The sequence below is a fragment of the Pelagibacterium nitratireducens genome (genome assembly GCF_037044555.1).
GTDB lineage: Bacteria > Pseudomonadota > Alphaproteobacteria > Rhizobiales > Devosiaceae > Pelagibacterium > Pelagibacterium nitratireducens.
In genome coordinates, this window is record NZ_CP146275.1 from 337,807 (window position 1) to 449,414 (window position 111,608).

The window sequence follows — 111,608 nt, forward strand, 5'->3', positions numbered from 1 at the left end:
TTACTTACGTTTTCATCAGCCACGATCTCTCTGTTGTCAAACACATCTCCGATCGCGTTGCAGTGATGTATTTGGGACGTGTTGTGGAGGAGGCTGAGGTGGCTGAGCTCTTCGCAAATCCCAAGCATCCCTATACCCAAGCACTGTTGGCCGAAATGCCGACGATCGAGGCAAAGTCGAGAACCTACGCCACCGTTAAGGGTGAAATACCTTCTCCACTCAATCCTCCAAAGGGATGCCACTTCCATCCCCGGTGCCCGATGGCCATTGATCGGTGCCGTATGGAGGCACCCCTGCTCAAGTCATTGGAAAATGGCCACAAGAGCGCCTGTCACCTCAACGATTAACAACTCAACATACCAATTCGCTTGACCCGCTGATTTTTCGGCGCGCCTAGGCTTACTCAATACAGGACGATGCACAAATGCTGGACACCGCTGAACCAATTCCTGGCTCGGAATGGGCAACGATCGACCCCAAAGAGGTAGGAATGACATCTGAAGCTCTCGGTGTCGCATCCCGGACGCTGGAGGGATTGACCACAACCTCATTCATGGCGGTAAAGGGCGGCAAGACGGCATTTAGTTACGGTGACTGTTCCCGATCCAGCTATCTGGCAAGCACGCGCAAAAGCATTCTCTCAATGCTTTACGGAAAACACGTTGAGTCCGGCGCGATTGATCTCAACGCCACGATGGATGATCTGGGGGTTTTCGAAGAGGACGGCCTTTTGCCTATTGAGCGCAGCGCGAAACTGGGCGATCTGTTGAAATCATGCTCTGGCGTCTACTACCCGGCCGGAAGTCCAGGGAGTGATATGAAAAATGTTCCCGAACGGGGGTCCAAGGTCCCCGGGCAATACTTTCACTATAACAACTGGGATTTTAACGTTCTAGGCGCTGTGTTTGAGGAGCTTACCGGGCAGACGGTCTTTGAGGCTTTTGAAAAGGAACTGGCCGCACCGCTCCGGCTTCAGGACTTTGATCCCGGCCGGCAAAGGATGCTCGGTTACGGCAACCGTTCGCGCTATTTGGCCTATCACTTCTTTCTTTCATGTCGAGACATGGCGCGGATCGGTCTGCTCATGGCGAGGCGCGGAAATTGGGGCGGTCAACAGTTGATATCAAAGAGCTGGGTAGCGCAGAGCACAAGCATCATGGTTCCTGTCAAAGAGATGGCCAACCCCAAGCCCCGCGTTGCCGGATACAGCTATCTTTGGTGGATCCCTGAAGTTCCCCAAAATAAGCCATACTGGAAGGATGCATTTGTCGCAGCTGGCCATTTCGGGCAGTTCATATTGTGCATGCCACGCCTGGATGCCGTCTTTGTAAATCGTCGCGCCGTAACCGATGAACAGGCAATCGGCAGAAACCTGGGAACTTTCACTGAAGAGTTGGAGCCAGTAACAATGGCCCAGTTTCTGAACGTTTGCGATATTTTCGCAGATGGCTTCGCCGACGTTAGCGAAACTGTCCAACGTTAGTGTACGTTCCCTTCTGAGGGCCGGGGTCCGCAACTGCCGACGTCCTGCCGTATCATGGGCTACCCATCTGGGACAACGAAGCCAAAGCGTTGCTGATTGACTACCGCTGGGATTTCTTTTGCGAAGGTGTCGAGGCGACGTCGGTCTATTGGGAAAACGATTCTTAGGACAAGCCGTTCTTGTATCACCGCTAGGCGCAGACTGGAGCAAATGGCTCCCATCAATTGCCCCGGAAGCTGCTTCGCACATATCAGCAATTTGGTCGGATCGTGCTGTGTTCTGTGGCGGGACATCGCTTGTCGACAGCGTAACGCCGAGTACTTGGGGCGAGCAAAGAGCGGTCGTTCGGCATGGTGTTGGATGCCAAGTGACGGCTTTTTGCGCCTCCCTGCCAATCCTGCCATTCCGATTCCGTGTAGGGTTTCCGCTGCCGTCAGGCGCCCGAAGAACGAACCCTCGGTCTAAGAGCTGTGTTTATGGAGATTTCGGACTTGGGCTGCCTGCGGCAATGAACAAGCGGTGCTCGGGATAATGCGATGAAGCGCAAGACGGGCTTGTCCCCTTGGGTGAGCGGTGGCGGTGTGCCGCGCGAAGGCGTCGTGGGAGTGTGCCAAGACGGATAGGCCCAAGATCGGTCGTTGGCAGCAACGACAGCGTTGCGGCGTCGGTCAGTATCGAGCCATGCCGGGTCATGATGCGAGATCCCGGATAAGAGGCGCGTTGGCTGGTGGAGCGCGAGGCCACCGCCATCGCGCGACGGTCCCGATGATCACCATGGCACCAGCCACAGCACCGACATGACGGGGCCGGATATGCAGACCCTTCGCCTGCCGGTTCTTCCGATGGTGGCGCGGCCCTGAGCAGTTCTCGTGCGTGTTCCAGACATGCCTGACGCGCCGAACTCGCGAGCAGGCCGCAATGCCGGATGCGGTGAAAGCCCTGGGCAGGACATGGAGCAGGAAGCGGCGGACAATCGGGTTGGACGGAATGGGAGTGGTCATCGTTGGGCTCCTGGGTTGAAGAAGCCCAGATGGTCCGCCTGAACTGCTCGGCGCCTCAATCCAGTGGCGACCTATGCCGGCCTGTCACGACCTCGCCAAGCGCTCCCCTCCCGCGCAGCAGGTTAGTTCATCGGCCCGAAATTGCCGGCAGCGACGCGCCCCAATTCCGGCCATTCAGGCGCCACGCGCGTGTTCACGAAAGCGAACCTAACTGCAGGTTTCGCGCGCCTTGGAAGCGTTCTAAACGGCGGCGATGGGCCTTTAGCCGCTTGGCTGCCAATGCGAAACCGGTCCAGAAACAGGACCTTGCCGGTGACGCGCGTCGGAGGGCGGTCGATCAGTATGACCCGACAAAGGAGGCGTGGAAGGATGGTCTGTTCCGTCCTTCATATCGCGCGAGTGAACCCTTGTGCCCCATAACTTGAGGTTATGAGGCTATGGCAACTGGCAATTTGACAGGGTCACCTCATCCTTGTCTTGTGAAGAAATTGTGAAGCCGGGACACCGAGGAGGAGTGGTGATGAAGGTCTTTGTCTCAGTCGATATGGAAGGTATGGCCGGTGTCACTCACTCCGATCATACCAAGATGCAGGGACCGGAATATGAGATGGCCCGGGTATGGATGACCGAGGAAGCCAACGCGGTCGTGGAAGGTGCGTTGGAGGCCGGTGCGACCGATGTCGTCGTCGCCGATGCACACGGCTTCATGCACAATATCCTACCTCATAAACTTCATAGGGCCGCCCAGCTGGTAAGCGGCATTCCTCGCCCACTTCTGCAGATGGAAGGGATCGATGAATCGTTTGCCGCGGCCATCATGATCGGCTTTCATGCCCGCGCCGGAGATGCCATTGGCGTGCTCTCCCACACCCATGTGGGTAGACTTGCTTACGAAGTTCGCATCAACGGCGAAGCGGTCGATGAAATTACATTCAATACGGCGGTCGCCGGCCATTTCGGCGTGCCGCTCGCGCTCGTGGCGGCGGACGACCGAACCGTCGGCCCCTTGAAGCATACGCATCCCTGGGTGGAATTCGTGACCACCAAATGGGCCATCAGTCGCTTCGCCGCCCGCAGCCTGAGCCCCTTGATGGCACAGGATGCAATCCGCGAAGGCACGATGCGTGCTCTCAGGCGCTTGGACGAGATGAAGGTTGTCCATGTCGCCGATCCGATCGAGTTCGAGATGCATTTCTTTGATCCGATGTCCGCTCAACTCGCGTCCGACATTCCCGGTGCCGAGCGGATCGACGGCAGGGGGATCCGCTATGTCGGCAAGGATATGCTCGAGATCACGCGAATCTGGCGTCTGAGCATCAACGCAGCTCTGAGCTCCTTCCCGCTCTAGTGTAGCTGCTGCCCGCCGCCGCATACCGTTCATTGATCTAGATATAAGAGCAGCCATGTCAGTTTTGGACGTTCGGGACCTTCAAATTCAGTTTGACACCGCAGTCGGTGCGGTGCGTGCCGTGAAGGGGATAAGCTTTTCCGTCGGCAAGGGTCGGACGCTAGCCGTGGTCGGCGAAAGTGGCTGCGGAAAGTCGGTCACCGCGATGGCGCTAATGCGTCTGCTTCGGTCTCCCGGAAAAATTGTCGGCGGGCAGATGCTGCTGGAATTGGGAGGCAAGACAGTCGACCTGGCCGCCTTGGACCCCAAAGGGGCAAAAATCCGTGGCATCCGCGGCAATCAGATGGCTATGATTTTCCAGGAGCCCATGACCTCGCTCAATCCGTTGCACACGATCGGTCGCCAGATCATGGAGCCTATAATGTTGCATCTGGGATTAGCGCGAGCGCAGGCCCGTGCCAAGGCGGTCGAGATGCTGGTGGCGGTGGGCATCCCGGCCGCCGAATCTCGGCTCGACGACTATCCCCATCAGCTTTCGGGCGGCATGCGGCAGCGCGTGATGATCGCCATGGCCCTGTCTTGCAATCCTGCCCTTCTGATCGCCGATGAGCCGACGACGGCGCTGGACGTGACAATCCAGGCGCAGGTTCTCAAGCTGATGAATGACCTGAGGACGCAGCTCGACTCCTCGATCCTATTCATTACTCACGACCTCGGTGTTGTGGCGCAAATGGCCGACGACGTAATCGTCATGTATCTCGGGCAGATCGTGGAGCAGGCGAGTGTCTCCGATCTGTTCCGCAATCCGGTTCATCCCTACACCCAAGGCCTGATGAACTCGGTTCCCACGATGGTGATCGGCAAGACGGATCGACTCATCCCCATCAAGGGGTCGGTTCCAAACCCAATGTCGGTCAAGCAGGGCTGCAGTTTTGCATCCCGGTGCCCCCACGTCATGGAGAAGTGCCGCGTCCATGAGCCTCCACTGGAAAGCGTAGGCTCGGCACACCTCTCCGCATGCTGGTTGAACAAACCGCAAAGAGTGGACCGGGCCCACTGAAGCCCGCTCCTGAAGTCAGTGCCGATGATGGCGAAACACGCGAGGCTATGACCGTGACGACCAAAGAAAACCTGTTGGAAGTGAATAACCTGCAGAAACATTTTCCGGTTCGGCGGGGGCTGCTGCGGCGGGTTTCCGGGCATATCAAGGCCGTAGACGACGTCAACCTTAGCATCGAAAAAGGGGAGACCATAGGACTGGTCGGTGAAAGCGGCTGCGGCAAAACCACCGTGGGTCGTGCTATATTGCGCCTCACGCCCGCAACACGTGGCGATATCATGTTCTCTAGCAGGGCTTTGGCACGCGAGGGAGAGACGACGCGCCGGATCAATGTCGCCGACACGGGGCCAGAAGATCTGCGGAAACTTCGGCGCGATATGCAGATCATCTTCCAGGATCCCTATTCTTCCCTCGACCCACGGATGAACGTTGCCGACCTCATTGGCGAACCATTGTACGTCCATGGCATTGCGCGCGGCCGTGAACTTCTGGACCGCGTGGAGGAGATGATGATCGCCGTGGGGCTCAATGCGGATCACATGAGACGCTTTCCTCACGAATTCTCCGGTGGTCAGCGGCAGCGCATCGGCATCGCCCGTGCCTTGGTTCTGCGCCCGCAGTTCATAGTCGCCGACGAACCTATCTCCGCGCTCGATGTGTCGATCCAGGCGCAGGTGGTGACGCTGCTCCAGGATCTGCAGGAACAGTTTGACCTGACCTATCTGGTGGTCGCCCACGATCTGACGGTTGTTCGCTATCTCAGCAACCGCGTGGCGGTGATGTACCTGGGAAAGATCGTCGAACTCGCGACAGCCGAAGCGCTGTTCGCATCGCCGCTGCATCCCTATACCGAGGCACTTCTTTCGGCCGTCCCGCTCCCGAACCCCGATGTGAAGGTCGACCAGATTATCCTCGAAGGCGATGTCCCCAGCCCACTCAATCCCCCAACCGGGTGCCGATTCCACCCCCGGTGCCGCTATGCACAAGACATCTGTCGCAGGGATATCCCGGAAACCCGAGAGATGGGCGACAATCATCAGGTCGCATGCCATTTCGCGGAAACGCTCAAACTCAGGCCTTTTGCCGCTGCACTTCAGTAAGTCCCTAATCCCTCGATAAAAGGATCAAGCATATGACTCTTCAACGGAAGACTCTTACCGCCGCACTTGCTTCCTGCCTGGCATTTGCCGTCGGCAGCACGCATGCGCAGACCCCGGAGCCTGAGGCTACCCTCGGCGGGGAATTGCGGGTGGGTATCGCCCGCGACGTCGTCAATATGGTGCCGTGGGTCGCGCAAGGGGCCAGCGTCTATATCGTCCAGCAAAACGTCTACGACAATCTGATCACCTACGACGATGAAGGGAACCTGACGGGAGAGCTCGCTGAATCCTGGGAGATTGTCGACCCGACGACATATGTGCTCAAGCTGCGGCAGAACGTCGTCTTCCACGACGGGGATACCTTCGATGCCGAGGATGCGAAAGTGTCGCTGGACCGAATGAGGGATCCCACCGGCACCTCTGCGCTGGCCTCACAACTATCCTCGATCGCAGAGGTCAACGTCATCGATCCCTATACGATCGAACTGAAACTGTCCGAGCCCAATGTCGTCGTACTGTCTATCTTGGCGTCATCGACGGCGCATGTCCTGAGCAAGGAATGGCTCGAAACCGAGCCCGACCTCACGACCGAGATGAACGGGACGGGCCCCTTCATGTTTATCGAATTCGAGCCGGGCGTCCGGACCGTTCTCGAGCGCAATCCCAACTACTGGAAAGAAGGGTTGCCCTATCTCGACCGGCTCGTGGCCATTCCCTACGCGGATGACAGCTCGCGCATAAACGCTCTGCGCTCGGGCGAGGTCAATTTCATCGAGTACGTTCCATACGTGGAGTTCGATTCCCTTCGTCAAGACGATCAGTTTGATCTTCAATCGGGTGTCGGGCCGTACAACATCCTTGTTCTGAACATCAATGAAGAGCCCTTCGACGATATACGGGTTCGTCAGGCCCTGAACTACCTCATCGACCGAGAGCAACTCATCATGCTGGTTTCAGAAGGCGAAGGCACACCGATGCAGGTCGGACTGCTCCAGCCGGACGATCCCTTCTACAGCGCAGACCTCGAGACTTGGACATTCGATCCCGATCGCGCGCTCGAACTCATCCAGGAGGCCGGCTACGACGGGTTCTCCGACATCGGGTTCACCCTTACGTCGTCCACGGTGACGATCCACCAGGACATGGCGACCGTAGTGCAGGCTCTCCTGCAAGGCTTCGGTATGAACGTCTCGATCGAGATCGTCGACGTACCGACTCTTCTTGAGTACCGCGGAAACGGCGCCTATGTCGCCATGATGGACGGCTATTCCAACGCGTACCAAGATCCCGATGCCTACTCCCGGTATTTCGAGACGGGCGGCGCCGGATACGCTAACGCCGTCGGGCTCTCCGACGAGATACTCGATGAGATGATTGACCGGGGTCGTGCCGCAACCGATGTTGCAGAACGCAAAGAGGCCTATCACGAGTTCGAAGAACGACTTATCGAACTCGCCCCCTGGTACTTCGGCTTCTTCCGTCCGCAAGGCGAGGCCATGATCCAGGACGTGAACGGCTACAGGCGTTGGCCCAGCGGGCTCGGTGGTCAGTCCACCAGCCGGATGGAGTACGTCTGGATCCAGCAATAAGGCCCGTGCAGCCGCCGGAAGGAAGCAATCCCTCCGGCGCGCTCGCTTTGCCTAATGTCGCGTCAACCTGAATCGTTGGCGGACGAACCGGCGCTCGTCTCAAGCGCATCAACATCCAAGAAGATCTGCCATGCTCGCTTACATCATTCGACGATTGGGTCAGACCGCCGTTACCACCTTCGTGGTGGTTACGATGATCTTCTTCCTTGTCCACCTGATCCCCGGTGACCCAGCTTTGACAATTCTGGGGGGTATGGCCGCGCAACCCACCGAAGAACAGATCCAGCTGGTTCGAGAGCGTCTCGGGCTCAATCTGCCAATCCAGGTTCAATACTTCGACTACCTGCGTGGCCTGCTGACAGGTGATCTGGGAACGTCACTGGTCAGCAATCGTCCAGTTACTTACGATATACTGCTTCGACTCCCGCGGACGCTGCAGATCGCCGTGCCTGCCCTGATCCTTGCGACCTTGGTCGGAATCCCTCTGGGGATTCTGGCAGCGATCCGCCGGGGCCGGCTCAGTGACCTGCTCGTTTCGACAACCTCGGTTGCTGCCTTTTCACTTCCTTCATTCGTGACCGGACTATTCCTCGTCGTCATTTTCGCAATCCAGCTCAACTGGCTGCCGTCCAGCGGCTGGGTCTCTCCCACCGAGAATTTCCCCGGCTTCCTCTCGCGCATCGTCCTTCCGACGATCGCGCTGGCGGTCGCTCCGGCCGGGCTCATCATGCGCATGATGCGCTCGAGTATGCTCGAGCAGCTGGGGCAGGATTACGTTACGACCGCGCGGGCCAAGGGCCTCATCGAGAACCGCGTGATCTATCGTCATGTCCTGCGCAATTCGATGACGCCGGTGGTCACCTCGCTCGGCCTTCAGGCCGGCTTCCTGTTCACGGGAAGTGTCATCGTCGAGAATGTTTTCAACTGGCCCGGGATCGGAACGATGCTGCTGGATTCGGTGATCAACCGGGACTACCCCGTCATCCAAGGGTTGGTCCTGATCGTGGCGCTTACGTTCGTACTGATCAATCTTCTCACCGACCTGACCTACGGTCTTATCGATCCGAGGATTCGTTATGACTGAACGTTTTCGTGAAACGCTGCGACTGTTGCTGAAATCGCCTCAGTTCGTGATCAGCATCGTCTGCCTTGGGGTGATCGCGGTTCTGACCGTATTTGGTCCATGGATGACGCCGCACGAGCCGTGGCAGGTCAATGTGACCAAGCGGTTTGCCGGGCCATCCGTAGAGAATTGGCTCGGCAACGATGAATTCGGTCGCGACATCTTCTCCAACATCGTTCACGGGGCACGCATCAGCCTTGCTGTCAGCTTCAGCAGCATGGTTTTCGCGGGTGTAGTCGGCGCCATCATAGGAATGATCGCGGGATATTTCCGCGGCGCATGGGAAATGATCGCGATGCGCGGGGCCGACATCATGCTCTGCTTTCCCCCGATGCTAATGGCAATTTTTCTCGTCGCGCTGACCGGGCCGAGCGTTGCCAACCTTGTCTTCGTCATCGGCATATTGTTCATCCCGAGGTTTGCGCGGATTGCCCACAGCAGCACCTTGTCGGTGGCCGAAATTCAATTTGTGGAAGGAGCCCGGGCCATCGGTGCTCGAAGATGGTTCATCCTGCTTCGGCATATCCTCCCCAACATTGTGGCGCCGCTGTTCGTGCAGTTCTCGCTTGGCCTGGGCTCCGCGATCCTAATCGAGTCGGGACTAAGCTTCCTCGGCCTCGGTCCTCCGCCTCCCGAAGCGTCCTGGGGGCGCATGATTTCAACGGCGCAGCGGTTCCTGTCCGCAAATCCCCTCGGCGTTTTCTGGCCGTCCCTTTTCATCTCGGTGACCGTCATCTCGGTCAACCTGCTCGGGGACGCCCTGCGAGACACGCTTGATCCGCGCTTGCGCAGTCAGATGAAGTAACTGCGCAAACCTCAAAGTCAATTATTATTCACTCCAACTGTATAGAGGAAATGATGGATTTTACCTGGAAGGATACCCGTCTCGGATACACTGTCCGGAAAAGGCCAGAGAGCATTGACATCGATCGGGCGAGGTTTGAGGGGCTTTACACGTCCAATGTTTCCGACGTCATGGGCAAGTTGATGACAATGGATCATCAGATAAAGCCCGTCGTTCCCGTTCAGAAGCCCATCATCGGGCACGCCATCACCGTCATGGTGCACCCGGGCGCGAACCTGATGGTGAAGAAGGCCATGGAGATGGCCCAGCCGGGTGACGTGATAGTTGTAAACGACCAGTTCGATCGCAACAACGCGCTGCTGGGCGGCATAATGGCGGAGATGGCGGCGCACAAAGGCATTGCGGCGTTTGTGACCAATGGTCTCGTCCGCGATCAGGAAGAACTAGAAGCAGCCGGTGTTCCGGTATTCTCGATTGGCCTCACCCCAATGGCTCCGGCCAGCTCCCGTCCGATGGGGCAGATCAACACGCCGATCAGCTGCGGCGGCGTCATCGTGCACCCAGGCGACATCATCATTGCCGACAACAGCGGTGTGGTGGCTATTCCGGCCATGGATCTCGAGACCGTGCTTAAGCGGTGCGAAGCACTGCGCAAGAAGGAATGGGACTGGCTGCATCCCGAAGTCCCGGGCGAGTACGCCATCTATGCAAGCACGAATACCGAGCTGACGAACACGGGCTGCGAGATCGAACCGGGCGTCTGACAGCCACGCTAGGCTGCACGGCCGCCGGCGGTGCAGCATCCAGAACAGACATCGACACCTCAGAGGACTACATGACCACTCGCAAGTTCGAACTCGCCCGCATGTCCTACCGCGAAGCTGAGACCGCTTTTAAGGACAACCCGGTTATTCTCATCCCAATGGGATCCACCGAACAGCACGGCCCCCAGACCCCCACCGGCGACTATCGCCTGGCCAACGCTCTGTCTCTGGACTTGGCGCAGCGAACCGGCGCCATTAGCGCTCCCGTCATCCCGTTCTCGGAAGGCGCCGCTGCCCGACATTTTCCCGGTGCAGTCCCCTTGCGCAGGGAAACGCTCTACAACCTAGTGTGGGACGTCTGTCGCAGCTTCACGCGCTTCGGCCTTGATCACATCATGCTGGTTTGTGGGGATCACGGCAACGTTCCGATTATGGAAAATTTGCTCCGCGATTTCAAGGACTCTCAAGGTGTTCGCCTGGCAATGGTGGAGCAGTATCGCTGGTTCACGCCCGAATGGCTGGCCGAGATCTACGCGCAACCGTCTCCGCCGATAGGTCACGGCGCCGACCCGATCATGTCGCTCAATATGCACCTGTTCCCCGACGATGTCCGACACGATCTGGTGGAAACCGAGGTCAAGCAGGACTTCCAGGGGCTTAAACCGCTCGGCTTCACTCAGATGCGGTTCGACAAGAACATGTTCTACCTGCCGGTCGACTACAATGAGCTGTCCCCCAACGGCGTGCGGGGAGATGCCAGCATCGCAAGTAGCGAGGTAGGAGCCCAGATCTGGTCCGGCTTCCTAGACCGTGGTGTCGAGATCATCGAGCGCTTCAAGCAGGTCGATACGCGCTGTGAACCCAGCTCCTGGTAAGATAACCGGGCCAGTTAACGGGGCCGCGATGCACAGTCGCGGCCCTCTCTCATTCGGCGAGCATTTCAAGTACGGTTTGAATAAACTGCTGGGCCAGCCGCGAAGGCGGCTTGTTTCGAGGCGTGATGCAGTCAAGCCGCACCGAGATCGAGGGTTGAAACGGCACGGCCACGATATTGTCGTACAGCTCGTTCAGCCTCGATATATTCTCGACTATGCCGATGCCGGCACCTTGTTGGACGAGCGCCCAAGTGGTGACGATCGAAGTTGCCTGTATGCGGCGGGGTACTTCGGACTTGCTGGAGGTAAAGGCCGTGGAAATCAGCGGCTGGAGCCTGCTGTCCTGCGGATATGAAATAAACTGCTCATGCTCCAGATCCGCCGCAGTCACGCAGGAGCGGTCGGCGAGATAATGGCCGCGCGGGACGATGCAAACCATGTCGCGCTCGCTGAGCGTCGCCGAGTCGACGCTGGAGTGCAAGGGGACCAGAAATGACAGGCCCACATCCGCTCGTTGCGACGCCACATATTGCATCACGACGTTGCCATCTCTTTGGGCGAAGCTGATCTGAACCTCGGGTCTTTCCCGCGCAAATTTGGCGATAGCTTTGGGAATAATGACCTGACACATCGGGGGAACGCCGACGATATTCAGCGCTCCGCTGCGGCCAAGCCGAACGTTGACTATAGTCTGGTTGACCGAGCTCATGTCCTGAAGCAGGCGCTCGACATCGTGTAGGATCACCAGTGCATCATCGGATGGAACCATTCGTCCGCCAACCCGGTGGAATAAAAAAAATCCTAAACGTTCTTCGGTGCTTCGCAGTATCTTTGTTACTGCGGGCTGGCTTAGGTTAAGGGCGCTTGCGGCTGCGGTTACGGACCCAGTGGTCATTACGGCATGGAAGATCTCCAGCTGACGGTAATTGATGGCGTTCACAATGGTATCCTCGGAAGGGGGGGCGCGATCAGCGATCATCTACGCCTTCGGAAGGTCGGATGCTTACCTCAACCCTACACATAGTGGCGATCGATGACCGACCGAAGGATGCACTTGGCGATGCCCGAATGGAAGACCACTAAAGGTCGAACTTGGGCGCAATGAAATGCTAACTTCGGGAGTTCAGCAGTTTCCTATGAACAACAGGAATGGCGTCGAATTCGAACGACCCCTTTCGACGTTTCCTATGGTGGATGGCTCCCGCTCCAGGCATCTGAGTGCCAAAGTGGGTTTGTTATCAGGCGGCATCGGTTGCCGATCCTGGCCAGTTCCGTTCAGGTCGAGAGTTCGCGGTCTGGCTCGGGCTGACCCCTTCGCAAAACTCGAGTGGGGGCAAGGATCGGCTCCGTCGCATCACCAAGATGGGTGATCGGTATTTGAGAAAGCTGCTGGTGGTCGGGGCGACGTCGCTGATCCGCCGGGCAAAGTATAAACCAGAGACAGCGGACCCTCGGCTTGTTGCACTACCCATGCCATGCAGTTGCACCTTGAGGAGATCAGCAGGAGCGTCAGACGAGGGGCTCATGTCGTGCTGCCGGTGGATCGCGCCGGATGGCACACGACCTCAAAGCTAAGCCGCCAAAGAATGTCACGCCGATCTTATTGCCTTCGCAGGCGCCCGAGCTCAATCTGGTCGAGAACATTTGGCAATACCTGCGCCAAAACTGGTGCTCAAACCGCATCCTCGAAGACTACGACGCCATCATCGAAGCCGCCTGCGGGGGCTTGGCAGAACTTGATCGTCCAACCAGCCACCATCACTTCTATCGGATTCCGGAAATGGGCAATGACGGTCAGAAATAAAGGCCGTTGGTATGAGTCCGGGCTTCACGTGGACCAGCGTGTCAGCCAGAATCTCTTGACGTCGCGATTGCGCAGCGAGTCGGGCAGCTTCCCTGATAACAGGGCCGTTACATTGGTTACCGCGACGTCAATCAGGGCGGCCCGGCTCTGTTTGGTCTGGCCGATCATGTGAGGTGTCAGCAGTACGTTGGGCAGGGATCGCAAGGGGCTGTCGAGCGGCAGCGGCTCAGTCTCGAATACGTCGAGTGCCGCACCGCGAAGGTGTCCCGATTCCATGGCATCGAACAGAGCTCCTTCGTCAATCAATCCACCGCGTGCGGTATTGACCAGAATGGCGTCGGATTTCATCAGGCGTAGTCGGGCGGTATCTATGATATGCCGGGTCTCCGCCGTCAAAGTCGTGTGCAGCGTTACCACGTCGCTGATCCTCAACAATTGGTCGAGCGGCAGCAGGTCAACGCCGGTCGGGCGAGTCTTTGAGAACGGGTCGTGCGCCTTGACCGAGATCTGCCAGTTCTCCATCAGCGCGGCCACACGGCGGCCGATCTGACCGTATCCGACGATGCCCAGCGTTTTGCCGGCAAGCAGTTCTGCGACCGGCGTTGCGGGACGCGGAGCGTTGGTGTCAATTGCGCGCAGGGCCTGTGGCAGACCGTAACTTGCGGCAAGGATCATCATGACTGCCGCTTCGGCCATACTTTGGCTGTGCTCTTCGGGTTGCCCGTTGACGACGGCGATGCCCAGCCGTGTGGCTGCCTCAACGTCGAAGCCATCGATGCCTACCCAAGGGGAAACTACAGCCCGGAGATGGGGTGCTGCCAGCATCACAGCTTCGGTGCAGCGAAAGTGACCGTAGGCCAATAGCACGTCGGCATCGTTCAACACCGTGTAGGGAAACTCATCGTCTGATCGATGCCGCACATGGTGTGGATCAATACCCACTTGACGCAGTGCCGCTTTGATACGTTCGAAAAACTCGTCCGTACTGCTCTCGCTTACGATCACTACGCCCACGCGCTTCCTCCTTTAGAACCGGCATCCACATAGCAGCAATCCGTCCGAAGTTCAATATGCTGTGAGACGTTCAGTAGGATGAACGTGCCTATGATTAGCGCAGCTTATCACGTTGTACGAGTTTTGCGGGTTGAGCGCGCCGCTCAATGGCGCAACAACAATCCGAACGCAGCTTTTTGCCGCACTTCATCATCAAGCAAATGGACGGTGCATCAATGACGGAAGTTTTCGTTGCAAAGGAGGGGGAGATGGCCAACGGCGACCGGCGCATCATCTCCCACGAGGGCGTCGAGGTCGGGGTCTTCTTTTGGGAAGAAAAGTACTACGCCTATTCCAATATCTGTCTTCATCAGGGCGGGCCCGCCTGCGAGGGACTACTCATCCATCAGGTCGAGGACGTTTTGCGACCCGACCGCAGCTTTAAACAACAAAAATTTTCTGAGACCGACATCAACTTCGTCTGCCCCTGGCACGGCTACGAATATGATCTCAAGACTGGCTCTGTGGTGGCCGACCCGGCACGGCGCCTGAAGCCTTTCCCGATCCACATTCGCGATGGAAACGTCAATGTCGACATCAAATGAAGATCTCTGCCATTCATCTCCTGTCAGTGCCAACAACAAGCTTGCCGCCGCCATCGACTGCGTAATTGTGGCGCTCGGCGACGAAGATGCCCGAATTTCGGGCGAGAGGTTGGCCGCCCTGATTTCTGGCGCGACCCGCTGCTACGTCCAGCGCCTCCAACGTGGCGACGAGTATTTCAGTCCCTTCCATCCTGACACTGAAATCACCGCTACCGAGGCGATGATCCTCAGCACCGAGGTGCTCAAGAGCGCCGACCTGCAACTGTTCGAACTTGGCATGTGGCAGGCCATGGGCAGCCCAACCTGAATCCTGTTTCGGCAACCCCGATCCCCGCTTCGGCAACATGGATACCCTCACCGATGACCAAGACTTCAGACAGCTTTAACATCCCACTCAGCGGCGGGCGGACCATGCCCATCGAGGGATTCGATACCTCACTTCACCTCCAGCACGCGGCGGATCAGGCAAAAAAGCGTGGTTTCGACCGCTTCCCCATCATCGACGTCGACTCCCATCACTACGAGACCGAGTCGTTCAGCGAGATCATCGAGTTCCTCGATGATCCGGTGCTTCAGCAACTGGCCAAGACCGCCAATGCCAGCCGCCACGGCGCCTTTGGCATGCTGCCGGGCAATATTGGCTATCAGGACATGGGCGGGCGGGTAGCGCGCTACCCGCTGCGCCAGATCGAAAAGACCGGCCCCGAAGCCCATCGAGACATCACGCTGACCAAGCGCTGGATGGATGCGCTTTCGGTCGACATTGCGATTCTGTTCCCCACGCCCATGCTCAATCTGGGTTTGCATCCGCAAATCGAGATCGAGGTGGCGCTATCGCGCGCATACAACCGATGGCTGACTGAGAAAATTCTGCCTGCTGATCCCCGCCTGCGCACCATGCTTTATCTGCCATTCAACGATCCTGAAGCTACTTTCGAGATGGCCAAGGAGTTCGCGGGCAAGCCGGGCGTATTAGGGTTTATGGTGACAGCCACGCGAAATCGCGCGGTCCATAACGATGCCTATATGAAGACGTATGCCTTCCTTGAGGAGGCGGGCCTGCCGCTCGGCTTCCATGCCTCCTACAATTGGAACGACCAAAGCATGGCGATGATGAACAAGTTCATCTCCGTGCACGCCTTGGGCTTTGCCATCTCCAATATGGTCCATCTCACCAACTGGGTGATGAATGCGCTGCCGGTGCGTTTCCCCAAGCTCAAGGTCGTCTGGATCGAGAGCGGACTTGCCTGGGTTCCATTCCTCATGCAGCGGCTCGACCACGAATACTATATGCGTAGGTCGGAGGTACCTTCCCTCTCGCGGCCGCCGAGCGACTACATGCGCGAGATGTTTTACACATCCCAGCCTATGGAGCGGCCGAAGGACATACGCGAGCTCGAACAGACCTTCCGCATGATCAATGCGCCTACGCAGCTTATGTACTCGTCGGATTACCCCCACTGGGACTTCGACGTGCCCAGTGTGATCTATGACCTGCCGTTCCTATCGGAAGAAGACAAGCAGGCCATTTTGGGCGGCAACGCTGCGCGGATCTTTAACATCAATATCAAAGAAAAGTTGGCCAAAGCCATTTAGCGACAGGCTAACTGCGGAGAGACAGATGCAGACCTATGAGATGTATATCGGTGGCCAATGGGTGCCACCGGCTTCGGGCGCCTATCTCGACAGCGTTGACCCCTATACCGGCAAACCATGGGCGCGCATCCCCCACGGCAATGCCAAAGATGCCGATCGTGCCGTCCAGGCGGCGCACGAGGCATTCACCGAAGGGCCATGGTCAAAACTGACGGCCACTCAGCGTGGGGCGCTGCTGCGCAGGCTGGGAGATCTGCTCGTCGCAAATGCCCGCCGTCTCGCCGAAATCGAGGTGCGGGACAACGGCAAGCTTATGGCCGAGATGTTCGCTCAGGCCAGCTACATCCCGCAGTGGTACTATTATTTTGCCGGCCTAGCCGACAAGGTCCAAGGTGCAGTCATCCCGATCGATAAGCCCGGCGTCCTGAACTACACGCGCCGTGAGCCAGTCGGAGTGGTCGTTGGCATCACTCCATGGAACTCGCCGCTACTGCTGGCTACCAATAAGATCGCGCCAGCGCTGGCGGCCGGCTGTACGCTGGTGATGAAGCCCTCCGAATATACTTCCGCGTCTCTTCTCGAGTTCGCCCGACTGGTGGAGGAGGCGGGTTTCCCGCCCGGCGTCTTCAACGTCGTAACCGGCCTTGGCGGGGAGATCGGAGAGGCATTGGTTACCCATCCGCGGGTTGCCAAGGTCGCCTTCACTGGTGGCGAGCTCGGCGGCAAGAGCGTATACCAATCGGCCGCGCGCAACCTCAAGAAGGTTTCTCTCGAACTCGGCGGCAAGTCGCCCAACATCGTCTTCGACGACGCCAATATTGACAACGCGGTCAACGGTGCCGTCTCCGGCATCTTCGCTGCCAGCGGGCAGACCTGCATTGCCGGCTCGCGCCTCCTGGTGCAGGAAACCATCTACGACGCCTTCATGGAAAAGCTCTTGGCCTTGGCCGGGACGGCGCAGATCGGCGATCCGCGTCGCAGCGATACTCAGGTCGGCCCGGTGACGACCAAGGCGCAATACGACAAGATCCTCGAGTACATCGCCATCGCAAAGGCAGAGGGCGCCACTTCCGTGCTCGGCGGCAAGGCAGCCGACCGGGGAGGCTGGTTTGTAGAGCCGACCATATTCACCAATGTCACCAATGACATGCGCATTGCCCAGGAGGAGGTGTTCGGGCCGGTGCTGGCGGTCATCAAGTTCAAGGATGAGGATGAGGCGGTGTCGATCGCTAACGACGTACTATATGGGCTCGCCGCCGGCGTATGGACGCAGAGCATCGCGCGCGCGATCAACGTCTCCGACCGACTGCAGGCCGGCGTTATCTGGGTCAACACCTACCGTTCAGTCAGTTATTCCTCTCCGGTCAATGGTCACAAGATGAGCGGTATCGGTGCCGAAAACGGCATCGAGGCCATAGACGAATATCTGCAGACCAAGAGCATCTGGATTAACACTGCTTCGGAAGTCCCCAATCCCTTCATTATGCGGATTTAATTGGACGGTTGGGAAGGCAGGGTCTTGCGCGACGGCACCATACCTCGAACTAGTCGAGCTCCGGGCAGGCCCTCGTCGCCAAATTTCTGTAGCGTGTGCAGGAGTACCTCACGCAATGCCGACGCCGTCGGCGACATTGGCCGTTCGCGCGGCGTGATAAGTCCGATGGAGCGGTTGATTCTCGGTTCGACCATTGGGCAATGGTGGAACTTACGCTTGATCGATGGCGCGGCCAGCGCCAGCGTCGGCAACACCGATACCAGGCCGCTCTCGGAGATGATGTCGAGCACTGTAGAAATACGCGTCACCGAGTAGGTGGCGCGGCCCCGAATGTCCTCGAGTCCACCGATATCTGCAACGAGATAGGCGATGCCGCTCCATTGCACAGTCTGTTGTATGCCATAACTGGTAAGTTCGCTCCAGCTCATCTGCTCACGCGTCGCAAAGGCATGGTCGGGTCGGCAAACCAAGTGCAGCTCGTCCTCGATCAGGGGGCCGAAATCGAGCGCCAAATCCTGGTTGAACATGACCGAGATTGCGAAATCCGCCTCACCCTGCCTAACGCGGTCACCCATGCCGACCGCATCGACTTCGAGCACGTGAATCTTGAGTCCGGGATGGAGCTTGCGGAAGCTCTCCACCACCGCTGGCATCAACCGCAGAAGCGTCGATGACATGCAGGCTATAGTCACCGAGCCTGTTTCCGGTTCCCCGGCGTTGCGAACGAGATCGACTCCAGTGGCGAGATTGTCGAGCACCCGCACTGCATGGGGCAAGAAAGCTTGGCCGGCGCTGGTTAGGGCGACGTGTCGCTGGTTGCGCTGCAAAAGCGGCACATTAATGAGAAACTCGATTTGCTTAATGGACTGGCTCAACGCTGACTGGGTCACGCCGAGCGCCTGCGCCGCCCGACGGAAATTTTGGAATCGGGCTAGCGCCACAAACATCTGTAACTGCCGTATAGTGGGCAAAGTCAATACGGTCGCACCTGTCATCGGCGACGACCCTCGCGCCGCCATCGAGGCATGGTTAGCATATCCACGCGAGTTAGGCGAAGAACCGTTGAGCGTAGGGCACCGCCTGGATATTGGTGGAGCGATACCATTCAGCCAGCTCGTCGTGCCGCGGGAACCACACAGCCTCATGGCTCTTGAGATAGGTTAAGATCTCGTTGAATACCGACGAGATCAGTGGTCGGCCGCCGAACTGACTATGGAGCGTCAGATTGATGAGCGAGCCCGGCTCGTTTGCATAAAGGTAGTCGAATGTATCCTTGTAGGCGTCGAAATAGGCACGCGGGCTCTGCCGCAACACCCGGTTGTCGGCAAAGTCGGTGTGGGGCAAACCGATTACCGCCCCCTGCGATGTTTTCACCACGCGGGGCAGATCTTCATCGTTATAGTCCCCGTGCCACAGGAACCCCTCGCCCGCCAGTAGTTCCGCGGTGTCATTGCTTGAGGCTAGCACCGGGCTGATCCAGCCTTTGGGCTTTTCGCCCAGATGGGCGACGAACACGTCCGAGCAGCGGCGGATCATTGCTAACTCCTCGTCACGGGTCATGTATGCCATGACCGCGTCCTGAGTATAGGAATGTGCCGCGATCTCATGGCCATCGCTTACCGCGATGCGGACGGCATCGGGTGCCAGTTCGATCGAACGGGCATTGGCACAGATGGTGCCCGTTATAGCGTGCTGCCTGAGGATGCGCATGATGCGCCAGATACCGGCGCGCACGCCGTAGGACGCCCAAGTAACGCCGGCACGGTCATAGGTGCCGGGCTTAAGCGGCGTCGTCATCGGCGAATAAGAGGGGGCCTTGCCATCTGACCAGCTTTCCAGCAGCACGGTCACCATCACGGCGATCTTGTTGCTGCCAGGCCATTGGAAGGAAGTTTGGGTCATAGTCGCCTACCTTACTGATCACCGGTCCGGCGCGGGACTGGTGGAGATTGTCTTAAAGGGTACCTAGAGTCGGCTCTGCATAGTCTCGACGAACCGGTCCAGTACGAATCGTAGCGTCTTTTGCCGGTCAAGCGTGCCATTTACCTTGGGGGCCGTGATGCTGACCGAGAGCAGGCCGTCCTCCCGATGATCGGTGGTCAGCGCTCGCGCTACGCATGCTATCTTCGGTAACACTTCCTCGTCATCGAGAGCATAGCCCTGCTCCCGGATGGTTTTTAGTTCGCGACGCAGCCTTGCAACGGTACCAATGGAATTGGGGGTTAGCACGGTGAGCTTGCGCAGCCCCGCGACGCGGCTCTCGAAATTCTCTTCGGGCAGTGCCGCCAGCAGTGCCTTGCCCGATGCCGTACAGTTGGCTGGCACGTGGCGACCGATTTCCGCCCGGAGCCCCAACTGCAACCGGCTGTTGTGGTCCTGCCGCGCCAAGTAGACGGCATTGAGCTGATCGTCGAGCACCGACAACTGGATGATCGCGCCGAGGTCGGCGTCAATAGCATTACAGACCTCATAGAACTCGCGTATAAGGTCGACGCTGGCGACATAGGCGGAGCCCAGCTGCACAAGCCGACGACCTAGCTGATAGCCCGACTGGCTGCGCCGCACGAACTGGGCGAGCACCAGCTCCGAGCAGATGTTGAGCGCGGTAGACTTGGGTATTTCGAGACGCCTTGCGATCTCGGCCAGCGAGAACGCCTTGTGTGGCGTACCCTCGAGCAGGGCCAGCAGGCGGGCCGCCCGTTCGACTGCCGGAACCACGCCTTTCTGCAGGCCCTCTGGGGCTTTTTTGGGGGGCGGCGTACTAGCGGTGGTCGTCTTGCTTTTCACGGTTTCTCCCGCGTTCGCACGGTTTTCTACAAGCCCATTCGCCAGCGGCGAATGGGACGGTTCGGCTTGAGGCTATTCGTTAAGCAGAGACGGATCGGCCTCAACGATGCCATGATAGAGATCATATGTGGCCTGCGATAACGCTGCGAACTCTTCCGGGGTCGATCCCACCGCGTTCGTGCCGACTTCGAGCAATCGGTCTATCATCTCGGGCTCCTGCATTACTTTTGCGATGGCGGTGGCAAGTGTGTCAACGATCTCCGGCGACGTGCCATCGGGCGCAAACACACCAGTCCAATACACGTCGACCATATTCACGCCTGTTTCCTTTAGGGTGGGCAGGTCAGGCAGCAAAACGGAGCGCTCGGCAGAAGTCACGGCTAGACCTTTCAGCGTGCCAGCCTTGATGTCGTTGGCACGCGCCGGCAGCCCATCGATCACCATGGTGACCCGTCCCGCAATAAGGTCGGCAGTCGCCGCACCCGTGCTTTGATAAGGGATGTGGATAAGATCGATGCCTGCCTGGGTATTGAACAGTTCGCTCAAGAGATGAACGGCCGTTGTGGTGCCCGAAGAGGCGTAGCTGTATTCGCCGGGATGCGCTTTAACCTCGGCAATAAACTCGGCCATCGTGTCAGCGGGAAAAGATGGTCCCACCACCACCGCAGAGGCGAAGGCGGCGACCTGTGAAACCGGTACGAAATCCTCGAACCAGTTGTAGGGAAGGTCGTCCCGTACTGCAGCCTGGGCAGGTCCCGTGGCCGAGTGATAAAGTAGAGTATAACCATCACTAGCGGAGCGGGCGACTTCCGTGGCGCCGAGTGAGCCTCCCCCACCGCCGACATTTTCCACGATTATGTCGGTGCCGAGTTCCGCCCCCAACTCCTCGGCCATGAAGCGCGCGGTTGTGTCAATGCCACCACCTGCGTTGAACGGGACGATGAGGCGGATGGGCTTATCGGGATAGTCCTGCGCCATTGCGCCACCCGCACTCAGCAGCACAAACGCAGTGCCGAGCGCCGCTATTCTGCTGGAGAGCAGCTTGAATCCATTCATGAGTTCCTCCTCCTTGAAATGTAGGCTTGCAATTGTTCGGTGAAGAAAGGCGCCGGCTTGAGAATACTAGTCTGTTGTGTGGTAACACATTCGCGGGCGTGCTCCAGGTATGCCACCCAATCAGGATCGCTTGCCAGTTGCTGTCGTTTATGGGCTCGCTCGTCTAGCGAGGCGTAGTACCAGTTCATCACCATCTGATTTAGTGAGCCCACCTCGGTGAAGTAATATCCGACCGGATTACCGAGGTGGGCGATTTGCACAGCCCGGCCACGCTCTCCGTAATAGTCGATGAAAGCCGAAGTCGTTCCCGGCCTCAGCGTATAGACCCGCTGCTCAACAAACATCGCACCAAGACCTCTCTATATACGTCCGGTCGCCGCTGAAATTGCAGACCGGTGAACGATGGTCAGTGTATTGAACATAATTCAGCTAGGCAAGTGTCAAATCGAGTGCACGCAGTGTATGGTGCTCCATGGGCGATATATTCTGATGCCATGAGAGTGGGTTGGATGCTGTTTTATGGCGTTATATCAATAGATTATTGTCCGATCGGTATCGAAGGTCGGATTAAATGGCGTTCAGTATATAGAACGGAATTCAGTGCTTGACACGGAGTCTCGCGCTACCTTAGCGTAGAAGCAGAGGAAACGAGGAGGGAAAGATGGTTCAAACCGCGTCACAGGATGTCCAGCCAGCGGGTATGTCCGATACTGAATGGTCGGCGCGCATCGAACTGGCTGCGGCCCACCGGCTTGCAGACAGGTTCGGATGGACCAATCTCGTCTACAATCACATTACGCTGCGCGTTCCGGGCGAGGACAACTGTTTTCTGCTCAAGCCGAACGACGAATTGTTCAACGAAGTCACAGCGTCCTCGCTGGTCAAGCTCGACCTCGAGGGCAATGTCCAGGACGGATCGCGGGCTGTAAACGTGGCTGGCTTTAACATCCACACGGCCGTGCTCAAGGCGCGGCCGGAGATCAACTGCTCCATCCACGTTCATACCAAGGCCGGAATGGCCATTTCAGCGCTCGACGTCGATCTCCTGCCCCTAACTCAGGGCTCAATGCGTTTCTACAGGCGTATTGCCTACCACGAGTATTACGGCATTTCCGACAAGGAAGCTGAGCGCGCCCAGATTGCCATGGACATCGGTCAGATGAAGGTGATGATCTTGCGCAATCACGGCCTTCTCACCTGCGCCCCCGGCATCGGGGAGGCGATGATGAGCATGAAATACCTGATCGACAGCTGTGAGGTGCAATTGGCTGCGCAAGCCAGCGGCGCGCCGCTGCGCTTGCCGCCGCCCGAAATGTGCGAAATGGCGGCCGAACAGTGGGATGCACACGATAAGGGCGGAAATGTCGCGGAATGGAACGCGTTGATGCGCATGGCCGAAGCCTTAGACCCCTCATTCAAGCGCTGATAAGTTGACGAGTCCAGGGGAGGGGTTGCACGTGGTTTTTAAACGCGAAGACTTGCTGGCTGGAGGGCTCTGCGTCCTTCTAGGCGCCGGGTTTGCCCTTTATGCCCTATTTACGCTCAACATCGGAACGCCCTCCAGGATGGGTAGCGGCTTCTTTCCGGTGATGCTCGGCGTACTCCTCGCGGTGCTTGGCTTGGCGATTGGCCTCAGATCTTTTGCCAGTCCCCACACCGAGGCGGTAGTCGGTGACGAGGACGCCCCTGGTCCAGTCCCGTGGCGAGCCATTGTTACCATTGCCCTGGCGCCGATCCTATTTGCAGTAACCGTGCGTGAATTGGGCCTGGCTCTGGCAACGGCCATCTGCGTGGGCGTCGTGTGTTTTGCCAGTCCACGCATGACCGTGCGCATGGGCATTGGCGTTACCGTCGGCCTCACCATTCTCTGTGTCGCTGTGTTCAGCTTCGGTCTGCATCTGCCGCTTCCGCTTCTGCCCACTTTCATTACAGGTTAGAACCATGGACTTACTGGCCAATCTGGCTCTCGGTTTCTCAACCGCAACGTCCATCGAACATCTGGTTTATTGCTTCGTCGGTGCACTGCTCGGTACGCTGATCGGCATCCTTCCTGGCGTTGGTCCCACAGCAACCATAGCGATGCTGCTACCCATTACCTTTACGTTGTCTCCCACCGCATCGCTGATCATGCTGGCGGGCATATATTATGGCGCCCAGTATGGCGGTTCGACCACGGCCATTCTTATCAACTTGCCCGGCGAGGCTTCATCGGTCGTCACCGCGATCGATGGTTATCAGATGGCGCGTCGTGGGAGGGCAGGGCCGGCACTGGCCGTTGCCGCAGTCGGGTCCTTCATCGCGGGTACCTTCGCAACACTCCTTATTGCTGCCTTTGCACCCGCGCTGGCCTTGGTCGCCATAGAATTCGGCCCGGCGGAATATTTCTCGCTGATCGTTGTAGGTCTGGTCTGTTCCATTGCGCTGGCGCACGGATCTGTGCTCCGGGCGCTTGCTATGGTGGTGCTCGGCCTACTCCTCAGCGTCATCGGTACAGACGTCTATTCGGGCTTGCCCCGGCTGAACTTCGGTATGATCGAATTGTTCGATGGCATCAATGTCATAGCCGTGGCGGTGGGAATCTTCGGCGTAGCCGAAATTCTGCGCAACCTAGCCGGCAACGTCAAACGTTCAGGTGAGATCAACAAGATAGGCAGGCTGATGCCGACCCGGGACGACATCAAGCGGTCGACCAATCCCGTCCTGCGCGGAACCGCGATCGGTTCTATTCTTGGTATATTGCCCGGAGGCGGGGCGATGTTGTCCTCCTTTACCTCCTATGCCCTTGAAAAGCGCCTGTCCAAGACGCCCGAGCGTTTTGGTCACGGCGCGATCGAAGCGGTCGCCGGACCCGAGTCAGCCAACAATGCCGGCGCGCAGACTTCTTTCATTCCCATGCTTACACTAGGCATTCCAAGCAACCCGGTCATGGCCCTCATGCTCGGAGCCATGCTCATCCAGGGCATTGCCCCTGGACCGTCGGTCATCAACGAGCGTCCAGAGCTGTTCTGGGGGCTTATCGCCTCCATGTGGATTGGCAATCTGATGCTGCTGGTTCTCAACCTGCCGTTGGTCGGCCTGTGGGTCCGTCTGCTCAAGGTGCCCTATGAGGCCCTATTTCCGGCCATCATCATTTTTTCGGCCATTGGCACCTACTCCATCAACGGAAACGCCTTCGATCTCTATCAAATATCCATGTTTGGCATTCTCGGCTACGTGCTCTACCGCCTCAAATGTGAGCCGGCACCGCTCTTGCTTGGCTTCGTGCTCGGGCCCTTGCTCGAGGAAAATTTGCGGCGGGCCATGATGATGTCGCGCGGGAGTCCAGTGACCTTCTTCGACCGCCCAATCAGTCTGGGATTGCTGCTGGCGGCTGTGGCGCTGCTGGCCGTATCGGTGCTGCCGATGATGGTGCGCCGCCGCAAGAAGATTTTCGTTGAGGACGACTGAATCCTTTTTTCTCGAGAAAGCAGGAGACTCCTGATGAGCTTTTATACCGATCCTGACATTGCCCGACGCGCGGAGACCATGGAGCAGACCATCCGCACTTACTTTGATGGCTGCAACGAAGCTGATTCGGGCAAGATCATGTCCTGTCTTACCGTGGAGGCAGTGCATTATTTTCCACCTCGCATGTATCGGGGGCCGTTCCGCGGCGCCCGCACCGTGGCCGATCGCTGGATTGAGGCAGTCAATGAAATGGGCTCCTACTGGAGCATCGACACGCTTCTGATTGAGCCGATCAGCTACCGGGCCGTAATGGAATGGACGCACTTCAAGACCAAGCATAATAAGATGCTGCGCGGCGATGAGTGGTACGAATTCGATCCGGCCAGCGGCCTGATCAAGGAAATCCGCGCCTACTACGCCTCGCCGCAGGCCTCCGACTTGACCGTCTTGGAACTGGGTGACTTCGACTATGCCGGACGCGGCTATCCTGCCGCCCCTCCTCCCGGCGCCCGCTGACCCCGTATCAGGAGTAAGACGAAATGACCGACTTCAGACGCGTGCAGATCGATGGCCTAGTGCGGACCATCACCGTCGAAAACAACGCCTTCACCTGGATCGACGGAAGCCGTCGCGCGGTCGATGATGTTGTTCATTTGCCGCCGGCTGTGCCGACCAAGGTGATTTGCGTACATCTCAACTACCGCAGTCGGCTTGATGAGCTAAGACGCGAGCAGCCTCCAGCCCCTACCTATTTCTGGAAGTCGGTCTCCTGCCTCAACAGCCATCGCGGCACCGTCGTCCGGCCGGCGAATTGCCGTTTCCTTAACTACGAGGGCGAGTTCGCCCTCGTAGTTGGTCGCACTACCCGTAACATCACGCCCGAACAGGCGCCCAACTGTATTGCTGGCTATACCATTGCTAACGATTTCGGCCTGCACGACTTCCGCGACACCGATGAGAACAGCATGGTCCGGGTAAAGGGCAGCGACACGCTGGGGCCGGTCGGCCCGTCCCTGGTCACCGACTGGGACTTCCGTAATAAACGTTTGCGCACGCTCATCGACGGGAAGGTGGTGCAGGACGCCAATACCAACGACCTGCTCTGGGATCCGCACTATCTGCTGGCAGATTTGGCGCGTACCATCACCTTAGAAGCCGGTGACATGATCCTCACCGGCACTCCCGCCAATTCCCGGCCGATCGAACCCGGCTCGACCATCGTGGTCGAGGTGGAAGGGCTGGGCGCACTGGAAAACTATATTGCCTCAGCCGAAATCGCCATTCCTCCCGACTTCGGCGCTCAGCCATCGGCCTCCGATGGCGTACAGTTGATTGCGCTGGGCAGCGATTTCCGCAAGGGGTGAGAGTGTCAAAGGACGGAGCCCTGTAATGATTCTCGAGATTGCCCAGATCGACATCAAGCCTGGCTTTGAACAGGAGTTCGAGGAAGGGGTACGCCGCGCCGCTCCACTGTTTAAGCGGGCCGTCGGCTTCCATTCACTCCAGCTGCGCAAGGTGGTGGAGCTACCTCAGCGCTACCAACTGGTCGTCGGCTGGGGGAGCGTAGAAGACCATGTCATCGGGTTCGCCGGCTCGCGTGATTTTCTAGCTTGGCGGGAATTAGTTGGCCATTGCTTTGAGCGCCTACCCTATGTAGAGCATAGCTCCGACGTCATCTGCTGGTCGATGGAGGACGTAGCTTGACTGGGCTGATCGGGCGCTGTTCGAGTGCAGATTGACGCTGCGAGCTATCAAGTTGTTCGCAATACAGGCTTCTTTCCCGGAAACGACCGTTCCGGCTGCCACCTGACGAGATCGGCGACTGAGCGGCCATTATTTTTCGCTTCATCCCCACCTTTGATGCCGATTGTGAGCTGAGCCGCAAACGTCTCCCCCACCGGCCAGCAGCGAGCAGGTTCGAGTTTTCGATAATTCCGTCCTATGAAGCGGAGGCTAGGGGCGGTCTTGAATATGTATCACGGCAAGATACGCGGCCAAATCGGTCGATCGCGCCGTCGGGACGGCCGGGTAGCGCGGCATTCGGCGCACAAGAACATGCACCCTCACTGGGTGATTGGTGCGACTAAATCAGGGCGGCCCGCCGGGTGCTGGATCACGGCGAGTAGCGGCGTCGCCGTGGGCCTATCGGCTGGCGACTCAGCCGTCGGCTTGCCATAGCATACACGAGGAGCCATACTCGACTGTATGTTGAGGACGAGTGTAATCAATCAGGCTCGATCAGCCCTCTTATTTCTCCTGTTTGCGGGCTCGATTGTACCTGCGTTCGGCCAGCCGTCGATGCAGCTGTGCCGACCATTTGTCGTACCGCCTTCGACCGGATTGCCGACTCCTTATAGACCAGATGCGATTCCCAAGGGGGATGTCGAGGCATTCCTGGCAGTTGAGAGCAGCGATTGTCCGGCGTGTGATCTGCGGAACGCACAATTGCAGTACCGCGACCTCTCAGGAGCTGACCTTCGGGGCGCTAGCCTCGCCGGGGCGTCATTGCACCGGGCCATCCTGGCTGATGCCCGACTGGACGGAGCCTTCCTATCGGGCGCCAATCTCAACTTGGCCGACCTGAAGCGGGCTTCGTTGCTATCCGCCGATTTGCGGGGCGCATTGCTTTATGGGGCGGATTTAAGCTTGGCTCATCTCGGCGACGCCAATCTTAGCGGCGCGCGGCTGCAAAACGCCAAACTGGGAGGAGCCGAGCTCTGGCGTACCAACCTGTCAGGTGTACTGGCGCGGGGCGCGAGTTTCGCCGGCGCCGATTTGCGCGAGGCGGACTTGCAACTGGCCAATTTCCAGGCGGCGAACTTCCAGCGCAGCGATTTGCGCGGTGCGCGTCTGACCAATGGCGGCTTCATGGGGGTGAACTTCGCCTCCGCCAATCTGGCGCAGATCCACGCCTTCAACGCGGACTTCCTGGCCGCCGATTTTACCGATGCCCGTCTGGTGAACGCCGACTTGCGCAATGTCCGGCTCGACGGCGCCGATCTCACCTGCACCCAATTCGATAACGCCGTAATTGGACGTGTCGGTACTTAGCTGTGCAGTTAGGGCGCAGCGGCGTCTTGGATTATCTGAAAATAGGTTTCGCTGACGAAGAGGTTAGGGTGCACGACCCCGAACTCGTCCCGGAATGATTGTCCGGTGCGGTGAAAATACGTCTGGCGCACAAAGAACTCGGTGTTGTCGGTCCCAAGTGTGCACTCTTGGTTCGGCACGAAACTGGCAGCAGGTGTATCGCCCGATCCGAGGGGCAGTGGATGGCAGCGCCAATTGCCGGAAAACTTTTTGCGCAGCATTGAACCGAGCGCCCAGTGATCGTTGCGGTTTGCGGGCAAAGCGCCGCGCGCGTCCGTCACCAATCGCATCCCCCGCAATATGCCGCTGTCGTCGAACAGGCCTGATGCGATCACAGGAATGTCGAAGACGCGGGTGCCTTGACACATTGCGATGCGGCGGTCCTGCTCGAGGGCGCGGGCGACGAACTCCTGCTCGTCGTCATAGCGGAAATAGACCTCGTAAAATCCTTGTTCGTCCGTCTCGCACAGGTGGTAGTCCTCAAAGCCGGACAACGGGCGCGAGGGCGGCCCACCATTTGTGCCGCAGGCATGGTCTTGGAAGGTTCCAAGCAGCTCTGACGCGCTGGTTCCAAGCGGCAGGTCCCAGACCGACAGCCGGTTGTCACACGCAGCAGCCGTTTGCAAGAGGGCCGTGAGAAAGATCCCGAGCGCTATTGAAAGAATGCGGAAAAGCTCACTCATGACGGAAACCCGAGAACCACAACCGCGAAAATCGGTTCGGCATTGCTCATCTCGCGCGGACGGTATGGTAACTCGCCGCTAAATGCGTTGCCGCCTACGACAACAGCGATGTATTGCCGCCCATCGACAGCAAAGGTTGTCGGCAGGACTGAGGTCAGCGAGGAAAACTTGTGGGTCCAGACCGGCTCAAGCGTTTCATCGTCGAGTGCGTGAAGCGTGCCCTCGGCGGTCGTTGTGAACACGAGTCCGCCGGCGGTGGCCAGCACGCCGCTGTGCAGCGGAAAGTCGAAGAGATACTGGGCTTTAAGTGAGCCCGTCGCCGGATCGAGCGCCGAAAGCATCCCCAGATGGGAGGCGGCCCCGGAGTAGTAGGCGCCCATCCAGCCGGGCAGGGAGTAGGTTTTGATGGCGGGAATGGCTTCGGTCAAGCAACCATCGGCGCCGGCGCCGTATGAAAGCCCTGTGCGGGGGCTGTAGGCCGAGGCGAAGGCTTCGACGCTGCGGATGTTTGGGCATCCGGCGCGATCAGCCCAGCCCGTTCCGAACTCTTCCTCACCGAGCGTTCCGGCGACATGCGGTGTCGAACTCTGCAGTGAACCGCTGTCGAGATTGAGTACATGGTACTGCCCGTTGGCGCCGAAGTGGGTGATGTTTTTGCCTTCACCGTCGCCCGGCACGATCTGATGTGAGCCGCCTTCGGAAAATCCGTTCGGATGATCGTCAGCGGCGACATATTGGAAATGCCAGCGCACCTTGCCGGTTTCCACCTCGATGGCGATCGCGCTGTTGGTCATGGATGCCGATGTGGGTTCGAAGCGGGGGACGGGGTGGCCGGTGACCCAGACCGTAAGACCGGCCGCGGCGTCGTAGACGCCTGTCTGGGTGATCGCCCCGCCGCCGACGAGTCCGCTGCCGTCGGAAAGCGTGACGGTGTCGACGCGCCACAGGGGGTCGCCGGTATGGGCGTCGAGCGCGTCGATCCGGCCCAGGGCGCCGCGGCTCGAGCCATTGCCTCCGACTATGATGTGGTCATCGACGACCAGCGGCGATGTAGAAATGGTGTAGCCGTCCAACGGATCGCCGACTTGGACGGAGCGAGCGAGCTCCCCGGTCTGCTTGTCCAGCCAGAGCAGCCGGCCATCGGCGGTGGTTGCAATGACAAAATTTTCGTAGAATGCTAGTCCGCGGCTCGGTTCGAGCCAACTGTTGATATCCTCCTGGTGCCCTTCACTGCGCCAGACGATGCGACCGCGTTCGCGGGCATCAAGCTTGTAGACCCGCCCGGTGCCATCGGTGATGTAGATGTAGGCGTCTTCGATCAGCGGGCTGATGGGCAATGCGTCTGCAAAGTCCCCGCCACCCTGGAGCAGGCCGCCTAGCGGAACGCTGAAGAGTTCGACCAACTGGCCGATATTGTTCCGGTCGATCTGGTCGAGGGCCGAGTAGCGGGTGCCCTCGAGTGAACCAAGGTTCATGGGCCAGTCGGCCGGATCACGCTCCTGCGCAGATGCTGTGGGGACCGTGGCAAGCAGAACGGCGAACCCTAAGGCCTTCAGACAATTCAATAATGCCATGACGATCAGAGCTTTCCGCGCAAAAAGAGAACTTGGGCACCGCACGCCTGGGTTTCCGCCGTGGGATACCTTAGTCATGCGATGCCCAGCGCGTGTGGCCTATCCCTCGGACGCCTCGTCCTCGGGAAGTGCGAACACCCAGATCACGCCACCCGTGGGTACGGTTGATGCCGGGGCGAAGCGATCCGGATACGATGATGCGAGCCTGTTCTGCATGCTCGCCGCGTCAATGCCCCAGCCGGCCTGCACGGCGACATACTGGCGACCCTCGACCTCGAATGTGCTCGGCACGCCTATCACACCGGAATTGACGCGCTGCTCCCAGACGATATCGCCGCTTTCGGCATCGAACGCACGGAACATGCTATCGTTGGTGCCGCCGCCGAACACCAGGCCGCCACCGGTTGCCATGAGCGGCCCCCAGTTCTGGGAATCGGCGAACTCATGGCTCCAAACCATCTCGCCGGTTGAAAGATCCCAAGCCTGGACTTCGCCGATATGGTCAGCACCCTCCACTATATAGAGCTCGGAAAAATCGCCCTGAGTGCCTCGTGTAAAAGACGCGCCGGGACGATAGTCGACAACCGTGCCGCCCTGCATGCGTGTGCACATGTTCTCATTGGCGGGGATATAAACATAATTGGTGTCGGGGCTATAGGCGATCGGGGGCCAGTCTTTGCCGCCCCAGAAGGAGGGACAGAAATCACCGGTGATGCCGGTGCCCGGCTTGGTCCCTTCCGCATATTCTACATATCCAGTTTCTGAATCCATGCTGCCGATCCAGTTCTGATCGACATAGGGCGCGCCGCTGATGAACTCGATGGGACCTTCAGGCGTACGCTCGAGTTGCCACAGCACGCCGCTGCGCGAGGCATGGACGAGGCCGGGAACGGTTTCGCCTTCTCGGTTCGGCAGGTCAACGAGGATGGGGGCTGCCACTTCGTCCCAGTCAAATGAGTCGTTGGGATGATATTGGAAATGCCCCTTGATCTCGCCCGTCTCGGGATCGAGCGCAACGACCGAGGTGACGTAGAGGTTGTCACCGGGCCGCTGGTCGCCCATCCATGGTCCGCCGTTGCCGGTTCCCCAATAAACGAGGTTGGTTTCCGGATCGTATTGACCGGTGATCCAGCTCGATGCACCTCCGGTCATCCAGGCGTCCTCGAATTCATCGCCCGGCTGAGGCCAGGTCTCAGACCCCGGTTCGCCCGGCGCGGGAACCAGGAACGTGCGCCATGCCTCATCGCCGGTTTCCGCGTCATAGGCCGCAATGTAGCCGCGGATACCGCGTTCACCGCCAGAGGTGCCAACGATGACATTGCCGTCAACGACCAGCGGCGCGAGGTTGGAATAGTACCCGTTCCGGTAATCCTCCATGGTCGCAGACCAAACCTCGGCGCCCGTTGCGGCGTCGATGGCGACCAGCACCGAATCGCGTGAAACAAAAAAGACCTTGTCGTCCCAGAACCCCACACCGCGGTTGGTGGGGTGGGAACCGAGCATGTCGGGGGGAAGCTCACGCTGATATCGCCAAAGGATCTCGCCGGTGGCCGCATCAAGGGCGAGCACCTGGTTGCCGGCCGTCGAAACGAACATCTTGCCGTTGATTACCATCGGCGGGGCTTCATGCCCTTCAGAATAGCCGGTCGATACGGTCCAGACCGGCTCCAGATCGTCGACATTGTCAACGCTGATCTGGTCGAGAGGGCTAAAGCCCCAACCATTGTATGCGCGGCGATAGCCGGGCCAGTCCGCGGGATCCGGATCAGTCAAGACGGTGGCGTCGACCGGTTGATAATCGGGGATCATAACCGGGGCGGCCGGCGCTTGGGGAGCATCCCCGGCCGTGGGAGGAGCAGCCGGTCCTGGAGGGGCCGATGGCCCCGGAGGTGCTTCGGGTCCGGCGGGCGCGTCCTGCGCGAGCGCTGATGAGGCGAGCAGAACGGCAATACCGATTCCGAGCAGGCCTTGTGATGTGTACCTCTTGAGCATGGAAACCTCCTCCTTTGAGCTCTTCAGGCGTCTCTAGAAATTCCGCATTTCGGCGTGATGCAAACGCTTGTTCATGGTCTCAAACATCCCCGCCGACACGGCCGTCGAAGGGGGAGTTGACGACGATCCTGTCGTCCTCAAGGACCAATGCGAGCGCGGGAAGGCTGCGGCGGGCCGGCCCCTGGATAACAGCCCCGTTCTGACGGGGATCAAACCGCGACAGGTGGCAGGGACATTCCATATGAAAGGTTTCGGCGATCCAGTCGGTTACTTCGCACGCAGCGTGTGTACAGATCGCCGTTTGAGCAACAACTCCGCCGGCTGCGTAGTCCTGGGCCTCGGGGGCGAGAACCGCAGGGTCCCAACGCGACAACATCAAAAGGTTAAGGGCTGTGCCATTGCGAACCGTCTCAGTCGCTGCGTCGGCCGGCCAAGCCTGAATGGGGGCTGCGTTCTGGACGATCATTTCCGGGGTCAGTGGCGTCGTCTGGTCGTCGCCTGTGGCAAATACGAGGTAGTCGCCAACCGCAGGCGGCTGCCTGGAGATATCGTCCTGACCGAAAGCAGGCAGTGCGGCCAATCCGGCTACGCCTGCAATCCCGCCGACAACGGTACGACGGTTCAGTTTACAACGACACTGTGAGGTCGAAGATTGCTTGTTGTCGAAGTGCTTGTGCAAGTGAATGATCCCTATCTTAAAAAGCAAACAGGGGATCGAGACTTCTAAAATACACCTAGTGCCAAAGTACTATTATGGTGAGGCCTCTTCCCTTCTTTTCCCCCAAGACAAGATGCTACACCCAGTTTCTGCTCGATAGCAAGGGTGGTTGATTTCGAGAGACAAATGACCAAACAGAGCGTACCTCGCCGTCGGCTGCAATCGCCCTGGGTCAGGCTCTGGGGCGACGGCGAATGAGCCCGATCTGCGGGTCATATGCGATGACGGCAAGAAAAAAGCATACGATGGCTGCTCCCGCGACCACCGCCAGAGCAAGGCCATTGAACTTGCCGTAAGCTGCATAGCGCACGAGTTCTACCGCATGGGTGAAGGGGTTCAAGCTCGATGCGATGTAGAGATACTGGGCCCCGCTTTCCCGAAGCCGCCAGAGCGGATAGAGCGCCGATGAGAGAAAGAACATCGGAAAGATCACGAAATTCATCGTTCCGGCAAAGTTCTCCAGCTGCCGCACGGCGATCGAGAGCAGCAACCCGATCGCGCCGAGCATGAAGCCGCAAACCACGAGCGCCGGAAGAACATACGCCCAGCCGCTCCAAGGCACACGCACCCCGATGAGGTGCGCGACGACCAGGAATGCGTAGCACTGTACAACCGATAGCAGGGTCCCGGCGATCAGCTTGCACAGCAGCAGATACCAGCGAGGCAGGGGCGCAGTGAGCAGCAGCCGCATGGTTCCGATCTCACGGTCATAAACGAGCGAGAGGGACGACTGCATTCCGTTGAACAGCAAAACGATACCGAGCAGGCCCGGAACTATATATTCCTGATAGGGAATGTAGGTTTCATAGGGCTCGATCGGCGAAACGCCAAACAGGTTCTGCATGCCCGCGGCAAAAACCACCAGCCAGAGGGCTGGGCGCACCAAGGCCGATGCCAGCCGACCGTATTGGCGCATGAACTTTACGAGCTCTCGTGCCACGATGCCGCGCAAGGCCCGAGCTGCGTGGATCATCCGTTTCGCGCCGTCTCGCGGTCTGTTCGCCATTGTTCAGAATTGGCATGCCGTGCGCGGCGCGTCGACCCCCAAAGTGTCGAGATCATTGGTCTGATGGAGGAAGCCTTCAATCGGTGCCAGGCCGACCACCACATTGCCTGCCGCCAGCAGCATGCCTTGGCGCATCTGGTGGTCCCAAGCGCGTACGCTCATGGGATTACCCTTGGACCCATCGAGATTCATGCGCTCACCGAGCAGGTAATCGCGCACCGGCTCGAACTCAGTAGATTGCGAACGCAACACAGACTGCGTCACGGCCCGGACCGCAGCCCAGGCGGCCCAGTCAAACCGGTGCATGCGCCGGTTGTTGGCGGCCTCGAACCGTGCATTGACCTGCGGCGCGCCTTGTCGTTCCCACGCCCAGTGCCAGGCTTCGGCGACAAGGCCGGCCGAACCGACCACCGGACGTGGCGGATTGGTCTGGTAGGGCACGCTGCGCGCGAATTCGCCGTCGCTGTCGGCAACAAAGACAACGTCGTAATTGGTACCTTCGGTCACCAGCGCGACGTTGTTTTGATCGCGTCGGCGCGGATCGGCGGAAAGCACGAACGGTCGCACTTCAACAATATCGGCGCCGAAGAAACCAACAGATTCCCGAAGCGCTTGGATGATCGCCGCATCCTGCGCCAGCGGACCCTGCAGGGCAAGGATGTTGGTCCAGCGCTTGGACACCAGATACTGCACGATCGCGTCTGTCTGCATGCGGTAACTCGGGATCACGTGCACGATGTTGACCCGGCAATTGGCGCCGCGCAACTCGTCTTGCTGCGCCGAAACGTTGAGCAGTATCACAGGCTGGTCCCGCAGAGCCTCCGAAAGGGCCAGCAATTGTTCTGAAGGCAGATCGGCGATGATGAAATGAACGCCGTCTTGGGCCCATTCGCCAACCGTTGCGGCAAGCTCGTCGACCGTGCTCCCGTGCGCCTCGCGCAACCCGAACTCGACCCCGATGACCTGGCCGATCTGCTGGCCATCGGCAATTCCGAGCAGGGCACCGGCCATGCTGCGTCCCCATGGGCGCTGGGGCACGAGGAAGTTGGCAAGAAAGGGATCGTACCGCGGACTGTCTTCGAGATCGACATAACCGATCCGAACCTGCTCAGCAGACGCCGCCTCCTGGGCCGTGGCCGGCGCCGATGTCAGACATGCCGCCAGCACCCATGCCAGCGCCGCGAGAGAGATCTTATGCGGGCTCATCATCGACCACGATCGAATGGGGCACGCGCCCGGTCGGAATCGATCTGACGTTGGAGCGCGTTTCGAGATCAATGACAGACATGTCGTCACTGAGCCCATTGGTGACATAGAGTTGAGTTCCCTCGGCGCTCAGAGCCAGACTCCAGGCGCGACTGCCCACGAGCGTATAGTCTTCGATCTCACGGGTCTCGACATCGACATAGGCTATGTGGTTGGCGCGCCCGAGCGTTACATACATTGTCTGACCATCCTCGGAAAGCAGGATCCCCACTGGGGTAACATCAACCTCACGAAAGCCGGGCGGCAGGAACTGGAGTTGATCAATAACTTCGTTGGTGGCTGCATCTATGATCGTGACAGACCCCGATAGCTCATCACTCACCCAAAGCTCGGTATCGTCCTTGACCAGTTCGAACCGGCGCGGCCGGGTGCCGACAATGACATTGTCAACCACCGTGCCGCTTGCCGTGTCGATGACATGGACCATGTCGGCGATTTCGGAGGTGACGTAAAGCGTGGTTTCGTCCTCGGTCAGAAGCACGCCCTCGGGCTCGGCGCCCGTAGGAATTTCGTGGATGATGACCTTGCTGGCCACATCTATGACCTGGGCTGTCGAGTTCTCCTCGTTGGAGACAAAGATCTGGGTTTCGTTTTCATTGAGGACAAACATTTCGGGGCTGCGCCCGGTTGGCACGTAGTCGACGACACTGAGCGAGGCAACGTCGATGACATCGATGACGTCGTCATCCCCACAAGCGACGTAGAGGCGCGTCCGGTCAATGTTGAACTGCATATCGCGCGGTCGCGAAGAGGTCGGTATCTCCGCAACCAGCTCAAAATCATTGGCCGGATCGAACACCCAGACACTGTCGCTTCGCTCATTGCTGACAAACACATACCCCGTGCCGGCCGCGCTGGCGGGAAGGCCAAGGCAAAGCCCGAGCACCAAAGCGCCGGCCAGATGCAATGCGCCGGTTCTCAGGATCGGAAGAACGGACATGATAGCCTCCCCAGCTTAAAAATCTTCAGCGCACAACGAAGGTGCCCGACAGGCCGCGATCTTGAAAGCCCTCTGCAAAGAATTCATAGTTTCCCGGGCGGATGGGCACAAAGGAAATCGTCAGCGTGCCCTCGTCGTCGAATTCGAGCCCGTAAACCGCGCCGGAGGTGTGGACCTCGAGGTCATTGATGATGACCTGGTTGATCCAGGCATTACGAAAGAGCTCGGGGGAGCGGATCATCAACTCCTCGAACCCGTCATGAGTGATTTCCCAAATGTAGTATTTGCCCGTTTCCAACTCGTATTCTGTATCGGAAAAGGCCAGCGTGCGGGTGTCGATAGAGAGCTCGAGTGTCTCGGGCCGACTGGCCAGATTGCCCTCCGCCTGTGCGGCAAGAGGGCTCAAGATCATCAAGGGTGCCGCGATAACGGCGGCGAACCAGACTTGCATGGCGGTCTCCTCCCTGCCTAAATTGCCGTCCAGAAATACAAAAGTTTTACCATGATGGGTTCAACCCAACAACCCGAGGTTGCGATGACACAGGAACGTTTCGACGCGGCAGACGGCCATGGCCCGGCGCTCAGCGTCGAAAACGTCTCCAAATCCTACGGTGAGGTGCGCGCGCTTGGGGGCGTGAGCCTTACGATCGGGCGCGGCGAATTTGTCGCCATCCTCGGCCGCAACGGGGCGGGAAAATCAACGCTTTTACAACTGCTGACGGGCATTTTTTCGCCCGACGCAGGGCGGATCACCGTGCTGGGTCACGATATGAGCCGGAATGCGATCGCCGCGCTGGCCGATATAGGCGTTGTCTTCCAGCAACAAACGCTCGATCTGGAACTGAGCGTGAAGGCAAACCTGCTTTTTCATGCCGATTTGCATGGTCTTTCCCGCAGGGAAGCCAGGCGGCGAATATCGGGTTTGCTCGAGGAATACCAGCTTGACGGGGTGGCCACGGCGCGGGCCCGGACCTTGAGCGGTGGCAACCGGCGGCGGCTCGAATTGGCGCGGGCCCGGCTTCATCGCCCGCGGCTGCTGATGATGGACGAAGCGAGCGCGGGGCTCGATCCGAACAGCCGGCGCGCGTTGCTTAGGGAAATGAGGCGCCTCGTCAGGGTCGAGGGCATGAGCATCCTGTGGGCGACCCATCTGGTCGATGAAATACAGCATGCCGATCGCATCATTGTGCTCGACAAGGGTTATGTACTCTATAGCGGCACCACCGCCGAGCTGACACGTCGCGAGCAATCCGATGATCTCGAGCGTACCATTATCACCCTCATGGGAGGCGATGAGGGAGCCGGTCCGCTCAACACACCCAATAGCAACCCATAGATCATTTTCGTTCAGCCCCAGCCAGAAGGACCACCATTGATACTGGCGCTTCCAGGCGAACTGAGTTGGCAGCTGTGCTAACAAGTCGAGCGTCGGGCGGCACGTTCGCCAATCTTTGTTTCCGCACGTTCCCCGGCAAAGAGGCCGTCGTGCGGGAAACTGTGTTTGCGCACATTCCCCGGCGACGTGGCCGTTGTGCGCGATTGTGTGTTTGCGCGCGCTCCCCGGCAAAAGGCGCCTTTTGCCAAACCCTGACACAAGCGATCAATCGCCAAGGAAAAACCGTTTTGGCCCGGAAGGTGGATCGATCGCCATCGGCTGGCCGGTTTTCAAGAACTCCCGCCCAAGGGCGCCAAGTTCGTTGATCGAAAGACCGGATCGTTCAAAGAGGGTGTCGAGAAGCCCCTGGTGTGCCCCGATCTCGTCGTTTGACCCGTCCTGGTCGCCATCATTGTCACCTGCCGCGCGCCTTTCGGCCAATGCCACCAATCCTCCCGCAAGGATCGGGCTTGCGATCATCCCCGGCTGGCGGCGCAGCCCGACCCGGCCGGCCAGACCGGCAGCGGCGAGAATGGGCAGCAGATAGAGCCGGGTCAAAAAAACCCAATATGCCGGCTCAAGATCAAAAAGAACCGCAGCCTTGACCATGGCAGAGGGATCAAGATTTGCCATGGCCGTTTCGGCGACAAGGTTGCGGCGCACCGACCCATGCATGCGCGGCGGATCGATCGCTCCAGGAGCAGTTTGCCAATCGAGCCCTTCCTTTTTGATGATGCGGCGGGTGCTGTCACGCCGGCTAGCCTCGCCCCGCTTGCGCTCAGAGTGGGCGTCCGACCACCCAAGAAGTGTCTCGACCCGGCCCAGTTCATCGGCAAGCACGGTCTTAAACGGGTTGGTCTTGAGACGAGCGATAAAGGCGGTATCGAGGGCGGTGTCGAGCGCTTTTTCTTCAAGGCCATACGCGGCAGCCAGCATCGCCGGGCCGCGGGTTTCGCACCAGTTGAGTACAGGGAATTCGTTGTGGTTCTTGTGCGCGGCGTTGAGATTGAACAGCGCAGCCTGGGCCTCGAGACGCTGGCCGAGCGCTCGATATTGACGCTCAAAACGTTCATATTGGTCATTGTCGGCCACAGCCGCAAGACGCGAGATGCGCGACACTGCCTGCGCGAAAGCCTGCTTGAAGGCATCATCGATAGGGGTGGCATCGGGCCGTCCGACCGACCCCTGGCCTTCAAAGTCGATAACGCTGGGTAGCGAAACCAGGACGCCTCCATTCTCGAGCCGTGTCTTGGCCTCATCGCTTGCTACATGGTCACGTGCCAGGGAGGTTGCATTGACCTGTCGCACGATGAGGTGGGTGAGCAATCGGGAGGAAAACGCGCGCCTGAGGTCTAAAACCCCGGTGTGGATCTGGGCCATCTGGAACGGGGTGACCCGATCGCCCAGCGGTGTGAAAGCCTCAAGCGTCAGGGGCCCTTCGGGCAGTCGGGCATGGAGGTCCAAATGGGTCATGCGTTTGTCGATGGCGTTTGCAAGCACTGTGACGACCGCAGTCAGATGCGTCATTTGTGTTCGCCTCCTTGCGCCCCATGGCGACGCGCAAGGTGGTCGCATACCGAGATTACGAAAACCCTTCCCACCTCAAAAATCGACAAATCCGGTATTGGCCGCTTTGCCATCGAGCCCAGGGGCAGGCGAAACTGGTGCCATTGCAATCGGGAACGGAGCTTTGAGGCGCGGTGACACACGAGGAGTTTGTCGGATTGGCCTGTCAGACGGCGCGCAATGCGCAAGGGCTGCGCCCATTGGCGGGACATGTGCGTCAGCTCTACGGCGTCATTCGCGCGCTTCAGAAAGACGACAACGCGTTCCTCTATATTGCCGAAATCATTCAAAAGGCGCGCAACGACAAGAGCGATGCATTCGACTTCATGAACCGCGTTAAAACTTACCACCATCGGGACCGAAAAGCTGCCGGCGATCCCTGTGTGGTTCGCGGCATAAGGCGGCACGGACCAGCGCCGACCACCAGTCCCGTGACCGAAGGAACGGTAAGATCACCGATTACCACGCCAAGCCGCGCTGAAGGTGACGCAAAAGCCGAAATCGTTGGGGAGAGGGCGGAATTGGGACCACCGCTGTCCGAACCATCAGTCATCCCTCCAGCAGCAGGTGGCCCCGCACCTTCCGCAGGACCACACCATAGGGATGATCTGGGTGCGCTGACAGCCGCATTGCACAGCCGGCCGGGACGCCGTCGCATCGTCTCGGGCGGGTGAGCAGCAGGCCCTTTGCGATACCCAGAGCGGAAAAAGACGCAGATTTTTTCAAATCCGCAATTGGCCATTCGATTGTCCTCGAAATCCCGCGCAGGCTTTGTTCATGACCGGTGACATCGTGTCATCGGCTTGGCCTGAAAGGACATTTTAATGCTCGAAATTCCCGACCTGGTTGCCGCCGAGCAGCCGCCTCTGCTTACCCTTACCTCCCACCGCCTGGGTGGAACCGGCAAGTCTTTGGCCGGACAGATCGTCGCTGACGCCGCCTATCGCTCCGGGCTGAACATGAAGATTTTCGAGAACGATGATCAGACCTTTTACGATCCATATGGCAATGTGCACCACGTCGTGTTGCCGGCAACCGATGAGGTCGTCCATGATCCTATCGCCGATGTGCGCGTGCATGGCGCCTTCGACCGAGCACTGCTTGAGGCGGGCCCCGATGACTGCCTGATCTACGACTGCGCCGCCGCATCGATCAACAGACATACCTATGTCATCGACCAGCTCGATGTGGGCCCGCGCCTTGAGGCGATGGGGCGCCATGCCTTGGTTTTAGTGCCCACATCCGCGCGTGAAGACATCGCGCGCGAGGCATTGGAAACCTATGAGGTCTGGCGCGACCTTTTGCCCACTCCGCATCGCATTGTTCCCATGATCAGCCAGCGCGATGGCGATGTCCGGCACCTGCCGGCCGGGCATGATCTGCGCAAGCTCGCCAAACTCGCGGGCGATGGAGCGTTTCTTGTTCCGCGCATCCCCACGGCCATCATCAATGATGTGCGCCGCTCGGGGATGAAGTTGTGCGAACTCGCCGATACGCGCAACCTGCTTGCGACCGCGGAGATGGCGCGCAAAATTGCGATGGATCCCACAATTGTCCAGATGATGCGCCGCTCGGCCGGGACAGTGCTGAGCGAGACCGACGCCCAGATGAGGTCGCTGGGTTTTACCCTCGGCCTCTAGACACGGGGCCCAGTCACAGTCAGGCAAGCGCTGCGATACTCATGCGTATCGCAGCGCTTGGGAGCCAGAAGGATCGAGAGCGCCAGTTGCTCAAAATCGTGCGCTACCTGGCCCCGGACGCGATAAGCGAGCTGCTTTTGGGTCGGGGACCCGTCGGTGCGAAAAATTGTGCCCGGATCCTGACCGAAGGTATTGCGACCCGGCGCCATGACGCAACACTGGCGCCGATTATCGCTCAGATCGAAAAAAGGGCGGTTCGGACGGCTGGGTTGAACGTCATCGATCGGTATGGGCGCATCGATCATGCCAACCGCTTCGCCGACGATTTGCTTGCGGGGCTCTCCCGTCTGGCGATCTGGGAACTGGTCAGGCTCAAGGTCATCCGAGCTTTTGAAGATTTTCGATCCCGACTGTCTCGATAAATCTGCGATCCGACTTGCCCTCGCACCTTCGGGTGCGGGGGTTTTTGTGCGGCGCTCGGACCAAAGCGCCACGGGCGGTGACCAGGGGCGACATTTTGTTTCCAGCAAGTGACCACGCGTAACCAAAAGTGACTCGGGGTGACTCAAAGCGACCACAAGAGACATTTTGAGACCGGACTTCTAGTCGGTCCTGACTAGAATACGGTGAGATCAATGGACGCGGCGATTGGGAAAGGTACACCACGATGACCAGCCAATTTGTTCGATTGAACTGTTATGGCCGGCAAGCGGGTGCGCGGCGCAAATCCCATGAGAATGCCTACGATATCCTCAAGGAAGCAGAACGTGCCCCGGGCTCGGCACCTCACGTGCGAAACCCGAAACCGCCAGTCCAACTCCATGGTATCCCGATCGGATCGGTGCGGGACCAGCTCGCCGCGTTCATCAGGACTGCGCGGGACCGGCGTGGCGCTCCGGTTCGTCGCGACGGCACTGTGCTTTATGCGATCGTTGCATCATACCCGCGTGCCTGGCGCGAGCTTGACCACCAAAGCGAACTTGAACTCCATCAACAATGGCGCGACGCTGTCGTTGACTGGCTGGGTGCAATTTTTGGCGATAGTCTGCAATCTGTTGTCGAGCACATCGATGAGACCCGGCCGCATGTTCACGGATTTGTCATTCCGCCGCTGTGCCCGCGCAATCGTATCGACCACCGTCTCCATCCCGGGCATGCCGCCAGGAACGCTGTTCTTGAAAGCGGCGGAGATCGGCTGGCAGGCGAACGGGCCTATCGCCAAGGGATGCGCGCCTGGCAAGACAGATTTCATGAGGCGGTTTCTTTCCGATTTGGGCATGGGCGAACCGGGCCGCGCCGCAAGCGGTTCCGGCGCGATGTCGCGCTTATGCGTCAGGCGAGCGATCGTTTTCTTGAGCGCGCTCAAACGATCACCGAGCGCATGGTGCTCCGGCTCGAGGCGTTGCCCTCGGTCGTAACGCCTGAAGAGAAAGCCGAAATAAAGACATTGGCAATGCTCTGCCGCAACGCCCGTGGCCGCCTTCTGGGCGGGCATGCCGACGCGCTCGAAACGCTGGATTCCGCGCTTTCCGATCTCGTTGACGCCGGTCGGGCAAGCAAAGGCCTGGGAGATCAAAGCCGGTCTTTTGATGATGGGCTCGTATCTGTAAATCCGGGCTGGGATGGTGATGAGGACCTTGGGCCCGACCAGATAAACGAAGTCGAGATTGACTGCGATGACGACCGCGATCCTGAAGCGCTCGATCGCGATGGTCCTGAAGACGATTGGGACGCCGAGCCCGACGATGGGGATTTGGTCGAGCCCTTTGATTATTCCGATGAGGTGGACCCGCGTGGTTGAAATCAAATCGTGATGCAGCGCGTTCTCGTCAGCGGCAGCGTTGACAGGCAGATGGCCCCAAGCTTGAATCGTGGACATAAATAAACTAAGTTTACTGAACTAGATTAAGGTGCAGGTGATGAAAACGATCAACATTCATGAGGCCAAGACCCATCTGTCGCGTCTGGTCGATCTGGCCGCGGCCGGAGAGCCGTTCATTATCGCAAAGTCAGGCAAGCCGGTCGCCAAGGTCGTTCCCCTGTCAGCCAAAGATAGCGAAACGGTTGAGCGGGTCGGGTTCCTCGCGGGAAAATTGTTGATCCCCGACGATTTCGACCGCATGGGCGAAGCTGAAATCGAAACCATGTTTTCCGGCAAGCCATGAAGCTCTTGCTCGATACCCATATCTTGTTGTGGGCGGCAGCCATGCCCGAAAAACTTTCGGCCGATGCCATCGCCCTGATCACCAACATGTCGAGCGAGTTGATCTTTTCTGCGGCCAGTCTTTGGGAGATCGCGATCAAGTCGGGGTTGGGACGATCCGATTTCAAGGTCGACGCATCCCTTTTACGCAAGGGACTTATCGACAACGGTTATAATGAGCTAGCTGTGACCGCCACCCATGCCATCGCGACGTCAGGTTTGGCGCCGATCCACAAGGATCCATTCGATCGCATTCTGATCGCCCAAGCCATCACTGAAGGCATTGAATTTTTGACCGCCGACCCCATTGTCGCGCGCTATGAAGGACCGATCCGGGCTGTGTGAACCGCCGTCGATTGAGGGGAGGAGATATTAAAGGATGTATCGCAGTATGATACATTGTCGGGCGTGATCCAGGGCACAAAGGGCAAGCTTGCCGCAAATGCCGTTGACGACATTTTTTGGCAAAGGCTTTCCCGCCGATCTGGTGAAGCGAACACGCGCAATGCTGTCCGCGCTGATGCTGCCTCTGCGCTGCAGGATATGTGTTTTCCACCCGGCAACGGTCTTGAGGCGATGTCTGGTGACCGTGAGGGCGAGCATTTGGTGCGCATCACCTTTGTTAGGACCGGTCAGGGCCCGGCGAACGTTGAAATTGTGGATTATCACTGAGGTATGACCATGAGCATGATCAAGAACCCGGCGCACCCCGGCGAGGTGCTCAACGAGCTGTTTCTTGTCCCGCTTGAAATGAGCGCGGGCGCTCTTGCCCGGCGCCTTGGGGTGCCGCGTACCCGTATCGAGCGTCTTGTGAAGAAAGAGACAGCCCTTACCGCCGATACTGCCTTGCGCCTATCGGCCTTCTTTGGCAACACGGCTGAGTTCTGGTTGAACCTTCAGCGCGCCTACGATCTGGCCGCGGCCCGAGAAACTGTGGACCTGACCCACATTGAGCCAATGGCCGCGGCTTGAGCGTTTTAATGCGCGCCTGAACGGGCGCAAAGATTTTCGAAAGCCACCTGGCCAGGGCACTTTGGGGAGGGGAGAGCGGCCACACCGACCGTTTGCGCATTCGGGCACGGGCTGTGCGAAGCCGATTGTCGAAAACTGAAGAGAATTGCGATCCGATGAAAAGCGCCCAAGCGCCGCGGCCGAACACAGATGCCGTGCTAACCGGCCTCAATGAGCTTATGGAAATCGTAAGGGTTGCCATGCCCGCCTACCTTCGGGCTCAGGACCGCCGCGTTATTCGTGCTGAAGCGCTGATTGCGATACTCAAGGGCGAAATCAATTGAGAAAGGCCCAGGTTCTGGCGGTAATCGGTTCGATATGCCTGGTCCTGGCACTGGTTCCCGCGTTGGCGCAACTATTGGGTTTCTTCTAGCGCCAACTTATCCACGCCCGTCCGCGCAAGTTTATGCTGGTCCCCGAACTGGAACTGGGAGACACCATATGGACCCGCGTGATTGGAAACTGATATTGCGAGTTGTTGTGGCAATGATCGAATATGTATTGGATGGCAGGTGACAACGAGAGCAAAAAGGGCGGCAGTGTGGGGGCTGGTTCTGGCAACGCTAACGGTGTCTTCTTTGGCATGGGCGCAACCGGTCATGGAAATGTGTGCCCCCTATCAGCCCAACACGGCTGAAAAGACCTGCGTGGTTGATGGCGACACGATCTGGCTTGCAGGCGAAAACATCAGACTTGAGGGGTTCGACACCCCTGAGCCTCAGACCGACATCTGTGGTGGCGAACGCGAAAAGGCACTGGCGGCACAGGCCAGCGCAAGGCTCATTGAATTGCTCAACACCAATGTCTGGACGGTCCGGCGCAGCGGAACCGATCGCTATGGCCGCACACTGGCAACGGTTGCGATTGGCGGCCGCGATATTGGAGAATGGCTCGTCTCAGAGCGGCTGGCCCGCTGGTGGCCGGATGGCGAGGAATGGTGGTGCGATTAGAGCGCAATCGCCTGGCCCAAAGGATGGCTTGGTTGCCAAGCTCACGATCATGGAAGGGAGCCTCGTGGCTGAGATCGTTGTGGTTTTGCATCCTCTGGGCTTTTGGGCGCAGGCTTTGATTTAATTGCGGTCACCGCCATGTCATGACGAGGCTGCTGTTGTGCGATCGACAACGCGGTTTTCCGCACGTTCGTTTGCGTGTCGAAAAGACTTAATCTGAGCGTGAGGGCGGCCATTGGCTCCATACACTGCTCGTCAATGGCCAGTTCAAGTATCGGTATGTCGATAAGGATATGATCCATGGCGCTCAATATTGAAGACCCCGAGGTCGACAAACTGGTCGCCGAGCTGATCGCTTTGAAGCGAACATCCAAGCTCGAGGCTGTTAAAGCTGCCCTCAAGCACGAGATAGCCAGCCATCGGCGCGATCTTCCCATTCGCGAAAGACTGGCCAAATCCCTTGCCATGGCCAAGGAGGCCGGACCTTTTTCACCGGGCGACCATAAAGCTGAAACCGATGAAATATGGGACGCAGATTGATGCAGCCAAGCGAGTGTGGAGACGATTTCTATAACCCGGCAGGCACCGTGTGTGGTGTCTTGTATGATCTCGCTGGCCGGGTCCGAAGGCATTTAACGAACCGGGTGGCGATCGGAGATTGGATTGGGCCCAACCCGGTCTACCCATCTTGCTTTTCACAGGTTGGTTGACGCCGGATTTGGTGGGGTTCTCGACCCATCCTTGATGTGTCCAGACAGATTGTGCATTGCCCTTTGGGACTGGAAAAACAGGCCGCATGAGGCCACAAATCAGCCCTAGGACTGTCCAATAGGCCGGAGGAAACACGGGGCTAAGGTCATATGACGTAAGGTTGAATCGCTTTCAATCGGTCGGTTTCCAGCTTCCAATAGACCATCCATGCGATTTCAATCTGGCGGGCGCTGACTTTCAAACAGTCGGGGCCTTACTTTCAACTGGTCGAAGGAGGTGGGCTTTAGAATGTATCCCTGGTTCGCAAAGGCCAGAATAGAAGGCGCCATGTCCGACACCCGTGTCGTCCTTGTCTGCGGACCTCGGCAAGCTCGATCATGAATGTGGCAACCCGGAAAGCTGGTTCGCACGTCCCCTAGGATAGGTCTCGAGCTAGTGCCGACCGGGACCTGAGCCCGAGATTGCCCGTTTATCCGGGCGGGGCCTGTCGCGAACTGGGTGCCGCCGCACCCTTGCGTTAGGGGTTGAAGCCGAATGGCGGAAACGCGCCACCGGCGTGGTTCCGGCGCAGCGCAATGCCAGACTTGAAAGGTATGTCCTTGTTCAGTGCCGCGCTTTCCAAGGATCAATGACCGGAACGCCTGCCGCATTGAAGGCGCTGGCATCGCCTGTCGCAGCGGTGAAACCATGGGCGGTTGCGATGGCGGCAATATAGCCGTCCGGTGTGGGAAAGCCTTTGCCTACCTTTCGGGCAGCAACGGCATCGAAGGCGAGGATTTTGCCCTCGAACAGCGGAAGCATCCCCTTTAGCGTGGTGGCGAGCTGCCAAGTGATCGCGTCAAGCTGCGCGTCTGGTATGGTCGCGGGACAGCGCAAGGCTGGGAGCCGTGCCCGAGTGGGATGGCTTACGCAATAAAACCGGGCGCGATCAGCTTTCAAACCCGCGCACCTTGCAGCTTTTCAAAGAGCCGTCTTAGGCCATAGGCTGGGGCCATCCGTTTGGGTGGCCCCAGCCGCTATGGGCTCTGCGCCGCCCCAGCCGCATCGAGCGGCTGCAACGACGACGAGGAAAGCCCGAACCCCTTCCCGTTACTTTCAGTTTGCAGAATAAATGTAAATTCTGTATATTCTGAATAACTATGAAAGAGGTCCGGACCATGAAAGAATTTGCCGCTGCCGATCTGACCCGGAAGACCGGTGACCTGTTCGAAGCCGCGACCATATCGCCGGTCGCAATCACCAAGCACCGCAAGCGGCGCTACGTCATCATGTCGATGGAGCGCTACGAGAGCCTCACCCACGGCCAGGACACACGGCGCGCATTCCGCCTCGACGACCTTGACGACCGCGAGGCTGACAAGATGATCGCAGACCTGCAAAACAGCATCGACAATGACTGATTCAGCGCCGCGCCTTGGCGACGTTTGGCGCTATCCGTTCCTATGGAGCCGGGAAGCGGCCAGCGGGGAGACCGAGGGCCGAAAAGTGCGGCCCGTCGTCCTGGCGCTGCTCGTGCGCAACCGTGCCGAAGAGCTGATCGTGCTCATGGTGCCGATCACCAGCGTTCCGCAATCCGACCGCTACGCGGTCGAGGTGCCCGAGATCGAGAAACGCCGCGTCGGCCTTGATGCTCATATGCGGCTCTGGATCGTCGCCGGCGAGGTGAACGAGGATATCCCGGCGCGCAGCTTCTATTTCGAATCCGGCAACCGCATTGGGCAATTTAGCGCCCAATTCACCAAGCAGGTGCAGGCCATCATGATTGAAGCCCTGAAAGCCCGCCGCCTTAGCCGAAACGGCCGAGGCTGACCCATGCAGGACCGTATTGCGCCGACGCCGCCCCTCATCAACAATTTTGGGCGGCTTTTGAAGATCGCCAAGGATGATGCCGGCCAGAGCCGGATCGTGGCGAGCTTCAGCTAGCGCGGATTGCGAGTGATCACCAAAGTGCGCGGCAGATCTCGCCGGTTCTGCGTCACCGTGAACAGAAAGAGCAGCGCCGAAACCGTGCTGTTGATCGTCGCCGGACCCACGCCAGTCTCATGCTGACGCGGTTGGTAATGCCGGATGTCTTCGGCAGTTGCGGTGTCGGGAGATCGCCTCAGGAAAGCGGCGAAGTTTCGAACATGCCGAACATAATCCTGCTGTGTATGGGCGCCCAGACCTCGCATCACCATGTCTTGCTGCATGCGTTGGCGCAGCGGTGTGGTCGGGGCATTGGTCTGAAAGGTCTTCATAACGAGTTTCTCCTGTTGAAAGGAACTCCATGTTCGGACCCCAGCCTCTAGCTGCCCAGAGCCTAAGACAATTCTATCAAGTCTCACCACGCGCGTCGCTCCCGCGAAGCTGGTTCGTGCAAGGGGGGCGGATGCCGAATGGCAGTAATGCGCCCCCATTTCGGCCATTTAGTCAGCCACGGCCGGTTCCCAAAAGCTGGCCTTTCCGCAAGAGCCAACCCCGTCCATTTCGGGGGCCAAACACTAAATTCACATCTTGTGTGACGGCTTCTCGACGGGTCGTTCTTCCAACGCGGCATTGACACGCTTTTGCATCAGTTCAACGAATGGCTTCACGTTGCCGCTGATGCTGGCAGCGTTCAGGCCGGCCAGATACTCGTTGCGATCTTCGACGCGAATGATGGTCCAGGGATATCCTCCCGAAGCGAGTAAGCTATTGAGGAGGAAGCGCGCGGTGCGTCCGTTTCCGTCGGGATACGGATGCACATAACCGAAAAGCCAGTGACCCAGTACCGCACGCACGCCGGGCTCGCTCTCCTCCCGAATTTGTTCGAAGAGAGCCGTCATCCCGTCCATCACCGCTTCGTGGCGGGGAGGCACGTAATCGGAGGTCATGAGGTAGACCGGGTGGTTGCGGTATCCCGCAAGGTCTCGTGGCTTCAGCAGGCCGGCATTCACGCTGGGTGCGAAGAGCGCTCGAAACCATGCGTTGTGCTGCTGCTCGACGATTTCAGCCGCGTCGTCGCCATCGAGAATGCGCGATACTGACTCCTTGACCAACTGAAATGCCTCCCAATAGCCGCGGGCGGCGAGAGCATTCCTGTTCTTCTTGTCGTCTTCGTTTTCTTCCGGGTCCCAGTTGCCGCTCTTCACCCTCTCGATGAGTTCGAGCGTGACAGAATAGCCCTCGATCGACAGGGAGTGGTACGCATCGCTCTTGTAGACTTCGTCTACCTGCTCCAGGTATGTCGCCGAGTTGTCAGGCAACCCCGGGGGTGCGGGGAAAAAATTGAGCACCACTTGGCGGCTTTTCTGCCACAACGCCGCAATGCGGCCGGCCACCGGGTTCTTGGTGCGAAGAATCACCGGCCGGTCGTCGATCTCAAACGGGTTATGCTCCCGTACCTGATATTGGGCACTGCTCATTGTCCCGACGACTTCGTCAGCGAAGCGATCGTTCCCCACGTGCCTGAATGCGCCCGCCAGGCGGCCGGCCACGACAGAGGCACCTCGCTCGAGCAATGGGCCGAGTAGCTGGGACGGCGACTGAAGCTGGCGGAGGGCAATCTGAGCACTTAACGAATGCGCTTTGAAGAAATTTTCCGGTACCAAGGTGAGCGCAACCGGCAGGGTCAGGCGGCGGATGCCGTCAACTACTTCGACGTCATCGGCATCCTTCGGCTGCGACTTCAGGTTGTAAATGGAGTTGCCGAAGGGGAGATGAATGGGCGTATCGGATGCGGCCTGGCTGTGGAGGATGAGCTGGTTGGGGATACTGGTATGCTCGACCGCAAGCAGGAGCGACTGCTCTGGTGACACGTTCCAGTCAGCACCGTAGCGGTCGTTTGCGTAGGCTGAACAGAATTCCCAGAACGATGCGATCCAGGGTGTGGTGTCTCCAGGCTTTGCCTGGGGATTCGTGAGATATACCCAGCCCTTCGCCGCCCCGGCCAAAAAACCGGCGTCGATGAGGCGCTCGCGCAAGGTTCTTGTCAGCTCTGCGCTCTTGAAGACTTTCCTTTTGGCGGGTCCCTGAAGACGATGGAGGGCTTTGAGAGCCTCAGCCAATTTTTCATTCGGTGTAGCCATGATCGCCTTGGATGTAGGAATTCCCGTGGCTGCCGTCGCATGCAATCACGTGTTTTATGTTGCGCTATAACCCGTATATCATGCTGTATCATTTCCCGCAAATGACGCCGTATGAACTCCCGTATATCATGCTGTATCATTTCCCGTAAAAGATGCTGGTGCCCATCAGGGCAAGAGGAAAGTCAATGGCGAGTCGATGTGCTAAAGCCTTCCAAGCTTGTAGACCGGAGCTAGGTTCTGAACTCATAAACAGGATTCCCGATTGAGCGCAGTCGTGATTCACTTCGCAGAAATTGCGGAGTGGAAACGATGGCACGATTTGATCTGAGCGATTTCGAATGGGAGTTGATCCAGCCCTGTTGCCGAACAAGTCACGGGGGGTGGGTGGATGACCGGCGGGTTCTGAATGGCATTTTCTGGGTGTTGCGGACCGGCTCACCCTGGCGCGACCTGCCCGAGCGCTACGGCCCCTCAACCACGGTCTACAACCGCTTCAATCGCTGGGCCAAGGCGGGTGTCTGGGTGCGGGTGTTCGAGGAATTGGCGGAAAAATCGCCGGACTCCATGCAATTCATCGATTCCTCAATCATCCGAGCCCACCAGCATGCGGCCTCGGGTAAAAAGGGGGCGCGGATCACGCCATCGGCCGTTCTCGTGGAGGACTGAGCACCAAAATCAATGCCATGGTCGATGCCAACGGGCTGCCGGTCGCGATCACTCTGGCGCCAGGGCAGGCCTCAGACAAGGCAGCGGTTCCGGCGCTTCTTGCGACGCAGAAGGTCATTGGCGACGTGGTCGCGGATCGCGGCTACGATGCCCGCGCCATCCTCGAACTGATCGCCCAAAGAGGCGGACGAGGCCATATCCCGACCCAAAAGGATCGCAAGGCACAACGCAGCATCGATCCGGCCATCTACCGCCAACGCAACCTCGTCGAGCGATTCTTCAACAAACTCAAACACTTCCGAAAGATCGCAACCCGATATGAGAAGACAGAACACAACTACCTCGCAGCCGTCCTCATCGCATGCTCACGCCTATGGATGCGGTTTCATGAGTCCGCTACCTAGTGCCTCAATGGCCTATGGCAGGGTGCAATCGCCGTTCAACGCCGTCTGGCCCGTGACCCGTACTCCCGAGAGTGCGCATAGTTGTCGACGAACTCGTTCGACGGGCCGAAGCGGGGGAATTGTAGGGCCGGCGTTGCCCTCCCGTGCCCAAGCTGGTTTCGGGCAACATTGCGAAAGTAGGGAATGTCCTCAATGAAGTCGGTCGTCGCGGGTCGGCAAGGCGCCCTCATTTCGTCCGTTGAAGCCCCTCTTTGATTTCCCAGAAGCGGTCGTTGGCGAATTGACTCGTCTGATTCACGAGCAAGGGTGATTGAACGGAGTGTCACCTTTTGCCGTTGGTGGGTAGAACCCACACTAAACAAACCTTTCACATTCATTCGGGGCGCCGCGCGGCATATCTCTCTCGCGCCGTGCGGCGTGCGGGCTGCAGGGACGTCACAGCGCACATGCTAGCGACAGGTGAGCCGACCCCTTTTAGCAGGACGCGATGCCAATATTTCTCTCGCTCGTAGAGCTTGCTCGTGCGAAATTTGCTCCGCTCGGACAGGGATAGCGGGGAACATGCCCGGACCTCGCGAGTTAAATGCTCCAGAGATTTGGCGTTGCAGCAGGGGCTGGCTAGAAACCATGTCCACCGAAAACCTGGTCGTTCATGACAAAAGCCCCAGCGATGAAGGCGGTAGGTTCTTCGTTGGAATTGGCCGAGCTTTCGGCGGTGCGCTGATTTTTTCGCTGCCCATGCTGATGACCATGGAGATGTGGTGGCTGGGTGTTTACCTCGAGCCTTGGCGAATTATCGCGATGCTGGTGCTGGGCTTTCCAGTGCTACTCGGTCTTTCCCATTTTGGCGGCTTTCGTAAAACGGCTAGCCTCGCCAATGATGTCGCTGATGTGCTTGTCGCAATCGTGGTGGCGGCAGTAGCGGCCGGCATTATCCTGTTTTTGTTTGGGTTACTCGATTTCAGTATGCCTCCGAGGGAAATCACTGGAAAGATTGCAATTCAGCTGGTCCCCGCTAGCATTGGAGCCATGTTGGCGCGGAGCCAATTGGGCGAACAGTCGGAATCCCAAGAAGAGGAGCGCGAGGGGCCAAATTATTGGGGCGATCTGTTTCTCATGGGCGTTGGGGCGCTATTCCTGTCTCTCAACATTGCCCCCACCGAAGAGATGATCCTGATCGCATACAAAATGGAAATATGGCAGGAGATTGCTCTAGTGGCGCTTTCCCTGACGTTGCTTCACGCTTTCATTTATACCCTTGGTTTCCGGGGTGGGGCACGAGCTGACTCACAATCCTTCCTCAGTGCCTTTGCCCGGTTCACCTTTGGCGGATATGCGGTAGTCTTTCTCGTCAGTCTCGGCGTTCTCTGGCTGTTTGGTCGGACGCAGGGCACTTCAGCGCACGATATCCTAAGTTCGACGATCGTCCTGTCGTTTCCCGGTTCGATAGGGGCGGCCGCAGCGCGGCTCATCCTGTGATGGAAGATGTGCGGCGCCAGCACAATCAAGCTCCTGAGAGGACCTCTCCTCTGGAGTGGGCGGTCGCATTTTTCGGTGCTGTCCTGGTCTTCGGGACCGTTGGATATTTAGCATACTATGGGATTTCGCATCCGGAAACGCCGCCAAACGTGACGGTTGAATATAGTTCATCCAGTGTCCTGGCCAGCGGTCATCTCATCGAATTCACGGCCAAAAATAACGGCAATACCACCGCAGCAGATCTCTTGATTACGGGGACATTGTTCGACGGCGACCGCACAGTCGAGGAAAGCGAGGCCACGCTTGATTATCTGCCTCAGCAGGCAGAAAGGAAGGGCGGACTGATTTTCCGTGAAAACCCGGCCGAGTTTGATCTTCGGCTCGAAGCAAGCGGCTATGCAAAGCCGTGATGTCTGCAGTTGTCAAAAGCAAATGGTCATGAGCGCTATCGGCCGCAACCATTATCCAAGCCTTAGGGCTCGTATCTCTTAAAGCCGTCCTGGTTCCTTACTGTCCGCAGCTTGTCTTGCATCAAGCCCTAACCCCCGCTCTCGGCCAATTCGGGCCTAGGCAGGTCGATTCCGGAACCGCTGGAAGCGGACTCCGTTAGACCGGCATACTCCCAGCGAGGAAGCCATGTCCCGATATCCCAACAAAGGCCGCACGGTCGTCCTAACCATGCTTGTTGCGGCACTTGCTGCCAATCTGGCTCTTGAGGGGATCGCAACGCGTCAGCGCCGCGGTGCTTCGGATGCGGCCCCCGGCCGAACGGCTCGGCGGCGCAGGTTTGGGAATTATGCCGTCACCGGCAAGACAGTCACTATCAACCGCCCCCGCGCCGATCTCTACGCTTTCTGGAGAGACTTTTCCAATCTTGCCCTGTTTATGGAAAACGTCGAGACAGTCGAATCCTTGGGCGATGGCACGTTTCGCTGGTTCATACGCGCCCCTCTCGGCCAGACGATTGAGCTTGATACCCAGATTATCGAGGAACGCGAGAACGCTCTGATCGCGTGGCGTTCGGTCGATACCGCAGCGATAAGAGCGGAAGGCAAGGTCGAGTTTCGCGAGGCTTCGGACGGTCGGGGAACGGAAATTGAGGCCATCATTGCCTATGAACCGCCTGCCGGAGAACTCGGACGCCTGATCGGCATGCTCTTTGGACGGGAGCCGGCCGTACAGGGCCGCCGAGAGTTGAAGCGATTTAAGATGCTGATGGAAACTGGCGAAGTTGCCGACGCGCGTTATTTCGCGTCCCAGAACTAAGGAGGAACGGATGCGCGCCCTGACATTGCACGGCAAACACGACGTCCGCGTCGAAACTGTTCCCGATCCCGAGATTCTGAACCCTCGCGACGCCATCATCAAAGTGACCGCCACGGCAATTTGTGGTTCGGATCTCCATCTTTACGATGGCGTCATCCCAGGGATGAAGCCGGGTGACATTATCGGTCATGAATTTATGGGCGAAGTCGTCGAAGCCGGCCCGAAAAGTACCTTGCGGAACGGACAAAAGGTCGTCGTTCCGTTCACGATCTCATGCGGTTCGTGCTATTTCTGCTCCAAGCAACAATATTCCGCCTGCGACAACTCCAATCCGGTCGAGACACAGGACTTGACAGAGCCGCTCTATGGCCATGCCATGGGCGGGCTATTCGGATACTCTCATTTGACCGGCGGCTATGCCGGCGGCCAAGCTGAATATGTCCGCGTGCCGTTTTCCGACGTCGGCCCCATCGTCGTCCCTGACGGCGTAGATGACGAGAAAGTCCTCTTTCTTTCCGATAATCTGCCCACGGGATGGATGGCGGCAGAAAACTGCGACATCGAGGAAGGCGATACAATCGCTGTCTGGGGGTGCGGGCCGGTAGGGCTTTTTGCCATTCAGAGCGCACTTGCCATGGGAGCTCATCGGGTCATCGCCATTGATCATTATCCTCGGCGGCTCGAACTTGCGGGTTCATTGGGCGCTGAAGCCATCAACTTTACCCAGACTAGGGTGGGCGAAGCGCTCATGGAAATGACCGGTGGCATTGGACCGGATGCGGTAATCGATGCGGTGGGCATGGAAGCTCATGGCTTCGCACCCGACAACATTGCCGACGTGATCAAGCAAAAGATCGGCGTGGCCGCTGACCGCGGTCACGCGTTGCGTGAAGCGCTGGTGTCGTGCCGCAAAGGGGGGCGAGTTTCCGTGCCCGGTGTTTATGGCGGTTTTCTCGACAAGTTCCCGCTGGGGGCACTGATGCAAAAGGGCCTTCAGCTGCGGACCGGGCAAACCCATGTTCAGCGCTATACTGCTCCATTGCTCGAAAAAATCATGAGCGGAGAGCTCGACACGACATTCCTCGTCAGTCACCGCATCTCGCTTGAAGACGCACCAGGAGGCTATCGCAACTTCCACGGCAATCAAAACGAATGGACCAAGGTCGTCATGCGCCCGGAGTAGAACTATGCCCATTTACAGACTTTTTCCGTTAGCCGACCCGCAAAGCAGCAATTGGGATATTGCGGCCAATCGCGGTGAGGTCCTCGTGCGGGCCTCCAATAGCGGTGGCGCCAGAGTAATTGCTGCCAGTACCGAGGCGGCCATGGCGCAACGCCGCGATGAGAACGACGACGTCTTCTCGATCCGCGCAAGTGCCTTTGCTGACGATAAGCTCTACGGAGTTCAGATGGCGGACGACAGCCCGTTCGATCGCGAAGGTCCAGACGCGGTGCTGGAAGGCCTTGTAGACGAGCGCACGGCGGGAGAATGATCGCCGGCCCATGCAGTGGGATTGACAATTGATGTCGCGTTCGTCGCGGACGACGCCACCAGGAACGCTTGGCTCGCCGACTGGTATCCTGCGGGCTTGAACCCATGCGCAAATGCAGATTGTTCAAGCTCTCTTGAACTTCGATGTGTCGTTTTCGAACTTGCTTTCATGGGCTGCGTGGGCATTTGGGCGGAACACTATGACGATACCGTCGCAGCTAACGCCCGTGACAATCGCCCAGAATGCCCACGAACCGTCTAGAGCTACTCTTTGCTCTTTTTGTGCCGTTCGCTTTTTTCAAAGCTCTCAATAACATCTTCGGTCTGGCCCTTGGCCCCAGCCTGCGCCTGACGCTGATTGCGTACATTGCGCTGGTCGTTGCCCTGCAAGCTGTTTCGTCCATGGATTTCGTCAGCATAGGTAAATTCGTCCGGAAGTTCGCCGGGCTCTGTTTTTCCAGCCGGCTTTGCGCCATGTTGTCCGGTGGCACCGGCGCCCATTTTCTTGCCTGCATTCGCCATAATTTCTCTCCTTGTTTTATAGGATTTATGGGTGACGCCAGCGTCCATGAAGGAAGCTGGAACTGCCCCCTATACTCATGGCCGGGTGGGCTAGGAGCTTGGCCATTGCCCTTCGCGCACGTCAGGCCCGGGCTGAGCGATGTTGGAAGCATCGGGCCTGTCTTGATCGCGGGGGCGTTTGCGTGCTTCGAAGGTGCCGCTGAACAAGATGAGCCCGATCATCAAAACAAAGATGAAAACGGCGAACATGAGAATGGCGATGAGGACGGCCACGCAATTTTTCCTTCATCTGTGTGCGAACAAGCCGATGGCCGGACCTTCGTTACCCGGCCATCGCATTTCAAATGGGGGCTACATCTGCTCGTTCTGAGCAGCGGAGTCGGGACGCGCCTTGCCCAGGCTCGGCTTCTGGCCCAACGGCTCAATCTTTTCGACCACACTAAATTCCGAACGCCCGTCCAGAGACGGCCCGGACGTCCAGCGCCCTTCGGGCGTGGCTTCGTCGAGGGAGGTGTTGAGGAAATAGTATGAGTGAGCGGTCGCCTCATGTTCCTGAGGCGTCGAATTGGGGATTGGCAACTGGCCTTCCATGCCGCCCAGTTCCTCGATCACCGCCAGCCATTGCTGCTGGTGCATCGTATCGCGGGCAATGAGAAACGACAGCATGTCCTTCATGCCCTGATCGTCGGTCATGTTATAGAGCCGAGACGCCAGAACCCGTCCACCTGCTTCTGCTGTGGCGTTGGCCAGCATATCGGCCCCGAGATTGCCAGTCGCATAGACGTGGCTCATGTCGAAAGGGACACCGTTGGAATTGACCGGCATGGCCGATAGCCCCGAGGACAGGATGTGTCTCGGGTTCATTCCACCTAGAATAGCATTGACGACGGGGTCCTTGGCGGCCTGTTCCTGCATGGAGGTGGGTGCGCCTTCGAGATTGAGCGCGACCGCGTGACCCAGAAACTCAATATGAGAGAGCTCCTCGGTGGCGGTCATCATGAGCATGTCGCGATATTTTGCATCACCGCGCGCGCCCATGGCCTGGAAGAAATACTGCATCGCAACACGTATTTCGCCCTCGATGCCGCCGATGGCCTGCTGAAGATGCTTGGCAAACACAGGATTGGGCCTGTCGACTTTGACCTCGAACTGCAACTTGGAGGAATGGTGAAACATGATGACTCCTTGGCGGGTTTGACTGACCGAACCAACGGAGAAGGCCTCTAGGAGTTGCCCGATATCCGGGTTCCTAACCTGAGATAGAGAACGACCCGTCGCATCCTGGCCCTAACGGTCAGCCTTGGGGCCAAAACCTGGGTGTGGCCTCTTGTCAGCATCTTTGTTGTTGTCTCGCGGAGGAGCTTGGGGACTGGTGGGTGCATCGGTTTCCTCACGAGAATTGTGAGGATCGTTCTCAGGCGGGCTCGGCCGAATGCCCCGATTTCCGGGTCCCACCCGGGGTGCTTCAGGCTTCATGGCGTATCTCGACTGGCAAGGGATTGGAGGCCGGACGGCCGGCGGCATCTCGCTCGTATCGGTCGGCCAACTCGCGTATGGCTTCCAATGCCGTCTTCACGTCCCATCCCGCCGATCGAACGTTGCCCATGAGCATTTCGAATTCCGCTTCCACCACTTTGCGGCATTCGCTGGCATAGTCGGGAAAACCCGGCTCAAGACTTGGGCGCTGCATTGCCATTCCTCCTGATCGCTATCGTTTTGCCTGTTGATCGGCCTCGCGCAGAGCCAGATACTGATCTGAGACCAAGCCAACGTGTTCGTCTATCCATTGCGCCATCATCTCCTCCTCTTCGAGATTTTGCCGCAACAGGTCTGAAGTGTCGGCAATCGAAAGATGATCTCCGATGCGAATGAGCGACTTGTATGCCGCTATCTCGTAGTGCTCGAAGGCATAGTTGGCGAAGGTGTCCTTGAGCACCTCATCGCCGGCTGCGGCGTGACTGAGCGCCGCCATTGAGCCGCCCACTGAGAGCACCATGTCCTTGAAACCCGAATGCTTTTCATCGATTCTATCAAAAAGTGTTTCCAGGCGCTGGATCTGCTGCTCGGTCTCGGAGATATGCTGCTCGATGCGATTGCGCATATCGGGATAGTTTTCGATCCGGGAGACCTGTGGCTTGAGGATCGAGAGGGCCTGCTTTTCCATGGCGTGGGCATTTTTCAACCCTGTGGCAAAAACGGCAAGAGCTTCATTGTGGTCGTTCATTATTGTCTCCATTTGGCTGACAACCGTCATCGGGACAACAGCTGCGTGAAGAGCCGCGCCGCCCGCTACATCTGAGTCATTAACTTTTTGAGCTTGCCGGCGTTCCGTTTCATCTGCATGAAATGCGGGACCCGCGCTCCAGACGCGCGCCGCTCACCTGGGCCCTCGAGACTTACACTACAGATGCAAGCGGTGGGCCGTCATTCACCATTCACCTGATGATCTACCGATCACCTGACACGTCGTCATCAGGTCGCTCCTCAAGATGAGCTTTGCTTGACGCCAATTAGGGCTCGCCGGTTTATTTGCGACATTGGCCAACGGGCTCATGTGCATCGGCCACAAACTTGAGCGCGCGCAACTTCAGATCGCTCATGGCCACTTCCTGATTGACGAACGCCATTCGTGCCGTTTGGTGCCAAGGTTGTCCCGCGCATTTTTAGCCTGGGGCGTGAAGCGGGCGTAGTTCCCCGCACCTCTTGGCCTGTAGCCCTGGCGCCGGAGCCTTTCCATAAAGTGCCCTACCATCGGCCCCGCAAATCGATGACAATCGCATCTTCCCGGCAGGAGTCGATTTGCCCAGCCGAATCCTGTCCTGCTTTTACGGAAGAAGACACGATGAGGGATACAGGTGACAATGTGGCTGACCGGAAGGAAATGGCAGCCGAAAGAACCGAATGGTCCGAAGATCGCACAATACTTGCGAACGAACGAACCTTCGGTAGCTGGTCTAGAACAGGCATGGCCTCGCTCGCGGTCGCGCTTGGATTTCAAGCGCTGTTTCGCGCAACCGAGCCGACATGGCTCGCAAAAGTTGGCGCCAGCGTCTTTGTGGGCGTTGGCATCGTGATCTTTTGGGCCGCGTATGCTTCCGCCAAAAAGGTTCTCGGCCGACTCGACTCACATGATGGTTCACCGTCGAGCCGCCGCCGGCTGGCGTTTGTGACGGTGGCGTCTACTATCGGCTCGTTCACATTGCTTGCAGCGCTCTGGCTCTTGTAATTCGGTTTCCTCACCGCGGGATCGATCCGAAGAGGTAAATCGCCCGGGAGCATGGCCAGTGCCGACTTGACCGGGATAGGTCGTGCCGTGGCCCGCCCCGACGATCACTTCGCGAAGTGTGCCGCCTTAGGGAGGTTGGTTGGCGGCCAGGTAGCCCGCAAGCAAATCAAGAGCCTGGTCAGTGGCTTTGGCGCAGATCGGATCCTCGCTGAGCGGCCTCGGGATCATCGGCTCGCAATACTCGCTCACCGTGACGGATGCCGGGCACTTCGCGAGATGCGTGGGCAACTCTTGTGTCTGCCCAGGTGCCGGTAAGGGCGCCACAGTGTGAGCAATAAATCAGCATACCCGGCGACTGGTAGCTTGCGACAAAGGTATTGTCGGACAGACATTCCGGACAGGTGATGACGCGTTCCTGCAGATCGTGCATGATCGGGTTCTCCCGATAGTTTCCAGCGGCCATCGCTAAATCCTAGCAAGCCTATCAGACCATAGTGTTGAGAACATGTCGGGCCCCATTTCGCGTGCGGCGGTATTGGGGCGCACCGCAATTCTATACGTTTGACCGAGGGATAGGAGACGATGAAGGGGACGGCGGTACTGGCTCTCCGACCGGGAACTCCAAACATATGCCACCGTTATCTTGACTCTGAGAGGTGACGGCAGTGCTTCAATGGTTTGTCGAATACAGTGACGCCATCAACGCGGCATCGGGCGTTGCCATGCTGTTTGTATGGATGGCTTATCTTCAGGTCTTTCTTCGCAGTTACAGCCGTCAGGTTCGCCCCAAAATCGTTATCAATCGCGCCGGTGGGTCTGCGTTGGACGCGCACTGCTTTGTGAGCAACATGAGTTCGGAAGCGATGTATCTGGAAAGTGTGATTGTGACTGTAAGGAGCGGAGAGCAGGTTGCGACCCATACTGTAACTGACATTGTTCCTCTTGACGGGGACAAATCACCGGTCGATCCCCGAGAACGCACGCACCAGGGACCCTTGCGCCCTGGAGAATATACGTCAGTCGGGACATTTGATGAAATCCTCGACAAGGTCATCCGACAGAGCGAAGACCCCCAAATTTTCAGCGAGTCTCGCGATCCCGTCGTCCTCGAAGTGATGATCATTGCCGACTATTCCTCAGAGGATCTCCTGGTTGGCGCCAAACGTCGTTTCAAGGCGGAATGGAGGGGTGAGACGTGGTACCTGGGAGCTGAATCCGCTGAGACACGGCAGATACGGTCGCGGCGGGAACGTCGCAAAATCCGGGACATCGTCGCGAACCAGGGTTAAGGCGGTTGGCTCAGCTTAGACTCTGCTTGAGAGAAACCACCCGAAACCATAGGCGGGTAAGTCAATTTCGTGGGAGTCTGGGTCAGCAAGACACGGCGTCCCGGCCACTTGAGTAAGCCGACTCACACCGGTGCCGATCGGGCCGAGTTCAACCATTTTGGGGTCGGCAGACAGATTGTGCAAAATTGCCAGATGCCTTTCGCCAAGATTGTAAGCGATCCCCAGAACGCTGCCATCGCCAGTCTCGATGAGCCTGGGGCCGCTTTCGGTCAAGGCCGAATGCTCTCGACGTAAATGGCACAGCTTGCGGATTTGAGACCTAAGGCTGTCGGCGTTTTCAATTTGGGACTCGACATTGATGTCGGCGATACCAAAGAAACCTTCTTCGATTACGGGCGCGGCCAGCCGATCTTTCCGGGCGTTTGAAAAGCCTCCATTGCGTCCGGAAGTCCACTGCATGGGCGTCCGTACCGATTGCCGTTCTGGAAGCGAAAGATCCTCGCCCATGCCGATCTCGTCGCCGTAAACGATCATCGGCGCACCGGGCAGCGAAAACAGCAGGCTGAACGCCATGATAATCCGACCTTGGTCGCCCTTCATCATCGGCGCCAGTCGTCGCCTGATGCCCCTGTTATAAATCCGCATATTCTGCTTTGGCGCAAAGCTTGCGAAGGTCTGTTCCCTCTCGTCGGGATCGAGCCGCTCGAGATCGAGTTCGTCGAGATTGCGCAGGAAATTGGCCCAGCCGCATTGAGGTGGCAGAGGCGGGAGCATATCGAGCGCCCTGGCTATCACTTCGGCCTTCTCGGTGGCCAACCCGAGAAACAGGTAGTTCGACATGTAAAAATTGAAGAACAAGTTCATCTGCACGTCGTGCTTAAAGAAGGATGGGACATCTTCGGGTTCGACGTCCACCTCTCCGAGCAACACCGCACCCGGCTTGCGCTTCTGCATGAAGCCATAGATCTCGCGCAGCGTTTCGTGGGGATCTGCGGGAATAGCGCCCTTCTGCCCCTTTTCGCGGATCATCGGAACGGCGGCGTCCAGCCTCAGGCCGGCAATGCCGAACGAGAGCCAGTAGTCGGCGATGTCGCATATCGCTTGTCGGACCCGCTCGTTGCGAAGGTTCAGTTCGGGCTCGAAATGATAGAAGCGATGGAAATAATAGCTCTGGGCCACGTCATCGAAGGTCCAGACGCTGTCCTCGCTGCCGGGAAACATTGTTGCGTGCCCGGGCGGTGGCGGTGGCGGTGCCGAGGACCATACATAGAAATCGCGATAGCCGGATTCGCTGTCCAACCGCGACGCCTTGAACCAGGGATGCTGGTCGGAGGTATGGTTGACGACGAGATCCATGATGACCTGCAATCCCAATTCCCCGGCGCGCCGAACCAGCGCTATGAGATCCTCGGTCGTTCCAAAGCGCGGATCTATGTCGTAGTAATTGCTGATGTCATAACCATTGTCCCGCCGGGGACTGGGATAGATTGGCAGGAGCCACACGACCGTTATCCCCAGATCGGCCAGATAGGGCAGTTTCTCGGTCGCCCCCGGAAGATCACCGATCCCATCGTCGTTGGAGTCGTAGAACTTTTCGACGTCCAGCGCGTAAACGATCGCATTCTTGTACCAATGTGGATCGTCCATTATTCGATCTTTCGACGTAGGGGAGGAAGAACGTTGCGAGCAAAGGCTTCGATACAAGCCTGCTGATTGGGTCCCACGAAATGCAGGTAGAGCCGGCTGAAACCCAATGCTGCAAATTGCGATAGCCATTCGACGTGGCGGTTGAGATCGGCCGAGCAAAAGACGCGTCCATCGAGGTCCGCTACGCCGACTGTGCGTGTCGCGGCCTCGAAATCTTCCGGCATGGGCAGTTGCGAGGCCAGCGCCGGCGAGACAAGGTTGTAGCGCCAACAATCCAGAGCTTGTTCAGACGCCTGCGCATCGGTTTCGGCCCAACTCAAATGCACTTGAAGGTACAGCTTTCCCTCGCCGCCGCCCTCTCTATAGGCTTGGACTATTTCTTCCAGTCGGTCAGGAGGCTGGTTGACCGTCAGCAAGCCGTCCGACCATGACGCATGCTCCCTGGCCGTCGCCGGGGTCAATGCGGCACAGAACAGATCGGGGGCAACAGGGGGGCGGCAGTAGAGTCTTGCCCTATCCACTGCGATTGGGCCGATTCGGGAAACCGTCTTGCCTGCCCATAGCGCGCGGATGATCTCTGCAGCCGCCTGCAACATCGTATCGCGGCCGGACTTGGACGGCCACGACCGCCCCACAATATGTTCATTGAGAGCTTCGCCTGTACCAATCGCCAGCCATGCAAATCGCTCCGGATACATTTGCGACAGCGTTCCTGCCGCCTGAGCGATCAAAGCCGGATGATACCGGAACCCCATTGGAGGCGTGACCGTGCCCAAGCTCAGCGTTGTCGCTTCCAGCACGGCACCGAGCCACGCCCATGTAAAGGCAGAGTTGCCCTGCTGGTGGCCCCAGGGATGGAAGTGATCAGAGCACATTGCATGCGCAAATCCCGCGCCTTCCGCCAGGGACGTCAGGCGCTTCAATTGCTTTGGCGCAAACTGTTCATGAGAGGCGTGATAACCGACTTCCATCATTGTCTCGACTCATCATCCGGAAATGCTCGGGCCTACAGCATCAGCCTGCCCCCGGTGACGGGTAACACCGCGCCGGTGACGTAACTGGCATCCTCGGCAGCAAGATAGACATATGCAGCGGCAAGCTCAGCGGGCTGGCCCGCACGTCCAAGAGGCGTGCTCTTGCCGAACGATTCAATCTTCTCTTCAGGCAGGGTCGAAGGAATAAGCGGCGTCCAGATCGGTCCGGGAGCAACCGCGTTGACGCGAATCCCCTTATCCGCAACCAGCCCCGCGAGCCCGCCGGTGAAATTGGCAATTGCCCCCTTGGTCATGGCATAGGCAAGCAGGCCGGACGAGGGCTGCTTGAAGTTTATCGATGAGGTGTTGATGATGCTGCTGCCGGGTTTCATTACAGGAACGGCGGCGCGGCACAGATAGAACATGGCGGAAAGATTGGTGTCGAGGGTCGTGTGCCATTCTTCGGTGCTGATGTCTTCGATGCTCTCGAAACTCGCCTGATGGGCCGCATTGTTGATAAGAACATCGAGCCGCCCGAATTTCTCGAGGGCCGTTTCGATCAGCGATCGGCAATAGGTTTCGTCCTTTACGTCTCCGCGCGCCAGAAGCGCCCGGCGTCCTGCTTTTTCGACCCATCGCGCGGTCTCTTTGGCGTCTTCGTCCTCGCTGAAATACGAGATGATCACATCGGCACCCTCGCGGGCAAAGGCAATTGCGACCGCACGTCCGATTCCAGAATCCGCGCCGGTAATAATGGCGGCGCAGTTTTCGAACTTGCCGCTGCCCTTATAGGTCTCTTCCCCGTGGTCGGGATCTGGTGTCATCGGTTCACTGTAGCCGGGCATGTCCTGACGCTGCTTGGGCTGCGGCGGCTGTGGGTATTTGTTTCTTGGGTCTTGGGGCACGAGCAGTTCCTTTTGGTGTCTTCTCGGTGTCTGCGATCCACCAATCGGACTTGATGGCGCAACGGCCGGGACGGATCGCTCATATCGACAAGTCGTTCTTGAGGTCAGGGTTCCAATTGAGCGTTCGGCCTTTTGCATCCACAGCGCCGCTCGCTCCTTGACTGGCGTCGCATCAGGGTGTGCCCTGGAGTGACGTAACAACCTCTGCCAGTATCGCGTAACTTCTGGGTTGAAGGCGACCATTTGTGACACGGTAGCCTCGGGTCAAAAGCCTGAGGTTACACATGGCCCGCATTGGTTACGCCCGCGAGCTTCTGAGCGCAGTCTTAGCCCAATCACGCCATAGCCGAAAAACCGTAAGACGTTGGCCCGCCATGCCCGTGCTGCGGCGGACGCATGATTGTCATCGAGATATTCAAACGCTGGAGGCAGCCGAGCGGACCGCCAAATACGGTGGCAACGAACCGGGAGAATGCGCCATGACTCGGCATGGCTCGCTCACTCCCCGCATGGGGGCTTTCGTACGTCTGACGCAAGCGAAATCCTTCGCTGTTCCGGTCGTTCAGGCAGGCTGCTCAATTTCCTGAAAGCCGCCAGTCCTCTCGGGTCGCTTCAATGTCCAAAGTGAGGTGAAACGGAGAAGGTCGGCTTTTGGTCTGAAATTGCGATAAGCTGCCACTGCTCCTGGAGTATGTCCGTAATGAAGCACGGAAGCATGATGACTTCTCCGATCACGTTCCTAAATTTGCCCGACCGCCTTCCAGACGGCCATGTTCTACGAGCGGTGATCTTCGGCGCCGGCCACGGCACGGCCTATCACGGCCAGGACAGCCGCCGCCATGCACTCGCTCCCGATGCCATTCGAGCCGCTAGTCAAGCGGATGCGGAATTGATCGAAAACTGGGACTTCGATCTTGCCGGACCTTTGTTTGGCAATGGTCCTGTTTCGTGCATAGACGTGGGAAACATTGAGACCTCTCCGCACGATGCCATGGCCAACCGTACTCGGATCGAGGCGAAAACTCGCGAGATCTTGGGGCAAACGGCGGTGCCGATCCTGATTGGGGGTGACGATTCCGTGCTCATACCTTTCCTGGCCGCTTTTGCCGAGCGGGGACCGGTTTGGGTTCTGCAGATCGACGCCCATATTGATTGGCGGGATGAGGTTGGTGGCGAGGGTTACGGCTTTTCCAGCCCGATGCGCCGGGCAAGCGAGATGGCGCATGTTGCGGGCATTGTGCAAGTCGGCATCCGTAGCGTGGGAAGTGCGCGACAATCAGAAGTCAAAGCTGCACAGGCTTACGGTAGCCACATCGCAACGGCACGTGAGGTTCACGCACACGGCGTTGAAGCCGCCCTTAGCCATATCCCAGAGGGCGCTCAAGTCGTCGTCACGCTAGACTGCGACGGCCTCGATCCTGCTGTCATGCCGGGGGTAGCGGCACCCACGCCAGGCGGACTTTCCTACACCCAGACAATCGACCTGGTTGCCGGTGCCAGTCGACGTGGAAAGATCGTAGGCTTTGATCTTGTGGAACTGACGCCCACGATAGATCCCAGCGGCCTATCAGCCCTAACAGCCTCGCGCATCTTGGTGAACGCCATCGGACGGGTTGTCCGTCAAACGTAGGGGCAATAGCACTTGCTTGATTGAGGAGCGTCCTTTCATTTAGAAGCTCGCTCTCTAGCGTCACACTACCGTTTTCTCCCAATCGCGGGCGAAAAGTCCCTGTCCCACAACGTCGTGGTTTCGGTGCATTTTTGGGTAGCTGCGATCTGAAGCCATACGCAACCTCTCCTCTGCGAGTCCGTTGTATAACGCGCTGACACCGCTCTTTTCGCCTGCTGAGTAAGGAATAGTTGGGATAAGGAGCCTCCACAGCCGTTGTCCCGCAAGCGTCGAGGGATCGGTGCTGGCCTAAGAAGAACCGAGACATGGTGGGCGAAGAGGCCAAGAGAAATCGAAAGGATGCCGAAGCAGATATAAACGCAGGAGTCGATACGGGAGGCCCTTTCGTCATAGCCGTTCAAGGCACGCGAATGCCAACGGTGATTTCCGATCCGAATCTCCCCGGCAATCCAATCATTCGCAAATGCCAATTTTCTAGAGCTTACCGGACACCAGCGGGAGGAGGTGCTTGGACGATCCTATCACTCTATGATGGGCCGGAAACTGATCCGGAGGCGCAGGCGAAAATCGAACATGCATTCGAGCATGGCTTCGATGCCGCCTATCCGGAAACACTATATAAGCGCAAGAATGGCGAGACATTCTGGGCCATTATTTTTGTAGGCCCGGTGGTGGATGGAAACTGCACCATCGTGCAACATTGCGCCTCGTTTCTCTATGTTATCCGGCGAAGGCAGGATGAGGAGCGCATGCGGGCAATGCTGGACAAACTGGATCACCGCCTAAAAGTGGATCGCGGACCGGCCGCTTATGTCCCAGCGGCTTTGATAAGCTGATTTTCAGACTGTCTGCCTCCAGTAAGGATTGAAGGCACGGCGAAGTTACTGGCGGCTGAGTGCAACATTAATCCCCAGGGCCATCAGCATGCCGCCGCCAATGCGCTGGGCAAGTCGATTGGCCGACCGAGAGGCGCGAAGGAAATTTGTGACCCTGTCGGCCAGTAATACGCAGAGAGCGTCTGCACTCGAAAATAGCACGTTGACGATTGTGCCAAGGATGAGCAGTTGGAGCCAGACCGCGAAACCTGCGCCAGCGTCGGTGAACTGGGGCAGAAACGCGACATAGAAAATGGCGGTCTTGGGGTTAAGGACTTCAACAGTGATGCTTTCCCAAAAGGCCCGACGCGGGGACTTTGACTCGACTTGGAGGCTGGACGTGGCACTGGATTCCTTTGCCAGAAAAAGCTTCAGACCCAGCCAAACCAGATAGGCGGCACCTATCAGCTTCAAGGCAATGTAGAGCGGTGGAACAATCTCGAATAACAATGCCAACCCAGCCGCTGCGGCAACGACATGTGCGTAGCCGCCAATGTGGATACCCAATGCCGCCATCCACCCAGCCCTGCGTCCACGTGCAATGGTCTGCGCAACAGCGTAGAGCATTGCGGGCCCGGGCATATAGGCAAAGACAAATGTTGCGACAAAGAAGGCAATGAGAATTTCGATCGACGGCATCGTCAGCGGTCCAGTCGCTGGAAGAGATCGTCGATCATAGATAGCAAGTGAGCGACCGTCCAGCGAGTGTAGCAGCGTGGCTCGAACCGAACGAAATCTAGTTGATGTGGACTATGTCAGTTTACCGTCAATGGCAGGACACAGTGTCCCGTATACTTTTGGGCCGATCATGTCCACTGAGCGGATCGGCCGGTCGAAAGTTGAATTTGGGGCGGAATGCGGACTGGCAACTTTTTGGCAAGCAGCAAGTTCAACCGGACCTTGCCGCACCGGTTCGCTTCCCGTTTATGCACCACACAGCAGCTGAGTTTGCAGCACCGTCGGGGTAGGGACCGTCAGGCCTCCTTTCGTCAGTGACGCTCGGTGAGGAGACGACAATCCCGGCGGCCTACGACTGACCTCCAGGCGTGCAGTAAACCGGCTATGGCAGTCGGCTTCGTTCATCAAGGCTGGCACCGTCAGCCTCTCAATTCAGTAGACATCGAGTTGATCTGGGCTGGCCGGGTCGGACGTGTCCACCGCAACGTCGTGTTCGCCTCTTGTTCGCCACAAACCTCTGTCATAAGCGGTTTACGTTTTCAGCCTCCGTTGGCTGCCTGTTTCACCGGTTCGCCGGCCTGGCCACCTTCCCTATTTTGCGAACGTTTAGACATCCATTGGCGTTTTGCCTCTGGATCATCGCCCGCTCGCTCCGGCCTGGGCTACACAAGAAGAACCACACAAATGATCAACGGCACCGTTAAATTTTTCAACATGACCAAGGGCTTCGGCTTCATCGCACCAGAGGGTGGCGACAAAGACGCTTTCGTCCATATCTCCGCCGTGGAACACTCTGGCCTCAACGGCCTTCATGAAGGCGACAAGCTCTCCTACGAACTTGAAACCGGGCGAGACGGCAAGATCGCCGCGACCAACCTTACGCTCCTCTAAGATCTCGCGCCCGGGCCACTTGCTGGCACGGCACTCGCCTCCCGGACTGGTCGAGGCGAAGATTACAAGATCCGCGACATATATGTCGGATTCCCAGAACTTTATGAATTGTCCAGACTTCCAGGTGCGCCGAGCTCTACCTCGACAGCCACTGGCCGACTGCATTCGCGTAAGGTTCCAGAACCTTTCGCACCCCGCCACGGCGATCCGCATCGCTATTGAAGAAGTGGAGCCCGTGAGCCATCGATGCCGGCAACTCCCTACTTTCAAGCGAAGCAATGGGTGGCTCTATCGAAGTTTGGACTATCGCTACCGGTAAACACCAACGCATCGAATGCCACACCGTCGATACCACCACACGAACCCAGAGAAATTCTTCCATGGATGAGTTCAATTACAAGGCCAGTGCAGAGCTGTTTCCAAGCCGGCGCTACGCCAAGACCCAGCAGACCCGTTACCGTCGTTTCGCGACGGCGGCGGAGGCCATTCGCTACGTTGTCGAGGACTTGCCCAGCATTGGCCGGGCCGGTTCATTTCTCGAAGTCAATGAAGTGCGCTTCGAATGGGAGGCCATCCGCGCACTCTATGATGCCGCTGCATACCCTCTTAGAGGTCAGACGATCGCGGCCTGATGAGGAACTTCAGCACAAGGGGCAACCGGCCTGATCAACCACCCGTTGACCGCAATGCCGCCAAGGCTCAAAGGCAGCACTACTTGAAGCTGGCCGATGCCCAATCCGCCGCTGGCGACCAAGTCGCCGCGGAAAACTATTACCAGCACGCGGAGCACTTCCTTCGTTGCACAACTGAAGGAACGCGATGATGAGCGACCTTGCACCAGACGTGGCGTCAACCGAAAGGCCATGGCCGCAGATCATGTCCCGCTATCGCCAGCCCAACCGTTGGCGCAGCGCGATTGAGTTGGCAATCTCACTTGCACCGTTCCTCCTCTGCTGGGGACTGGCCTGGGCGTCGGTTGCTTATGGTTTCTGGTGGGGCCTAATGTTCACCATTCCGGCCGCCGGCTTTCTCGTCCGCCTGTTCATGATCCAGCATGACTGCGGCCATGGCGCCTTTTTCGCGCACCGGCAGGCGGACGATTGGGCGGGGCGCATCATCGGCGTCTTGACCATGACTCCCTACGACTACTGGCGAAGAACGCATGCCCAGCATCATGCCACTACGGGCAATCTCGATAGGCGCGGCATCGGTGATGTCGAAACACTGACCGTCAGTGAATACCGGGCACTGTCGATGAGGGGGCGACTGCGCTACCGCCTTTATCGCCATCCGATCGTGCTGTTCGGGGTCGGCCCGCTGTGGCTGTTCCTCCTACAGCACCGTTGGCCGGTGGGCATGATGCGCTCCGGCGTGGAACCTTGGCTTTCCACCATGGCGACGAACGTCGGCATCGCAGTGCTCGCCGTCGGCATGGTGTGGGTATTCGGCTGGCAGGCCCTCGTCTTGGTCCACTTGCCTATTGTGATTATGGCAGCGGCTGTCGGCGTGTGGCTCTTCTATGTCCAGCACCAGTTCGAGGAAACACACTGGGCTCCCGCGTCCGACTGGAAGTTCAAGGAGGCGGCCCTGCACGGCTCGTCCTACTACGACTTGCCCGGCATTCTCGGATGGCTGACAGCCAATATCGGCATACATCACGTGCATCACCTCGCCAGCAGGATCCCGTACTATCGCCTGCCCGAAGTTCTGCGCGACTACCCCGAGCTCAAGGCCATCGGCAGGATATCGATTGCCGACAGCCTCGCTGGTGTGAAGTTGGTGCTGTGGGATGAGCGTCGTCGTAAGCTGGTCTCATTCCGAGAGGCTCTTGCCTAGCGCTGTGCGATGCCCCGCCCAATTTCCCGCGTGGCGGTCGGTAGTGAGCGGAACCGCTACCTCGATTCCGACATTAGCGGCCAATTCGCAGCGCGGCAGCGTTCGGGACGTCGATCAGGGTGGGCGAACGCAAGAATGGGATTGTTTGCCGGACGGCGGCTCACCCAGATCTGCGGCCAAAACCGGACCGGCCGGAAACGGCCCCGAACCCGCCAGGCAGCAACGCGCCCCAATTCCAGCCGTTCGTCCAGCCTTGGGCGTATCCTGAAAGCTGCCCTTCCGCATAGGTCGTCTCGATCCCTGCTAGGATTTCTGTGGCAAGCGCCGGAAGGCCGAGACCAAGCTCGCCGCACGGTCAGTTTGGGGCACGCAGCCAGCTCTTCGCACGGTTTTTCATTGCCAGGGCGTCCAAGGTTGCAGCCATTGACGGCTCGGAAGCAACGCGGATCTTTCTCCAGCCATCTTGATGCAATTGATCGGCAATTGGCAGGCTCATGGCTACCGCCGGGACCGATTGAAGGATTTGCATCTGTTGATGTTTTCGCAATAGGACTGTGAGTTGCGCGGCAATGCGCTTTGACATGCAAATGACGCCTCCAATTTGATTGGTCCGACAGAGTACCTGGCCGGTTTCGGTCAGAGTTTGTCGCAGATTGGCGCGATACACGACAACGCGGATGGAACGGTATCCGCGCGCAGAGAGCTCGGCGGCGATGTCGCAGGCTATATGCTCGCCGCTTACGTGCGCGATGACACCAGTATGGCGCGGCATTCTTTTTGTAAGTCGTTGGATAAGAGTTTGTGCTGTTCCATCGCTGACGTCGATGTTGGAAAAGCCGCGCAACCGAAGTTCGTCAGCTGTCGCCGAGCCCACAGCAAAGACTGGTATGGTTCTGGCAAGACCGGCGACGCTCTCCAAACATCTTGCCCCGTTTGGCGATGTAACCGCTATCGCTGCAATATTGGATGACCACCCCACTGGTCCGGAAATTGGCTCAATTTCCACAATCGGTTCGTTATAGGCTGGCCATCCAAGCTTACGAACCAACTCGATCATGCCATATGCCTGACCGTACGGTCTTGTCAGCATGATGATCTTTTTGCTGCACAAGTCATTGGACATTTTGGGCTCCGACGTTGCGAAAGAACCATAGCCCGCAGCCACCCAAGATGCTGAGCACGCCAAGAAACACAAAAATCCCTGCCAGACCGAATGATGCGTTCACGGGAGCTGACACCGCCTGAATAGCTGCCGCTCCGACAAAAAATGACAAATTGACCGCCGAAAGCGCCTTGCCGGCGTGCCGGGGTTCGACGGAGGCGCGTCCGAGCGCGAACAGGAGTGGCTGGACCGAGATCACGACACCGAACGCGACGATCAAGGTGATATCAAAACGTGCCGATAGAACATCAATGCCCATCACGCGCGCGAGAAATCCGTTTTCTGCCCCGGTCGGGATGAGAACAAGGGCCACTCCTGCAAGCACATGGCCAATCGCGAGCAACATGTAAGGTCGGCCAAAACGCTTTTCGATGAGCCCAATAGCCATCGGCATGACAATCAGCATGAGCGTTAAAACGAGCAACACATTGCCTGCTGAGACCCTCGCCATACCCTTGGCCTCCATCAACCATGGGCCGCCCCACATGCCGCGCACGCCGATCATCACCGCAAAAGACACAAAGGCGAGAACGATGACACCGCGAAGCACTGGCGAGATGCCAATCTTCAGCACTTCCCTGATTTCCGAACCCACGCTGGCAGGCACTTCGTGGGAAGGCCGCACCGGCCGAATAGTCAGTTGCACAGTGACGAGCACGATCAGCGCAAACAGTGCGGGCAAACCATAGGCCAGGCGCCAGCCGTAGTGCTCGATGAGCCATGCCATCGGGCTTGCCGAGATCACCATGCCGGTGTTGCCTATCGCCAAAATCACGGCTGACCAGAGGGCAAACCGGCTCGGGTCGGTCGTTCGTGCGGCGTAAGTGAGGGGACACAGGAGCATGCCGCAACACCCGATGCCCAGAATGATCTGCGTTATGACAAAGCCCGCCGGGCCTTGAATGAGCGCAGCAAAAACCGACCCTACGACAATGATGCCCAGGAGGGTGCTGATGACGGCCTTGACGCTGTAGCGGTCAAGAGCGACCCCTACCGGAATCTGTCCGGCAGCGAACGCCAGATGATAAAATCCGGTCATTGCTGCGATATCGCCCGCGGATACCATCAGGTCCTGAGCGACCAGATCAGCAGAGACCGCCGGAAGCGTTCGCACAAGGTTGGAAATTGTGTGGCCCAGCGCCAAGACCATCAAAGGTAGGGCAGCCTGCCAGACCGAGCCATATAAAGCGTGGGTGTTTGCCGAAGTAGGCAACGGGCGGCGAGACAGCATATTGGTACTCATCATCACAAAGAATGGGGGCAGCGTTTTTCTGCCCCAATGCTTACTTGCCTTTTCGCTTACCAGCTTCAGGAGCGAACGATCCAGAGGGCAGACCACTGATCGAGTCGGGAGCGAGGGATTGTTTCTGCTTTTTCTTTCTGGGCTGTAGGCGCTGCTGATCGCCCTTGCGTTTTGCCATCTTGATAGCCTTCAATGGGTTCGCAATTGCTAGCGAACTTTTAGGGAAGAGATCCCAAAATTGGGACCCGCGAGAATGTCACCCCTGGTTGCAGCAATGTGCCGGCCAGGGCCAGCTCTCCGGTTTGAGATCGTCTCCAAAATGTGGGAATGATCATGGTGCTATGCTGCCTTGTTGGGCAGCGTTCGTTCCGAATAGATGCCCACACTTGCCAGTATATCTTCGACTGCGGAAGCAGACTTGGCTGCGCGCAACCGGGCGGCCAATTCGGGCGCCTCGGCCAGTTTGGCAAAGCGGGGGAGAGCCAGGTGCAGCCAGCGCAAATCGTGGCGATTGCCCACAACAGACAACAACACGTCCACGGGGGTGGCATCACTTGCGTCGAAGTCGATAGCGTATTTGAGTTGGGTGACCTGGACCAGGGGCGGGCAGCTCTGTTTGAAGATTGTATGGGGCGCTGCAACGCCCGAGCCGATGGCTGTAGATCCCAGCTTCTCACGCGCCAGAAGGCAGTTGCTGATATCATGTAGAGAGATGTCGGGTCTGCACGACCCAATGCGTTGAGCCAGAGAGCTCAAGGCTGCCTTGCGCGATCTGGATGTCCTATCGATTGTGAAATCTATTTCGAACGAAACACTTGCGAGTGCCATCACGAACCTCCGTCAGGCAGCGTTGCTGCCGACCAAAGAATTAAAGTTGTCGTGAGTATTGTCCCGGAAGCGCGAAGTGTTTCGCAGCTTCCGGGTCAGGCATCCCGGTCGCTGGGCACAAACCGACAAATGGGTGGGAAATGACAAGTGTTCATGGCCCAGCAAGCTAGCGTTGATTTTAATTAAGTCAACTGGGCATTTTTGTCGCGCTGCATCGAAGGCACCACGACTTGTAAAAAGAACTTCCGATGCTAAGTGAATAGCCATGCTTCGCACATCGATCCAAACCGCCTGCACCAGGACGCCAATTGGCGCACTCTCTGCCCCCCGGGGCGGGGAATGTGCAAGGCGTTAGCGCCAACACACCGCCTCGGGCCTCATAGTCCTTATCCATTTTGCTTTCTCGCAAGCGCGAGCGGAGGCCGGTGTGCGCAATTCTCTCAGCCCTTTCACATGTCGTCATTGTACCGAAACCATTCCACGGGCTGCCGTGCGGTGCCCATGGTGCTTCAAGCCACTTCCAGATCACTGGCCTGTTCGGTTTCCGCGTCCCGGTGCCAATTACGGGTTGGATATGCCCGAGCGCATCTGAGGCGACCCTCGGTCGCATGCACAGCGGCTCGCTTGACTTCCCCGCCCAAAGCGCTAGCTATGGTCTCATGATGATCCGAGCGCGTTTGACACTTCTGAAAATGCTCAAGGGACAGCCCGTAATAGGACTGTAGCCCGAAGCTCGGCCATTCGCGCCTTCCGAGCTTCGGGAGGTGCGCTCATCGTTTGCACGATCAGCGCCTTTGGCGCCTTCACAATCCACTAGAATTTTGGACCGCCGGCACAGTGACTGGCGGAGATCGTGTGCAATCATGTCTCAAGCTGCAATAAAATCGGCGGCCTTGCCGCGTTTGATCCTTGGTGTCGAGGATCATGGAAAACTGATGACCATGGCGAACGGTATAACCGGCCCCATGGCCAATGTTGCCGACCAGCTCATGAACGAACTGGATCGCGCCCGTGTCGTGGCTCAGTCCAAGCTGCCCGAAGATGCCGTGCGGCTGGGATCCGTTGTTTCCTTTACCACGACCGATGGTTTTGACCGCACCTATCAGTTGGTGTTCCCCGGCGAAGCGGACATCTCGTCGGGAAAAGTATCCGTGCTCACCCCGATTGGTGCTGCACTCATCGGATTGCGCGAAGGACAAAGTATTCCCTGGACCGCTCGCGACGGCCGTCGGCTGTCCTTGACCGTCGTCCGGGTCGAGCAGAGCCAGTAATATGGACGCCCATAACGCAGTGAAAGCAGTGCTCAAGTTCGGAGCATAGGGCCAGGCCGTCATGAGGTCGGTCTGGTCTCGTGTGCTGCCCCGTTTTCAACAGAGGTCCATATCATGAGCCCTGCCATGCTGCCGAAACTCACACCGCGCGATTTTGCAATCCTGGAAACCATGCTCGCCGACCATTTAGGCGACGACGAGCTGCTGATCGATGCCATCCGCAAGAAAATGCAATTCGCAAAAATTGTATTTGCCGACGATCTTCCAGCCGAGATTGTTACGATCGGGTCTCGCGTCGCCTTCACGGTGGATGACGGGTGGCCGCAAGAGCGCCGACTGGTAACCCTTGAGCACTACGTCCCGGGCCAGGACCATCAGTCAGTGGCCAGCCTACGGGGGATAGGGCTCTTGGGTCAGGCCGCAGGAGACAAGATCGCGATTGATTTTAGCGGGCGCGTCGTCGCGCTCGAAATCCACGCTGTGCTCTACCAGCCGGAGGCCGAAAGCAGGGCCCGGAGAAAACCAGCCGATCTGCATCTGGTCGAAAGCCGTGGCGATAGCCAGCAGCCCGTGTCTCGCCACTCAGGCCTGCAGCCGGGAGATGATCCCGGCCCCTCTGCCGCATGATTTCCATTGCTGTCGTGCAGTCGGCCCCATGACCCGCGCGATGGCGATTGAGCGCAAGGGCGATCCTCTCGCCCTTGCGCCGCATCGCCCAACAAAAGGTATTTCAACAATGAGCGCTACCGACGACATCCTCGGTCCTGTCTATTCGCAAGTCCTTCGACGTAACCCTGGCGAAGACGAGTTTCATCAAGCTGTTCGCGAAGTGCTCGACAGCCTGGGACGGGTTGTTGCCAAACACCCCCACTATGGCAGTGCAGGGTTGATCGAACGGTTGTGCGAGCCCGAACGACAGATCATCTTCCGCGTGTCATGGACCGATGATCAGGGATATGTGCAGATCAACCGGGGTTTCCGCGTGCAATTTAACTCTGCATTGGGACCCTACAAGGGTGGGCTAAGGTTCCATCCAAGCGTCAATCTGGGCATCGTGAAGTTTCTCGGCTTTGAGCAGGTCTTCAAAAATGCCCTGACCGGTATGCCGATTGGCGGCGGCAAGGGAGGGTCCGATTTCGACCCCAAGGGCAAGTCCGACGCAGAAATCATGCGGTTTTGCCAGGCGTTCATGACCGAACTTTCTCGCCACGTGGGAGAATATACCGACGTTCCGGCGGGCGACATCGGAGTGGGACTGCGTGAGATCGGCTATATGTTCGGTCAATACAAGCGCATGACCAACCGCTATGAATCGGGTGTTCTGACCGGCAAGGGGCTGAGCTGGGGCGGCTCGCGGGTCCGCAAGGAAGCCACCGGTTACGGCGCCGTCTATTTTCTGGCCGAAATGCTGCGCATGCGCAAAACCGATCTTTCCGGGAAAAGGGCCGTTGTTTCGGGTTCGGGCAATGTTGCCATTTATACGATGGAAAAGCTCATCGAACTGGGCGCCACGGTAGTGGCGTGTTCGGACTCCAGCGGGTACGTCGTCGATGAGAGCGGCATCGATATCGCGCTCTTAAAAGAGATAAAGGAAAAGCGGCGTGGGCGTATCGAGAAATACGCCGAGCTCAACGGCAATGGGGCTCATTACAACGCCTCGGGATCGATATGGACCGTACCGTGCGACCTCGCCATTCCTGCCGCAACCCAGAACGAGCTGACGGGTAAGGACGCCCGTTCGCTTGTTGAAAACGGTGTTGTCGCCGTTGTTGAAGGTGCCAACATGCCCTGCACACCTGAGGCCGTGCGCATGTTTGAAGAGGCGGGAATCCTGTTTGGTCCGGGCAAGGCGTCCAATGCTGGCGGGGTTGCCACCAGTGCGCTCGAAATGCAGCAAAACGCTTCGCGCGATTCCTGGACGTTTGAACAGACCGAAGAACGCCTTGCCGAAATCATGAAGGATATCCACGATCACTGCGCACAAACCGCCGATGAGTATGGTCTGCCAGGCAATTATGTGGCGGGCGCCAATATCGGGGGATTTGTCCGCGTTGCCGATGCCATGTCTGCGCTCGGCATAATTTAAGCGCCAACTGATGGTGTCCTAGATTGGCTCAGCCTATCATGGCAGTGTCTTATACGGAGGAAATTTAATGAAACTCGAAACTCTTGCGCTTCACCACGGCTATACGCCCGAGCCTACGACCAAAGCGGCGACTGTCCCGATCTATCAGACGACCTCCTATACATTTGACGATACCCAGCATGGGGCCGATCTCTTCGACCTCAAGGTTGAGGGCAACATCTATACGCGCATCATGAATCCTACCTCTGCGGTGCTCGAGCAGCGCATGGCGGCCCTCGAAGGGGGTGTAGGAGCCCTTGCGGTGGCCTCGGGCATGGCTGCGATCACTTATGCCATCCAGACAATTGCCGGGGCAGGCGATAACATCGTCTCGGTGAGTCAGCTTTATGGCGGCACCTATAATTTGTTCATGCACGCTTTGCCGCGCCAAGGTATCGAAGTGCGTATGGCTCCAGGTGATGATCTTGATGCATTCGATGCGTTGATCGATGAAAACACCAAGGCGGTCTTTTGCGAATCGATTGGCAACCCTGCTGGCAATGTCGTGGACATCGAAAAGCTCTCTGAGATCGCTCATCGCCACGGCGTGCCACTGATTGTCGACAACACGGTCGCAACGCCGTTTCTGTGCCGTCCGTTCGAATTTGGTGCCGATATCGTTGTCCATTCGCTTACGAAATATATCGGCGGGCATGGCAATGCCATTGGCGGCGTGATCGTGGATTCGGGGAAGTTCGATTGGGCGGCGCACAAGGAGCGCTTCAAAATCCTCAACGAACCCGATCCGTCATACCATGGCGTTGTCTATACTGAGGCGCTTGGTGCAGCTGCCTATATCGGTCGCTGCCGGGTCGCGCCGCTGCGCAACACCGGCGCCGCGCTGTCCCCGCACAATGCATTTCTCATTATGATGGGACTTGAAACTTTGGGCCTGCGTATGGAGCGCCACTGCGAAAACGCGCTCAAGCTCGCGCAATATTTGCAGTCCCACCCAAAGGTAAATTGGGTGAACTACGCAGCGCTCGACACCAGTCGATATAAACCTATCTGTGACAAGATCGCTGGCGGCAAGGCGTCGGGGATCGTCAGCTTCGGAGTCGTTGGCGGACGTGACGCCGGTGGGAAATTCATCGATGCGCTGAAAATGATCTACCGGCTGGTCAATATTGGGGATGCCAAATCCTTGGCGTGCCATCCGGCCACAACCACTCATCGGCAACTCGATGCCGATGAACTGAGATTGGCAGGTGTTTCGGAAGACCTTGTTCGCATTTCGGTGGGCATTGAAAATATCGATGACATCATCGCGGACGTCGATCAGGCGCTGGCGGGTCTATAGGAGGGTGCCTTGAGCGTGTAGGCCGCGATTTATCGGTCGGCGAAAACGAGCGTGGCATGGGGCAACGGGCTGCGGCCCGCTCTGGCGTGCCACGGTCGCTTTTTTGATCGCCTTGGACCGATGTACGTTGGGCTAGGGGGGGAGTGCAAACGACCGGATTGTTGTCCACACTGTCGGCCCAGCATACGCAAACTCTCCAGCAAAATTGACTTGAAATTGAATGGCTGATGGCGTCGGCGCCTTCTCTCCACAAAGGCAATCGAACGATTGGCTGACCAGGCATACCTGAGATGACGACATGTTCCGGGGTTGTACTGCCCTACGTGTTTGTAGGAATTTGTCCTCGATCGTAGGTAGCTGCGATGGGTCGCCAACATGTTCCCGATCTCGGGCCGGAGGTAATCGATAATGGGCCGATTTAACTCGTCAATTGTCTGACCTCCGGTTTCCAAAAGCAGAGAAGCCGAGGTATCGCCCAGACCGTCGGTTTCCGAAATATGCGTACCTGCCAGGTAGCGGACTTCCGCATCCGGTCCGGCACCCGGATGGCCACAGCTTCAGCGCTACCGACGAGCCGCTTGCGTGGTGCATGACGAGCCTGCCAGAGCAGTTTCTGTGGGGTGTGGATCTTTTCAACAATTGCTACTATTGGGAGGCGCATGAGGCTTGGGAGCCATTCTGGCAACACGTTAGCCGCACTTCTGAAGAGTGGGCTTTCTTGAAGGCCATCATCTTGCTGGCAGCGGCTGGCGTGAAAGTGCGGGAGGGCAAACATGGGCCTATGCGGCGCCATCTTGATCGCGCAGCATCGCTCCTGGACGGGCTGAACGCAGACATATTCACGCCTGCTATCGGCATGTCTCCCCAGGTGCTGGCGAGCTTGGCGCGAGCCGAATGCAGCCTTGTTTGGCCCTTCCGCAACCGAATTGGTCTCGACATTTTTCTCCAGCCGACACTTCCAACTTGAGCTCTCTGGCGCAATGGTCACTCATCGACAGAATACCACCTATTCCTGAAGACCCAGAACGAGCAGCGTTGTCGCATTTTTGGTTTCCCTGCAATGCTAAACGGCAGGCAGTTGATTGTAGAACTCAACCAGCATGCGCATTCGTCCGATAGGCTCTACACGATGAGGCTGCTCAGGCAGGATCAGCCCAATGATGCCGGGTTCAAGCACGGTATCTGAAGCAGGTGCGAGGACCTGATAGCGCAACTGACCCTCTAGCACCCTGATCACGCCCCAGACGCCGGCTTTCGTCTTGTGCTCCTTGCGAAAACCCGCCGGAAGCGTGTTCTCATCGAAGACTATTGTGGTTTTGTAAGGAACGGGAGATGGGGTCATCGACTTGAAACGCTCTGCCGATCCATAAGGTCGGACATATGCTCTGCGGCTTTGATGGCAAGCAAATGTCTCGTTCCGGTATTGTCTTCGCCCATACGTTCTCTCCTAAGCATGCTTGGTGGTCGAGTCAGCGATATCCGACGCCCCGATGCCTGCTATCTCTCTGTTGCGGCCTCCGTGTTCTGATCGTGTTGACCAGGAAACATGAAGTCGAACAAGCCCGAGCCATGATCCAGATCGGCAAGTGAGCAGCTATCGAGGACGGCCAAAAACGCGCCTGTCGCTTTACCCAAAAGTCCCCGGAGACCGCAGCCGCGTGCCACTACGCAGACGCTGCAGTCGACCAAATCGAAGCCATCTTCCATTTGACGAACGACGACACCCACAGAGATGTCCTGGGCTGGACGCGCAAGACGCAGTCCGCCGTTTCGGCCCCGCACGCTTGCAACGAACTCAGCCTTGACCAAGGCATGGGCCACTTTCATGAGGTGGTTTTGCGAAATACCATAGGCTCGCGCCATTTCCGATATTGAACAGAGCCGATCGGGGTGCTGGGTCAGAAAGATCATAACCCTGAGGGCATAGTCGGTGTGCAGGGTCAGGCGCATAACGCTCTCCAAAATGTCGCAGGCTTATACATGCATTTTTGTTGCATGTTTTGCAATCCTGATACATGTATCAATTCAACATGTTTAAGTCTGGAGTGTGTCCGATGCCGCTGAGTGAACTGACATTGCGCAGGCAAGTGGAGCAGTTCTACGACCGCATACGGGCTGACGAGCTTCTGGCACCGATTTTCGCTGAGCATGTCAAGGATTGGGATACACATGTGGATCGGCTGGGCGATTTCTGGTCCTCGATCGTTTTGACCTCTGGCCGATACAAGGGGAATCCCTATCGCGCGCATTTGCCGTTCGCTCATCAGCTTACGCCCGATCTCTTTGCGCGCTGGTTGGACCTTTGGAGCCAGACGGCCAGAGATAATTTTTCCGAGGACATTGCCGCTCAACTGGAATTCAAGGCTCAACGGATTGCCCGGAGCCTGATGGCGGGACTGCTATCTCAGCCCGACCCTGGCGCGCCGCTCGGCGCGTCTTTGCCTGTTCACCCTGGACAACACTAGAGGCGATTATGACTGCCCAATCTGGCCACGCCGATCAAAACTTCCGTCACCGTCATGATACCTACTGGCGTTTGCCTATGGCTGTGGGCGGCGCACTTACCCTGGGAGCGTGGTCCACGACTGCCCAGGCGCATGTAAAATGGTTCGCGCCCTATATCGTCGAAGCATCTCCGGCGCCTCTGATGGACACCATCACCAATGGATGGTTTTGGCTCGCGATTGGACTGGTGCTTGTATTTTTTGTCGCTACCAGAGTGTTTGAAACCCGCCCGGCCGGCGAAGCGACGCTTTCGGCGATGGACCGCGTCTCTGATCCGCTATGGTTTCGACTTGATGACTTTATTCGCGTCGTCATCGGGGCTTTTTTTGTCGCGACCTTTGCCGTTGGCGGCGTCTATCTGACGCCCGATCTTCAAACCCCAGCGGAATGGGTGTCCTGGCTGCAATTGCTGATTGCTTTTGGGGTCTTTTCGAAGCGTACTATGCCGTTCTCGGCAGCGGGCATCATTATTCTCTGGGTGTTGGCGCTGCGCGATTACGATCTGTTCCATTTGCTGGACTATCTTGCGCTTGGCGTTGCGGTCGCGGCGTATCTTGTCCTGGCAGCATCGAGAAATGAAGAGTGGCGCAAGCACCGCTTCGAGGTCTTGCGTTGGGGTGTAGCCATCGCATTGATGTGGTCGAGCCTTGAAAAGTTCGCCTATCCTGAATGGTTCTATCCGCTTGTGGCCGAAAAACCGTTCCTCACGTTCGGCATGCCGCGAGACGTGTTTATCCCGATGGCGGGCGTGGCCGAGTTTACCATGGGCTTTGGCCTGCTGTGGACGCCTCTGGTGCGGCGTCTCTCAGCGGTTGCGCTGTTCATCATCTTCAATGCTGCGGTGTATCCCTTCGGGCGGATCGATCTTGTGGGGCATGCCCTGATCATGGCGATCATCGTGGCAATTGCAGCCGATCACACACGCGAGCTTCATTTCCTGCCTGCCATACGACGCGCCGTCGCCGGTGTTCCTGTCGCTCTCGGTGCCGTCATCGTCATTTTCGTTACGGGCTACTGGGGTTTGCACCTGACACTTTACGGCGCGGACAGCGGGCCGAGGAGTCAAATTACAGACATGACCACGCACACCCCAAATGCAGAAAATCCCCATGGGCAGACGGGAGAGCCGTTCGTGAACAGCCCCGAGGCTATGGCAGCATTCATGGCGACGATGGACATCATGCATGGGCCAATGATGGAGGGAATGCAGCATCCCGATCCCGATATCGCGTTTATGCAGGGCATGATCCCACACCATCAGGGTGCCATCGACATGGCCGAGGTGGTGCTTGAATACGGCAGTGATCGCGAGGTGCGCGCTCTGGCCCAGCATGTCATTGATGAACAGCAGATCGAAATCGAGCAGATGCGCCGATGGTTGGCGATCCGCGCGGGCGGGCAATTGTGAGGGGGACAACTCCCGATCATGTGAAAGAACCGCCCTCACGCAAGCCGCTGGGTGACTAGCAAGATCGTTATCGGGCCGACCGCCTCGGTCGGCTCAAGCGAGAACAGCATAGAGAAGTGAACGCTATGAACAATGACATGCCTATCTGGAAAACTGGCCTGTTGGGGAAGTGTCCCCATTGTGGAGAGGGGCATCTCTTTTACGGCTTTCTCACACTGCGCAAACAATGCGAGGTCTGTGGGTTGGACTATGGTTTTGCTGATCCCGCTGACGGACCTGCGTTTTTTGTCATGATGATCGGATGTGTCCCAGTCGTCGTTTTTGGTCTCTGGCTTGAGGTGGCGTTCCGAGCGCCCATCTGGGTGCATCTGGTGACGACACTGCCTCTGTTGTTGCTGACATGTATTCCCCCGCTCCGTCCCATCAAAGGCTGGCTCGTCGCGCTGCAGTATCGCAGCAAAGCCGAAGAAAGCCGGGCGGACCAGCGGATCGGCTAATTCGTCTTGCAGGGCGTTTCGATAAAATCGCCCCAATCTCGCGGCATCACTTCCGGGTTGACCGCCATACTGTGACGGGCTTTTTGAGCATTCTATCCTGGCTTATTTCATGCATTTGATGAGCGAAATACGCGCCTGCCAACTATGCGCGAAGGAGCTGCCGCTTGGGCCGCGTCCGGTGGTCCAGGCGGATCGCACGGCCAGACTGCTGATCATCGGGCAGGCGCCGGGCCGAAAGGTGCATGAGAGCGGCATACCCTGGAATGACGCGAGTGGCGATCGCTTGCGTTCATGGCTCGATATCAGTCCCGCGGTGTTTTACGATCCGTCCCGGATCGCCATCGTGCCGATGGGGTTCTGCTATCCCGGCGTGAGCAAAAGCGGCAGTGGTGATGCCCGGCCAATGAAGCGATGTGCCCCGACGTGGCACCACCGTCTGCTTGCCAGCTTGCCTGAAATACGTCTGACACTGCTGGTGGGTAGCCATGCGCAAAGGGGCTATCTGCACGGAGGCAAACGATCCATGACCGAAACTGTGAAAGCGTTCGACCGGGCAAGCGCCGTTTGGGCGCTCCCGCATCCGAGCTGGCGGGTTGTGGCATGGATGCGCAAAAACCCCTGGTTTGTATCCGATGTGCTGCCAACCCTGCGTAGGGCTGTGGCCAGCACGCTCGACGACTAGGATTTTGTTTGAGGATAAGTGACGCAGTTATCGTCGCCCAAATTGGCGCCCGGCGTCAATTTCGCTTCCGAGATCTTGCCCTCGCCCATGATGTGGAGCACCTCGATATCTCGCGCGATGAGGTAGTCAGCAATGATGCGGCGATGGCAGCGCCACCACACAGCTTCCGAGCACATGAGAGCGGGACGCTGGTGGGATGCGAACGCGATCAGACGGTGAAGATCGGTCTGGAACTGAGGTGTGAGCGCGTAGTCGGCGTAGTTGTGAAAGCTGCGATTGTTCCAAAGGGCATTGGTGTCGGTGGGTACGTTGTTTTGCTTGTTGCGCCGGCCGCCGAGATCGGGCCAATGGCTGTAGCCGATCTGGTATTGGGAAAGATCGTGCGGCAGCGTGTCGATATTGAACTGGGGATTGGTTCGCGACCGAGGAAACGTGCGAACGTCCACGATGGCATCAACCCTTGCGGCACCGAGCATGGCGATGAATGTCTCAAGACTGTGGTTGGAATGGCCGACAGTGAAGATAGCGGGACGCGATTTGCTCATGCCTTTATGAGCGCATCTTCCTTGTGCGCAGCCACGTGATCGGTCCGGTCGCTGTCGATCTCATATGGAGGCTCGTCTGGTGAGGCGCGCCGCGTGTGGCCCTTGTAACTGAAATCTTTCACACGAACCTTTGTGATGGTGCCACTGACCCATCCCGCTTCCGAATTCCATTTCACATGATCGCCAACTTTGAATTTGCTCATGGCACACCTCCGTGTCGAACGAACTTTTGAGCGTGCGAGCCGTTCCAAGAAACGGCGCGGCAAAGGCGCAATTTTTCAATTTCCGGAAAGAGTTTGGGTTTCGCTTCGTTGTGGAGGATGGCGCTGGCGTTTAGGTTTGCCCCCTATTCGTCAGGACCCTATCTACCAGTGTCACTTTCCCTTGTTGCAGCACTCCGCCCGCGCCTTGTGCGGGTCAGCCTTGTTGAAGCCTCACGCGCCACTTTGGGTGCGCTCGTTGGGATTCTGATTACGGGGTTGATCACCCGAGCAGCCATGGGCGAAGCAAGTGTTGCGCCCATGCTGATCGCCCCCATGGGCGCCTCGGCAGTGCTCTTGTTTGCTGCGCCCTCGAGCCCCTTGGCTCAGCCCTGGTCGATATTGGCAGGAAATTGCATTGCAGCAGCGATCGGTGTGACCATTGCCGGACTTGTCGGCGATCCAATTCTTGCCGCGGCATTGGCGCTCAGCCTTGCAATCAGTGCGATGCTGGCCACCCACAGCCTCCATCCTCCGAGTGGGGCGGTGGCCCTGACGGCCGTTCTGGGTGGGCCCGCGGTGCTCGAACTCGGTTACGGCTTCGTGTTCTGGCCCGTCGCGATCAATTCACTCGTGCTGGTGATCGCAGCCATGGCTTTCAACCGCCTGACCGGACGGATCTATACGGCCGTACCTGTGAAAGGCGCCGACGACAGCGCTCGCGCTGGTTTGCTCGATGTACAGCCGACTGATGTTGAAGCCGTGCTCCGGCAATATGACGAGATCGTCAACGTCGCCCCCGAGGTGCTCGAGCATCTTCTCGAACAAGCGCAGATCCGCGTGTTTCAGCGGAGCGGGGGACAACTGGCATGCCGCGCGATCATGTCGCCGGTCGCCGCGACGGTCTTGCCGACAACCCCCGTCCGCACGATATGGAGCTTGATGCAGCGGTCCGAGCTGCGGGCCATACCGGTTGTGGATACGCACGGCAAACTTGTCGGCATCATTTCCAGAACCGACTTTTTTGCTGCCCACCTGGTCGATCAACGCGGCCAGGTCAAAAAATGGCCGGTCAGGTTTCAAACATTGCGCGCACATGACCTCATGACCCGCAACGTGCAATCTGCTTTGCCCGAAACATTGGTGTCGAAGCTGGTTTCACCAATGGTGGATCAGGGTCTGCACCAGATTCCGATCGTCGATACCGGCAACCGTGTGGTGGGGATAGTTTCGCAGGCCAATCTTTTAGCCGGTTTGTTCAGGTCCGGTTTCGAACGAGCGGTGGAATTTGCTGAGCAGCCACAACCAACACGGGATGCCAGCTTATCCTCGGTCCAAGCCTGAAGAACCGGCCTTTACCACCTGACGTCATGTTCGTCCACTATGAAGAAGGGTCGCGGTGGATATGGATCGCAGGTGGGGACTAAGGAACCTCATTCATTCTGCAGCGCGGGCAGGGCGGTGTTGGCGATGGAACCATCAAGCACCAGCATCAACTACGCCGTGACGCCGGCCAGGGCGGATGGACCGAAGGGGCGCGTCTCGGCCCGTTCGTTGGTGGTCGTCATTGCCAAATCTTCTTACACCGCGTGCGATGCAACGGTAGGAATGACGCCAATCGAGGAAAGGCCCATCCATACCGCCATGGCGATCATCATCAGATTCTCGGTCAACGAGATGAAGCCCAGCGGGACATTGCTAGACCCGCCCACGCAGGCGCATTTGAGTTCACGCTTATCGATGTAAACCGCCTTGAAAACTGACACAGCTCCCACCGTACCTATGAACAGGGCGACGGGCACCGAAAGCCAAGTCAAGGCACCCGCGACCATCAGAACGCCTGCGAGCCCTTCAGCGTAAGGGTAGATGTAGCTGTAGGGTACCCAGCGCTTGGCAAGCAGGTCGTAGTTCAAGAACATGGTCGCAAAGCTCTCCACGTTCTGGAGCTTGAGAAGCGCCAGAACGACCATCGAGAAGGCGATGAACCATTCAGCCGAGAGCAGCGTCACCGCATTACCGCCCACAGCATAGCTGGCCGCCATGGCCATCATCGCCGTCAGAATAAACAGCGCGATGACGGGGCGATAGGTGGTTGCCTTGGGGTCGGCAACCTGCTTGCCCAGGAACCTTCGAGTATCGTCATGGCCGCCGATCCGCTTGCCATCGACGAAGACCTGCGGCGTGGTGTTGGCCCCGTGCTGCTCCTTGAAAGCGTCGTTTCTTCGCGCGTCCTAAGGTGGTGATCCTCGATCTCGTAGCCTGAGCGCTTGAGAAGGTCTTTGACCTTGATGCCATAGGGGCACGTATGGCCCGGCATGACCATGCGGTAGATAACCGCCTTTTTGCCGCCGATGAAGGGTTGGGTCGATCCAGCATTTCGTGTGCCTCAACCACTGACAATCGGCAAACTCGCTGCAGCCGGTGAAGCGGGCGCGGAAACCATCCGTTTTTACCAGCGTAAGGGCCTGCTTCAGCAGCCAGCGCGCGAGGGCTGCTTTCGTCACTATGGCACAGAAGACGTCCGCAGCCTTCGGTTCATTCGTCAGGCACAATCGGCCGGATTTACGCTGGAGGAGATCAAAGAGCGGCTCGAACTCGACGCCGAGCAAGACCATGCCCATGCCCATGCCCGTGCCCGTGAGCTTGCCATAGGCCGCATTCGGTCGCCCAACGACAAGATTGCCGACCTTCAACGCGCACGGGATGCACTTAGAAATCTGGCGCATGACTGCGGCGAGGGCAGCAGCGGGCCTTGTCCCATACTCGCCTCGCTGGTGCCGGGTCGACCACCCAGCGCCAAACCGAGATGATGAACAATATGGTCGAGCCGCTCAGTTCGGCGCGCTCGCGGTGCCAGAACGCCATCCGCAAAGCGTTCCGCGAAGATCCGTCGACCGCATAGGACGGCATCGCACCAGAAGCGCCTTACCAAGATCTGCAAAACTGCACGACGCCCACCGAGCGGCAAATCAGCTATCCGTCGAAAATATCGGCTTTGCACCCGTCGAGACACCGCGCCACACGTCGGACACGCACAACGGGATGCTCCAAATCGAGCGCGGACGCTGATGCGTTCGCCAGACACTGTGGTGTCCTCTACAACAAAACCACTCAGCACAAGGCTGGATGGCCGAAATCTCTGATCCCTCGTTGGTTCCCTCCGAAAAGAACCGAAGCACCAGATGTCTGCAGCAGAAGTGAGTCAGACCCAGTATTGGAAGCGAAAAAACCCCCTGAGGGGGCCAGTATTGCAAGCGATTTTACATCACTGATTATCAAAGGTCTTCATCTCATATGGTCAGGTATTCTGCACTCCAGCCATATGGCCTCTTCAAACCAGCTGCGGCCAACGGGAGGGCGTGCGCCGTGTCCAATGGCGATCGCCTCCAGTCGGACAAGCGTATCCCTGTAGTTTGTCGGCAGTGGATATCGAGCGTGCGGGCGGCGAGGCCGTCGCACGAAGCGGAGACGGCGCACCATCTGACACGGATGGGTTGCGGCCTGATCCAGGCGCCGCGATACCAATTAAGAGACGATCTGGTGCGCGGTGTCCTGGTCGAGGTTCTGCCCGATCAGCCGCCACCACTTCTGCCATTGGGAGCCTATTATCCGCAGATCCGCCAGTTGTCGCCGCGCGTCCGGGCTGTCCTGGGTCACCACAGTCTTTGACGCGGTAGAACTGTGATTTGATGTCCATGCCTGCGTGGCTGTCGTTCTCAAATTTCCACGGACTGAGACGGCCCGAGCTGGCGAAGCGATAGAAGACGCAGCTTAGATGGCCCAGATCACAGGGCACCAGAGGAGATGCCATCAGGCTGCCGAGATAGTCATGTGCCCTACTGCTCCGACGCTGCACTCCGCTCCTGGGTAAGTGGGCCGGTCGCTCTGTGAGAACCAACAGGGCGGATGTGTCGTCCTGATTACCGCCAAATAGTCGATCATGTGCCGGCTCGGGCATAACCTGCACGAATTGAAGGGCGAGAATTATGTATTGGACGAAATAGCTAAGTCCTCATAGCGTTGGTTTTGCCGAACCGTTCAATGGCGCGGCTCCATCCAACAACTACCGATGCGTTCATCGCATTGATGAGGGGAAACTGCGAATGACCAACCCATATCCACCCAGTTCGACACCTGCTGCCTTGTTCCTAGCCACAGCGATCTTCACGGCGGGCCCAGTATTTGCCCAAACCTACGATTTATCGGGTGTTGACGTCGTCCCTGAGCTTGCAGAACGTGTTCCGCAGGAGATACGTGACCGCGGTGTACTGATCATCGGCTCCGACAACGCCTATGCACCGTGGGAATATCTCGCCGGACCTGACGGCCAAACTCCTGAGGGCATTGACGTCGATCTCGGCAAGGCAATCGCCTATACGCTGGATCTGGAGTATGAATCGCGTACTGCGCCCTTCGCCTCGATCTTGCCTGCTCTCGGCACGAATTTTGATATTGGTATTTCGGCATTCTCCATCACCAGGGAGCGCATGGGCGCTGTCAATTTCGTCAGCTATGCCGATACCCAAAGCCTTTGGGTGGTCCGCGCGGGTAATCCCACCGGTTTTGATCCGGCCGATTACTGCGGGACCACTGTAGCTATCCAGTCTGGAAGCTACCACGAACAATATGTGGACGAGGACAGCGCGGCCTGTGAGGCTGCCGGCAATGAGCCAGTCGAGAAACTTCCCTTCTCTGTCCAGACCGAGGCGATCACTAGAGTCGCCGTCGGTGGAGCCGATGCGACCGCGACCGGCGGCGGCACGGCGGCCTATGCAGTGGTGCAGTCGGGGGATGCGCTCGAGACGCTTTCGCCTGTTGGCACAATGGGGATAAGGGGTCTCAATGGCATCGCGGTGCCGAAAGACAATATGGAACTGACTCACCTGATCGCCGACACGCTCAATCACCTGATAGAAAACGGCATCTATGGAGAGATCTACGCTACGTGGGGCGTCGATCAGTTCGCTGTTTCCGAAGCGCTCGTCAATCCGGATCCAGGCAAGTAGTCCAGCATGTCAGTCAACTCATCAAAAATGATGTCGGGAAATGTGATTGTTTCCCGGCATGACAGCAAGGACGTGGCGCTCAATGAGGTGGTGCCACGAAAGCATCCCGGGCGTTGGATCGGCGTTGTCCTGCTATCGATATTCGTTCTTCAGTTTGCTCACAGTGCTGTGGTTAACCCAAACTTTCACTGGGACGTCTTTGCAGAATATTTATTTGCGCCGCAGGTGATCAGCGGGGTCGGCTGGACGCTGTTTCTGACTGTCGCCGCGATGGCCCTGGCAATCGCCTGTGCGATCTCGCTGGTTCTTATGCGCGAGAGCGATAACCCGATCTTCCGCGGGCTGGCCTGGCTGTGGATATGGTTTTTCCGCGGCACCCCACTTTACACACAACTGCTGTTCTGGGGTCTTGTCGCCGTTCTTTTCCCGCGCATTTCGCTATCGGTTCCTTTCGGTCCGGAAATCATCGGTGTGCCGACACAATGGGTGATCACCGCTGGGGTTGCTGCGCTCCTCGGGCTAGGTCTGAACGAGAGCGCCTACCTGGCAGAGATTTTCCGCGCTGGATTCAAGGCAATCGACCGTGGCCAGACCGAGGCGGCTCAGGCAATAGGCATGTCACGCGCACGAATCTGGTGGCGCATCCTGATGCCGCAGGCGATGCGAACGATCATTCCACCGACGGGCAATGAAACCATCGGGATGCTTAAGGGCACCTCCTTGGTCCTCGCCGTGCCGTTCACTCTCGACTTGATGTTTGCCACCAACGCCATCGCCAACCGGCTTTATCTGCCAGTGCCGATGTTGATGGTCGCGGCCTTTTGGTACTTGGTCGTCACGTCAGTTCTGATGGTCGGCCAATTCTACCTCGAGCGTCATTTCGGAAAGGGACAGGATTATGTTGAGACACGCCATGTCTGATGCCCCGACCGTCTCACTTGAGGGCATTCACAAGTTCTTCGGCACAGTCCATGCCCTACGTGGAGTGGATCTCACTATCGCCAAGGGGGAGGTTTGCGTTGCCATCGGTCCGTCGGGTTCCGGCAAGTCTACACTGCTGCGCTGTATTAACCAGATTGAGGAGATATCGGCAGGCCGGGTGAGGATAAACGGCGAGCTTCAAGGCTATGCGGAGCGCAACGGGCGTTTGCACGAACTCGCTCCCGGTCGCATCGACAAGCAGCGACGATTAACGGGGATGGTATTTCAGCGGTTCAATTTATTTCCACACAAGACTGCCCTGCAGAATGTGACAGAGGGGCCGACGCAGGTGAGGCGCATACCGCGAGCGAAGGCTATCGAGCGCGGTCGGGAACTCCTTGATCGTGTGGGACTGGCGGGTTTGGCCGATCGCTACCCAAATCAGCTTTCGGGAGGCCAGCAGCAGCGCGTAGCCATCGCCCGCGCATTGGCCATGGACCCGGAGGTGATGCTTTTCGACGAACCCACCTCCGCTTTGGATCCCGAACTCGTCGGTGAGGTCCTTGACGTCATCAAGGACCTTGCTCGCAGCGGCATGACAATGATGCTCGTCACTCACGAGATCGGTTTTGCCCGCGAGGTCGGCGATCATTTGGTTTTCATGGATCATGGGGTGATCGTCGAAGAAGGTGTGCCAAAAGATATGCTGGAGAGCCCCAAAAATCCGCGCACCAAAGCATTTCTCTCCAAGGTTCTTTGAAAATGAGCTGTGTGAAATCAGTAGTCACGAACGTTTCCGCTTCATCCGAGCACCTTTTTCAGTTCAGCAATGAAATCGGTGAGAATACGCGACGGAGGGCGATGGGGTGGCAATATCAGCAGGGTACGAAAGTGCAACTCGGGCTCGAAGGGGCGCAATACCAGTCCGTGGCCCAGATACGGTTCGGCCGTCAGCGGATTGACCAGTCCAACACCCAGGCCTTCTGCCACCATAGCGCATATCGTCGTCGAAAACGGAGTTTCGAGTATGATGTGTGGTGTGACGTTGGCGCGCTCAAAGGCGGCTTCCGCTTCCTGACGAGTGGTATCCTCGGGAGACAGAGCGATAAATCTGCGGCCCGCAAGGTCCGCCGGGCGAACAATGTCGCATCCCGTCAGTTCGTGGTCCTCAGGCATTGCGACAGCAACCCGGAAACTCGCGAACGGGCGAACATCTATACCTGTGGTATCGATCTCATCGGCGACAATTCCCAGGTCGAATTGCCCCGAAGCGACCAGATCTCGCGCAACCGACGAGGTTCGTGTCTGGAGCGTAATCGCTATGTTGGGGTGGTGCTTTGTAAAACCATGGAGGGCCCGCGGCGCCAGATTGGTGGAGAGGGCAGAAAGGCAGGCAATACGCAGCTTGCCAGAGCCAAAATCACGGATGCGGGCGGCTGCACTACGGAGTTCTGTCAGTCCGGTGAACGCCTGCTCTATCTCCCGAAAGAAAAGCTGGCCTTCGGCTGTTGGCCGCAGACGTCCCTTTATACGATCAAAGACCGGGAAACCGATCGCTCTTTCCAACTCCTGGATCATCTTGCTCACCGCAGGCTGCGATATGCGCAGGACCTCCGCCGCGCGTGCGGTGGTGCCGTTGGTGACCACAGCGCGAAACACCTCGATCTGACGCAGGTTCATCAGTAGATCCCTCCCAAACGAGATCTATCAATAAGAATGCAGAATTCAAAACACAACATCAATAACTATAGCGAATTGAATCTCGCCTTTTCGGCGCGGGAAGGAAACAATGCGAATGAGTGATTTGACTGAATGTGTCGTCACGCCGCGTGTCGCTACCGACGGTTTCGATCCAGTTGGCGTGGGGGTACATCGCGCTTCCACGATCGTGTTCGCCGACGCGGCAGCATATGCCAGCAGGGGAGACCGCGGCGACAAGGGATATTCTTATGGACTATACGGCACGCCTACGACCCGAACATTGGAAGAGAAGCTGTCGCGGCTGGAGCAGGCTTCACGAACGTTCCTTGTGCCGTCGGGACAAGCCGCGAACGCCTTGGCTGTGATGGCCTTGGTCGGGGCAGGGCAACACATTGTGCTGGCGGACACAGTCTATCCACCCATGCGCGAATTCGCGCTCAGTGATCTGGCGCGCATGGGCGTATCGGTTGACTTCTTCAATCCCACGGACCTCGATGATCTGCGACAGAAGATGCGGTCAGAAACGCGCATCGTTTGGTGCGAGAGCCCGGGTTCAACGACGATGGAAGTGATGGATATTCCCGCCGCCGCTGAAATCGCGCACCAGGTCGGTGCCCTTCTCGGGGTCGACAATACCTGGGCGACACCGCTGAATCTGAAACCCTTGGCGTTGGGTGCAGATCTCGTCACCGAGGCGCTGACGAAGTACATTGCTGGTCATTCCGATGTTCTGCTGGGGTCGATTTCAGTCAGGGATCCCGAACTGGCGGGCCCGATCAAAGGCGCGATCGGCCGTATGGGTATTGGTGCATCGCCCGATGATGCCTCACTTGTGCTCCGAGGGCTCGAGACGCTGGGCGTGCGGCTGCGCCATAGTGAGGCGGTGGCCCGCCGCTTCTGCGAACGGCTGGTCGGCCATCCCATGATCGACCAAGTGCTTTTTCCCGCGCTTCCGGGCGCTCCTGGATACGCGCTTTTTCAACGGGACTTTTTAGGCGCAAGCGGCGTATTCACGCTGACATTTTCCGAAGAAGTTGCCCCTCACGTCTGGCCCGCTCTCGACTCCCTGGGCCTTTTCGCAATCGGCGCCTCTTGGGGAGGAACGCGCAGCCTCGTAGCTCCGATGCCGGTGCGTGGCAGTCGCAGCGTCACGCAATGGACGAGCCCGGACATCACGTTGCGCGTCTCCATAGGTCTGGAGGAGGAAACCGAGCTGTGGGAAGATCTGCGGCGTTTCCTTGCTGCGCTCGAGCAATACAGCAGCGCCTCAAGTGCCGCCCAGTGATTATTTAATCATCATTGCGGTCCATCGAGACGACCTTTGCATGCCAGGACCTCTCTGGATTCGCATCAATCAGAAGCGCCCAATTCAATTCTGGTCCCACACCAATCATTCCCACTAAAAGGAGTCGCGCCGTGTCAAAAATTGACCTCGTGCTCACGGAAGTTGACGAAAATCTTGATGACTCCACGAGCAAATTGCTTGACCTTGTCGCGATACCCTCGATCTCGAGCGAAGCATCCGGCAGGGCAGGTATTGCGGAGGCAGCCGACTGGTTGCGCCGTGAATTGCTGGAGATCGGCTTCACTACGACTGTTGCAGAAACTAAAGGTCATCCGGTCGTCTTGGCGCGTTCCACCGAACGACCGAGGATTGATGATTTGCGCCTGCTGTTCTACGGCCACTATGACGTTCAGCCGGTAACTCCTCTTGACGATTGGGCGCACGATCCATTCGCGCCCGAGATAATAGAGGAGGATGGCGTTCATAGGTTCTACGGCCGTGGCGCATCCGACAGCAAAAGCCAACTCTGGTCGTTCATTGAGGCCCTGCGGGCTTGGAAATCGGTATATGGCACCTTTCCCGCGGAGATCGTGATCATGCTCGAGGGCGAGGAGGAGACGGGTTCTCCAAGCCTTGCTGAGTTCATCGAGCAATATCGAGACGACCTGCAATGCGACGTCGCCTTTATATGTGACAGCGATATGTGGTCGCCCACACAGCCGGCGATCACAACTCAGCTCAAGGGCCTAATTCATGAGAAGGTCACCATTTCCGCCCCAAACCCTGACCTGCATTCAGGCCACTATGGAGCGGTTGCCGCCAATCCGATCCGTATTTTGAGCACCATCCTTTCGGCGCTCCACGATGACCAGGGACGTGTGAGTTTGGACGGATTCTACGATGCGGTGATAGAGATTTCAGAGCATCAGCGCGAGCAGTGGCGTTCGATCGCCGAGAGCGCGGATGTGGGCGAGGGGGTGAGCTTTGCTGGGGGTGGCATCGAAGACGGCTATACGCCGATCGAAGCAATGTGGGGGCGGCCCACCGTCGACATCAATGGCATTAGCGGTGGAAATCAGGGGCCGGGAGAACGCTCGGTGTTGCCGGGGGCCGCGTCCGCTCGCCTTTCTTTCCGGCTGGTAGCCGACCAGGATCCACAGATGGTCCGAGACAGCTTCAGAAAGTTCGTTACTTCGCGTGTTCCCTCTGGGTGTGAGGTCGCATTTGAAGGCTCCGGCGGCAGCGCCGCGGTTCGCCTTTCCGAGACCAATCCGTTTCTGAGGGCGGCCGCCCGTGGCCTTGAGGCTGAATGGCAGTCACCTCCTGTGCTGAAAGGCACGGGTGGGGCCATTCCACTCGTTGGACAGCTTAGCCAAGTTCTTGGACTAGACTGTGTTGTTATAGGGTTCATTCTCTCGAGTGACGCCATTCACGCGCCGGACGAGCATTATGACGTGGAGCGATTCCAGAGGGGGACGCGAAGCTGGGTGCGCATTTTCGAGGAAGTTGTCAAGGAGCGGACCACGGCTGACTGAGTGTTTGGCCGCGTCCACTGACACTGCCAGCACCTTCCGGTTGCAGCCGGCGCGTACATGCCTGCTCGCTATCATTCTGGTCCTTGCCCGAGCTCCGTTACAATGACATCAAGTGTTCGTTCAGTTCCGTTCCTGCGACTGTGGTGCGGCAATACCGCTTCCGCCGTCGCCACCTGGGCGTTGCCCTTCATCCTGGGTTTTGCTGTATCGACCGGGGCTGTAGATGCCATCCAGCTTGGGATTTTGCTGGCTCTGCGCGCGACTGGCTTTCTCATCGGTGTACCGATCGGCGGCGTGTTGGCAGACCGGGGAGGACGCAGGCGTATCCTGCTGGTGGCCGGCTTGATTGCCGCCGCGGGGACTCTGCTTACCTCGCTTCTCGTTGTCGGAGAGAACACGACAGAGGGATTCATGCTGGTCATCGCTGGTGTGATTTTATCAGGAATTGGCCAGGGCGCCAGCCGGCCAGCCTACCAAGCCATCGTACCCGCGATCATTTCCAGAGGTAGTTTTCAGGCGGCCAATGCCGCGCTAAGCCTGTCAGCGAGAACAACCGGTTTAATAGGTCCCGCTTTGGCGGTCCTCATCGCGACGACCTTGGGTATAGGTGCCGCGTTTGTTGCAATTTTCGTCCTTTGGATCGTGAGCGGATTGCTTCCCCCATGGCCAGAAAATGACAAGGGGATTGATCCCGGGGGCCTTTCCAGTAGCTCACGGATTTACCGCTTCGCCGGCGACCTCGTTGAAGGCTACAAGGAGGCAAGGCGCCATCCGTGGTTTTTCTCCGGGCTCACCGCCCTCTCAGCGGTGATAGCGGCCGGCTGGTCGGTCACCAACGTGCTGACGCCGCAGCTAAGCCAGGCCGTTTTTGGTGACGCTTCCCTGCTCGCCGGAACCGCGACCGCCTATGCCTGCGGGGCAATCGGTGGAGCCGTGATCCTATCGAATTGGAAGCCGACCAAGCGCGGCTGGTGGGCTCTCGCCGGCCTCGGCATCTACGCAGTGGTACCGTTTAGCCTCCTGTTCTCCGAGACGTACTGGATACCAGTGGTTGCGTACTTCATAGCGGGGATCGGTGCCGAACTTTTTAATATAGTCTGGTTCACAGCAATCCAGCAGGAGATGGAGGAGAGCAAGTTGGCGCGGGTTTCGTCGCTGGATTTTATCGTCTCCTATGGTCTCGCTCCACTCGGGCTATCTGTCATCGCTCCGCTGGCCGTATGGGTCGGTACTTCTACCGTCCTGGTCGCGGCCTCGATAATCTGCCTTTTGGCGGCATTATTGGCCAGCGCGGCTCAAACGAGCGGGAGTTTCAGCGTTGAGCGCGCGAACTTCCTTGGGAGCACGCGGCCATCAGCACGGAACGACTGAACACCATGACTGCGTTCAAAGGGGTGTGGCATGATCGGAGGCAGCAACAACCTATGCAATTTCATCGCTGAAACTGGTGCTGGCACGTGCAAGTTCGATAATGTCCTCGCGCGTTAGAAGGCCGCGCTTCAACGCCAGTTCAGTGAAGGGGCGCCCCTCGGCGACAGAGGCGCGAACGAGTTTTGAAACCGCGGCGTATCCTAGCTTTGGCACAAAGACTGTCGCTAGAGCGGGGGACTGTATCAGGTTCTCCAACGAGCGGTCGATGTCTGCCTCGAGAGTCGCAATGCAGCGCTCGGCCAAAATCGGGACTGATTTCGAGAGAAGATCGATTGAGTCCAACAGCCTGAAGGCGATGACGGGTTCAAAGTGATTGATCTCTAGCTGTCCATGCAGGCACGCGAGTGAAACCGTCGTGTCGTTGCCGATGACGGCGAAAGCGACTTGCTGCATCATCATCGGTAGAACGGGATTGATCTTGCCAGGCATGATGGACGAACCGGGCTGCACCGCGGGAAGCCGCAGTTCACCCAGGCCGCTGTTCGCATCTGACGAGAGGACAATGAGATCGGAAGCAATTTTCCCGATAACCTCGGCGCAGATTCGAATTTCCGACGATATTCGCGCAAACCCGTCAGCGTTCTGCATTGCGTCGAACATGTTTTCGCCGGGCCGCACGTCGTCTCCGATGATGTCGCGAAGATGCCTATACACGGCGTCGCGATAGCCGGGGGCGGCTCCGAGACCTGTACCGATGGCGGTTCCGCCAAGAGGTAGGAAAAGCATGTCGTCGCGTAGCGCGGCCAATTTTTCCACCAGCCGCCTGATCGCCGCCGCGTATCCGCCAAAGGCCTGCCCAAGCCTCATCGGCTGCGCCGCTTGCAGGCAGGTCCGACCAACCCGTAGAACATCATCAAAATGCTGGGCGCGGCTCTCCAGCGCTGCAGCGAGCCGCGACAGGACGGTGATCAATGTCTGGGATTTCTCGTAAATCGCCAGCTTGATCGCAGCCGGCACGACATCATTTGTGGATTGCCCCATATTGACGTGATCGTTGGGGTGGATTCGCTCCCATTGGCCAGGCTCGTCGCCCAGAAGCTGCAGAGCGCGGTTGGCGATCACCTCGTTCATATTCATGTTGGTGGAGGTGCCGCCCGAGCCTTCCAGCATGTCGATGACGAACTGATCGGCATGGAGGCCACTTTCGATTTCCACAGCCGCGTCCTCGATCGCCCCTGCTATATCAGCGGGCAACACACCAATATCGCGATTAGCCGCCGCAGCTGCACGTTTGATGCGCGCAAGCGCCCTGAGCAGTTCGGGCGCATCGCCGAGTTTTCGAAACGAAATGTTGAAGTTTTCTTGGCCCCGCAACGTTGCCACCCCATAAAGCGCTCCGGATGGCAATCGCCGGGAACCCAGGCTGTCGGTTTCGGTACGTGTGTTCGGCATGCTTATTCCTGCGGACGGTGTGATGTCTCGAGAATGGCAAATTGGACATCCTTTTTGAACGCAAGAACTCAGGTATCAGCGAGATCACTCATCAGCATTATATGTATTCATACTTGTCATTGATCATTGCTGGGCTTCAGCTAACGGGATAGGCGGATCCCGCATGGGAGGACTAATCTGATGCCGAAGATCGCTTTTATTGGAACTGGTGGAACCATTGCGTCGATCGGAAGCGGCCCGTTTGACCTGCTTGATTACAATGCTTCAAACGCGCGCGTGAACGCGCGGGCGATACTTGACCGGACCGGGCTGGCGGAGACGATTGGCGATATTGTACCGATTGATTTCAGGACCTTCGATAGCTCGGCCGTCTCCCATACTGACTGGTCAGAGCTGGCGGACCTTTGTTGGGAACTGGCGCAGGACACGAGCCTTACCGGAATTGTTATCGGCCACGGAACAGCCACCCTTGAGGAGACTGCCTGGCTGCTTTCCCTCGTTCTCGATCTAAACGTCCCTGTCATTCTAACGGGAGCGATGCGCCCGCTGTCGGGTTTGTCCTCGGATGCCGGGGCGAACCTGGCAGCAGCCATTCACGTCGCAGACGCCGCGTATCGAGGCCGAAATTGTGGCGTCTTTGTCGTTCTCAATAACGAGATACATGCGCCGCGCACTGTCACAAAGGCACATACCCTGCGGCTCAACGCGTTCAAGTCGCCCTGGGAAGGACCTATAGGCACCGTCGATGGGCTTGCTGTTAGGTTTACACGGCAAGAACTGCACAGAAGACCGCTGTCGTTTGGGCGTGGTCTCCTGCGCAAGCTGCCGCGCGTGGATATCGCCTACAGCTATGTCGGGGCTGATGGGTGCGCGATCAAAGCCTTCGTGAACGCCGGGGCGAGAGGCGTGGTTTCGGCCGGGTTCGGTCCCGGTATGGGAACGCCTGCGGAAACAAAAGCGCTGGCGGAAGCGATAGAAGCGGGGGTGATCGTCGTCCAGTCTTCCCGTACAGGAGCGGGGAAGGTGGTCGACAGCGCCGGCCATAGAGACCTCGGCATCATAGCCGGCAATGATCTCAGCCCTCAAAAGGCACGCATAGTGCTCGCGCTCTGTCTGGCGCGGGGCGACACTCGCGACGAAATTGGACGCGCCTTTCAGTCTATCTGAACGTCGCCGAGCAACTCAGGCGTCCAGACCATGTCGTCAGCTAGGTCCTTAAGCCACGGTATCTGCGTCACGGTCCGGTCCTTTGTGTGGCGTCTCAGTAAATTACGTGCCGTCTCTGCTATGCGCGAACCGAGCGGTTCGAGTTCGCCGCACCGGGTTATGAGCATCAGTTCCCTTGAAAAGCCGGGGCTGGGCAATGGCAGCACGGTCAGCGATGAAAGATGGCTTGCGCCTTGAGCGAGGCAGAGTGGCGTCGTGATTGAGATGCCAACGCCACCCGCCACCATCGCGAGCAGCGAATCCGAGGTATCAAATGACAGCACACGCGGATGCTCAATACGTAGCCGTCTTAGATGCCGCTCCACCTGCATACCCATGTGCGAGCGCGCACTGTAACGGATGAGACGGCGCTCGGACAAAACATCGCGCAGGGGCCTGTCGCGCAGCGTTTCGGCCCAGGCTCGTGGACAAACCAGTACGAAAGGTTCGCGAAAAAGCGGGAATCGCATCAGCCCGTCAAGCTCGTCCATCAAATCGGAACTGACAGCAGCATCGATTTCGTGGCGCGTGAGCGCTTCGGCGTGTTCACGCGCCAGACCCGAAAATGCTGTGATACGCAAAGCAATGGCGCCTTCCATCAGTTCGCGGATCAGGAGCGGGCCGACCGTCGATGCGAATGTATCGACCAGACCGAGACGAAGATCCTGGCGTTCGGGTTGAGATGCGGTCGTTCGCACCTCCTCGATCGCGTGCCCGGCATGCAACGCGATTTCTCGAATATGGCCAACGAGTACCTTCCCCGCGTCGGTTGGTACGAGTGGTCTGCGGTCCCGGTGAACTAGCTTTACGCCAATCTGGGCCTCCGCGCGCTTGGTCGCCTGGGATACCGCAGACTGAGTCATGCCAAGTTGGGCGGCCGCGGCGCTCATGCTACCCGTCTCGATGACGGTTACGGCGATTTCTAGCGAATGCAGGTCCGGTAGTGCCATTTTCAGATCAGACGGATGTATTGAGGAGGCGTTACCGCGGCGATGGTCATTAGGGATGCCAAATTCACATCAACAATGATAGTGCGTGTCTGATCATGTTCGATGCTTGCCCCCGCTTTCGTAGCGGTGTTCGATCCTCGAGATGCATTGTCAGATCCTGGTGTTCATACGATATCCATGCGCATAAGACAGACGCACGGCTGTTACTGGCACGGATTTGTCCCAAGTGATACGGTCTATCACAAATAGGGCCGCCCCTTCGACAGTTTCGAGCAGGCCGGCCAACTTCTGATCGGCGTTGATGGCCGAAAATGCTATATCACCGGCCGTGTACGGTGCGTTTTGGATCAGCCATTCATTGGCGCTGACATTGGTGAAGTCAGCGAGTTCCATCCCCGGAAGAGCGGCCGGGTTGATCCAGCGGTCCTCGTGCGAAAATGGATGATTGTCGGCATAGTGCACGCTTTCAACGTGCAGCAGTGATGTGCCGCGATCAAGGCCGAGCTTGCTCGAGATCTGAGGCGGAGCCTCCTCCATGGCCTGAGTGAGAAGTCCATAGCTCCACTGCGCGTTGCGCTGCTCCACTTCGAGCCGGATGATGGGAATGTCGAGCACGATGCGGCTTGCCGGGTGCAATGCCACCCTGGAGCCCGCCTTGCGGCGGCGATCGATCAGGCCGGCATCGGCGAGTTCGCGCATGGCGCGGTTGACTGTCGTGCGGGCGCAGCCGAACTCACTGGCCAGGTCGGCTTCATTGGGCACGGCGCTGCCCGGACGCCATTCCCTTTCGTTGATACGTCGAAGGAGTTCGCTGTGAACACCGCGCCAGGATCTGGTTTCGATTTGTGTCATAGACGGTCCTTAAGGGAACTCATCGTTTTCCTGTATCGGCCAACAATGCGGTCGCGATCGATATGATGCCCTTTATGCACGAGGTGGCGCCCGGCCGACCATACGTCGGCGACCATCCTGTCGTCACCTGCGAAGACGAAACTGTCGAGAAGCGCATCGCCCCTGTGGTTCGCGAGATCTGTGGCAGTGGTATCAAGCGCCAGTAGATCAGCCCAATTGCCGCTGGCGATGGCGCCCGACTGTCGTTGTACCGCTTGCGCGCCTCCTCTGACGGTACCTGCAAAAAGGACTCGGCCGGTGGATTCCCGTTCCGTAGCCAGGACGGCTCGGAGCCCGTCGCGTAGGCGCTGGGAATATTCGAGAGTGCGCAACTCCTCCGAGAGCGCGATGCGTATATTAGAATCCGAGCCGACCCCGAACCGCCCGCCAGCGCCAAGATAATCGGTGCCGTTGAAAATGCCGTCGCCGAGGCTGGACTCGGTGATGGGGCACAGCCCTGCCACCGCGCCAGTCTGCGCGAGGCGCAGCGTTTCGTCCTGTGTCATTTGCGTGCAGTGGATGAGGCACCAGCTCTCGTCAACGCCATGGTTGTCGAGCAACCATTCGACAGGTCTGCGCCCATAGACCGCCCTAACCTCGTCGACCTCACCGACCTGCTCGGCCAGATGCATGTGGTGCGGCCGTCCGGCGGCCATCGCGATGGTCGCGTCGAGACCCTCCGGGCCGACCGCGCGCAGGGAATGTGGAGCAACCCCGAGGCTGGCGTCCGAGGGCAGGGCTGACATGATTGTCCCGGCGCGCTCATGAAGTTTTGCGAACCGTTCTGGCGTGTTGCCGAACCGGACCTGGCCCCGGGCCAGTGGTGCGCGGTTACACCCTGCGTACTGATAAAGCACCGGCAGCAGAGTGAGTCCGATGCCGGTCGCTTGCGCGGCAGCGGCAATGCGGCCCGAGAGTTCGCCGATGTCAGCGTACGGCGTGCCATCGGGCTGGTGGTGGACATAATGAAATTCGGCCACCGACGCGTAGCCGGATTCGAGCATTTCCATTTGTACAAAGGCAGCGATTGCTTCGACATCTTCTGGCGTCAGCGCCTCAAGGAAGCGGAACATAAGGTGCCGCCATGTCCAGAAGGTATCGCGCGCCGCGGGCCCCCTCCGCTCCGTCATACCAGCCATGGCGCGCTGAAAGGCATGAGAGTGCAGATTTACCGGCGCCGGCAGCAAGGCACCGAGCCTGCGATCCGTCGGAGCAGGAGGCACACCTGCTTCGACTGACGCGATAAGACCCGTGTCGCTGATCCCGACGCGAACGCTGTCGGTCCAGCCGTCACTCAGCAAGGCTTGCTCGGTCCACAATGACTTCATGACGAAACCCCATTGACAATCCAATATGTGCATACATAATAACTATAAACACGATATAAACAAGGCGCAGGTTGATGCCCTATCTGCTCACAAACGCCACACTGGCCACAATGGAACCCGCGTCAACGCCCTTTGGTCTCGTTGAAGACGGAGCAGTGGCCGTCGCTGATGGCCGTATAGCCTGGTGCGGGCCGCGAACTGGGCTGCCGCCGCAGTTTTCCGGTTTAGGCGCGGTTGATCTCGGCGGGCGCCTTGTCACGCCCGGCCTCATCGATTGTCACACCCATGTGGTGTTCGGAGGCGACAGGGCTCGCGAGTTTGAACTGCGGCTTGAAGGCGCCAGTTATGAACAGATCGCGAGGGAGGGCGGGGGCATTGTCTCAACCGTCCTCGCCACCCGCGCGGCCGGCGAAACAAATCTGTTGTCCGAAGCTCTCACGCGGGTCGATCCCATGATCGCTGAAGGCGTGACAACGCTGGAAATCAAATCCGGATACGGATTGAGCATAGCTGACGAGATTAAAATGCTGCGCGTGGCGCGTCAGATTGGCCGCGCGCGGTCAATCAGGGTGATCACCAGCTATCTGGCCGCCCACGCGGTACCGCCCGAGTACGAGGGCAGGGCGGACGACTATCTCGATGAAGTCGTCCTGCCCGGCCTCGACGCGGCTTTCGCTGAAGGCCTCGTCGACGCCGTTGATGGGTTCTGCGAGGGCATTGCTTTCTCTCCTGAACAGATCGAACGCGTTTTCAGTCGGGCCGAGACGCTGGGCCTGCCGATAAAGCTCCACGCCGAGCAATTGTCCAACCTTGGCGGTGCGGCTCTGGCTGCCCGCTATAAAGGTTTATCAGCCGATCATCTGGAATATCTTGATGTCGAGGGCGTCGAGGCCATGGCCAAAACCGGAACCGTTGCGGTGTTGCTGCCCGGGGCCTTTTATACCTTGCGTGAAACGCAAGTGCCTCCCGTGCAGGCGTTGCGCGATGCCGGTGTTCCTATCGTGGTCGCCACTGATTGTAATCCGGGCTCGTCACCTCTGAATTCCCTCCTTCTGGCGCTTAACATGGCCTGCACGCTGTTCCAGCTCACGCCCGAAGAGGCTTTGGCCGGTGTCACCCGTAACGCTGCCCGGGCTCTTGGTCTTGCCGATGCCGGTATCATCCGATCGGGATGCCGCGCCGATCTTGCGGTCTGGGCGGTCTCCCGTCCTGCTGAACTTGCCTATCGCATCGGGGCCAACCCGCTCTATCGCCGCATCCACGCTGGAGTTCTCTTGTCATGATACTTACCCCGGGCGCCGCAACTCTGGCGCAGCTCGAAGAAATCTATCGCACCGATTGCACGGTCATGCTCGATCGCGATTTCCAGCCAGCGGTGCAAGAGGCCGCGCGGCAAGTTGCCGCTGCAGCTGCGGGAGACGTCGCCGTCTATGGTGTGAACACCGGCTTTGGAAAGCTCGCAAGCGTACGCATCGAGCCTGGAGATGCCGCTCGGCTTCAACGCAACCTCATCCTTTCCCACTGCTGCGGTGTCGGTGATCGCACACCGGCATCGATGGTCCGGTTAATGATGGCGCTCAAGCTCTTGTCGCTGGGGCGCGGGGCGTCCGGCGTACGCTGGGACGTCATCGAGCAGATAGAGTTTTTTTTGGCCAAAGGCATTGTACCGGTTGTACCCACACAGGGATCGGTAGGCGCATCGGGCGATCTCGCCCCGCTCGCCCACATGTCCGCCGCCATGATCGGTGAGGGCCAAGCCGATTTCAGTGGCCGCACCATGCAGGCCGAGGCGGCGCTCAGGGCCGCCGGACTTGAACCCTTGACGCTCGGGCCAAAGGAAGGGCTGGCGCTGATCAACGGCACACAATTTTCCACCGCCTTCGCCTTGGCCGGTCTTTTCGACGCCTGGCGCAACGCCCGCACAGCGGTGGTGACCGGAGCCCTTTCGACTGACGCAATCATGGGCTCGACCGCTCCATTCGAGGAGGAAATCCACGCCCTGCGCGGCCATCGCGGCCAGATCGAAGTGGCGGCAGCGCTGCGGTTCCTCATGGCGGGTTCGGCAATCCGTGAAAGCCATATTGAGGGCGACAAGCGGGTTCAGGATCCCTACTGCATTCGCTGCCATCCCCAGGTGACCGGTGCGAGCATGGATCTGCTGCGTCAGGCGGCGGCGACCCTGGAGATCGAAGCCAACGCCGTCACCGACAATCCGCTGGTTTTGTCGTCGAGGGGCACAATCGTGTCCGGCGGCAATTTTCACGCTGAACCTGTAGCCTTTGCGGCCGATCAGATCGCGCTTGCTGTGGCTGAAATCGGCGCGATCGCCCAGCGCCGTGTCGCCCTCATGGTCGACCCCGCACTCTCGTTCGATTTGCCACCCTTTCTATCTCCCGATCCGGGGCTTAACTCGGGTTATATGATCGCAGAGGTCACCACGGCGGCCCTGATGAGCGAAAACAAGCATCTCGCCAATCCATGCTCGACCGACTCCACGCCGACCAGCGCCAATCAGGAGGATCACGTCTCCATGGCGGCCCATGGGGCGCGGCGGCTCGTGCAGATGAACGTCAATCTCAGCCAGATTCTGGGCATCGAGCTGCTTTGCGGCGCGCAGGGCGTCGAGTTCCGCTCGGGTTTCAGGTCCAGCCAGCCTCTCGAGGCCGTCATTGCCCGCTTGAGAACTGACTGCGCGGCGGTCGATGAGGATCGCTACCTTGCCGATGATCTCTCCCAAGCGGCCGATCTAGTGAGGACAGGTGCCATCACCGATGCTGCCAGCCTTGACGATCATCTGGCCCTCAGAGTCCTCTGATGGAGCCGCTCACCGTAACAAGGGGCAAGGGACCCATTGTTCTCGCCATGCCGCACTCGGGCATGTGGGTGCCGCCGGTGATCTGGGCCAGGCTCAACGAGCGCGGCCGGCGGCTTGCCGATACTGACTGGCATCTCGACCGGCTCTACGAGGGGCTTGTTCCCGACGCCACCATAATACGCGCCAATTTTCACCGCTACGTGATTGACACCAATCGAGACCCCAGCGGCAAAAGTCTTTACCCAGGACAAAATACCACCGGCCTTTGCCCCATCACTGATTTCGACGGTCGCGCAATCTATCAGGAGGGTATGGAGCCGGACGCCTCCGAAATCGAAGGTCGGCGCCGAGCCTATCATGGCAGTTACCACGCAGCTGTCGCCGATGAACTCGAGCGAGTACGGAAAGAGCATAGCATTGCGGTTCTTTACGACTGCCATTCCATTCGTTCGCACATACCGTTCCTCTTTGATGGAACGCTGCCTGACTTCAACGTCGGCACGAATGGCGGTGTGACATGTGATGTGCTGTTTGAGCGGGCGGTGACCTCCGTCTGCGCGGCCGCCGATGGATACACCAGCGTGCTGAACGGCCGGTTCAAGGGAGGATGGACGACCCGGCACTATGGTCGTCCGGAGCAGGGAATCCATGCTGTCCAGATGGAGTTGGCTCAGTCCACCCATCTGGAGGCCGAATCTCCGCCTTTCGCTTATAGCCGGACCAAGGCCGACAGGCTTCGCCCCTATCTCGCATCCGTACTCGAAACGCTTGCCGCTCAGGCGCGCACGCTTGCCAAGGAGGCATGATCAATGTCCCAGACCCGTCGCAATGCCCGTGACATCTTTCCAGCCACCGGCACTGACATCACCGCCAAGTCCTGGCTGACCGAGGCGCCAATGCGGATGCTGATGAACAACCTGCATCCCGATGTGGCCGAAAATCCGCATGAGTTGGTCGTTTATGGCGGCATTGGACGGGCGGCCCGCAGTTGGGAGGACTTCGACCGAATCGTCGCGAGCCTCAAAAGGCTCGAGGATGACGAGACATTGCTTGTCCAGTCTGGCAAACCGGTCGGCGTTTTCCGCACCCATAAGGATGCTCCGCGCGTTCTGATCGCCAACTCCAATATCGTTCCCCACTGGGCCAACTGGGATCATTTTCACGAGCTCGATCGCAAGGGTCTGATGATGTACGGCCAGATGACCGCGGGCTCCTGGATCTATATCGGCACCCAGGGCATCGTTCAGGGCACCTACGAGACTTTCGCCGAGGCAGGACGCCAGCACTATAACGGTGATCTCAAAGGCAGGTGGATACTGACCGGCGGGCTCGGGGGCATGGGCGGTGCCCAGCCGCTTGCCGCCGTCATGGCAGGGGCATGCTGTCTCGCCGTGGAATGTGATTCTACGCGGATCGACTTCCGTCTGCGAACCCGCTATCTCGATGAACGTGCCGAAACTCTTGACGAGGCGCTCGAAAAGATCAGAAGCTGGGCACAGGCCGGCGAGGCGAAGTCGGTCGGCCTCTTGGGCAATGCCGCCGAAATTTTTCCAGAACTCGTCAGAAGGGGCATTCATCCTGACATCGTGACCGATCAGACCTCGGCTCACGACCCCGTCAACGGCTATCTTCCCAAGGGCTGGACCATGGACGAATGGCGCGACGGTCGCGAGCGCGATCCCAAGGCCGTGGAAAAAGCGGCGCGTGCCTCGATGAAGGAACACGTCGAGGCGATGGTTGATTTTTGGAACGCAGGGGTCCCCACGCTCGACTATGGCAACAACATCCGCCAGGTAGCCAAGGATGAGGGGCTGGAGAACGCGTTTGACTTCCCCGGCTTCGTTCCGGCCTATATCCGTCCGCTGTTTTGCAAGGGCGTCGGGCCCTTCCGTTGGTGCGCGCTCTCCGGCGATCCTGATGACATCTACAAGACCGATGCCAAGATGAAGGAATTGTTTCCGGAGAACGAGCATCTTCACAATTGGCTGGACATGGCGCGGGAGCGTATCCCGTTTCAGGGCCTGCCGGCACGAATCTGCTGGATCGGCCTCGGTGACCGGCATCGCGCCGGCCTTGCTTTTAACGAGATGGTCCGTAGCGGCGAATTGAAGGCACCCATTGTTATCGGACGCGACCATCTCGATTCCGGCTCTGTGGCCTCGCCCAACCGGGAAACTGAAGCCATGCTGGACGGGTCTGACGCGGTCTCGGACTGGCCACTGCTCAATGCGCTGCTCAATACCGCGTCGGGCGCCACCTGGGTCTCTCTGCATCACGGAGGTGGCGTTGGCATGGGCTTTTCCCAGCATGCGGGCATGGTCGTTGTGGCCGATGGAACCGATGACGCGGCACGCAGGCTAGAACGGGTACTATGGAATGACCCGGCAACCGGCGTGATGCGCCACGCCGATGCGGGGTATGACATTGCCCGGGATTGGGCCCGCGAAAAAAACCTCGATCTACCCGGAATCTTTCAGGATTAAATACACAGAACACTGGAGCGGCGGGCGTGTACGGTGCTGGGCTGTTGTCGCATGACCATGCGGTATCAGGGCAGCCGTGTGGATGATGTCGATCTCCGGGATCGAATGAAGGCAATTGCCCATGAACGCCGGCGCTTTGGATATCGGCGCCTGCATGTGCTATCGCGCCGGGAAGGCTATGTGGTCAACCACAAGCGCCTGTTCCGGATGTATCGGGAAGAGAAGCTCTCGGTGCGGCGCAGGGGCTGCCGGAAACGTGCCCTGGCAACGCGGGCCCTGATGGTCATCCCCATAGCACCCAACGAGCGCTGGTCGTAGGACTTTGTCTCCGACCAACTGACCGACGGACGCCGCTTCAGGGTTCTGGCCATCGTGGATGACTGCACGCGCGAGTGCCTGGCGCTCGTCGCTGATACATCCCTCTCAGGTCTGCGAGTTGCCCGAGAGCTCGAGACGATCATGGCGGCACGTTGCAAACTGAAGATGGATTGTCGGCGACAACGTCCTATGTCGGGAATTTTTGCTGCGTAGGTCCGCAGGTCATGGGGCACCCGGCGCTCCGGGTGCCCTTATAAAGTTGCCCAGACGGGCTCTGCCGTCAAGAAATGATCTCTTCCATAGCAAACAGGGTACGCGCTGTGGCGGCCCTCACCGTCCTTGATACGAGATCCCAAATCCCAAGCAGAAGGCCCGAACATTATCTACGAGGTCAGTGAACTGCCTCCACGGCTCCGACAGATGGAGGTCCTTCCGCCTGGGCTCGCCCCCTCAAAAAAGGGGCGATAGGGTTCGCCATGCTTAAGCACGGCGTGAACGGTGCGCGCCATCTTGGCTGCAATGGCAGTATAGGCCTTGCGGCGCAGATGGGCGTTGTGCCGATCCTTCGAGATGTATCGCTCGAATTTATCCCTGAAGCTATTGGTCCGTTTGAGAACTGCGGTTTGGCCACCTCCGTATGATTTGCTCGTTGATGCCGAACTGGGTGTTAGGCTTTTCGTCGGGCTCTGGGTCTACCGCCCTGAATGTCAGCAGTGTCACATTCGTGGACAAAACCGGACATTCCGGAATCGGCCATAATTTTGCAGTCGGCAACGCGCCCCCATTCTGGCCGTTCATTTGGCTGTATCCGCCTCCCGAAAGCCGTCCGTACCCATAGGCCGCCTTCTCGGCAAAGGCGGTGGACCAAACTGACCATCTATTGACAAACCGCGCGCTCTGTTTATTTATTTATCGATGCGTAAGATCGATCCTGAAGTGCATGCGGAAAAACGGCGACAGATTCTCGATGCCGCTTCGATCTGCTTTGCCGAAAAAGGCTTCGAGGCCACCCGTACTGCCGATATCTGTCAAAAGGCTGGGATCAGCTCGGGCAAGCTTTTCCACTATTTCAAGAGCAAGCGCGATGTGTTCGCCGCCATCTTCGCGCAAGGAAAATCCGAAGACACAGCTCGGCTCAATGAAGCGTCGCGTGCCCCGACCACGGTCGCGGCACTCGTCGGATTCTTCGAAGAAGCGCTTTCGCATCAGGGCAATCCTGTGTTGGCGGGGTTGCTGTTCGAGGCAATTGCCTTTGCCCGCCGCGATGCCGAATTCGCCCAGGCCCTCGAGCGGGACGAGTTGCATACGCGCGACCAGCTTGTTGCGCTCGTGGAAACGGCCATTGCCAAGGGCGAGGTCGCACCGGGGACGGATCCGCTTCAGGCCGCTGACTGGCTCATGGGGCTGCACGACCTCACCATTCTGCGCGCCGTCTGGGATCGCAAGCAAGCACCGGGGACCGATCGCAGCATGATCGAGACCCTGGTGCGCTCCATTTTGAGCGCCTCTCAACGTCAACCGGGAACATCTGGAGAAAACTCATGATACGCTGCCCCATCCGGCAAGCTCCCATAAGCGCTCTCGCTGGCCTAACCTTGGCGTTTGCGGTCGGGATCGCGCCTGTCGCCTTGGCCGATGATGCCTGCACGAACACGTGCATGGCGATCACCGATGTGACCGTGCTGAGCATGGTCCCTGGCGCGGCCCCGCTCGAAAGCGCCACCGTGTTGATTGCCCATGGCCGCATAGCCTCAATCATGTCACCGGACGAGGCCGCAGTTCCGTCCGGCTACACCGTCATCGACGGTTCGGGCCGCTACCTGCTTCCAGGGTTCACCGACATGCACATGCATTTTCTCTCCGAGGACATCCCGGAACTCGAAGTCACCGCCGAGGATATTCTTGCCCCTTATATCGCCCATGGAGTGCTGCAGGTCGCCGATCTGGCTGCGACAGACGCAAGCAATGCCATCCGCGACCGCGTAGAAAGCGGTGAGGCGATTGCACCATTCCTTGCGACCGCCGCTATGGTCGATGGCGTACCTGCTATGCGCGACGGCGCGCGCGAAATCGCTTCCCCCGAAGGGGCCGAAGCGGTCGTTGCACAGATTGCTGCGCAAGGCTTCGATTTCGTCAAGATTTACAGCCAACTCGATATGGATACGTTCCGCGCCGTGCTCGATGCTGCCCAGAAACACGGAATGCGTGTTATCGGCCATATTCCTGGCGGCCGCGCCACCCAGCCTGTAGACGTGCTCGTGCCCGGCTTTGCCATGGTCGCCCACGCAGAGGAATTCTCCTGGCGGGCAAGGGAAATGAGCGACTCAGAAATCGCCGATATCGTTGCCCGCCTTCTGGAAAATGATACAGCGCTGACAGCAACCCTGTTTCTCAATGAACAGATATTGGCCCAGTCCCGCGACCCAGACATCCTGGCCAGCGTTCCGGGTCTTGAGACGGTGCACCCGATCGAACTGATGCTGTGGTTCGAGATGAACCACTACATCGAGAACACGTCACCCGAGCGGATCGCTCAACTCGAAGCAGTCGTCGATTTCAACGCTCGCCTGATCTCCGCGGCATCCCAAGCAGGTGTCACCGTTCTCGCGGGTACCGATGCCGCCTTTGTCCCGGGCCTGGCACCGGGACTGTCGCTGCATCGGGAACTTGCGGCAATGGTGGAAGCGGGCATGAGCGAGATGGACACGCTGCAATCCGCGACTTCAGTACCAGCCCAATGGCTTGGCGTGGCCAACGACCGGGGGACAGTCGAAACTGGCAAGCGCGCTAATCTGGTCCTGCTTTCAGCTGACCCTCTTGAAGATATCGCCAACACCACCAAAATCGAGGCGGTCATTTTCGACGGCCAAATATTGGATCGGGTCGCGCTCGACGCGATATTAGCCGATCTCGACGCACTTTATGCGCCTTACCGTCCTTGGTTTTCTCCCCATGCCACCGAGTTGCTCAGCGATTGAGGCACGGCAATGTGAGATGGTATCAGTGACCGCTTGCCGGTGCGCGCAACACATGCGCGAACGACCGCAATGGGTCGGCAGCTAAACGGCTGCTTCCTTCGGTTCTCCGCCACAACCGAACCGTCCGGTTTCGGCCCCGCGGCAGCCGGTCTCAGCGTTTCTCTTTTGGCCAATCACGGCCATAGGAGACCTGAAATGGGATACTCACGATATGATGCTGCAGCCCGAGGACGGGCTGCATGGAATGCAGGCAAGACCGTAGGGACCAAGCGTCCCCTGACGCAGAAGCAGATCTGGGCAATCCGTTTCTTCCTGGATCGGGAAGGACGAGTTCGAGACCGTGCGCTGTTCGATCTCGCGATCGACAGCAAGCTCCGCGGATGCGATCTGGTCAAGATCAAGACCGGTGACTTGGTCACGGGGCCGGAAATTCGAACCCGGGCAATGGTGGTTCAACAGAAAACTGGACGTCCCGTGCAGTTCGAACTCACCGGCGATGTAAGAGCCAGCCTTCTCACCTGGCTCGAGAGGCGAGCGGGCACTGTCGGTGATTATGCGTTTCCAAGCCGCGTCGACCACGACCACCATATGAGCACGCGACAGTATGCCCGTTTGGTCGATGAGTGGGTCACAGCCATCGGCCTTCGATCATCAGACTACGGAACGCATTCACTCCGAAGAACGAAGGCGGCCATGATCTACAAGGCCACCGGTAACCTCCGCGCCATCCAGATCCTGCTCGGACACACCAAAATCGAGAACACTGTTCGGTATCTCGGTATAGATATCGAGGATGCTCTGCTTTTGGCTGAACGGACTGAAATATGAGCTAGGAGCGGTCATCCGCTCAGAATGGATGACCGCTTCGCAATGCAGGCCATTCGCTCACAGATGCCGACACGGGGGTGGGAAGGGGACTGACTGCTTTTCGTCAATTCAGCGGGAAAAGCAGTCGTTGGCGGTGGGTGATTTCGGACCGTGACCAAGTGTCATGAAGTAGGTCGTGACGAGCTCCGCCTAATTGTGGCACAATCTCGGCAAAGACTTGGGCCATTGGGGGATTCGACTTGGCCGACTGGTATTTCGCCGCGGAGGGGGCGCCCGATGGTCCGCACAATGAAGAAGCCATTCGCGGCCTTTTTCTATCGGGCCGGTTGAATGGCGACACTCTCGTCTGGAGCGAGGGCATGCAACAATGGGCATTGCTCCGGCTGCAGAAGCCGTTTCAGAACCTTCGCGTCCCACCGCCACCGTTGCCGCCTCAAGAGCCAATGGTGAAGGACATTCCAGCGCCCTCGGCTGCGGCTCCCGTGGTTGAGAAGGTGGAGCCGAAGCCTTTGCCTATTTCCCGCAATTCTTGGGCACCCGTGAGGGACGAGCCTGTCGCGTCCGAAGACGAGAAACCCGATGGTTGGGGCGAGCCGATTTTCGTTCCGGCCGCCGAGCGGCACGAGCTGAGCCAGAACAGCCCTTGGTCTCGCTATTTCGCTCGGGCACTGGATCTGACTATCACCAGCTATCTTGCAGGCTTGGGCGTCGGCTATGCCTTGGCTTACCTGCAACCGAGCCTCTACTTGCAGCTTGTGAGTCAACAGGCTCAGGTCCAAAACCTGCTCCTGTTGCCGGTCGCATTGATCCTCAACGGAATCGTGACCGGCATCTTCGGCACAACGATCGGCAAGTCGGTAATGGCGCTGCGGTTCACCTACCTCGCCGGCCACCTCGGTCTGGTGGGTCAGATCGTCCGCGAACTCAAGGTATGGATTCAAGGCCTCGCCTTCGGCATTCCGATCGTGTCGATCTTCTCCGGCGTCTTCCAATACCGCCGTGTAACTAGGGGTCTGCCGGCGAGCTACGACGAAGGAATCGTGCTGGTGAAGCAGGACGATATGCCTGGATGGCGTCGCGCCATCGGGATGCTCTTTTGCGCCTTGGTCTTCGTTGGTGGGATCGCGTACAGCGTCTGGCCCGAGCCCGTTAACTATAGCCCACCCAGTCCGGCTTCGGTCATCACGATGGAGTGGACCAACCCAAACACCGATAAGCGCGTGATGTTGCCGGCAGGTTGGACCGCTTCGGCTGAGGACAATGGCCAAGGTGCAACGGTCTACGTCTTCAAC

The 111,608-nt window shown here is 58.4% G+C and carries 117 protein-coding genes and 9 pseudogenes (2 of these 126 only partly in view); 81 read left to right on the plus strand and 45 right to left on the minus strand.

The window, feature by feature from the left end; translation table 11 throughout:
- From V6617_RS01725 to V6617_RS01775, 10 genes are all read left to right on the plus strand, one after another.
- Positions 1–347, plus strand: partial view of an ABC transporter ATP-binding protein gene (locus tag V6617_RS01725; RefSeq protein ID WP_338608660.1) — the end only. It extends 646 nt beyond the left edge of the window; 347 of the gene's 993 nt are visible here — the last part of the coding sequence; the start codon falls outside the window, past its left edge; its stop codon occupies positions 345–347.
- Positions 348–424: 77 nt separating this feature from the next.
- On the plus strand, positions 425–1,483 hold the full coding sequence (locus V6617_RS01730; RefSeq protein WP_338608662.1) for a serine hydrolase: 1,059 nt from the start codon (positions 425–427) through the stop codon (positions 1,481–1,483).
- A 1,521-nt stretch (positions 1,484–3,004) separates the two neighbouring features.
- On the plus strand, positions 3,005–3,832 hold the full coding sequence (locus tag V6617_RS01740) for a M55 family metallopeptidase (RefSeq protein WP_338608664.1): 828 nt from the start codon (positions 3,005–3,007) through the stop codon (positions 3,830–3,832).
- Between the two features lie 55 nt (positions 3,833–3,887).
- Positions 3,888–4,892 carry an ABC transporter ATP-binding protein gene (locus V6617_RS01745; RefSeq protein WP_338608665.1) on the plus strand — a complete coding sequence of 335 codons (1,005 nt, stop codon included), beginning with the start codon at positions 3,888–3,890 and terminating at the stop codon, positions 4,890–4,892.
- Between the two features lie 47 nt (positions 4,893–4,939).
- Positions 4,940–5,992 carry an ABC transporter ATP-binding protein gene (locus V6617_RS01750; protein ID WP_338610794.1) on the plus strand — a complete coding sequence of 351 codons (1,053 nt, stop codon included), beginning with the start codon at positions 4,940–4,942 and terminating at the stop codon, positions 5,990–5,992.
- 32 nt (positions 5,993–6,024) lie between these two features.
- Positions 6,025–7,581: an ABC transporter substrate-binding protein gene (locus tag V6617_RS01755; protein ID WP_338608666.1), complete on the plus strand. Its 1,557-nt coding sequence runs from the start codon at positions 6,025–6,027 to the stop codon at positions 7,579–7,581.
- Positions 7,582–7,711: 130 nt separating this feature from the next.
- On the plus strand, positions 7,712–8,665 hold the full coding sequence (locus tag V6617_RS01760) for an ABC transporter permease (RefSeq protein WP_338608667.1): 954 nt from the start codon (positions 7,712–7,714) through the stop codon (positions 8,663–8,665).
- A gap of 46 nt (positions 8,666–8,711) precedes the next feature.
- On the plus strand, positions 8,712–9,509 hold the full coding sequence (locus tag V6617_RS01765; RefSeq protein WP_338608668.1) for an ABC transporter permease: 798 nt from the start codon (positions 8,712–8,714) through the stop codon (positions 9,507–9,509).
- Positions 9,510–9,559: 50 nt separating this feature from the next.
- The gene (locus tag V6617_RS01770; RefSeq protein ID WP_338608670.1) at positions 9,560–10,273 is read left to right on the plus strand and encodes an RraA family protein; all 714 of its coding nucleotides are present in this window, start codon (positions 9,560–9,562) and stop codon (positions 10,271–10,273) included.
- A gap of 71 nt (positions 10,274–10,344) precedes the next feature.
- Positions 10,345–11,148, plus strand: coding sequence for a creatininase family protein (locus V6617_RS01775; protein ID WP_338608671.1), 804 nt, complete (start codon positions 10,345–10,347; stop codon positions 11,146–11,148).
- A 49-nt stretch (positions 11,149–11,197) separates the two neighbouring features.
- Here V6617_RS01775 and V6617_RS01780 read toward each other — a convergent pair whose 3' ends face one another.
- Positions 11,198–12,127 carry a LysR substrate-binding domain-containing protein gene (locus V6617_RS01780; protein WP_338608672.1) on the minus strand — a complete coding sequence of 310 codons (930 nt, stop codon included), beginning with the start codon at positions 12,125–12,127 and terminating at the stop codon, positions 11,198–11,200.
- Positions 12,128–12,390: 263 nt separating this feature from the next.
- On the opposite strand from V6617_RS01780, the pseudogene V6617_RS01785 reads away from it, so the two are divergent.
- Together V6617_RS01785 and V6617_RS01790 are read left to right on the plus strand one after the other, a co-directional pair.
- Positions 12,391–12,576, plus strand: a pseudogene (locus V6617_RS01785) (transposase); the annotation flags it as partial.
- Between the two features lie 38 nt (positions 12,577–12,614).
- Positions 12,615–12,941 (plus strand): annotated as a pseudogene (locus V6617_RS01790) (transposase); the annotation flags it as partial.
- Between the two features lie 35 nt (positions 12,942–12,976).
- On the opposite strand, the gene V6617_RS01795 reads toward V6617_RS01790, so the two are convergent.
- On the minus strand, positions 12,977–13,966 hold the full coding sequence (locus tag V6617_RS01795) for a 2-hydroxyacid dehydrogenase (RefSeq protein WP_338608673.1): 990 nt from the start codon (positions 13,964–13,966) through the stop codon (positions 12,977–12,979).
- A gap of 146 nt (positions 13,967–14,112) precedes the next feature.
- Between V6617_RS01795 and V6617_RS01800 the strand changes: the two genes are divergently transcribed.
- Genes V6617_RS01800 through V6617_RS01815 form a run of 4 tightly spaced genes read left to right on the plus strand, consistent with a single transcriptional unit; the run spans position 14,113 to position 17,641 of the window.
- Positions 14,113–14,550 carry a Rieske (2Fe-2S) protein gene (locus V6617_RS01800; RefSeq protein ID WP_338608674.1) on the plus strand — a complete coding sequence of 146 codons (438 nt, stop codon included), beginning with the start codon at positions 14,113–14,115 and terminating at the stop codon, positions 14,548–14,550.
- Positions 14,534–14,857, plus strand: a complete 324-nt coding sequence (locus tag V6617_RS01805) for a hypothetical protein (protein WP_338608675.1) — start codon at positions 14,534–14,536, stop codon at positions 14,855–14,857. Before V6617_RS01800 ends, V6617_RS01805 begins: the two co-directional genes overlap by 17 nt.
- A complete protein-coding gene (locus V6617_RS01810; RefSeq protein ID WP_338608677.1) occupies positions 14,830–16,146 on the plus strand; it encodes an amidohydrolase family protein in 1,317 nt (438 codons plus the stop codon). The genes V6617_RS01805 and V6617_RS01810 overlap by 28 nt, the downstream gene beginning before the upstream one ends.
- A 25-nt stretch (positions 16,147–16,171) precedes the next feature.
- Positions 16,172–17,641 (plus strand): aldehyde dehydrogenase, encoded by a 1,470-nt coding sequence (locus V6617_RS01815; RefSeq protein WP_338608678.1) that lies wholly within the window; start codon positions 16,172–16,174, stop codon positions 17,639–17,641.
- Here the strand turns inward: V6617_RS01815 and V6617_RS01820 are convergent.
- The 5 genes from V6617_RS01820 to V6617_RS01840 form a co-directional block, all read right to left on the minus strand.
- Positions 17,638–18,636 (minus strand): LysR family transcriptional regulator, encoded by a 999-nt coding sequence (locus tag V6617_RS01820; RefSeq protein WP_338608679.1) that lies wholly within the window; start codon positions 18,634–18,636, stop codon positions 17,638–17,640. The two genes, V6617_RS01815 and V6617_RS01820, sit on opposite strands and share 4 nt — an antisense overlap.
- Before the next feature lie 52 nt (positions 18,637–18,688).
- The gene (locus tag V6617_RS01825) at positions 18,689–19,543 is read right to left on the minus strand and encodes a polysaccharide deacetylase family protein (RefSeq protein ID WP_338608680.1); all 855 of its coding nucleotides are present in this window, start codon (positions 19,541–19,543) and stop codon (positions 18,689–18,691) included.
- Positions 19,544–19,606: 63 nt separating this feature from the next.
- Positions 19,607–20,428, minus strand: coding sequence for an IclR family transcriptional regulator (locus V6617_RS01830; RefSeq protein ID WP_338608681.1), 822 nt, complete (start codon positions 20,426–20,428; stop codon positions 19,607–19,609).
- A gap of 72 nt (positions 20,429–20,500) precedes the next feature.
- Positions 20,501–21,484 (minus strand): Bug family tripartite tricarboxylate transporter substrate binding protein, encoded by a 984-nt coding sequence (locus V6617_RS01835; protein WP_338608682.1) that lies wholly within the window; start codon positions 21,482–21,484, stop codon positions 20,501–20,503.
- A complete protein-coding gene (locus V6617_RS01840) occupies positions 21,481–21,828 on the minus strand; it encodes an NIPSNAP family protein (protein ID WP_338608683.1) in 348 nt (115 codons plus the stop codon). The genes V6617_RS01835 and V6617_RS01840 overlap by 4 nt, the downstream gene beginning before the upstream one ends.
- Before the next feature lie 317 nt (positions 21,829–22,145).
- Here V6617_RS01840 and V6617_RS01845 point away from each other — a divergent pair, with 317 nt between their 5' ends.
- From V6617_RS01845 to V6617_RS01875, 8 genes and pseudogenes are all read left to right on the plus strand, one after another.
- Complete coding sequence (locus V6617_RS01845; RefSeq protein ID WP_338608684.1) at positions 22,146–22,910, plus strand: class II aldolase/adducin family protein; 765 nt, start codon at positions 22,146–22,148, stop codon at positions 22,908–22,910.
- A gap of 31 nt (positions 22,911–22,941) precedes the next feature.
- Positions 22,942–23,421 (plus strand): tripartite tricarboxylate transporter TctB family protein, encoded by a 480-nt coding sequence (locus V6617_RS01850; RefSeq protein WP_338608686.1) that lies wholly within the window; start codon positions 22,942–22,944, stop codon positions 23,419–23,421.
- 4 nt (positions 23,422–23,425) lie between these two features.
- Complete coding sequence (locus V6617_RS01855) at positions 23,426–24,931, plus strand: tripartite tricarboxylate transporter permease (RefSeq protein WP_338608687.1); 1,506 nt, start codon at positions 23,426–23,428, stop codon at positions 24,929–24,931.
- A gap of 33 nt (positions 24,932–24,964) precedes the next feature.
- Positions 24,965–25,447, plus strand: coding sequence for a nuclear transport factor 2 family protein (locus V6617_RS01860; RefSeq protein WP_338608688.1), 483 nt, complete (start codon positions 24,965–24,967; stop codon positions 25,445–25,447).
- A gap of 23 nt (positions 25,448–25,470) precedes the next feature.
- Positions 25,471–26,295: a fumarylacetoacetate hydrolase family protein gene (locus V6617_RS01865; protein WP_338608689.1), complete on the plus strand. Its 825-nt coding sequence runs from the start codon at positions 25,471–25,473 to the stop codon at positions 26,293–26,295.
- A gap of 25 nt (positions 26,296–26,320) precedes the next feature.
- Positions 26,321–26,635 (plus strand): antibiotic biosynthesis monooxygenase family protein, encoded by a 315-nt coding sequence (locus tag V6617_RS01870; protein ID WP_338608691.1) that lies wholly within the window; start codon positions 26,321–26,323, stop codon positions 26,633–26,635.
- A 594-nt stretch (positions 26,636–27,229) separates the two neighbouring features.
- Positions 27,230–27,415 (plus strand): annotated as a pseudogene (locus V6617_RS18985) (hypothetical protein); the annotation flags it as partial.
- 21 nt (positions 27,416–27,436) lie between these two features.
- Entirely contained in the window at positions 27,437–27,982 is a 546-nt protein-coding gene (locus V6617_RS01875) for a pentapeptide repeat-containing protein (protein WP_338608693.1), read from the plus strand.
- An 8-nt stretch (positions 27,983–27,990) separates the two neighbouring features.
- Here V6617_RS01875 and V6617_RS01880 read toward each other — a convergent pair whose 3' ends face one another.
- The 8 genes from V6617_RS01880 to V6617_RS01915 all read right to left on the minus strand — a co-directional run bounded on the left by V6617_RS01880 (position 27,991) and on the right by V6617_RS01915 (position 36,651).
- Positions 27,991–28,704: a hypothetical protein gene (locus V6617_RS01880; RefSeq protein ID WP_338608695.1), complete on the minus strand. Its 714-nt coding sequence runs from the start codon at positions 28,702–28,704 to the stop codon at positions 27,991–27,993.
- On the minus strand, positions 28,701–30,278 hold the full coding sequence (locus V6617_RS01885) for a PQQ-binding-like beta-propeller repeat protein (RefSeq protein WP_338608697.1): 1,578 nt from the start codon (positions 30,276–30,278) through the stop codon (positions 28,701–28,703). The genes V6617_RS01880 and V6617_RS01885 overlap by 4 nt, the downstream gene beginning before the upstream one ends.
- 99 nt (positions 30,279–30,377) lie before the next feature.
- The gene (locus tag V6617_RS01890; protein ID WP_338608699.1) at positions 30,378–32,270 is read right to left on the minus strand and encodes a PQQ-dependent dehydrogenase, methanol/ethanol family; all 1,893 of its coding nucleotides are present in this window, start codon (positions 32,268–32,270) and stop codon (positions 30,378–30,380) included.
- Between the two features lie 79 nt (positions 32,271–32,349).
- Positions 32,350–32,850, minus strand: a complete 501-nt coding sequence (locus tag V6617_RS01895; protein WP_338608701.1) for a Rieske (2Fe-2S) protein — start codon at positions 32,848–32,850, stop codon at positions 32,350–32,352.
- Between the two features lie 310 nt (positions 32,851–33,160).
- Positions 33,161–33,961: an ABC transporter permease gene (locus V6617_RS01900; RefSeq protein WP_338608702.1), complete on the minus strand. Its 801-nt coding sequence runs from the start codon at positions 33,959–33,961 to the stop codon at positions 33,161–33,163.
- A 36-nt stretch (positions 33,962–33,997) separates the two neighbouring features.
- On the minus strand, positions 33,998–35,203 hold the full coding sequence (locus tag V6617_RS01905; protein WP_338608704.1) for an ABC transporter substrate-binding protein: 1,206 nt from the start codon (positions 35,201–35,203) through the stop codon (positions 33,998–34,000).
- A complete protein-coding gene (locus V6617_RS01910; RefSeq protein ID WP_338608706.1) occupies positions 35,187–36,200 on the minus strand; it encodes a PQQ-dependent catabolism-associated beta-propeller protein in 1,014 nt (337 codons plus the stop codon). Before V6617_RS01910 ends, V6617_RS01905 begins: the two co-directional genes overlap by 17 nt.
- A gap of 25 nt (positions 36,201–36,225) precedes the next feature.
- Positions 36,226–36,651 carry a hypothetical protein gene (locus tag V6617_RS01915; protein WP_338608708.1) on the minus strand — a complete coding sequence of 142 codons (426 nt, stop codon included), beginning with the start codon at positions 36,649–36,651 and terminating at the stop codon, positions 36,226–36,228.
- 84 nt (positions 36,652–36,735) lie between these two features.
- Between V6617_RS01915 and V6617_RS01920 the strand changes: the two genes are divergently transcribed.
- The gene (locus V6617_RS01920) at positions 36,736–37,536 is read left to right on the plus strand and encodes an ATP-binding cassette domain-containing protein (protein ID WP_338608710.1); all 801 of its coding nucleotides are present in this window, start codon (positions 36,736–36,738) and stop codon (positions 37,534–37,536) included.
- A gap of 264 nt (positions 37,537–37,800) precedes the next feature.
- Here the strand turns inward: V6617_RS01920 and V6617_RS01925 are convergent, their stop codons facing one another.
- A complete protein-coding gene (locus V6617_RS01925; RefSeq protein ID WP_338608711.1) occupies positions 37,801–39,102 on the minus strand; it encodes a hypothetical protein in 1,302 nt (433 codons plus the stop codon).
- 251 nt (positions 39,103–39,353) lie between these two features.
- Here V6617_RS01925 and V6617_RS01930 point away from each other — a divergent pair, with 251 nt between their 5' ends.
- From V6617_RS01930 to V6617_RS01940, 3 genes are all read left to right on the plus strand, one after another.
- Positions 39,354–39,815 carry a hypothetical protein gene (locus tag V6617_RS01930; protein ID WP_338608712.1) on the plus strand — a complete coding sequence of 154 codons (462 nt, stop codon included), beginning with the start codon at positions 39,354–39,356 and terminating at the stop codon, positions 39,813–39,815.
- Positions 39,816–39,965: 150 nt separating this feature from the next.
- Positions 39,966–40,781 (plus strand): hypothetical protein, encoded by an 816-nt coding sequence (locus V6617_RS01935; protein WP_338608714.1) that lies wholly within the window; start codon positions 39,966–39,968, stop codon positions 40,779–40,781.
- Positions 40,782–40,822: 41 nt separating this feature from the next.
- Entirely contained in the window at positions 40,823–41,203 is a 381-nt protein-coding gene (locus V6617_RS01940; RefSeq protein WP_338608716.1) for a hypothetical protein, read from the plus strand.
- Positions 41,204–41,718: 515 nt separating this feature from the next.
- Here the strand turns inward: V6617_RS01940 and V6617_RS01945 are convergent.
- Entirely contained in the window at positions 41,719–42,147 is a 429-nt protein-coding gene (locus tag V6617_RS01945; protein ID WP_338608718.1) for a hypothetical protein, read from the minus strand.
- A 15-nt stretch (positions 42,148–42,162) separates the two neighbouring features.
- On the opposite strand from V6617_RS01945, the gene V6617_RS01950 reads away from it, so the two are divergent.
- The 8 genes from V6617_RS01950 (at position 42,163) to V6617_RS01985 (ending at position 45,485) form a co-directional block, all read left to right on the plus strand.
- Positions 42,163–42,582, plus strand: a complete 420-nt coding sequence (locus V6617_RS01950) for a hypothetical protein (RefSeq protein WP_338608720.1) — start codon at positions 42,163–42,165, stop codon at positions 42,580–42,582.
- A gap of 118 nt (positions 42,583–42,700) precedes the next feature.
- Complete coding sequence (locus V6617_RS01955) at positions 42,701–42,946, plus strand: type II toxin-antitoxin system prevent-host-death family antitoxin (protein ID WP_338608722.1); 246 nt, start codon at positions 42,701–42,703, stop codon at positions 42,944–42,946.
- Positions 42,943–43,329 carry a type II toxin-antitoxin system VapC family toxin gene (locus tag V6617_RS01960; RefSeq protein WP_338608724.1) on the plus strand — a complete coding sequence of 129 codons (387 nt, stop codon included), beginning with the start codon at positions 42,943–42,945 and terminating at the stop codon, positions 43,327–43,329. Before V6617_RS01955 ends, V6617_RS01960 begins: the two co-directional genes overlap by 4 nt.
- Before the next feature lie 63 nt (positions 43,330–43,392).
- Positions 43,393–43,656, plus strand: coding sequence for a type II toxin-antitoxin system RelE/ParE family toxin (locus V6617_RS01965; RefSeq protein WP_338608725.1), 264 nt, complete (start codon positions 43,393–43,395; stop codon positions 43,654–43,656).
- A 9-nt stretch (positions 43,657–43,665) separates the two neighbouring features.
- On the plus strand, positions 43,666–43,956 hold the full coding sequence (locus V6617_RS01970; protein ID WP_338608727.1) for a HigA family addiction module antitoxin: 291 nt from the start codon (positions 43,666–43,668) through the stop codon (positions 43,954–43,956).
- Between the two features lie 155 nt (positions 43,957–44,111).
- Positions 44,112–44,279 carry a hypothetical protein gene (locus V6617_RS01975; RefSeq protein WP_338608729.1) on the plus strand — a complete coding sequence of 56 codons (168 nt, stop codon included), beginning with the start codon at positions 44,112–44,114 and terminating at the stop codon, positions 44,277–44,279.
- A 228-nt stretch (positions 44,280–44,507) separates the two neighbouring features.
- The gene (locus V6617_RS01980; RefSeq protein ID WP_338608731.1) at positions 44,508–44,945 is read left to right on the plus strand and encodes a thermonuclease family protein; all 438 of its coding nucleotides are present in this window, start codon (positions 44,508–44,510) and stop codon (positions 44,943–44,945) included.
- A 300-nt stretch (positions 44,946–45,245) separates the two neighbouring features.
- Positions 45,246–45,485: a type II toxin-antitoxin system VapB family antitoxin gene (locus V6617_RS01985; protein ID WP_338608733.1), complete on the plus strand. Its 240-nt coding sequence runs from the start codon at positions 45,246–45,248 to the stop codon at positions 45,483–45,485.
- 774 nt (positions 45,486–46,259) lie between these two features.
- Here V6617_RS01985 and V6617_RS01990 read toward each other — a convergent pair.
- A pseudogene (locus tag V6617_RS01990) lies at positions 46,260–46,481 on the minus strand (VapC toxin family PIN domain ribonuclease); the annotation flags it as partial.
- 332 nt (positions 46,482–46,813) lie between these two features.
- Between V6617_RS01990 and V6617_RS01995 the strand changes: the two are divergent.
- Together V6617_RS01995 and V6617_RS02000 are read left to right on the plus strand one after the other, a co-directional pair.
- The gene (locus tag V6617_RS01995; protein ID WP_338608735.1) at positions 46,814–47,056 is read left to right on the plus strand and encodes a prevent-host-death family protein; all 243 of its coding nucleotides are present in this window, start codon (positions 46,814–46,816) and stop codon (positions 47,054–47,056) included.
- A gap of 85 nt (positions 47,057–47,141) precedes the next feature.
- Entirely contained in the window at positions 47,142–47,465 is a 324-nt protein-coding gene (locus tag V6617_RS02000; protein WP_338608737.1) for a hypothetical protein, read from the plus strand.
- Between the two features lie 110 nt (positions 47,466–47,575).
- Here the strand turns inward: V6617_RS02000 and V6617_RS02005 are convergent, their stop codons facing one another.
- The gene (locus tag V6617_RS02005) at positions 47,576–47,893 is read right to left on the minus strand and encodes a phage integrase N-terminal SAM-like domain-containing protein (RefSeq protein WP_338608739.1); all 318 of its coding nucleotides are present in this window, start codon (positions 47,891–47,893) and stop codon (positions 47,576–47,578) included.
- Between the two features lie 249 nt (positions 47,894–48,142).
- A complete protein-coding gene (locus V6617_RS02010; RefSeq protein WP_338608741.1) occupies positions 48,143–49,702 on the minus strand; it encodes a Fic family protein in 1,560 nt (519 codons plus the stop codon).
- 309 nt (positions 49,703–50,011) lie between these two features.
- On the opposite strand from V6617_RS02010, the gene V6617_RS02015 reads away from it, so the two are divergent.
- The 6 genes from V6617_RS02015 to V6617_RS02040 all read left to right on the plus strand — a co-directional run bounded on the left by V6617_RS02015 (position 50,012) and on the right by V6617_RS02040 (position 55,010).
- A protein-coding gene (locus V6617_RS02015) for an IS5 family transposase (protein ID WP_338608742.1) occupies positions 50,012–50,772 on the plus strand; the annotation gives its coding sequence in 2 pieces (ribosomal slippage) (positions 50,012–50,330 and positions 50,330–50,772; 762 coding nt in all).
- 627 nt (positions 50,773–51,399) lie between these two features.
- Positions 51,400–52,251 (plus strand): TIGR02587 family membrane protein, encoded by an 852-nt coding sequence (locus V6617_RS02020; protein ID WP_338608744.1) that lies wholly within the window; start codon positions 51,400–51,402, stop codon positions 52,249–52,251.
- Positions 52,251–52,661 carry a TIGR02588 family protein gene (locus V6617_RS02025; protein ID WP_338608746.1) on the plus strand — a complete coding sequence of 137 codons (411 nt, stop codon included), beginning with the start codon at positions 52,251–52,253 and terminating at the stop codon, positions 52,659–52,661. Before V6617_RS02020 ends, V6617_RS02025 begins: the two co-directional genes overlap by 1 nt.
- Positions 52,662–52,887: 226 nt before the next feature.
- Complete coding sequence (locus V6617_RS02030; protein WP_338608748.1) at positions 52,888–53,517, plus strand: SRPBCC family protein; 630 nt, start codon at positions 52,888–52,890, stop codon at positions 53,515–53,517.
- 10 nt (positions 53,518–53,527) lie between these two features.
- Entirely contained in the window at positions 53,528–54,700 is a 1,173-nt protein-coding gene (locus tag V6617_RS02035; protein WP_338610795.1) for a zinc-dependent alcohol dehydrogenase, read from the plus strand.
- 4 nt (positions 54,701–54,704) lie between these two features.
- Positions 54,705–55,010, plus strand: a complete 306-nt coding sequence (locus V6617_RS02040; protein WP_338608750.1) for a hypothetical protein — start codon at positions 54,705–54,707, stop codon at positions 55,008–55,010.
- Between the two features lie 263 nt (positions 55,011–55,273).
- On the opposite strand, the gene V6617_RS02045 is transcribed toward V6617_RS02040, so the two are convergent.
- From V6617_RS02045 to V6617_RS02065, 5 genes are all read right to left on the minus strand, one after another.
- Positions 55,274–55,531, minus strand: a complete 258-nt coding sequence (locus tag V6617_RS02045) for a hypothetical protein (RefSeq protein WP_338608752.1) — start codon at positions 55,529–55,531, stop codon at positions 55,274–55,276.
- 90 nt (positions 55,532–55,621) lie between these two features.
- Positions 55,622–55,804: a hypothetical protein gene (locus V6617_RS02050; protein ID WP_338608754.1), complete on the minus strand. Its 183-nt coding sequence runs from the start codon at positions 55,802–55,804 to the stop codon at positions 55,622–55,624.
- A 78-nt stretch (positions 55,805–55,882) separates the two neighbouring features.
- Complete coding sequence (locus tag V6617_RS02055; RefSeq protein WP_338608756.1) at positions 55,883–56,707, minus strand: manganese catalase family protein; 825 nt, start codon at positions 56,705–56,707, stop codon at positions 55,883–55,885.
- A 289-nt stretch (positions 56,708–56,996) separates the two neighbouring features.
- The gene (locus V6617_RS02060) at positions 56,997–57,221 is read right to left on the minus strand and encodes a hypothetical protein (protein ID WP_338608758.1); all 225 of its coding nucleotides are present in this window, start codon (positions 57,219–57,221) and stop codon (positions 56,997–56,999) included.
- A gap of 18 nt (positions 57,222–57,239) precedes the next feature.
- Complete coding sequence (locus V6617_RS02065; protein ID WP_338608759.1) at positions 57,240–57,755, minus strand: ferritin-like domain-containing protein; 516 nt, start codon at positions 57,753–57,755, stop codon at positions 57,240–57,242.
- A gap of 618 nt (positions 57,756–58,373) precedes the next feature.
- Here V6617_RS02065 and V6617_RS02070 point away from each other — a divergent pair.
- Positions 58,374–58,757 carry a DUF202 domain-containing protein gene (locus tag V6617_RS02070; protein WP_338608760.1) on the plus strand — a complete coding sequence of 128 codons (384 nt, stop codon included), beginning with the start codon at positions 58,374–58,376 and terminating at the stop codon, positions 58,755–58,757.
- 178 nt (positions 58,758–58,935) lie between these two features.
- Here the strand turns inward: V6617_RS02070 and V6617_RS02075 are convergent, their stop codons facing one another.
- Positions 58,936–59,220: a hypothetical protein gene (locus V6617_RS02075; RefSeq protein WP_338608761.1), complete on the minus strand. Its 285-nt coding sequence runs from the start codon at positions 59,218–59,220 to the stop codon at positions 58,936–58,938.
- Between the two features lie 202 nt (positions 59,221–59,422).
- Here V6617_RS02075 and V6617_RS02080 point away from each other — a divergent pair, with 202 nt between their 5' ends.
- Complete coding sequence (locus tag V6617_RS02080; RefSeq protein ID WP_338608762.1) at positions 59,423–60,046, plus strand: hypothetical protein; 624 nt, start codon at positions 59,423–59,425, stop codon at positions 60,044–60,046.
- A gap of 15 nt (positions 60,047–60,061) precedes the next feature.
- Here V6617_RS02080 and V6617_RS02085 read toward each other — a convergent pair whose 3' ends face one another.
- The 3 genes from V6617_RS02085 to V6617_RS02095 are packed head-to-tail and all read right to left on the minus strand — an operon-like array spanning position 60,062 to position 63,512.
- The gene (locus V6617_RS02085) at positions 60,062–61,693 is read right to left on the minus strand and encodes an alpha-amylase family protein (protein WP_338608763.1); all 1,632 of its coding nucleotides are present in this window, start codon (positions 61,691–61,693) and stop codon (positions 60,062–60,064) included.
- A complete protein-coding gene (locus V6617_RS02090) occupies positions 61,693–62,667 on the minus strand; it encodes a TIGR03885 family FMN-dependent LLM class oxidoreductase (protein ID WP_338608764.1) in 975 nt (324 codons plus the stop codon). The genes V6617_RS02085 and V6617_RS02090 overlap by 1 nt, the downstream gene beginning before the upstream one ends.
- A gap of 32 nt (positions 62,668–62,699) precedes the next feature.
- On the minus strand, positions 62,700–63,512 hold the full coding sequence (locus V6617_RS02095; protein WP_338610796.1) for an SDR family oxidoreductase: 813 nt from the start codon (positions 63,510–63,512) through the stop codon (positions 62,700–62,702).
- Between the two features lie 420 nt (positions 63,513–63,932).
- Here V6617_RS02095 and V6617_RS18990 point away from each other — a divergent pair.
- From V6617_RS18990 to V6617_RS02105, 3 genes and pseudogenes are all read left to right on the plus strand, one after another.
- Positions 63,933–64,055, plus strand: a pseudogene (locus V6617_RS18990) (IS91 family transposase); the annotation flags it as partial.
- Between the two features lie 235 nt (positions 64,056–64,290).
- A complete protein-coding gene (locus V6617_RS02100; RefSeq protein ID WP_338610797.1) occupies positions 64,291–65,202 on the plus strand; it encodes an agmatinase in 912 nt (303 codons plus the stop codon).
- Positions 65,203–65,507: 305 nt separating this feature from the next.
- Positions 65,508–66,038 carry a hypothetical protein gene (locus tag V6617_RS02105; protein ID WP_338608766.1) on the plus strand — a complete coding sequence of 177 codons (531 nt, stop codon included), beginning with the start codon at positions 65,508–65,510 and terminating at the stop codon, positions 66,036–66,038.
- A gap of 45 nt (positions 66,039–66,083) precedes the next feature.
- Here the strand turns inward: V6617_RS02105 and V6617_RS02110 are convergent, their stop codons facing one another.
- Positions 66,084–66,716 (minus strand): LysE family translocator, encoded by a 633-nt coding sequence (locus tag V6617_RS02110; RefSeq protein ID WP_338608768.1) that lies wholly within the window; start codon positions 66,714–66,716, stop codon positions 66,084–66,086.
- Positions 66,717–67,439: 723 nt separating this feature from the next.
- Here V6617_RS02110 and V6617_RS02115 point away from each other — a divergent pair.
- The 4 genes from V6617_RS02115 (at position 67,440) to V6617_RS02130 (ending at position 69,482) form a co-directional block, all read left to right on the plus strand.
- Positions 67,440–67,646, plus strand: coding sequence for a cold-shock protein (locus tag V6617_RS02115; protein WP_338610798.1), 207 nt, complete (start codon positions 67,440–67,442; stop codon positions 67,644–67,646).
- A gap of 380 nt (positions 67,647–68,026) precedes the next feature.
- A complete protein-coding gene (locus V6617_RS02120; protein WP_338608769.1) occupies positions 68,027–68,278 on the plus strand; it encodes a hypothetical protein in 252 nt (83 codons plus the stop codon).
- Positions 68,278–68,469, plus strand: coding sequence for a DUF4167 domain-containing protein (locus V6617_RS02125; RefSeq protein ID WP_338608770.1), 192 nt, complete (start codon positions 68,278–68,280; stop codon positions 68,467–68,469). The genes V6617_RS02120 and V6617_RS02125 overlap by 1 nt, the downstream gene beginning before the upstream one ends.
- Positions 68,469–69,482 (plus strand): fatty acid desaturase, encoded by a 1,014-nt coding sequence (locus V6617_RS02130; RefSeq protein ID WP_338608771.1) that lies wholly within the window; start codon positions 68,469–68,471, stop codon positions 69,480–69,482. The genes V6617_RS02125 and V6617_RS02130 overlap by 1 nt, the downstream gene beginning before the upstream one ends.
- A gap of 355 nt (positions 69,483–69,837) precedes the next feature.
- Here V6617_RS02130 and V6617_RS02135 read toward each other — a convergent pair whose 3' ends face one another.
- The 3 genes from V6617_RS02135 to V6617_RS02145 form a co-directional block, all read right to left on the minus strand.
- On the minus strand, positions 69,838–70,605 hold the full coding sequence (locus V6617_RS02135; RefSeq protein ID WP_338608772.1) for a uroporphyrinogen-III synthase: 768 nt from the start codon (positions 70,603–70,605) through the stop codon (positions 69,838–69,840).
- On the minus strand, positions 70,595–71,983 hold the full coding sequence (locus V6617_RS02140; RefSeq protein WP_338608774.1) for an MFS transporter: 1,389 nt from the start codon (positions 71,981–71,983) through the stop codon (positions 70,595–70,597). The genes V6617_RS02135 and V6617_RS02140 overlap by 11 nt, the downstream gene beginning before the upstream one ends.
- A 243-nt stretch (positions 71,984–72,226) precedes the next feature.
- Positions 72,227–72,715 carry a PTS sugar transporter subunit IIA gene (locus tag V6617_RS02145; protein WP_338608776.1) on the minus strand — a complete coding sequence of 163 codons (489 nt, stop codon included), beginning with the start codon at positions 72,713–72,715 and terminating at the stop codon, positions 72,227–72,229.
- Between the two features lie 863 nt (positions 72,716–73,578).
- Between V6617_RS02145 and rnk the strand changes: the two genes are divergently transcribed.
- The 5 genes from rnk to V6617_RS02170 all read left to right on the plus strand — a co-directional run bounded on the left by rnk (position 73,579) and on the right by V6617_RS02170 (position 78,378).
- The gene (gene rnk / locus V6617_RS02150; protein ID WP_338608778.1) at positions 73,579–73,986 is read left to right on the plus strand and encodes a nucleoside diphosphate kinase regulator; all 408 of its coding nucleotides are present in this window, start codon (positions 73,579–73,581) and stop codon (positions 73,984–73,986) included.
- Between the two features lie 126 nt (positions 73,987–74,112).
- Complete coding sequence (locus tag V6617_RS02155; protein ID WP_338608780.1) at positions 74,113–74,613, plus strand: hypothetical protein; 501 nt, start codon at positions 74,113–74,115, stop codon at positions 74,611–74,613.
- A gap of 109 nt (positions 74,614–74,722) precedes the next feature.
- Positions 74,723–76,072, plus strand: coding sequence for an NADP-specific glutamate dehydrogenase (gene gdhA, locus V6617_RS02160; protein WP_338608782.1), 1,350 nt, complete (start codon positions 74,723–74,725; stop codon positions 76,070–76,072).
- Positions 76,073–76,139: 67 nt separating this feature from the next.
- Positions 76,140–77,411 carry an O-acetylhomoserine aminocarboxypropyltransferase/cysteine synthase family protein gene (locus V6617_RS02165; protein WP_338608783.1) on the plus strand — a complete coding sequence of 424 codons (1,272 nt, stop codon included), beginning with the start codon at positions 76,140–76,142 and terminating at the stop codon, positions 77,409–77,411.
- Positions 77,412–78,000: 589 nt separating this feature from the next.
- A complete protein-coding gene (locus V6617_RS02170) occupies positions 78,001–78,378 on the plus strand; it encodes a DUF309 domain-containing protein (RefSeq protein WP_338608785.1) in 378 nt (125 codons plus the stop codon).
- A gap of 96 nt (positions 78,379–78,474) precedes the next feature.
- Here the strand turns inward: V6617_RS02170 and V6617_RS02175 are convergent, their stop codons facing one another.
- Together V6617_RS02175 and V6617_RS02180 are read right to left on the minus strand one after the other, a co-directional pair.
- Complete coding sequence (locus tag V6617_RS02175) at positions 78,475–78,753, minus strand: DUF1971 domain-containing protein (protein WP_338608786.1); 279 nt, start codon at positions 78,751–78,753, stop codon at positions 78,475–78,477.
- Between the two features lie 155 nt (positions 78,754–78,908).
- Positions 78,909–79,361 carry an Rrf2 family transcriptional regulator gene (locus tag V6617_RS02180; RefSeq protein WP_338608788.1) on the minus strand — a complete coding sequence of 151 codons (453 nt, stop codon included), beginning with the start codon at positions 79,359–79,361 and terminating at the stop codon, positions 78,909–78,911.
- A gap of 104 nt (positions 79,362–79,465) precedes the next feature.
- Here V6617_RS02180 and V6617_RS02185 point away from each other — a divergent pair, with 104 nt between their 5' ends.
- The 4 genes from V6617_RS02185 (at position 79,466) to V6617_RS02200 (ending at position 82,503) form a co-directional block, all read left to right on the plus strand.
- Complete coding sequence (locus V6617_RS02185; protein ID WP_338608789.1) at positions 79,466–79,876, plus strand: group III truncated hemoglobin; 411 nt, start codon at positions 79,466–79,468, stop codon at positions 79,874–79,876.
- A gap of 8 nt (positions 79,877–79,884) precedes the next feature.
- Positions 79,885–81,324: a CopM family metallochaperone gene (gene copM / locus V6617_RS02190; protein WP_338608791.1), complete on the plus strand. Its 1,440-nt coding sequence runs from the start codon at positions 79,885–79,887 to the stop codon at positions 81,322–81,324.
- Between the two features lie 125 nt (positions 81,325–81,449).
- Positions 81,450–81,821 carry a DUF983 domain-containing protein gene (locus tag V6617_RS02195; protein ID WP_338608793.1) on the plus strand — a complete coding sequence of 124 codons (372 nt, stop codon included), beginning with the start codon at positions 81,450–81,452 and terminating at the stop codon, positions 81,819–81,821.
- A 109-nt stretch (positions 81,822–81,930) separates the two neighbouring features.
- Positions 81,931–82,503, plus strand: coding sequence for a uracil-DNA glycosylase family protein (locus tag V6617_RS02200; protein WP_338608795.1), 573 nt, complete (start codon positions 81,931–81,933; stop codon positions 82,501–82,503).
- Here the strand turns inward: V6617_RS02200 and V6617_RS02205 are convergent.
- Together V6617_RS02205 and V6617_RS02210 are read right to left on the minus strand one after the other, a co-directional pair.
- Entirely contained in the window at positions 82,500–83,048 is a 549-nt protein-coding gene (locus V6617_RS02205) for a DUF488 domain-containing protein (protein WP_338608797.1), read from the minus strand. The two genes, V6617_RS02200 and V6617_RS02205, sit on opposite strands and share 4 nt — an antisense overlap.
- Positions 83,045–83,251, minus strand: a complete 207-nt coding sequence (locus V6617_RS02210; protein ID WP_338608798.1) for a DUF2945 domain-containing protein — start codon at positions 83,249–83,251, stop codon at positions 83,045–83,047. Before V6617_RS02210 ends, V6617_RS02205 begins: the two co-directional genes overlap by 4 nt.
- 207 nt (positions 83,252–83,458) lie before the next feature.
- On the opposite strand from V6617_RS02210, the gene V6617_RS02215 reads away from it, so the two are divergent.
- Positions 83,459–84,592: an HPP family protein gene (locus V6617_RS02215; RefSeq protein WP_422394840.1), complete on the plus strand. Its 1,134-nt coding sequence runs from the start codon at positions 83,459–83,461 to the stop codon at positions 84,590–84,592.
- A gap of 236 nt (positions 84,593–84,828) precedes the next feature.
- Here the strand turns inward: V6617_RS02215 and V6617_RS02220 are convergent.
- Positions 84,829–85,571: pseudogene (locus tag V6617_RS02220) on the minus strand (MauE/DoxX family redox-associated membrane protein).
- Positions 85,572–85,599: 28 nt separating this feature from the next.
- On the opposite strand from V6617_RS02220, the gene V6617_RS02225 reads away from it, so the two are divergent.
- The gene (locus V6617_RS02225) at positions 85,600–86,058 is read left to right on the plus strand and encodes a MerR family transcriptional regulator (RefSeq protein WP_338610799.1); all 459 of its coding nucleotides are present in this window, start codon (positions 85,600–85,602) and stop codon (positions 86,056–86,058) included.
- On the opposite strand, the pseudogene V6617_RS02230 reads toward V6617_RS02225, so the two are convergent.
- Positions 86,013–86,432 (minus strand): annotated as a pseudogene (locus V6617_RS02230) (transposase family protein); the annotation flags it as partial. The gene V6617_RS02225 and the pseudogene V6617_RS02230 overlap by 46 nt on opposite strands.
- A 305-nt stretch (positions 86,433–86,737) precedes the next feature.
- Here V6617_RS02230 and V6617_RS02235 point away from each other — a divergent pair.
- The 4 genes from V6617_RS02235 to V6617_RS02250 all read left to right on the plus strand — a co-directional run bounded on the left by V6617_RS02235 (position 86,738) and on the right by V6617_RS02250 (position 89,935).
- Complete coding sequence (locus V6617_RS02235; protein WP_338610801.1) at positions 86,738–86,917, plus strand: LysR substrate-binding domain-containing protein; 180 nt, start codon at positions 86,738–86,740, stop codon at positions 86,915–86,917.
- Positions 86,918–87,351: 434 nt separating this feature from the next.
- The gene (locus V6617_RS02240; RefSeq protein WP_338608800.1) at positions 87,352–88,254 is read left to right on the plus strand and encodes a transporter substrate-binding domain-containing protein; all 903 of its coding nucleotides are present in this window, start codon (positions 87,352–87,354) and stop codon (positions 88,252–88,254) included.
- 6 nt (positions 88,255–88,260) lie between these two features.
- The gene (locus tag V6617_RS02245) at positions 88,261–89,175 is read left to right on the plus strand and encodes an amino acid ABC transporter permease (protein WP_338608802.1); all 915 of its coding nucleotides are present in this window, start codon (positions 88,261–88,263) and stop codon (positions 89,173–89,175) included.
- Positions 89,168–89,935 carry an amino acid ABC transporter ATP-binding protein gene (locus V6617_RS02250; protein WP_338608804.1) on the plus strand — a complete coding sequence of 256 codons (768 nt, stop codon included), beginning with the start codon at positions 89,168–89,170 and terminating at the stop codon, positions 89,933–89,935. The genes V6617_RS02245 and V6617_RS02250 overlap by 8 nt, the downstream gene beginning before the upstream one ends.
- Before the next feature lie 41 nt (positions 89,936–89,976).
- Here the strand turns inward: V6617_RS02250 and V6617_RS02255 are convergent, their stop codons facing one another.
- The gene (locus tag V6617_RS02255) at positions 89,977–90,855 is read right to left on the minus strand and encodes a LysR substrate-binding domain-containing protein (RefSeq protein WP_338608806.1); all 879 of its coding nucleotides are present in this window, start codon (positions 90,853–90,855) and stop codon (positions 89,977–89,979) included.
- A 115-nt stretch (positions 90,856–90,970) separates the two neighbouring features.
- Between V6617_RS02255 and V6617_RS02260 the strand changes: the two genes are divergently transcribed.
- The 3 genes from V6617_RS02260 (at position 90,971) to V6617_RS02270 (ending at position 95,067) form a co-directional block, all read left to right on the plus strand.
- The gene (locus V6617_RS02260; protein WP_338608808.1) at positions 90,971–92,161 is read left to right on the plus strand and encodes a trans-sulfuration enzyme family protein; all 1,191 of its coding nucleotides are present in this window, start codon (positions 90,971–90,973) and stop codon (positions 92,159–92,161) included.
- Positions 92,162–92,292: 131 nt separating this feature from the next.
- Entirely contained in the window at positions 92,293–93,696 is a 1,404-nt protein-coding gene (locus tag V6617_RS02265; protein ID WP_338608810.1) for a M20/M25/M40 family metallo-hydrolase, read from the plus strand.
- Between the two features lie 102 nt (positions 93,697–93,798).
- A complete protein-coding gene (locus V6617_RS02270) occupies positions 93,799–95,067 on the plus strand; it encodes an MFS transporter (protein ID WP_338608812.1) in 1,269 nt (422 codons plus the stop codon).
- 51 nt (positions 95,068–95,118) lie between these two features.
- Here V6617_RS02270 and V6617_RS02275 read toward each other — a convergent pair whose 3' ends face one another.
- Positions 95,119–96,519 (minus strand): aspartate ammonia-lyase, encoded by a 1,401-nt coding sequence (locus tag V6617_RS02275; protein WP_338608814.1) that lies wholly within the window; start codon positions 96,517–96,519, stop codon positions 95,119–95,121.
- A 180-nt stretch (positions 96,520–96,699) separates the two neighbouring features.
- On the opposite strand from V6617_RS02275, the gene V6617_RS02280 reads away from it, so the two are divergent.
- A complete protein-coding gene (locus V6617_RS02280) occupies positions 96,700–97,686 on the plus strand; it encodes an asparaginase (RefSeq protein WP_338608816.1) in 987 nt (328 codons plus the stop codon).
- Here the strand turns inward: V6617_RS02280 and V6617_RS02285 are convergent.
- The 3 genes from V6617_RS02285 to V6617_RS02295 all read right to left on the minus strand — a co-directional run bounded on the left by V6617_RS02285 (position 97,674) and on the right by V6617_RS02295 (position 100,894).
- On the minus strand, positions 97,674–98,675 hold the full coding sequence (locus V6617_RS02285) for a LysR family transcriptional regulator (RefSeq protein ID WP_338608818.1): 1,002 nt from the start codon (positions 98,673–98,675) through the stop codon (positions 97,674–97,676). The two genes, V6617_RS02280 and V6617_RS02285, sit on opposite strands and share 13 nt — an antisense overlap.
- Before the next feature lie 150 nt (positions 98,676–98,825).
- Positions 98,826–99,527, minus strand: coding sequence for a UTRA domain-containing protein (locus tag V6617_RS02290; protein ID WP_338608820.1), 702 nt, complete (start codon positions 99,525–99,527; stop codon positions 98,826–98,828).
- Positions 99,524–100,894, minus strand: coding sequence for a formimidoylglutamate deiminase (locus V6617_RS02295; protein ID WP_338608822.1), 1,371 nt, complete (start codon positions 100,892–100,894; stop codon positions 99,524–99,526). The genes V6617_RS02290 and V6617_RS02295 overlap by 4 nt, the downstream gene beginning before the upstream one ends.
- Positions 100,895–100,968: 74 nt before the next feature.
- Between V6617_RS02295 and hutI the strand changes: the two genes are divergently transcribed.
- The 5 genes and pseudogenes from hutI to V6617_RS02320 form a co-directional block, all read left to right on the plus strand.
- Positions 100,969–102,177, plus strand: coding sequence for an imidazolonepropionase (hutI, locus tag V6617_RS02300; RefSeq protein WP_338608824.1), 1,209 nt, complete (start codon positions 100,969–100,971; stop codon positions 102,175–102,177).
- Complete coding sequence (gene hutH / locus V6617_RS02305) at positions 102,174–103,709, plus strand: histidine ammonia-lyase (protein WP_338608826.1); 1,536 nt, start codon at positions 102,174–102,176, stop codon at positions 103,707–103,709. The genes hutI and hutH overlap by 4 nt, the downstream gene beginning before the upstream one ends.
- The gene (gene hutG / locus V6617_RS02310) at positions 103,709–104,515 is read left to right on the plus strand and encodes an N-formylglutamate deformylase (RefSeq protein ID WP_338608828.1); all 807 of its coding nucleotides are present in this window, start codon (positions 103,709–103,711) and stop codon (positions 104,513–104,515) included. The genes hutH and hutG overlap by 1 nt, the downstream gene beginning before the upstream one ends.
- 3 nt (positions 104,516–104,518) lie before the next feature.
- A complete protein-coding gene (gene hutU / locus V6617_RS02315) occupies positions 104,519–106,192 on the plus strand; it encodes a urocanate hydratase (protein WP_338608830.1) in 1,674 nt (557 codons plus the stop codon).
- A gap of 15 nt (positions 106,193–106,207) precedes the next feature.
- Positions 106,208–106,678 (plus strand): annotated as a pseudogene (locus tag V6617_RS02320) (IS3 family transposase); the annotation flags it as partial.
- A gap of 215 nt (positions 106,679–106,893) precedes the next feature.
- Here V6617_RS02320 and V6617_RS02325 read toward each other — a convergent pair.
- A pseudogene (locus V6617_RS02325) lies at positions 106,894–107,136 on the minus strand (IS110 family transposase); the annotation flags it as partial.
- Between the two features lie 289 nt (positions 107,137–107,425).
- On the opposite strand from V6617_RS02325, the gene V6617_RS02330 reads away from it, so the two are divergent.
- The 4 genes from V6617_RS02330 to V6617_RS02345 form a co-directional block, all read left to right on the plus strand.
- A complete protein-coding gene (locus tag V6617_RS02330) occupies positions 107,426–108,055 on the plus strand; it encodes a TetR/AcrR family transcriptional regulator (RefSeq protein WP_338608832.1) in 630 nt (209 codons plus the stop codon).
- A gap of 113 nt (positions 108,056–108,168) precedes the next feature.
- Positions 108,169–109,488, plus strand: coding sequence for an amidohydrolase family protein (locus V6617_RS02335; RefSeq protein WP_338608834.1), 1,320 nt, complete (start codon positions 108,169–108,171; stop codon positions 109,486–109,488).
- A gap of 195 nt (positions 109,489–109,683) precedes the next feature.
- The gene (locus V6617_RS02340) at positions 109,684–110,316 is read left to right on the plus strand and encodes a tyrosine-type recombinase/integrase (RefSeq protein ID WP_338608836.1); all 633 of its coding nucleotides are present in this window, start codon (positions 109,684–109,686) and stop codon (positions 110,314–110,316) included.
- Between the two features lie 239 nt (positions 110,317–110,555).
- Positions 110,556–111,608, plus strand: partial view of an RDD family protein gene (locus V6617_RS02345; RefSeq protein WP_338608270.1) — the 5' portion only. Its footprint extends 315 nt past the window's final position; the window shows 1,053 of its 1,368 coding nt (coding positions 1–1,053); the start codon lies at positions 110,556–110,558; the stop codon falls past the right edge of the window.

Bases quoted from the DNA above. Each gene is read 5' to 3' on its own strand.
- V6617_RS01730 (WP_338608662.1), top strand. From the start codon at position 425: ATGCTGGACACCGCTGAACCAATTCCTGGCTCGGAATGGGCAACGATC.
- V6617_RS01740 (WP_338608664.1), top strand. From the start codon at position 3,005: ATGAAGGTCTTTGTCTCAGTCGATATGGAAGGTATGGCCGGTGTCACT.
- V6617_RS01745 (WP_338608665.1), top strand. From the start codon at position 3,888: ATGTCAGTTTTGGACGTTCGGGACCTTCAAATTCAGTTTGACACCGCA.
- V6617_RS01750 (WP_338610794.1), top strand. From the start codon at position 4,940: ATGACCGTGACGACCAAAGAAAACCTGTTGGAAGTGAATAACCTGCAG.
- V6617_RS01755 (WP_338608666.1), top strand. From the start codon at position 6,025: ATGACTCTTCAACGGAAGACTCTTACCGCCGCACTTGCTTCCTGCCTG.
- V6617_RS01760 (WP_338608667.1), top strand. From the start codon at position 7,712: ATGCTCGCTTACATCATTCGACGATTGGGTCAGACCGCCGTTACCACC.
- V6617_RS01770 (WP_338608670.1), top strand. From the start codon at position 9,560: ATGATGGATTTTACCTGGAAGGATACCCGTCTCGGATACACTGTCCGG.
- V6617_RS01775 (WP_338608671.1), top strand. From the start codon at position 10,345: ATGACCACTCGCAAGTTCGAACTCGCCCGCATGTCCTACCGCGAAGCT.
- V6617_RS01780 (WP_338608672.1), bottom strand. From the start codon at position 12,127: ATGATCGCTGATCGCGCCCCCCCTTCCGAGGATACCATTGTGAACGCC.
- V6617_RS01800 (WP_338608674.1), top strand. From the start codon at position 14,113: ATGGCGCAACAACAATCCGAACGCAGCTTTTTGCCGCACTTCATCATC.
- V6617_RS01805 (WP_338608675.1), top strand. From the start codon at position 14,534: ATGTCGACATCAAATGAAGATCTCTGCCATTCATCTCCTGTCAGTGCC.
- V6617_RS01815 (WP_338608678.1), top strand. From the start codon at position 16,172: ATGCAGACCTATGAGATGTATATCGGTGGCCAATGGGTGCCACCGGCT.
- V6617_RS01820 (WP_338608679.1), bottom strand. From the start codon at position 18,636: ATGACAGGTGCGACCGTATTGACTTTGCCCACTATACGGCAGTTACAG.
- V6617_RS01825 (WP_338608680.1), bottom strand. From the start codon at position 19,543: ATGACCCAAACTTCCTTCCAATGGCCTGGCAGCAACAAGATCGCCGTG.
- V6617_RS01835 (WP_338608682.1), bottom strand. From the start codon at position 21,484: ATGAATGGATTCAAGCTGCTCTCCAGCAGAATAGCGGCGCTCGGCACT.
- V6617_RS01840 (WP_338608683.1), bottom strand. From the start codon at position 21,828: ATGTTTGTTGAGCAGCGGGTCTATACGCTGAGGCCGGGAACGACTTCG.
- V6617_RS01845 (WP_338608684.1), top strand. From the start codon at position 22,146: ATGGTTCAAACCGCGTCACAGGATGTCCAGCCAGCGGGTATGTCCGAT.
- V6617_RS01855 (WP_338608687.1), top strand. From the start codon at position 23,426: ATGGACTTACTGGCCAATCTGGCTCTCGGTTTCTCAACCGCAACGTCC.
- V6617_RS01860 (WP_338608688.1), top strand. From the start codon at position 24,965: ATGAGCTTTTATACCGATCCTGACATTGCCCGACGCGCGGAGACCATG.
- V6617_RS01865 (WP_338608689.1), top strand. From the start codon at position 25,471: ATGACCGACTTCAGACGCGTGCAGATCGATGGCCTAGTGCGGACCATC.
- V6617_RS01870 (WP_338608691.1), top strand. From the start codon at position 26,321: ATGATTCTCGAGATTGCCCAGATCGACATCAAGCCTGGCTTTGAACAG.
- V6617_RS01880 (WP_338608695.1), bottom strand. From the start codon at position 28,704: ATGAGTGAGCTTTTCCGCATTCTTTCAATAGCGCTCGGGATCTTTCTC.
- V6617_RS01885 (WP_338608697.1), bottom strand. From the start codon at position 30,278: ATGGCATTATTGAATTGTCTGAAGGCCTTAGGGTTCGCCGTTCTGCTT.
- V6617_RS01890 (WP_338608699.1), bottom strand. From the start codon at position 32,270: ATGCTCAAGAGGTACACATCACAAGGCCTGCTCGGAATCGGTATTGCC.
- V6617_RS01900 (WP_338608702.1), bottom strand. From the start codon at position 33,961: ATGATCCACGCAGCTCGGGCCTTGCGCGGCATCGTGGCACGAGAGCTC.
- V6617_RS01905 (WP_338608704.1), bottom strand. From the start codon at position 35,203: ATGATGAGCCCGCATAAGATCTCTCTCGCGGCGCTGGCATGGGTGCTG.
- V6617_RS01910 (WP_338608706.1), bottom strand. From the start codon at position 36,200: ATGTCCGTTCTTCCGATCCTGAGAACCGGCGCATTGCATCTGGCCGGC.
- V6617_RS01915 (WP_338608708.1), bottom strand. From the start codon at position 36,651: ATGCAAGTCTGGTTCGCCGCCGTTATCGCGGCACCCTTGATGATCTTG.
- V6617_RS01920 (WP_338608710.1), top strand. From the start codon at position 36,736: ATGACACAGGAACGTTTCGACGCGGCAGACGGCCATGGCCCGGCGCTC.
- V6617_RS01925 (WP_338608711.1), bottom strand. From the start codon at position 39,102: ATGACGCATCTGACTGCGGTCGTCACAGTGCTTGCAAACGCCATCGAC.
- V6617_RS01935 (WP_338608714.1), top strand. From the start codon at position 39,966: ATGCTCGAAATTCCCGACCTGGTTGCCGCCGAGCAGCCGCCTCTGCTT.
- V6617_RS01940 (WP_338608716.1), top strand. From the start codon at position 40,823: ATGCGTATCGCAGCGCTTGGGAGCCAGAAGGATCGAGAGCGCCAGTTG.
- V6617_RS01950 (WP_338608720.1), top strand. From the start codon at position 42,163: ATGGTGCTCCGGCTCGAGGCGTTGCCCTCGGTCGTAACGCCTGAAGAG.
- V6617_RS01955 (WP_338608722.1), top strand. From the start codon at position 42,701: ATGAAAACGATCAACATTCATGAGGCCAAGACCCATCTGTCGCGTCTG.
- V6617_RS01960 (WP_338608724.1), top strand. From the start codon at position 42,943: ATGAAGCTCTTGCTCGATACCCATATCTTGTTGTGGGCGGCAGCCATG.
- V6617_RS01970 (WP_338608727.1), top strand. From the start codon at position 43,666: ATGAGCATGATCAAGAACCCGGCGCACCCCGGCGAGGTGCTCAACGAG.
- V6617_RS01975 (WP_338608729.1), top strand. From the start codon at position 44,112: ATGAAAAGCGCCCAAGCGCCGCGGCCGAACACAGATGCCGTGCTAACC.
- V6617_RS01985 (WP_338608733.1), top strand. From the start codon at position 45,246: ATGGCGCTCAATATTGAAGACCCCGAGGTCGACAAACTGGTCGCCGAG.
- V6617_RS01995 (WP_338608735.1), top strand. From the start codon at position 46,814: ATGAAAGAATTTGCCGCTGCCGATCTGACCCGGAAGACCGGTGACCTG.
- V6617_RS02005 (WP_338608739.1), bottom strand. From the start codon at position 47,893: ATGAAGACCTTTCAGACCAATGCCCCGACCACACCGCTGCGCCAACGC.
- V6617_RS02010 (WP_338608741.1), bottom strand. From the start codon at position 49,702: ATGGCTACACCGAATGAAAAATTGGCTGAGGCTCTCAAAGCCCTCCAT.
- V6617_RS02020 (WP_338608744.1), top strand. From the start codon at position 51,400: ATGTCCACCGAAAACCTGGTCGTTCATGACAAAAGCCCCAGCGATGAA.
- V6617_RS02025 (WP_338608746.1), top strand. From the start codon at position 52,251: ATGGAAGATGTGCGGCGCCAGCACAATCAAGCTCCTGAGAGGACCTCT.
- V6617_RS02030 (WP_338608748.1), top strand. From the start codon at position 52,888: ATGTCCCGATATCCCAACAAAGGCCGCACGGTCGTCCTAACCATGCTT.
- V6617_RS02035 (WP_338610795.1), top strand. From the start codon at position 53,528: ATGCGCGCCCTGACATTGCACGGCAAACACGACGTCCGCGTCGAAACT.
- V6617_RS02040 (WP_338608750.1), top strand. From the start codon at position 54,705: ATGCCCATTTACAGACTTTTTCCGTTAGCCGACCCGCAAAGCAGCAAT.
- V6617_RS02045 (WP_338608752.1), bottom strand. From the start codon at position 55,531: ATGGCGAATGCAGGCAAGAAAATGGGCGCCGGTGCCACCGGACAACAT.
- V6617_RS02055 (WP_338608756.1), bottom strand. From the start codon at position 56,707: ATGTTTCACCATTCCTCCAAGTTGCAGTTCGAGGTCAAAGTCGACAGG.
- V6617_RS02060 (WP_338608758.1), bottom strand. From the start codon at position 57,221: ATGCAGCGCCCAAGTCTTGAGCCGGGTTTTCCCGACTATGCCAGCGAA.
- V6617_RS02065 (WP_338608759.1), bottom strand. From the start codon at position 57,755: ATGAACGACCACAATGAAGCTCTTGCCGTTTTTGCCACAGGGTTGAAA.
- V6617_RS02070 (WP_338608760.1), top strand. From the start codon at position 58,374: ATGAGGGATACAGGTGACAATGTGGCTGACCGGAAGGAAATGGCAGCC.
- V6617_RS02075 (WP_338608761.1), bottom strand. From the start codon at position 59,220: ATGGCCGCTGGAAACTATCGGGAGAACCCGATCATGCACGATCTGCAG.
- V6617_RS02085 (WP_338608763.1), bottom strand. From the start codon at position 61,693: ATGGACGATCCACATTGGTACAAGAATGCGATCGTTTACGCGCTGGAC.
- V6617_RS02090 (WP_338608764.1), bottom strand. From the start codon at position 62,667: ATGATGGAAGTCGGTTATCACGCCTCTCATGAACAGTTTGCGCCAAAG.
- V6617_RS02095 (WP_338610796.1), bottom strand. From the start codon at position 63,512: ATGCCCGGCTACAGTGAACCGATGACACCAGATCCCGACCACGGGGAA.
- V6617_RS02100 (WP_338610797.1), top strand. From the start codon at position 64,291: ATGACTTCTCCGATCACGTTCCTAAATTTGCCCGACCGCCTTCCAGAC.
- V6617_RS02105 (WP_338608766.1), top strand. From the start codon at position 65,508: ATGGTGGGCGAAGAGGCCAAGAGAAATCGAAAGGATGCCGAAGCAGAT.
- V6617_RS02110 (WP_338608768.1), bottom strand. From the start codon at position 66,716: ATGCCGTCGATCGAAATTCTCATTGCCTTCTTTGTCGCAACATTTGTC.
- V6617_RS02115 (WP_338610798.1), top strand. From the start codon at position 67,440: ATGATCAACGGCACCGTTAAATTTTTCAACATGACCAAGGGCTTCGGC.
- V6617_RS02120 (WP_338608769.1), top strand. From the start codon at position 68,027: ATGGATGAGTTCAATTACAAGGCCAGTGCAGAGCTGTTTCCAAGCCGG.
- V6617_RS02125 (WP_338608770.1), top strand. From the start codon at position 68,278: ATGAGGAACTTCAGCACAAGGGGCAACCGGCCTGATCAACCACCCGTT.
- V6617_RS02130 (WP_338608771.1), top strand. From the start codon at position 68,469: ATGAGCGACCTTGCACCAGACGTGGCGTCAACCGAAAGGCCATGGCCG.
- V6617_RS02135 (WP_338608772.1), bottom strand. From the start codon at position 70,605: ATGTCCAATGACTTGTGCAGCAAAAAGATCATCATGCTGACAAGACCG.
- V6617_RS02145 (WP_338608776.1), bottom strand. From the start codon at position 72,715: ATGGCACTCGCAAGTGTTTCGTTCGAAATAGATTTCACAATCGATAGG.
- rnk (WP_338608778.1), top strand. From the start codon at position 73,579: ATGTCTCAAGCTGCAATAAAATCGGCGGCCTTGCCGCGTTTGATCCTT.
- V6617_RS02155 (WP_338608780.1), top strand. From the start codon at position 74,113: ATGCTGCCGAAACTCACACCGCGCGATTTTGCAATCCTGGAAACCATG.
- gdhA (WP_338608782.1), top strand. From the start codon at position 74,723: ATGAGCGCTACCGACGACATCCTCGGTCCTGTCTATTCGCAAGTCCTT.
- V6617_RS02165 (WP_338608783.1), top strand. From the start codon at position 76,140: ATGAAACTCGAAACTCTTGCGCTTCACCACGGCTATACGCCCGAGCCT.
- V6617_RS02170 (WP_338608785.1), top strand. From the start codon at position 78,001: ATGACGAGCCTGCCAGAGCAGTTTCTGTGGGGTGTGGATCTTTTCAAC.
- V6617_RS02175 (WP_338608786.1), bottom strand. From the start codon at position 78,753: ATGACCCCATCTCCCGTTCCTTACAAAACCACAATAGTCTTCGATGAG.
- V6617_RS02180 (WP_338608788.1), bottom strand. From the start codon at position 79,361: ATGCGCCTGACCCTGCACACCGACTATGCCCTCAGGGTTATGATCTTT.
- V6617_RS02185 (WP_338608789.1), top strand. From the start codon at position 79,466: ATGCCGCTGAGTGAACTGACATTGCGCAGGCAAGTGGAGCAGTTCTAC.
- copM (WP_338608791.1), top strand. From the start codon at position 79,885: ATGACTGCCCAATCTGGCCACGCCGATCAAAACTTCCGTCACCGTCAT.
- V6617_RS02195 (WP_338608793.1), top strand. From the start codon at position 81,450: ATGAACAATGACATGCCTATCTGGAAAACTGGCCTGTTGGGGAAGTGT.
- V6617_RS02200 (WP_338608795.1), top strand. From the start codon at position 81,931: ATGCATTTGATGAGCGAAATACGCGCCTGCCAACTATGCGCGAAGGAG.
- V6617_RS02205 (WP_338608797.1), bottom strand. From the start codon at position 83,048: ATGAGCAAATCGCGTCCCGCTATCTTCACTGTCGGCCATTCCAACCAC.
- V6617_RS02210 (WP_338608798.1), bottom strand. From the start codon at position 83,251: ATGAGCAAATTCAAAGTTGGCGATCATGTGAAATGGAATTCGGAAGCG.
- V6617_RS02225 (WP_338610799.1), top strand. From the start codon at position 85,600: ATGAAGGGTTGGGTCGATCCAGCATTTCGTGTGCCTCAACCACTGACA.
- V6617_RS02235 (WP_338610801.1), top strand. From the start codon at position 86,738: ATGGGTTGCGGCCTGATCCAGGCGCCGCGATACCAATTAAGAGACGAT.
- V6617_RS02240 (WP_338608800.1), top strand. From the start codon at position 87,352: ATGACCAACCCATATCCACCCAGTTCGACACCTGCTGCCTTGTTCCTA.
- V6617_RS02245 (WP_338608802.1), top strand. From the start codon at position 88,261: ATGTCAGTCAACTCATCAAAAATGATGTCGGGAAATGTGATTGTTTCC.
- V6617_RS02250 (WP_338608804.1), top strand. From the start codon at position 89,168: ATGTCTGATGCCCCGACCGTCTCACTTGAGGGCATTCACAAGTTCTTC.
- V6617_RS02255 (WP_338608806.1), bottom strand. From the start codon at position 90,855: ATGAACCTGCGTCAGATCGAGGTGTTTCGCGCTGTGGTCACCAACGGC.
- V6617_RS02260 (WP_338608808.1), top strand. From the start codon at position 90,971: ATGAGTGATTTGACTGAATGTGTCGTCACGCCGCGTGTCGCTACCGAC.
- V6617_RS02270 (WP_338608812.1), top strand. From the start codon at position 93,799: ATGACATCAAGTGTTCGTTCAGTTCCGTTCCTGCGACTGTGGTGCGGC.
- V6617_RS02275 (WP_338608814.1), bottom strand. From the start codon at position 96,519: ATGCCGAACACACGTACCGAAACCGACAGCCTGGGTTCCCGGCGATTG.
- V6617_RS02280 (WP_338608816.1), top strand. From the start codon at position 96,700: ATGCCGAAGATCGCTTTTATTGGAACTGGTGGAACCATTGCGTCGATC.
- V6617_RS02285 (WP_338608818.1), bottom strand. From the start codon at position 98,675: ATGGCACTACCGGACCTGCATTCGCTAGAAATCGCCGTAACCGTCATC.
- V6617_RS02290 (WP_338608820.1), bottom strand. From the start codon at position 99,527: ATGACACAAATCGAAACCAGATCCTGGCGCGGTGTTCACAGCGAACTC.
- V6617_RS02295 (WP_338608822.1), bottom strand. From the start codon at position 100,894: ATGAAGTCATTGTGGACCGAGCAAGCCTTGCTGAGTGACGGCTGGACC.
- hutI (WP_338608824.1), top strand. From the start codon at position 100,969: ATGCCCTATCTGCTCACAAACGCCACACTGGCCACAATGGAACCCGCG.
- hutH (WP_338608826.1), top strand. From the start codon at position 102,174: ATGATACTTACCCCGGGCGCCGCAACTCTGGCGCAGCTCGAAGAAATC.
- hutG (WP_338608828.1), top strand. From the start codon at position 103,709: ATGGAGCCGCTCACCGTAACAAGGGGCAAGGGACCCATTGTTCTCGCC.
- hutU (WP_338608830.1), top strand. From the start codon at position 104,519: ATGTCCCAGACCCGTCGCAATGCCCGTGACATCTTTCCAGCCACCGGC.
- V6617_RS02330 (WP_338608832.1), top strand. From the start codon at position 107,426: ATGCGTAAGATCGATCCTGAAGTGCATGCGGAAAAACGGCGACAGATT.
- V6617_RS02335 (WP_338608834.1), top strand. From the start codon at position 108,169: ATGGCGATCACCGATGTGACCGTGCTGAGCATGGTCCCTGGCGCGGCC.
- V6617_RS02340 (WP_338608836.1), top strand. From the start codon at position 109,684: ATGGGATACTCACGATATGATGCTGCAGCCCGAGGACGGGCTGCATGG.